82 protein-coding genes and 21 pseudogenes (1 of these 103 cut by a window edge) are annotated in these 115,343 nt (G+C 59.5%); 76 read left to right on the top strand and 27 right to left on the bottom strand.

Annotated features, from left to right (window positions below):
- The 3 genes in view from B0G71_RS07580 to nodC are tightly spaced (each overlapping or abutting the next) and all read left to right on the top strand, a layout consistent with a single transcriptional unit that may run on beyond the window.
- Positions 1–359 carry the 3' portion of a NodA family N-acyltransferase gene (locus tag B0G71_RS07580; protein ID WP_105512354.1) on the top strand. The gene continues 235 nt to the left of window position 1, outside the view, so the window shows 359 of its 594 coding nt (coding positions 236–594); its start codon lies beyond the left edge, outside the window; it ends in the stop codon at positions 357–359.
- On the top strand, positions 356–1,048 hold the full coding sequence (gene nodB, locus B0G71_RS07575) for a chitooligosaccharide deacetylase NodB (RefSeq protein WP_116140793.1): 693 nt from the start codon (positions 356–358) through the stop codon (positions 1,046–1,048). The genes B0G71_RS07580 and nodB overlap by 4 nt, the downstream gene beginning before the upstream one ends.
- Complete coding sequence (gene nodC, locus B0G71_RS07570; protein WP_116140791.1) at positions 1,026–2,267, top strand: chitooligosaccharide synthase NodC; 1,242 nt, start codon at positions 1,026–1,028, stop codon at positions 2,265–2,267. The genes nodB and nodC overlap by 23 nt, the downstream gene beginning before the upstream one ends.
- Positions 2,268–2,756: 489 nt before the next feature.
- On the opposite strand, the gene B0G71_RS41270 is transcribed toward nodC, so the two are convergent.
- Positions 2,757–3,194 carry a hypothetical protein gene (locus tag B0G71_RS41270; RefSeq protein ID WP_181916736.1) on the bottom strand — a complete coding sequence of 146 codons (438 nt, stop codon included), beginning with the start codon at positions 3,192–3,194 and terminating at the stop codon, positions 2,757–2,759.
- Positions 3,194–3,910: an IS6 family transposase gene (locus B0G71_RS07560; RefSeq protein ID WP_116140789.1), complete on the bottom strand. Its 717-nt coding sequence runs from the start codon at positions 3,908–3,910 to the stop codon at positions 3,194–3,196. The genes B0G71_RS41270 and B0G71_RS07560 overlap by 1 nt, the downstream gene beginning before the upstream one ends.
- A gap of 99 nt (positions 3,911–4,009) precedes the next feature.
- On the opposite strand from B0G71_RS07560, the gene B0G71_RS07555 reads away from it, so the two are divergent.
- The 3 genes and pseudogenes from B0G71_RS07555 (at position 4,010) to nifV (B0G71_RS07545) (ending at position 9,473) form a co-directional block, all read left to right on the top strand.
- Positions 4,010–7,051: a UvrD-helicase domain-containing protein gene (locus tag B0G71_RS07555; RefSeq protein WP_258875521.1), complete on the top strand. Its 3,042-nt coding sequence runs from the start codon at positions 4,010–4,012 to the stop codon at positions 7,049–7,051.
- A 125-nt stretch (positions 7,052–7,176) separates the two neighbouring features.
- Positions 7,177–7,912, top strand: a pseudogene (locus B0G71_RS07550) (IS6 family transposase).
- Positions 7,913–8,336: 424 nt separating this feature from the next.
- On the top strand, positions 8,337–9,473 hold the full coding sequence (nifV, locus tag B0G71_RS07545) for a homocitrate synthase (RefSeq protein ID WP_116140787.1): 1,137 nt from the start codon (positions 8,337–8,339) through the stop codon (positions 9,471–9,473).
- A 305-nt stretch (positions 9,474–9,778) separates the two neighbouring features.
- On the opposite strand, the pseudogene B0G71_RS07540 reads toward nifV (B0G71_RS07545), so the two are convergent.
- Positions 9,779–10,006 (bottom strand): annotated as a pseudogene (locus B0G71_RS07540) (transposase); the annotation flags it as partial.
- Positions 10,007–10,312: 306 nt separating this feature from the next.
- Positions 10,313–11,245 (bottom strand): LysR family transcriptional regulator, encoded by a 933-nt coding sequence (locus tag B0G71_RS07535; RefSeq protein WP_105512312.1) that lies wholly within the window; start codon positions 11,243–11,245, stop codon positions 10,313–10,315.
- A gap of 646 nt (positions 11,246–11,891) precedes the next feature.
- On the opposite strand from B0G71_RS07535, the gene B0G71_RS07530 reads away from it, so the two are divergent.
- The 6 genes and pseudogenes from B0G71_RS07530 to B0G71_RS07500 form a co-directional block, all read left to right on the top strand.
- The gene (locus tag B0G71_RS07530) at positions 11,892–12,590 is read left to right on the top strand and encodes a hypothetical protein (protein ID WP_105512313.1); all 699 of its coding nucleotides are present in this window, start codon (positions 11,892–11,894) and stop codon (positions 12,588–12,590) included.
- A gap of 95 nt (positions 12,591–12,685) precedes the next feature.
- The gene (locus tag B0G71_RS07525; protein ID WP_241975112.1) at positions 12,686–13,828 is read left to right on the top strand and encodes an ATP-grasp domain-containing protein; all 1,143 of its coding nucleotides are present in this window, start codon (positions 12,686–12,688) and stop codon (positions 13,826–13,828) included.
- A 604-nt stretch (positions 13,829–14,432) separates the two neighbouring features.
- Positions 14,433–16,121 carry an NAD(P)/FAD-dependent oxidoreductase gene (locus tag B0G71_RS07520; protein ID WP_116140785.1) on the top strand — a complete coding sequence of 563 codons (1,689 nt, stop codon included), beginning with the start codon at positions 14,433–14,435 and terminating at the stop codon, positions 16,119–16,121.
- Between the two features lie 36 nt (positions 16,122–16,157).
- Positions 16,158–17,498, top strand: a complete 1,341-nt coding sequence (locus B0G71_RS07515) for an amidase family protein (RefSeq protein WP_105512316.1) — start codon at positions 16,158–16,160, stop codon at positions 17,496–17,498.
- 86 nt (positions 17,499–17,584) lie between these two features.
- Positions 17,585–18,958, top strand: coding sequence for a carboxyl transferase domain-containing protein (locus tag B0G71_RS07510; protein ID WP_116140783.1), 1,374 nt, complete (start codon positions 17,585–17,587; stop codon positions 18,956–18,958).
- A 517-nt stretch (positions 18,959–19,475) separates the two neighbouring features.
- Positions 19,476–19,592 (top strand): annotated as a pseudogene (locus tag B0G71_RS07500) (IS3 family transposase); the annotation flags it as partial.
- A 58-nt stretch (positions 19,593–19,650) separates the two neighbouring features.
- On the opposite strand, the gene B0G71_RS07495 reads toward B0G71_RS07500, so the two are convergent.
- The gene (locus B0G71_RS07495) at positions 19,651–20,598 is read right to left on the bottom strand and encodes a LysR family transcriptional regulator (protein ID WP_116140779.1); all 948 of its coding nucleotides are present in this window, start codon (positions 20,596–20,598) and stop codon (positions 19,651–19,653) included.
- Between the two features lie 483 nt (positions 20,599–21,081).
- On the opposite strand from B0G71_RS07495, the gene B0G71_RS07485 reads away from it, so the two are divergent.
- From B0G71_RS07485 to B0G71_RS07400, 16 genes and pseudogenes are all read left to right on the top strand, one after another.
- On the top strand, positions 21,082–22,233 hold the full coding sequence (locus B0G71_RS07485; RefSeq protein WP_105512309.1) for a 2-aminoethylphosphonate--pyruvate transaminase: 1,152 nt from the start codon (positions 21,082–21,084) through the stop codon (positions 22,231–22,233).
- 28 nt (positions 22,234–22,261) lie between these two features.
- Positions 22,262–23,557, top strand: coding sequence for an O-acetylhomoserine aminocarboxypropyltransferase/cysteine synthase family protein (locus B0G71_RS07480; protein ID WP_241975111.1), 1,296 nt, complete (start codon positions 22,262–22,264; stop codon positions 23,555–23,557).
- 29 nt (positions 23,558–23,586) lie between these two features.
- Complete coding sequence (locus B0G71_RS07475) at positions 23,587–24,651, top strand: fatty acid desaturase family protein (RefSeq protein WP_116140777.1); 1,065 nt, start codon at positions 23,587–23,589, stop codon at positions 24,649–24,651.
- A 17-nt stretch (positions 24,652–24,668) separates the two neighbouring features.
- A complete protein-coding gene (locus B0G71_RS07470; protein ID WP_258875520.1) occupies positions 24,669–25,475 on the top strand; it encodes a gamma-glutamyl-gamma-aminobutyrate hydrolase family protein in 807 nt (268 codons plus the stop codon).
- Positions 25,441–26,157, top strand: coding sequence for a LysE family translocator (locus tag B0G71_RS07465; protein ID WP_243658107.1), 717 nt, complete (start codon positions 25,441–25,443; stop codon positions 26,155–26,157). The genes B0G71_RS07470 and B0G71_RS07465 overlap by 35 nt, the downstream gene beginning before the upstream one ends.
- 182 nt (positions 26,158–26,339) lie before the next feature.
- Positions 26,340–27,554 (top strand): GMC family oxidoreductase, encoded by a 1,215-nt coding sequence (locus B0G71_RS07460; protein ID WP_404935324.1) that lies wholly within the window; start codon positions 26,340–26,342, stop codon positions 27,552–27,554.
- Between the two features lie 388 nt (positions 27,555–27,942).
- Positions 27,943–28,962, top strand: coding sequence for a homoserine O-succinyltransferase (gene metA, locus B0G71_RS07450; protein WP_258875519.1), 1,020 nt, complete (start codon positions 27,943–27,945; stop codon positions 28,960–28,962).
- Between the two features lie 117 nt (positions 28,963–29,079).
- Positions 29,080–30,438, top strand: coding sequence for a glutamine synthetase family protein (locus B0G71_RS07445; protein WP_199730251.1), 1,359 nt, complete (start codon positions 29,080–29,082; stop codon positions 30,436–30,438).
- 608 nt (positions 30,439–31,046) lie between these two features.
- Positions 31,047–32,183: a homocitrate synthase gene (nifV, locus tag B0G71_RS07440; RefSeq protein WP_116140769.1), complete on the top strand. Its 1,137-nt coding sequence runs from the start codon at positions 31,047–31,049 to the stop codon at positions 32,181–32,183.
- 42 nt (positions 32,184–32,225) lie between these two features.
- Positions 32,226–32,563: pseudogene (gene nifW / locus B0G71_RS07435) on the top strand (nitrogenase-stabilizing/protective protein NifW).
- 14 nt (positions 32,564–32,577) lie between these two features.
- Positions 32,578–32,676, top strand: a pseudogene (locus B0G71_RS41880) (nitrogen fixation protein FixA); the annotation flags it as partial.
- A pseudogene (locus B0G71_RS41875) lies at positions 32,677–32,829 on the top strand (FAD-dependent oxidoreductase); the annotation flags it as partial.
- A gap of 16 nt (positions 32,830–32,845) precedes the next feature.
- Positions 32,846–33,144 (top strand): annotated as a pseudogene (locus tag B0G71_RS41870) (ferredoxin family protein).
- A 77-nt stretch (positions 33,145–33,221) separates the two neighbouring features.
- On the top strand, positions 33,222–33,707 hold the full coding sequence (locus tag B0G71_RS07415; RefSeq protein WP_116140767.1) for a hypothetical protein: 486 nt from the start codon (positions 33,222–33,224) through the stop codon (positions 33,705–33,707).
- 32 nt (positions 33,708–33,739) lie between these two features.
- On the top strand, positions 33,740–34,531 hold the full coding sequence (locus tag B0G71_RS07410; RefSeq protein ID WP_116140765.1) for an IS5 family transposase: 792 nt from the start codon (positions 33,740–33,742) through the stop codon (positions 34,529–34,531).
- Positions 34,532–35,529: 998 nt separating this feature from the next.
- Positions 35,530–36,285 (top strand): annotated as a pseudogene (locus B0G71_RS07400) (DDE-type integrase/transposase/recombinase); the annotation flags it as partial.
- 259 nt (positions 36,286–36,544) lie between these two features.
- Here B0G71_RS07400 and B0G71_RS07395 read toward each other — a convergent pair.
- Positions 36,545–36,990: pseudogene (locus B0G71_RS07395) on the bottom strand (LysR family transcriptional regulator); the annotation flags it as partial.
- A gap of 468 nt (positions 36,991–37,458) precedes the next feature.
- Here B0G71_RS07395 and B0G71_RS07380 point away from each other — a divergent pair.
- From B0G71_RS07380 to nodU, 4 genes are all read left to right on the top strand, one after another.
- On the top strand, positions 37,459–38,208 hold the full coding sequence (locus tag B0G71_RS07380; protein WP_105512252.1) for a sulfotransferase: 750 nt from the start codon (positions 37,459–37,461) through the stop codon (positions 38,206–38,208).
- Positions 38,209–38,306: 98 nt separating this feature from the next.
- A complete protein-coding gene (locus B0G71_RS07375) occupies positions 38,307–40,319 on the top strand; it encodes a carbamoyltransferase (RefSeq protein ID WP_116140763.1) in 2,013 nt (670 codons plus the stop codon).
- 184 nt (positions 40,320–40,503) lie between these two features.
- Entirely contained in the window at positions 40,504–41,142 is a 639-nt protein-coding gene (gene nodS, locus B0G71_RS07370) for a nodulation methyltransferase NodS (protein ID WP_105512239.1), read from the top strand.
- Entirely contained in the window at positions 41,120–42,877 is a 1,758-nt protein-coding gene (nodU, locus tag B0G71_RS07365; protein ID WP_277872818.1) for a nodulation protein NodU, read from the top strand. Before nodS ends, nodU begins: the two co-directional genes overlap by 23 nt.
- Positions 42,878–43,079: 202 nt before the next feature.
- Here nodU and B0G71_RS42605 read toward each other — a convergent pair.
- Positions 43,080–44,642: pseudogene (locus B0G71_RS42605) on the bottom strand (IS3 family transposase).
- A 498-nt stretch (positions 44,643–45,140) separates the two neighbouring features.
- Between B0G71_RS42605 and B0G71_RS07345 the strand changes: the two are divergent.
- Positions 45,141–46,439 carry a cytochrome P450 gene (locus B0G71_RS07345; RefSeq protein ID WP_116140757.1) on the top strand — a complete coding sequence of 433 codons (1,299 nt, stop codon included), beginning with the start codon at positions 45,141–45,143 and terminating at the stop codon, positions 46,437–46,439.
- 167 nt (positions 46,440–46,606) lie between these two features.
- Here B0G71_RS07345 and B0G71_RS41865 read toward each other — a convergent pair.
- Positions 46,607–47,089 (bottom strand): annotated as a pseudogene (locus B0G71_RS41865) (transposase); the annotation flags it as partial.
- Between the two features lie 270 nt (positions 47,090–47,359).
- Between B0G71_RS41865 and B0G71_RS07340 the strand changes: the two are divergent.
- Positions 47,360–48,460 (top strand): porin, encoded by a 1,101-nt coding sequence (locus B0G71_RS07340; RefSeq protein WP_116140755.1) that lies wholly within the window; start codon positions 47,360–47,362, stop codon positions 48,458–48,460.
- 64 nt (positions 48,461–48,524) lie between these two features.
- Here B0G71_RS07340 and B0G71_RS07335 read toward each other — a convergent pair.
- From B0G71_RS07335 to B0G71_RS07320, 4 genes and pseudogenes are all read right to left on the bottom strand, one after another.
- Positions 48,525–49,388, bottom strand: a pseudogene (locus B0G71_RS07335) (IS5 family transposase); the annotation flags it as partial.
- A gap of 225 nt (positions 49,389–49,613) precedes the next feature.
- Positions 49,614–49,868, bottom strand: coding sequence for a group II intron maturase-specific domain-containing protein (locus B0G71_RS07330; RefSeq protein WP_258875751.1), 255 nt, complete (start codon positions 49,866–49,868; stop codon positions 49,614–49,616).
- A gap of 66 nt (positions 49,869–49,934) precedes the next feature.
- Positions 49,935–51,221, bottom strand: a complete 1,287-nt coding sequence (gene ltrA / locus B0G71_RS07325) for a group II intron reverse transcriptase/maturase (protein WP_404935323.1) — start codon at positions 51,219–51,221, stop codon at positions 49,935–49,937.
- A 571-nt stretch (positions 51,222–51,792) separates the two neighbouring features.
- Positions 51,793–52,079: pseudogene (locus tag B0G71_RS07320) on the bottom strand (transposase); the annotation flags it as partial.
- A gap of 499 nt (positions 52,080–52,578) precedes the next feature.
- On the opposite strand from B0G71_RS07320, the gene B0G71_RS07315 reads away from it, so the two are divergent.
- Genes B0G71_RS07315 through B0G71_RS07290 form a run of 6 tightly spaced genes read left to right on the top strand, consistent with a single transcriptional unit; the run spans position 52,579 to position 58,699 of the window.
- Positions 52,579–53,901, top strand: a complete 1,323-nt coding sequence (locus B0G71_RS07315; RefSeq protein ID WP_116140751.1) for a lysine N(6)-hydroxylase/L-ornithine N(5)-oxygenase family protein — start codon at positions 52,579–52,581, stop codon at positions 53,899–53,901.
- Between the two features lie 4 nt (positions 53,902–53,905).
- Positions 53,906–55,147, top strand: a complete 1,242-nt coding sequence (locus B0G71_RS07310) for an MFS transporter (protein ID WP_116140749.1) — start codon at positions 53,906–53,908, stop codon at positions 55,145–55,147.
- 40 nt (positions 55,148–55,187) lie between these two features.
- Entirely contained in the window at positions 55,188–55,967 is a 780-nt protein-coding gene (locus tag B0G71_RS07305; protein WP_105512247.1) for a phytanoyl-CoA dioxygenase family protein, read from the top strand.
- Positions 55,968–55,983: 16 nt separating this feature from the next.
- Positions 55,984–56,319, top strand: a complete 336-nt coding sequence (locus B0G71_RS07300) for a cupin domain-containing protein (protein ID WP_105512248.1) — start codon at positions 55,984–55,986, stop codon at positions 56,317–56,319.
- A gap of 1 nt (position 56,320) precedes the next feature.
- Complete coding sequence (locus tag B0G71_RS07295) at positions 56,321–57,904, top strand: class I tRNA ligase family protein (protein WP_116140747.1); 1,584 nt, start codon at positions 56,321–56,323, stop codon at positions 57,902–57,904.
- Between the two features lie 18 nt (positions 57,905–57,922).
- Positions 57,923–58,699: an aminotransferase class I/II-fold pyridoxal phosphate-dependent enzyme gene (locus B0G71_RS07290; RefSeq protein ID WP_258875518.1), complete on the top strand. Its 777-nt coding sequence runs from the start codon at positions 57,923–57,925 to the stop codon at positions 58,697–58,699.
- Positions 58,700–58,751: 52 nt separating this feature from the next.
- On the opposite strand, the gene tnpC is transcribed toward B0G71_RS07290, so the two are convergent.
- The 4 genes from tnpC to B0G71_RS07265 all read right to left on the bottom strand — a co-directional run bounded on the left by tnpC (position 58,752) and on the right by B0G71_RS07265 (position 62,645).
- The gene (gene tnpC / locus B0G71_RS07285; RefSeq protein WP_116140745.1) at positions 58,752–60,341 is read right to left on the bottom strand and encodes an IS66 family transposase; all 1,590 of its coding nucleotides are present in this window, start codon (positions 60,339–60,341) and stop codon (positions 58,752–58,754) included.
- A 51-nt stretch (positions 60,342–60,392) separates the two neighbouring features.
- Positions 60,393–60,740: an IS66 family insertion sequence element accessory protein TnpB gene (tnpB, locus tag B0G71_RS07280; RefSeq protein ID WP_116140743.1), complete on the bottom strand. Its 348-nt coding sequence runs from the start codon at positions 60,738–60,740 to the stop codon at positions 60,393–60,395.
- Positions 60,737–61,144, bottom strand: a complete 408-nt coding sequence (tnpA, locus tag B0G71_RS07275) for an IS66-like element accessory protein TnpA (protein ID WP_258875517.1) — start codon at positions 61,142–61,144, stop codon at positions 60,737–60,739. Before tnpA ends, tnpB begins: the two co-directional genes overlap by 4 nt.
- A 523-nt stretch (positions 61,145–61,667) precedes the next feature.
- Positions 61,668–62,645, bottom strand: coding sequence for an IS5 family transposase (locus B0G71_RS07265; RefSeq protein WP_116148389.1), 978 nt, complete (start codon positions 62,643–62,645; stop codon positions 61,668–61,670).
- Positions 62,646–63,274: 629 nt separating this feature from the next.
- On the opposite strand from B0G71_RS07265, the gene B0G71_RS07260 reads away from it, so the two are divergent.
- The 5 genes and pseudogenes from B0G71_RS07260 to B0G71_RS07240 all read left to right on the top strand — a co-directional run.
- Positions 63,275–64,558, top strand: coding sequence for a cytochrome-c peroxidase (locus B0G71_RS07260; RefSeq protein ID WP_258875516.1), 1,284 nt, complete (start codon positions 63,275–63,277; stop codon positions 64,556–64,558).
- A gap of 250 nt (positions 64,559–64,808) precedes the next feature.
- Positions 64,809–65,183 (top strand): DUF3564 family protein, encoded by a 375-nt coding sequence (locus B0G71_RS07255; protein ID WP_116140739.1) that lies wholly within the window; start codon positions 64,809–64,811, stop codon positions 65,181–65,183.
- 115 nt (positions 65,184–65,298) lie between these two features.
- Positions 65,299–65,580 (top strand): annotated as a pseudogene (locus B0G71_RS07250) (IS6 family transposase); the annotation flags it as partial.
- 664 nt (positions 65,581–66,244) lie between these two features.
- The gene (gene ltrA / locus B0G71_RS07245; RefSeq protein ID WP_258879292.1) at positions 66,245–67,798 is read left to right on the top strand and encodes a group II intron reverse transcriptase/maturase; all 1,554 of its coding nucleotides are present in this window, start codon (positions 66,245–66,247) and stop codon (positions 67,796–67,798) included.
- Between the two features lie 62 nt (positions 67,799–67,860).
- Positions 67,861–68,304 (top strand): annotated as a pseudogene (locus B0G71_RS07240) (IS6 family transposase); the annotation flags it as partial.
- 15 nt (positions 68,305–68,319) lie between these two features.
- On the opposite strand, the gene B0G71_RS07235 reads toward B0G71_RS07240, so the two are convergent.
- Positions 68,320–68,772, bottom strand: coding sequence for a universal stress protein (locus B0G71_RS07235; RefSeq protein WP_116140737.1), 453 nt, complete (start codon positions 68,770–68,772; stop codon positions 68,320–68,322).
- 39 nt (positions 68,773–68,811) lie between these two features.
- Positions 68,812–69,153 carry a hypothetical protein gene (locus B0G71_RS07230; RefSeq protein WP_105512328.1) on the bottom strand — a complete coding sequence of 114 codons (342 nt, stop codon included), beginning with the start codon at positions 69,151–69,153 and terminating at the stop codon, positions 68,812–68,814.
- A gap of 424 nt (positions 69,154–69,577) precedes the next feature.
- Between B0G71_RS07230 and B0G71_RS07225 the strand changes: the two genes are divergently transcribed.
- The 5 genes and pseudogenes from B0G71_RS07225 to B0G71_RS07210 all read left to right on the top strand — a co-directional run.
- On the top strand, positions 69,578–70,552 hold the full coding sequence (locus tag B0G71_RS07225) for an IS5 family transposase (protein ID WP_116140735.1): 975 nt from the start codon (positions 69,578–69,580) through the stop codon (positions 70,550–70,552).
- Positions 70,553–70,761: 209 nt separating this feature from the next.
- A pseudogene (locus B0G71_RS41860) lies at positions 70,762–71,418 on the top strand (chromate transporter); the annotation flags it as partial.
- Between the two features lie 91 nt (positions 71,419–71,509).
- Positions 71,510–71,824, top strand: a complete 315-nt coding sequence (locus B0G71_RS41855; protein ID WP_258168513.1) for a chromate transporter — start codon at positions 71,510–71,512, stop codon at positions 71,822–71,824.
- Positions 71,825–71,981: 157 nt separating this feature from the next.
- Positions 71,982–73,602, top strand: a pseudogene (locus B0G71_RS07215) (oleate hydratase).
- Between the two features lie 75 nt (positions 73,603–73,677).
- Positions 73,678–73,986, top strand: a pseudogene (locus B0G71_RS07210) (divalent metal cation transporter); the annotation flags it as partial.
- 29 nt (positions 73,987–74,015) lie between these two features.
- Here the strand turns inward: B0G71_RS07210 and B0G71_RS07205 are convergent.
- Positions 74,016–74,432, bottom strand: a pseudogene (locus B0G71_RS07205) (transposase); the annotation flags it as partial.
- Positions 74,433–74,738: 306 nt separating this feature from the next.
- A pseudogene (locus B0G71_RS07200) lies at positions 74,739–75,196 on the bottom strand (IS110 family transposase); the annotation flags it as partial.
- Positions 75,197–75,255: 59 nt separating this feature from the next.
- Here B0G71_RS07200 and B0G71_RS41850 point away from each other — a divergent pair.
- The 24 genes and pseudogenes from B0G71_RS41850 to B0G71_RS07075 all read left to right on the top strand — a co-directional run.
- Positions 75,256–76,136 (top strand): annotated as a pseudogene (locus B0G71_RS41850) (IS3 family transposase); the annotation flags it as partial.
- Between the two features lie 325 nt (positions 76,137–76,461).
- Positions 76,462–77,694 (top strand): integrase arm-type DNA-binding domain-containing protein, encoded by a 1,233-nt coding sequence (locus B0G71_RS07185; protein ID WP_116140731.1) that lies wholly within the window; start codon positions 76,462–76,464, stop codon positions 77,692–77,694.
- A gap of 430 nt (positions 77,695–78,124) precedes the next feature.
- Complete coding sequence (locus tag B0G71_RS07180; protein WP_116140729.1) at positions 78,125–78,595, top strand: hypothetical protein; 471 nt, start codon at positions 78,125–78,127, stop codon at positions 78,593–78,595.
- A 134-nt stretch (positions 78,596–78,729) separates the two neighbouring features.
- On the top strand, positions 78,730–81,276 hold the full coding sequence (locus B0G71_RS07175) for an ATP-binding protein (protein WP_181916734.1): 2,547 nt from the start codon (positions 78,730–78,732) through the stop codon (positions 81,274–81,276).
- Positions 81,277–81,285: 9 nt separating this feature from the next.
- On the top strand, positions 81,286–81,840 hold the full coding sequence (locus B0G71_RS07170) for a Pvc16 family protein (RefSeq protein WP_116140725.1): 555 nt from the start codon (positions 81,286–81,288) through the stop codon (positions 81,838–81,840).
- Between the two features lie 10 nt (positions 81,841–81,850).
- The gene (locus B0G71_RS07165) at positions 81,851–82,639 is read left to right on the top strand and encodes a hypothetical protein (RefSeq protein ID WP_116140723.1); all 789 of its coding nucleotides are present in this window, start codon (positions 81,851–81,853) and stop codon (positions 82,637–82,639) included.
- Positions 82,640–82,664: 25 nt separating this feature from the next.
- Positions 82,665–83,687 carry a hypothetical protein gene (locus tag B0G71_RS07160; protein WP_116140721.1) on the top strand — a complete coding sequence of 341 codons (1,023 nt, stop codon included), beginning with the start codon at positions 82,665–82,667 and terminating at the stop codon, positions 83,685–83,687.
- Positions 83,688–83,720: 33 nt separating this feature from the next.
- A complete protein-coding gene (locus B0G71_RS07155; RefSeq protein ID WP_258875515.1) occupies positions 83,721–85,295 on the top strand; it encodes a phage tail sheath family protein in 1,575 nt (524 codons plus the stop codon).
- Positions 85,296–85,305: 10 nt separating this feature from the next.
- Positions 85,306–85,746 carry a phage tail protein gene (locus B0G71_RS07150; RefSeq protein ID WP_116140717.1) on the top strand — a complete coding sequence of 147 codons (441 nt, stop codon included), beginning with the start codon at positions 85,306–85,308 and terminating at the stop codon, positions 85,744–85,746.
- A 36-nt stretch (positions 85,747–85,782) separates the two neighbouring features.
- Positions 85,783–86,193, top strand: coding sequence for a hypothetical protein (locus tag B0G71_RS07145; protein ID WP_258875514.1), 411 nt, complete (start codon positions 85,783–85,785; stop codon positions 86,191–86,193).
- A complete protein-coding gene (locus tag B0G71_RS07140) occupies positions 86,190–86,378 on the top strand; it encodes a DUF6760 family protein (RefSeq protein WP_116140715.1) in 189 nt (62 codons plus the stop codon). The genes B0G71_RS07145 and B0G71_RS07140 overlap by 4 nt, the downstream gene beginning before the upstream one ends.
- Before the next feature lie 3 nt (positions 86,379–86,381).
- Positions 86,382–86,804 (top strand): phage tail protein, encoded by a 423-nt coding sequence (locus B0G71_RS07135; protein ID WP_116140713.1) that lies wholly within the window; start codon positions 86,382–86,384, stop codon positions 86,802–86,804.
- A 5-nt stretch (positions 86,805–86,809) separates the two neighbouring features.
- Positions 86,810–87,997: a hypothetical protein gene (locus tag B0G71_RS07130; protein WP_116140712.1), complete on the top strand. Its 1,188-nt coding sequence runs from the start codon at positions 86,810–86,812 to the stop codon at positions 87,995–87,997.
- An 11-nt stretch (positions 87,998–88,008) separates the two neighbouring features.
- Entirely contained in the window at positions 88,009–88,680 is a 672-nt protein-coding gene (locus B0G71_RS07125) for a LysM peptidoglycan-binding domain-containing protein (RefSeq protein WP_116140710.1), read from the top strand.
- Complete coding sequence (locus B0G71_RS07120) at positions 88,658–89,761, top strand: phage late control D family protein (RefSeq protein ID WP_116140708.1); 1,104 nt, start codon at positions 88,658–88,660, stop codon at positions 89,759–89,761. The genes B0G71_RS07125 and B0G71_RS07120 overlap by 23 nt, the downstream gene beginning before the upstream one ends.
- Complete coding sequence (locus B0G71_RS07115; protein WP_116140706.1) at positions 89,758–90,396, top strand: phage baseplate assembly protein V; 639 nt, start codon at positions 89,758–89,760, stop codon at positions 90,394–90,396. The genes B0G71_RS07120 and B0G71_RS07115 overlap by 4 nt, the downstream gene beginning before the upstream one ends.
- Positions 90,397–90,403: 7 nt before the next feature.
- Positions 90,404–90,697, top strand: coding sequence for a PAAR domain-containing protein (locus B0G71_RS07110; RefSeq protein ID WP_116140704.1), 294 nt, complete (start codon positions 90,404–90,406; stop codon positions 90,695–90,697).
- A gap of 13 nt (positions 90,698–90,710) precedes the next feature.
- The gene (locus B0G71_RS07105) at positions 90,711–91,142 is read left to right on the top strand and encodes a GPW/gp25 family protein (protein ID WP_116140702.1); all 432 of its coding nucleotides are present in this window, start codon (positions 90,711–90,713) and stop codon (positions 91,140–91,142) included.
- A complete protein-coding gene (locus B0G71_RS07100; RefSeq protein WP_116140700.1) occupies positions 91,139–96,286 on the top strand; it encodes a hypothetical protein in 5,148 nt (1,715 codons plus the stop codon). The genes B0G71_RS07105 and B0G71_RS07100 overlap by 4 nt, the downstream gene beginning before the upstream one ends.
- A complete protein-coding gene (locus B0G71_RS07095; RefSeq protein WP_116140698.1) occupies positions 96,283–98,316 on the top strand; it encodes a putative baseplate assembly protein in 2,034 nt (677 codons plus the stop codon). Before B0G71_RS07100 ends, B0G71_RS07095 begins: the two co-directional genes overlap by 4 nt.
- Positions 98,313–100,517 (top strand): phage tail protein, encoded by a 2,205-nt coding sequence (locus tag B0G71_RS07090; protein ID WP_181916733.1) that lies wholly within the window; start codon positions 98,313–98,315, stop codon positions 100,515–100,517. The genes B0G71_RS07095 and B0G71_RS07090 overlap by 4 nt, the downstream gene beginning before the upstream one ends.
- Before the next feature lie 34 nt (positions 100,518–100,551).
- Complete coding sequence (locus B0G71_RS07085; protein WP_116140694.1) at positions 100,552–101,946, top strand: hypothetical protein; 1,395 nt, start codon at positions 100,552–100,554, stop codon at positions 101,944–101,946.
- Positions 101,947–101,975: 29 nt separating this feature from the next.
- The gene (locus B0G71_RS07080; protein WP_116140692.1) at positions 101,976–102,788 is read left to right on the top strand and encodes a hypothetical protein; all 813 of its coding nucleotides are present in this window, start codon (positions 101,976–101,978) and stop codon (positions 102,786–102,788) included.
- 43 nt (positions 102,789–102,831) lie between these two features.
- Positions 102,832–107,124, top strand: coding sequence for a DUF4157 domain-containing protein (locus B0G71_RS07075; protein ID WP_116140690.1), 4,293 nt, complete (start codon positions 102,832–102,834; stop codon positions 107,122–107,124).
- A gap of 70 nt (positions 107,125–107,194) precedes the next feature.
- On the opposite strand, the gene B0G71_RS07070 is transcribed toward B0G71_RS07075, so the two are convergent.
- Positions 107,195–107,791 (bottom strand): response regulator transcription factor, encoded by a 597-nt coding sequence (locus B0G71_RS07070; protein WP_258875513.1) that lies wholly within the window; start codon positions 107,789–107,791, stop codon positions 107,195–107,197.
- A gap of 95 nt (positions 107,792–107,886) precedes the next feature.
- Positions 107,887–108,186, bottom strand: coding sequence for a hypothetical protein (locus B0G71_RS07065; RefSeq protein ID WP_116140686.1), 300 nt, complete (start codon positions 108,184–108,186; stop codon positions 107,887–107,889).
- A gap of 659 nt (positions 108,187–108,845) precedes the next feature.
- On the opposite strand from B0G71_RS07065, the gene B0G71_RS42600 reads away from it, so the two are divergent.
- Both B0G71_RS42600 and B0G71_RS40900 read left to right on the top strand, forming a co-directional pair.
- The gene (locus B0G71_RS42600) at positions 108,846–109,001 is read left to right on the top strand and encodes a DUF5677 domain-containing protein (RefSeq protein ID WP_404935462.1); all 156 of its coding nucleotides are present in this window, start codon (positions 108,846–108,848) and stop codon (positions 108,999–109,001) included.
- An 81-nt stretch (positions 109,002–109,082) separates the two neighbouring features.
- Entirely contained in the window at positions 109,083–109,289 is a 207-nt protein-coding gene (locus B0G71_RS40900) for a hypothetical protein (protein WP_147308661.1), read from the top strand.
- 262 nt (positions 109,290–109,551) lie between these two features.
- On the opposite strand, the gene B0G71_RS07060 is transcribed toward B0G71_RS40900, so the two are convergent.
- From B0G71_RS07060 to B0G71_RS07040, 5 genes are all read right to left on the bottom strand, one after another.
- A complete protein-coding gene (locus B0G71_RS07060) occupies positions 109,552–110,322 on the bottom strand; it encodes a hypothetical protein (RefSeq protein ID WP_181916732.1) in 771 nt (256 codons plus the stop codon).
- Positions 110,323–110,438: 116 nt separating this feature from the next.
- On the bottom strand, positions 110,439–111,884 hold the full coding sequence (locus B0G71_RS07055) for a caspase family protein (protein WP_116140684.1): 1,446 nt from the start codon (positions 111,882–111,884) through the stop codon (positions 110,439–110,441).
- Between the two features lie 232 nt (positions 111,885–112,116).
- Positions 112,117–112,593 (bottom strand): TIR domain-containing protein, encoded by a 477-nt coding sequence (locus tag B0G71_RS07050; RefSeq protein WP_116140682.1) that lies wholly within the window; start codon positions 112,591–112,593, stop codon positions 112,117–112,119.
- Between the two features lie 85 nt (positions 112,594–112,678).
- Entirely contained in the window at positions 112,679–113,266 is a 588-nt protein-coding gene (locus tag B0G71_RS07045) for a hypothetical protein (protein ID WP_116140680.1), read from the bottom strand.
- Between the two features lie 4 nt (positions 113,267–113,270).
- Positions 113,271–114,407, bottom strand: a complete 1,137-nt coding sequence (locus tag B0G71_RS07040) for a toll/interleukin-1 receptor domain-containing protein (RefSeq protein WP_116140678.1) — start codon at positions 114,405–114,407, stop codon at positions 113,271–113,273.
- Positions 114,408–115,343 lie beyond the last annotated feature (936 nt).

The raw sequence follows: 115,343 nt of genomic DNA, 5'->3' as shown, positions 1-115,343 counted from the left end.
GCGCAGTCGATCTACTAGTGGCCGAACTAGGATTGTACGCGGTACGTCCAGATCTTGAGGGACTCGGAATCCCTCATTTAATGCGCGTGATGTATCCCGTGTTGCAGGAACTTGGCGTTCCATTCGGCTTCGGCACAGTTCGACACGCGTTGCGGCAACATATTGCAAGGCTGCTCGGCCGACACGGTCTGGCGACTATTGTGTCTGGAGTTCGCGTCAGGTCGACCCTGCGAGAAGTGCATCTCGACAAGCCGCCCACGCGCATCGAGGACGTACTCATTGTCGTCTTGCCGATTGGACGGTCAATGAGCGACTGGCCGACCGGAACGCTAATTGATCGGAACGGGCCAGAGCTGTGAGGCACTGCTTATTCGAAGCGCGTAGCGAGTGCGCTGACATCTCCGGGCGTCGCAGCGTTTATTTGACGTTTGACGACGGCCCTAATCCGCTTTGCACACCGGACATCCTCGATGTGCTGGCGGAACACCGGGTGCCGGCGACTTTCTGCGTCATCGGCGCGTACGCAGCGAGTCAGCCGAAGCTGATCCAGCGAATGATCGCAGAAGGGCACGAGGTCGCAAACCACACGATGACTCATCCGGACCTGTCCAGATGCGAACCCACCGAAGTACAACAGGAAATACTAACGGCAAGCAGGGTCATCAGGATGGCGAGCCCCCAGGCTCCGCTGCGGTATATGCGTGCCCCGTATGGCATGTGGACCGAAGCAGTGCTCACTACGTCAGCGAGCGCTGGTCTGGCGCCCCTCCACTGGTCGGTAGACCCGCGAGACTGGTCCCGTCCCGGCGTGGACGCGATTGTCAGCGCAGTGCTGGCCTCTGTCCAGCCTGGCGCAATTGTACTCTTGCACGACGGATGCCCTCCCGATGAGTTGGGACGATGCACTCACGCTGGTCTGCGCGAGCAGACCCTCATGGCGCTTTCCCTCATGATTCCAGCATTGCATGACCGGGGGTTTGCAATCCGATCGCTTCCTCAACCTCAGCGAACGAACCAGACACCCTATGAACATGCTTGCCGCAACTAGCGCTGTCTCGTTTTATGCGCTGCTCTCGACTGTCTATAAAAGCACGCAGGCGCTTTATGCTCAGCCGACAAACGTGTCATCGCTGTCGGACGGCTTGGTCGACTCCGACGCTCTGCCGGGCGTGGATGTCATCGTGCCGTGCTTTAACGAGCAACCGCGCACGCTCTCGGCGTGCCTGGAGTCCATTGCAAACCAGGACTACGCCGGAAAACTGCGGGTCTATGTGGTTGATGATGGTTCTGCGAATCTCGACGCCGTGAGGCCGGTATACGATGCGTACACACGCGACCCGAGATTCAACCTCATTACGCTCCCCCAAAATATGGGAAAGCGCAAGGCACAAATCGCCGCAATACGCGCTTCATCCGGGGAACTGGTACTCAACGTCGACTCGGACACGACGCTGGCGCCCGATGTCGTCAAGAAGCTCGTATTGAGAATGCGAGACACGACGATAGGCGCCGCCATGGGTCAGTTGACCGCCAGCAACCGCAATGATACCTGGTTGACTCGTCTGATCGATATGGAGTACTGGTTGGCTTGCAACGAAGAGCGCGCGGCACAGGCTCGCTTCGGCGCTGTTATGTGTTGCTGTGGTCCGTGTGCCATGTACCGCCGGTCCGCGCTCCTTCTGCTGCTAGATCAGTACGAGACGCAACTTTTTTGCGGGAAACCGAGCGACTTCGGCGAGGACCGCCATCTCACGATTCTCATGCTGACGGCAGGTTATCGGACCGAGTACGTTCCGGACAGTCTGGGGGCGTATCTGCGCCAACGACTGCGTTGGGCGCGCAGTACGTATCGGGACACGTTGCTTTCGCTGCGCCTGCTGCCCTGTCTCGATCGCTACCTTACGCTGGAGGTGATCGGACTGAATCTGGGCTCGCTATTTCTCGCCTTATCGCTTCTAGCGGGGCTCGCGCAGCTTGCATTGACAGCGACAGTGCCGTGGTGGACTGCCCTGATAATCGCATCATGGACCATGATCCGCTGTAGCGTGGCATCGGTTCGCGCTCGCCAGATTCGATTTCTTGGCTTTTCTCTTCACACACCCATTAACCTCTTTCTCTTGCTCCCCCTGAAAACCTATGCGCTGGGTACATTGAGCAATAGCGATTGGCTGTCACGGAGCGTTGCTGCCAACCTACCACATGGGGGTGGAAACAGGCCGTCACCGGAAACCCGAAGGCGGGACCGAACGCTACAGAATTTTCGGTAATTGCGGCGGCGCTTCGCAGAGCAGATCTTACGCGCGGCCCTTCGACGTTGGTGGTGGCATATGACGGCGTTTGTAGCGACGAGTGATCGTGCACACTACTTATCTTAGATGCTATGGGAGGGCCGTGTCAGTCGTATCCATTTTGCGTGCTCCTTTGCCGAAATGGGTCTGGAAAAGCCGTTTTACTCCAGCGGGCTTACTTCCACCGCCCTCCCATAGCATCTAGAAATGATCGTGCTTTCCGTTGAAAATCTAGCGGTTGGTTTCCAAAATCCCTTATCGACTAACGATTCGTGCATCCGTCGATTCCGCGAAGATTGTGGAGCTACTGAGCCTTACTGCAAGCAGCTCGGCACTCGCCCACCGCCAGATTTTGCACAGACAGGAAGATTCTCCTGTGAAAACTTTGCCGCGCGGCAAAGCGTTCGTACCGCATCTGCATATAAACGTCTCAATTAGGAGTGCTGTATGGATGAACGACATCATTTCTTAATGACACCAGGCCCGTTCGCCTTGAGCGACGAAGTGACGGCACAGATGCAATTCGATATGGGCTCGCGCGACCGGAGCTTCAAAAACATCACGGCTTCGGTGCGTAAACTGATGATCGAGCTGATCGACGGGAATGACACACATTCGGTCGTCCCAATCCAGGGCAGCGGTTCCTACGGTATGGAGGCTGCGCTGGCTACCTTCATCTGTCCGTCTGATTGGCCGCTCGTCTGCATCAACGGAATTTATGGCGAGCAGATACTGAAAATACTGGAGCTGCGAGGCGTGCAGGCCGTCAGCATGAAGGCGCCGAGCGATCAACCGCTCTCGGCCGCCGACATCGCCGCGTATCTGGAGCAGGACCGCACGATCACGCAGGCTCTGATGCAAATAGACGGTCTGGTGGAGGTTTTTGCTATAGAAAGGATACCTCATCAAGAAGACAGGACGGCCTCCCAAACTGCGGGCGCAGCGGTACCTTTGAGGCCAAGATTCGCGAGGCTGAATTGGCCCTTGGGAATACGATGGACCAATTCAATACCTGAGAGAGTAATCGCTGCGTTCCTGAAACGTTTGAAGCCGAGCATGACTTTTGTCCGGGACTCGATGTTGCCATGGTCCTGCTCGACCAAATTATTGAGATATTTCGAGGATCGGACGTTTGTGTCATCAGGCAGCAAGCCATCGGCCTTCATCTCGCGCACGGCGCGGTGCGAGGCTGCACAACCATCAAGCGTGATGGTATTCGGTCGCTGGCCTTGATGTTCGATTGCCTTGCTGAAAAAGGCTTTTGCCGCCTTCACGTCGCGCTTGGCGCTGAGCATGAAGTCTACTGTCTGGCCCACCCGATCCACCACTCGATAAAGATAGACCAACTTGCCGCGCAGCTTGAGGTAAGTCTCGTCGACACGCCGCGACTGCCCTGTGGGCCTGCCAAAGCGGTTCGACCGTTTTACGAACTCCGGCGCAAAGCGCCGCACCCGGCGCAGGATCGTCGTGTGCGCCAGCGACAGACCCCGTTCCGCCATCATCTCGACCAGTTCGCGCAGGCTAGGCTTGTAGCGTAGGTACCAGCGAACACACAGAATGATCACGTCGCGGTCAAAGTGACAGCCTGCGACCAGTTCGTCAAGGCTCTTCAGCTTGCTCATCGTCGGTTCTCAATTTGTTCAGCCTGACACCTTAATCGATTCGCCCCCGCGCTATTTGCACCAGAGCCGTTTCTGTCACCAAGGACTCCATCACTCGCCATGCAGATCGTTGAATATGTCGGCCTTGATACGTCACGAGTGAGCGCACAGTACGAAAAAGTACGTGCCGCGCTCGAGCGCGATGACTTTCGGCAAGCCCAAGTCAAAAAGCTGAGCAATCTTACGCACGGACATTTCTATCGCGCAAAATTGGATTATGCGAATCGCCTGCTGTTCACGTTGATCCGGCACGGCGATCACGTTTGCGCGCTGATGCTCGAAGTCATTGAACATCACGCCTATGAGAAATCCCGCTTCCTGCGGGGCGTCGCGATCGACGAGGACCGGATTCCCGATGTCGATGCGCTTACGTCTGATGGCGCGACGCCGGTGCGCTACCTACACCCAGAGTGCCGGGAAATCCATCTGCTGGGCAATATCCTGTCGTTCGATGATACGCAGGATGCCATCTATCGCGAACCTGTGCCGCTGATCATATCCGGCAGCGCCGGCAGCGGCAAGACTGCACTGGCGCTGGAAAAACTCAAGCAGGTCGATGGGAATGTGCTGTACGTTACCCAATCGGCCTATCTGGCCCAGAACGCTCGCGACCTGTACTACAGCCACGGCTTTGGGCATCCCCGCCAGGACGCGACGTTCCTGTCGTATCGCGAATTTGTCGAGAGTGTGCGCGTTCCGCCTGGACGGGAAGTTGGCTGGCGTGAGTTCGCCTCGTGGTTCACGCGGCAATTGCCATTCAGAGGACTTGACGCTCACCAGAGCTTCGAGGAAATCCGTGGAGTCATCGGCGCCGACGCTAACGGGGCACTCCGGCGGGAGCAGTATCTTGAGCTGGGGGTAAGTCAGTCGATCTTCCCGGCCGATGAGCGCAATCGTCTCTACGACCTGTTCGAGCGTTACCAGGCATGGCTCGTCGAGGCGAACCTGTATGATCTGAATCTGGTTGCCCACGTATGGCGGGCGTTGGCGAGCGCATGCTACGACTTCGTCGTCGTCGACGAGGTTCAGGATCTGACCGACGCGCAACTCGCGCTGATTCTGGCGACCCTGAAAAATCCGGATCAGTTCATGCTATGCGGGGATGCGAACCAGATCGTGCATCCGAATTTCTTTTCGTGGAGCAAGGTCAAAACCCCGTTCTGGCGCGATGAAACGCTCGCCTTGCGGCAGCAGTTAAAGATCCTGCAGACCAGTTTTCGCAACGCCCACGAGGTCACACGGATTGCGAACACGCTGCTGAAAATCAAGCAGCGCCGCTTTGGCTCCGTCGATCGCGAAAGCAACTTCCTGGTCATGTCGGTTGGCGACGAGGCCGGATCCGTAAGCCTGATTGCGGGCAGCGATTCCGGCACGAAAGTGCTCAACGACAGGACGCGTCAATCGACGCGCTTCGCGGTGCTGGTCATGCGCGATGAGGACAAGGCGCAAGCGCGCACGCATTTCCAGACTCCGCTGATTTTCTCGATCCACGAAGCCAAAGGCCTCGGATATGAAAACATCATTCTCTACCGTTTCATCTCCGGGCATCCCGCGCAGTTCGACGCGATCGCGCAGGGCGTCACCGCGAACGATCTGATGGATGACAACCTGGAGAACCGTCGCGCCCGGGATAAGACCGACCGGTCGCTGGAGGTCTACAAGTTCTATGTCAACGCGCTCTACGTGGCGCTCACCCGCGCGACAACCCATGTATATCTGATCGAGTCGGACCTCGGGCATCCGCTGCTGCAGTTGCTGGGACTGCAGCAACGTGTTGAGGGCATTGATGCGAAGACGCAGACCTCGACCCGCGAAGACTGGCTAAAGGAAGCGCGCAGGCTGGAGCTGCAGGGCAAGCATGAACAGGCTGAAGCAATTCGCGAACTGGTTTGCCAGCAACCAGCGGTCCCTTGGCGCGTATTTGATGAGGCGTGGTTGCGTGACACGATGGATCGGGTGTTTCGCCAGCCCGCGTCGGGCAGCAGATCCAGGCAGCAGCTGCTCGAATATGCGTGCAGCTACGATGAGCCGATTCTGGTTAGATGGCTGGCGACGCGGGTGCGTTTCGACGCCGCACGACATCTTGAACAGCAGCGCGCTACGCTTGGGCGCAAACATCTGTCGGCGTATTTTTCCGCGTGCTCCAGGGAGGTCCTGCAGCACTGCGACCGCTATGGCGTGGACCATCGCACCCCGATGAACCAGACCCCGCTGATGGCGGCGGCCGCCGCCGGTAACGTGGCGCTCGTTGAGAGCCTGCTTGAGCGTGGCGCGAACCCCGAAGCGACCGATCACCTCGGACGTAACGCGCTGCACTGGGCATTGCTCGAGGCGTTTCGCGATGCCCGGTTCGCGCGCGGGCCGTTTGCAGCGCTGTATGAGCGGATTGCACCGCCATCCATTGACCTGATGAGCGGTGAACGCCTGGTTCGCATCGATCGGCACCTGTCCGAATACCTGCTGGTGCAGACACTCTGGGCGCTCTTCAAGTCCCGTTTTGCAGTGCCAGGTGGGCGTGCACGTGGGGGATTTGAGGCCGCATCGATCCTGGACGCGTGGCGCGATCTGCCGGACCACATCCTGGCTCCAGAACGCAAACACCGCGAGTACCTGTCCGGGCTGTTGTCGCGTAATGAAATAACGCGCGACTATTCCTACAACCGCCATCTTTTCACCCGTCTCGCGCAAGGGTGGTATCAGTTCAACCCGGCGTTGGCAGTACGGTGCCGGGATGCATCCGGTGAGTCGTGGGTCCCCCTCTATGAAGCGCTGAATGTGCGACTGATCGCGGAAAGCGCCGATCCACGGTACCTGAGCCACATTAACGCGCTCATGGAAAAGGCACATCTCGCTCCACTGTCGCCGCCAATCGTCGCATCTGGGGGTCGCGAGGTGCCAAAGGCGCTTCCCTCGCCGGTACGCCCCCTGGCGTCGCACGCCGGATTTTCGGTGGGCGATATAGTCAGCTTCACTGACAAGGCGCTGCACACCCGCACCGGCACAATCGTACGGCTTAACCAGAAGACAGCGGCCATCACTTGCGCTGACTCTGAAGGGCATTGGCGAGTCTCCTACCTTTTGCTACGACGGAGCACGGCATAGGGATGTGGTACAAGCCAGATTTCGCGCGCTACAGCAAGAAGCCCTTCGGCGCGCGTCAAGCAATTGTCGCCTCACTCGTGCAGCGGCGTTGTCACGTTCGCGCGCTGGTCAGCTAAGATGACGTGATGAAAAAGACGAAATCGCTCTACCCTGGCCATCGATTTCCGGCATCAGTCATCAGCCACGCGGTTCGGAGGTATTTCCGCTTTCAACTCAGCCTTCGCGACATCGAGGAGCTACTGTTCGAGCGCGGCGTGGTTGTCAGCCATGAATCGATCCGGTGGTGGACGGACAAGTTCGGCGCCAGTTTTGCGCATCAGGTCAGGACTGCCAGTCGCAAACCGGGCAGCACATGGCATCTCGACGAAATGTTCGTGACGCTGCGCGGCGAGCCCTGGCTGCTGTGGCGTGCAGTCGATGAGCACGGCATTGAACTCGACATCCTGCTTCAGAAGCGCCGCGACAACGCCGCTGCCAAACGCTTCTTCAAACGGGTGTTGGCGGCCTGTCCTGCGGCGCCGAAGAAAATCGTCACCGACCAGTTGCGCAGCTACCCGGCCGCGAAAACGGAGATCCCTGAGCTAGCGAATGTGAAGCACGTTTTCGTCAAGGCCTGCGCGCGCGTGAACAACCGCGCTGAAAACAGTCATCAACCCACGCGTGAATGCGAGCGCCGGATGCGAGGTTTTCGCTTGCCCGAACGCACGCAGTCATTCCTGTCGTGCTTCGGTCCGATCCGCCAACACTTCGCTCAAGCGTCATCTGCTGAGCGCCTCGCTCTATCGCAAACAGCTCGCCGCGCGATTTGAAGCATGGCGTCTCTTCACCGGCATTGCCCAAGCTCCGACCACCGTGTTCTGAGACACGACTGTCCTGACCGATATCTCGTCATGGAGTCAGCAACGTGACAGCGCCGTCGCAACCCCACCTCGGCACATTGATGTCGTTCGGTCCTGGGGACCCCCAAGCGCTCCCACTTCTCCGGAGGGAGGGCGGCGTCCATTCCATCTCGACCGGTCCATGGCCAAATTGCTCTTTTAATTATTTCGAGTATGCATCAAGCGAACAGGTTCGACATTCCATCCGCTAGCGGATGGAACCGATCGAGCCACCTCCAGCGCGGCCGAATTGTCCGGAACGTAACATTCGCGACACGAACAATCGGACGATGCACCGCCATAACCCGACATTGTGCCGGTCGACATCCCGCAAATTGTGCCCCGACTGTAGATGCTCGCTTGGCACAACGCTTGCAATCCATCGGCGACAACTCAAGAGACCTGACATGCTCAATCCGATCATCAATGACACAACGCTTCGCGACGGCGAGCAGACCGCTGGCGTCGCATTTCGCACTGAGGAAAAATGCGCAATCGCCGCCGCACTGTCGCAGGCCGGCGTGGCCGAACTCGAAATCGGAATTCCTGCCATGGGTGAGGACGAAATGGCGTGCATCGCTGCAATCGTCGACCTGAACCTCGACGCTCGCCTGATGGTTTGGGGGCGCCTCACCGACGAGGATCTCACCGCGGCATTGCGTTGTGATGCCGATATCGTTCATCTCTCGGTTCCCGTTTCGGATATTCATTTGCAACACAAGCTGCGGCAGTCGCGCAGTTGGGTACTGGCGCAGATCGCACGCGTCGTCGGCGAGGCAGCGAAAAACCATCCCAGAATTTCCTTGGGCATGGAAGACGCCTCGCGCGCGGATCCCTCATTTCTCGTAGAAGTGGCTCAATGCGCGCAGCAGCACGGCGCCCAGCGCGTGCGCTTTGCCGACACTGTCGGTATCCTGGACCCCTTTAAGACCTTCTACGCCATTGCAGCGCTACGCGTTGCCGTCGATCTGGAGATCGAAATACACGCGCACGACGACCTCGGGCTCGCCACAGCCAACACACTAGCCGCCCTTGGGGCCGGCGCGACCCATGCGAGCACCACCGTCAACGGGTTGGGTGAGCGCGCCGGCAATGCAGCGCTGGAAGAAGTCGTGATGGGCGCACGGCACCTGCTGCGACGAGAAACTGGCGTCGACACCAGAGCGCTGCCCGACATTTCGTCGTTAGTCGAACAAGCCTCAGGCCGCGCAGTTTCCTTAAACAAGAGCATCATCGGTAGGAACATCTTTACTCACGAGTCGGGCATTCACACCGACGGCCTCGCGAAGCACCCCACGACCTACGAGGGATTCGATCCGGCAGAGCTCGGCCGGCAACGGTCGACGATACTCGGGAAACATTCTGGATCTCAAAGTGTGCGTGAGGCCTACGACGCACTAGGCGTGAGGGTGTCGGAGCGGCTCATCCCGCTCCTGCTTGCGCGCATCCGCTCTTTCGCCACGCAGTACAAGCGGGCGTCGAATGCAACCGATTTGCGCCGCTTTCTGACCCAAGCCTGCGGCATACGGGTCAAAGTGCCGTAGTGTGGTTATGCCCACGCTTGTCGAGCTGGTGGGGCGGACTGCGGAACTGGCTATGCCGAGCCGGGCTATGTGGAGGATGACTACTGGGAGCAGACGCTGGCGATCCGCCTGACGCAGCGCTCGACGACCCGGGACTGTTAAGAAGCCTTAACAAAATGATATTAGGGGCTGTTAAGGAATCGCTGATTAATAGGCCATCCCGCGAGGTTGTCGGCGGCGATGGGTCGGAATTTCCGGATGCCGAAATGAAGCGTTGGCAATTCTGGTGAGTTTGACCCGAGGATGCGCCTCATTTCTCGCACTTTTCACACGCGTGACGGACTGCTCCCATGAACCGACCGCAACCGGTTTCGCGCGATCGCCAGGTTCGCCAGGGCGAACAGACTGAACAGTTGCGCCATGTTCTTGGCCAGTCCCTTGTAGCGCACCTTGCGATGACGGAACAGGTTCTTGACGATATGAGACGGATGCTCGACCCGTGCGCGAATCTGCGCCTTCGTTCGCTCGACCTGGATCACCAGATCCTTCAGCGGACACCTCAGCGATGACGGCCGGGCCTGATAAATCAGTGTTTCCCTAATCCGGCCAATTGCCCAGCCAATTCTGTTTTTTTGTGCAAGATTAGTGTGCGATATCAGTAATCGTGAAAATAATGTTAATAAATTTGATCCGGATTTTTCATTGACATTCGTCAAAGTTCGCCCGCCGGCTTCTTGATCTCGCACCAAATCTCCGACTGGACGCTTGCGTTAGGATCAAGACTGTTCGGCGCAACTATTCTGCGGATGTCGACGCATCGAAAGATCGCCCCTTCGACGCAACCCACGGCACGACGTAGATTAGTTGGGAAAACGTAGCGGCATGGTGGCGCGTTCTCTGCCGAGTGCGCCGTCTTCTGGCAAACAGAGTTGCAGCGAGCGAAAGAGGAAGCGCTGCAGTGCGGTTGCTGCGGACGTGCGGTCGTTCGACTTCGCGTGGCTGAATAGACCGAATTCAGCCACAGGCGGCATCGGCAGCCCGACAGCACGCGGATCGATCACGTGCATAGTATCGCGGCGCACGTGCCAGTCGAGCAGTAAAGCAATGCCGAGTCCGGCCTCAACGGCCGACTGGATCGCCGACAGGCTCGTGCTCGTGCAGGCAACGCGCCACACGATGCCGGCGTCAAGCAACGTCGCAAAGAAGTTCTCCTGCCATCTACATGCTCCGCCGAATGCGATGATTGGTAGGGGGCCATCACGCAGGTCGGCATTGCGGGAACGTGCGGCGGCCCAGCGAAGCGGTTGCCGCCAGGTAACGAGCGGCTCCGCGTGGATCAGCGCAGGATCGCCGATCGCGAAATCAAGTGTGTTGCTTGCGAGCCGCTGCGATAACGCCGGGCTCGCATCAACGACTATCTCCAACGAGACATCGGGAAACGATGCTGAGAATTGCCGCAATGCATGGCGAAGGTGACTCATTGCGATGTCTTCCAGAATGCCCACCCTCACCGTACCCGAGACGTCACCGACAGTCAGTGCGGAACGGGCCGCGAGGCCAATTTCAAGCACCTTGTGTGCATACGGCAGTAGCAGGCTGCCCGCCGAGGTCGGCTTCACGCCGCGCGGTGAACGTTCGAGCAGGCGTTGGCCGACTTCGTCTTCGAGACGCCGAAGGGCCATGCTCACGGCAGCCTGGGTGCGATGAAGAGCCACCGCAGCATTGCTCACGCTGCCGGCCTCTATCACCGTAACGAACGTACGCAGCAGCGTGCTGTCGAGATCGCGAATCATCAATTCCCCTCATGCAAACATAAAGATTATCAGGTTATACCACGCATACAGCCGCGGTTAATATCCTTCCGTCACTCACGCAGAGAGCATAGATGAAGAGGAATTGAACGGACAGCAAACCGGATACGCGTTGCTGAAAGCGTCCGTGACATTCGTGCGTGCTACCGCGCCGATGTCCACCGTCGCATTCATATGCGCGATCCAATGAAGTACAGTACCGTTACCCGCGACGATGGCATACGGCACGATTAGCACAACTTGGCTACCACACCGCTTTGCGGTGTTAGCGCTCGTGGCCATGGTCCAGCCCCCTCTCGAGAAGGAGTTTCCATGTGGTGGCACACGAGAAGATCGAACCAGCTAGCTTCAGTCGACAAAAAACATTCGAGGCGAGAGCGTTCCGCAACGTTTGGCACGAATCCACTGGCAAAAGCCTAGCTGATCAAAAATCGTCTAGGAGCGCCCGACAGTACGCCCTGTCACCGCACAGCGACTGCAACGCGGCTTAGCCCCCACTGCAGGGGAATTCTCAGACTCTCCAAGGGACATCATTGCTTATTGTAAAGGCAGCTGTACCCCTGGTTCGTCCGGCTCAGGCATAAACAGTAACCGGTGCGCCCTGTTTTTTTTCGATCTGGATGGTTATATGAATACAAGCAACGATCGAGCACGTCTTGAGCGAGTCGCTCAAGACGCAGTCGCCCAGATGTTCGCTACTTCGCCGGAGACCGCCGCCTTCCATCGTGGCGATTGGATCGACAGTGAATACTATCGCCGCCACCTCATCGAAACAGTGTTGCGAATCCGCCTTAACAACGAGGTCGACGCGTTCGCGCTGTACAAAATCGGCTTCAAGGACAACACGCTCGCGCAAATTCTCGCGCAATACCTTGCAGAAGAATATGGGCATGAGGGGCTATTTCTGCGTGACATCGAGAAATTCAGCCTGTCTGCAGCCGAGATCGACTGCACCGCACCTTTCCACAGCACCGACAAGCTGATTGGCTATCTTTATTTGAGCATTAGCCGCGACGGTCCGCTGTCGACAATGGTTTGGAACTGGTTTGTCGAATGGTATTCGAATCGCTATAACAAAATCATCACCGAAGCAGGAGCGCGCGCGTTCGGGCACGATCTCGTGAAGCGTTCGCTCGACCACATTCAGCACGACGGATCTCACGGTCACGATGATGTGATGTGGGTCGGTCTGCAGCGGGCAATCGACGGCTGGGGCGGAATCAAACAGGCTGAGACCTATTTGCGCCACTTCGTCGAACTGCTCCACGAGTACTTCGACGAGCTACTTGTGGCGACCACGCCCCGACGCGAAACTGTTGCTATATAAGGAACGTCCCCATGACCGCCATCATAGTGATTGAACCGGCGTCGTCCGGCACGGCGCTTGTCGCCGCCGCTGCGCGCCTTGGTGTCGCTGCGCACGTGTTTTCCGCCGAGCGCGTCGTGCCGCGTGACCTACGGGCGGCCGTCACGTCGTTCACGGTGGTGGACACTGCTTCGTCGAGCGCCGTCGCAGCCGCCGCATGCGCCATTGGCGCCGATGGAATCGTACCTGGGTTCGAATACTCAGTCGATGTAGCGGCGGAAGCGGCCGCTCGGCTCGGTCTCCCGCATCTGCCGCTCGAAGCGGCAGCGCTCACTCGCGACAAGTACCGCAGCCGATCACACCTCGCAATTGCGGGACTGGCGGGGCCCCGATTCGCCCGAATCGCAGATCGCCGTGACATCGTGACGGCCGCCTCGCAGGTCGGCTTTCCAGCCGTTGTTAAGCCTGTGGACGGCTGCGGTAGCCAGCACGCGACGCGCGTCAACTCTCTTGTCGAGCTGCAGCTCGCGGTCGAGCGCGCCATGCGCCACGGCGTTGTAGATATGGGCCGCGAAATTGGCCACGTGTTGCTACTTGAGCAATATGTCGAGGGTCCGGAGTACAGCATCGAAGGTTACGTCGGCCGACATGGGCCGCGCGTGCTTGCGGTGGCAGAAAAGCTGCTGAGTGCCGAGCCGTATTTCGTCGAGATGGGGCACATTGTCGAAGCAGCGTTGGCGCCAGAGCATCGTACAGCGCTGGTCGCTTACGTCGAGAAGGTCGCCGCGAAAATCGGCCTCAACCTCGGCGTTTTCCATGCAGAGGCGCGCATGACGCGCGACGGCCCCGTGCTCATCGAGATCGCCGCACGGCTCGGAGGTGATCGGATCTACCGGCTGGTTGAACTCAGCAAGTCCATCTCCTTGCCAGAAGTGATGATACGCAGTCATCTCGGCGACACCGATCCAGCGCCCCTCTGTGATGCAAGGCATGCGACGTGCGTGAGCGGTGTGCAGTTCTTCACGCCCGTAACTGGGCGCTTCGCCGGCGCCGCTGCGGTCGAACGCGTGCGCGCGACGCCCGGCTTCGAAGAGGTCGAGGTTCTTTCGCACATCGGCGGTACAGTCCTAAAACTGACGGACTTTCGCGCCCGCGTCGGACATGTGCTGTTTACGGCCGCAGATCGCCCGACGCTCGATTTGCGCCTCGCCGAAGCGCTGAAAGCGCTAAAATTCGATCACGCCGATAACGGTAGCTGAAAAATTTTCGCGACATGAGAATCAACTGATCCTCCGAGGGTAATCGCATAGTCGTGCTCAACCGTTGGTCCGACGAGTTCGCTGCTTAATATCACAACATCGATGATGCCGTCACGCTGCGCGCGGGACTGGACGCCAATCGGCGCCGTCGCCCCCAATCCGGAGCGCGAGTCAGTCGTCACGATGGCCTCGCACACCGCACTTAAACAGCCTTTGGCTACATGACTGAGGCGAGTACCTTGACACGCGCCGGCTGACACCACGCCAAACGGATTGTTCAGGGCGGACGAAATAGCTTGCGCACGCCCGAAATATCTTCTCACAAATCAACCAACTCCCTTTATCAGTAGTGAGTCATGGCTGACGAAGCTACTCTCACGTTAGCTTGCTACAAACATCAATTTTATTTGTTTGATATGACCGCAGTCGATTTGATATCGTGGCATCCATGGATATTCACCATGAATAGCATTTTTCTGCCGAGGAGCAGCACAGCTATCGGCAACGGAATAAATAACCTCGATCTCTTCTGTCGAAGGTCCCTGCGCTATTTCCAGCCATCATCATTCCTCAAGTGGATGCATTGCCACAAAGGAGAAAATCCATGAAAAATCACGTCGCATCTTCACAAAGTCCATCACCGACTGTTGACCTATTGTATGACTACGCGCCGTTCCTCCAGCTCTGCGAGTCTGAAGGGGCAATCGGCTCCTTTTCATCACGCACTCCAACTCCGCGCGTTGCCATCGTGGGGGCCGGTATTAGCGGTCTTGTGGCGGCGACTGAGCTGATGCGGGCAGGCGTAAACGACGTTACGGTCTTTGAGGCCCGCGATCGCATTGGAGGAAGAATATGGTCACAAGTATTTGATCCGCGGTACCCGCACCTTATTGCTGAAATGGGCGCAATGCGGGTCCCTCCGAGTGCAACCGGTCTTTTCCATTATTTGAACAAACACGGCATTTCCACGACCACGTCTTTCCCCGATCCAGGAGTGGTTGATACCGAATTGCATTATCGCGGCACTCGCCATACCTGGCCGGCGGGAGATTCACCGCCACCTTTGTTCAGGCTTGTTCATGAAAGCTGGAGGGCATTTTTACAGGAAGGGTGCGTGATCAATGGCACATCTCTTGTAGCGCCGGCAGAAATCACGGTCATGTTGAAATCACATCGCTTTCAGGAAGCGCGTGCGGCATGGCAAACGTGGCTCGATGTGTTCCGTGACAGTTCTTTCTATGCGGCCATTGTCGCGATTTTCACTGGCCCTCGCCCCCCCGGAGGTATCCCTTGGGAAAGGCCTTATGACTTTGAGCTGTTTGGCTCTTTAGGAATAGGATCCGGAGGTTTCCTACCTGTTTATCAGGCCGGATTCACCGAAATACTGCGCTTGGTCGTTAACGGCTATCTGGATGATCAACGCCTGATTTCCTGCGGAATCTCTACACTGGCTGAGCGCCTGGCGGGAGCGGAGATCGCAGGGTGCTCCGTTTCTGAACGGGTTCGCTTCAATAGCGTGGGTCGCATCTACAAAGAGAATGGAAAGATAAAACTGGTAACTGATGAAGACGAGGCATTGGTTTTCGACCGAGTGATCGTCACTAGCAACAACAGGGCAATGCAGATGGTTCATTGCCTGACCGACGACGAAACGTTTCTCAGCCGCGACGTCTCACGAGCCGTCAGGGAAACGCATCTTACGGGTTCCTCAAAGCTGTTCATGCTCACCCGCGACAAGTTCTGGATCACTAAAGACCTGCCAGTCACCATCCAGTCTGACAGTTTTGCGAGAGGAGTATATTGCCTTGATTACGAACCCGATAAGCCAGATGGTCAGGGTGTAGTTTTGCTTAGTTACACTTGGGAAGATGACGCTCACAAGCTACTGAGTGTTCCCGACAAAAAACAGCGGTGTGAGTGCTTTGTTGACGACCTTGCTACATTCCATCCAGAACTTGCGCGCCACCTGGTTCCCGCCGATGACGACTATGAACGTAGCATCCTGCACCATGACTGGCTGACCGATCCGCATTCTTCGGGTGCCTTTAAGCTCAACTATCCGGGCGAAGATGTTTACTCGCAGCGTCTCTTCTTTCAGTTCAAGACCGCGAATGATCCCGCATGGGATTCCGGCCTTTATCTGGCAGGATGTGGCTGCTCTTTTACCGGTGGGTGGATTGAGGGAGCTGTGCAGACGGCTGTGAACAGCGCCTGCGCCGTCATACGTAGCGCAGGAGGAAATCTTTTACCGGGCAATCCTCTTGACGAGATCCGCAGTGCTTATCGTTACTGACATCGGACAGGATGACATCCTATTCGCGGAAATTTTATGTATCCAAAAAACACTGTGGAATCGCTTTGCGATGGCATACGTACCGGTGCACTTTCAGCGGCTGAAATCCGGGAGCGTGCACTCAGCGCTGATTCGCATCTGAAAAAGCTCAACTGCTTCATCCGCACTTGCGGCCCGGACGCGCATTTCGCTAAAGCGAATGATGCCCTGAAAGGCGCACCGCTCTACGGCATTCCCTTTTCCTTAAAGGACAATATTTGTGTTAAGGGGCTCCCTGTCACTGCCGGGACACCGGGGATGGAAGGTTGTATAGCCACGCGCGATGCGCTTGTTGTCAGAAAGCTGAGAGCGCTCGGTGCTGTCGTTGCCGGCAAGAACAACATGCATGAACTCAGCTTTGGTATCACATCGGTCAATCCTCGATGGGGAACGGTGGGAAATCCAGCGGCTCCAGGGCATTTGGCTGGTGGCAGCAGTGGCGGCTGTGCCGCTGCTGTGGCAGCCGGTATCGTTCCGATGGCGATCGGAACGGACACCGGCGGCTCCGTAAGGATACCGGCCGCCTTCTGTGGTATCACCGGCTTCAGGCCCACAAGTGGTCGCTGGTCTTCGGCCGGAATCATTCCAGTTTCTCGCACGAAGGATTCGCCGGGCCTTCTGACGCGGACGGCGAAAGATGCATTACTTCTATATGATCTGCTGTCCCCCGATAGCCACCTTCCGACAAAACAGAAAAATACTCGCGGCCGAATAGGCCTTCCGGCCTCCATGTGGACTGACCTGGAGGATGATGTCCGAAAGTATTGCTGGCATGCCGTCAGGCGATTGACTTGCGCTGGTTTCCAGTGCGTTGAACTGGATGACGCGGTTGTTGCTGACCTGAATAGAACCGGAACCTTCACCATTCCGGTTTACGAATTCTTCACTGACTTTCCCCGCACATTGCTTTCCTTAGGATGGGGAAACAGGATAAATGCTGTATTTGATAACATTCGCGACAAAATTGTTCGCAACATCATTCACGCCAATCTTGGTGGACAGCTTATATCTGCCGCAGATTATTCATCAGCAATCCAGAATATAGGCGTCTTACGTCTACAAATAGACTCGCTGTTCAGCACTCGAGGCATCGATTTTCTCGTGTACCCGACAGTTCCGCGTAGCGTCCCTCATCTGAGCGATGCCAGCAGGCCGGGACTGTTTGCCGAGGTGATACGTAACACCGACTTGGCCAGCAACGCCGCGATACCTTCTATCACCCTTCCAGTTGCTCCCGATGATGCATTACCGGTGGGGTTGAGTATTGACGCCGCGCGGGGCCAGGACCGCCGCCTTCTGGCCGCAGCAATGTCTATGGAAGACATTTTGGCTTCCTGAAAATGGGGCTGCCATTCAACACCGCACAGACGCACGGCACCGATAACAGCCAACATTCATACGCATTGCCAGGAGGCAGATAGCTAATGCAAATTTCGTTGAAAAGAATAAACGTGCTCTTTGACGCAGATAGTTTTGTTGACCGTCAACCTGCCGCAAAAAGTCATTTCATCTGCGGCGAAGGAACCATAAATTTGGTAAAAACCTTTCTGGTCATGAATCGCGGAGGAGACTGTGAATTTCAGGGAGGCGGACAGTGGCGCACTGCCGAGCAGATCATCAGCACGGTAACTCGGGCCCGGGATAAACGTGCCCCCTTAATCTACATTCAGGACAAGGCAGGAGGGACAGGCAGTTTCGACACCACGAAAGTGCTCTCGCCGGACATGGCCAGATTACTTTTATCTCCATTCGGAATGGGCAGGGTCAGTGCATCCCTCGCAGAATTTTCAGAAGGAAATTTGCTAATTTCCGTCATACTCGGTCCGACCTCAGGTCCACTTGCTTTACCGTTGATGCTCGCAGACCTAGTGTTGATGACTGAGAAAGGTGCTCTATGTATGGGTCGTCCGGATATGGTGAAGGCAATGCTGGCCCAGGAGTCCGATCTCTATTCGCTAGGTGGAACAGACGTTCACAGCAAGGGCTCGGGCTCGGTTCAACTGGTATTCAAAGATGAAGAAAGTTTATTCAAGTGCATAAGAAAATTACTGCATGGAAGTTTCAAAGGCAAGGGACCCCATGGCCTTGAATATGAAGAACCCGATGCGGTTGATTTTGAAAAATTAATTCCAACAGATCATCGCACACCCTATGACATGCATCATTTGCTGAATTCCTTTATCGACAAAGGCAGCTTTACGGAAATAAGCGCCGAATACGCGGAGGAAGTGTTGACCGCCTACGCGAGCATCAAAGGAAATTTCGCTGCAATTATCGCCAACAACCCCCGACATAATGGAGGTGCAATTTATCGGAAATCCGCCTCAAAAATGGTAAAAATGATAAATATTGCCGCAAAAACCAACATGCCAATCATATTCATTGCCGATATCCCAGGATTTATGATCGGCAGAGAAGCTGAAAAAAGTGGCATATTTTCGGCCGCAGCGGAATTATTCAGAGCACATGTTCGATGCAAGGTACCAAAATTACTGCTCGTTGCCAGAAAAGCGTATACGGGAGGAGTGTACGCCATGGGTGGTCCTGGATTTGACCCTGTGGCAGTACTGGCGTATCCGCGGGCCCACATCGGCGTTTTCAGCCCGGACACGATGAAGAAAGTAATGTCTGAGTCTGATGAAACCACCAGATCCATAATGCGAAAACTGACCGATGAAATTGAAAACCCAGAATTGTTGAAAATTAATGGGCTGATTACTGATGTCATCGAGATAGAACATACTCGAGAACAAATTACCAAGTATTTGTTCCCTGTAGGGAGTGAAGCTAGCGCCTGAGTTGAATCGCAAGCGTCTCACTTCCACAGTCCAGCGCAGTCTGCTTGTCGGTAACGCGGATACATGGCGGGCGGATATCACCGCATTAAAGGGCGAAGTTTCGCGGTTTGGCCTCGGTCTGCCGTTGTTGAGAGCTAGCGAGGAGTTGCATGCGGCGTCGACTGAAGCCGACGCCGACCGAATGTCGACGAACCAAGTTGCAGTCTCCAGCGAAGCCACGCTCAACCGCGAGCAGATCCAGAAGGACCGAGAAAATGTTGAAACAAGCGCTTGCTGGCCGTGGAAGTCCGACGTTAAGTCGTGAGTTCGGTGCACGGAGTGGTGGCAGGCTGCCGAACCATCGCGATCACTCACAACCGTCCGAGAAACCTGTATTACATAACGGCCGCTAGCGTCGACCGACGACAGTCCCCGTGGCGCACAGCACGCGTACTGTGAGCGATAGACTTCATTAATGATCATCTTCAGCACCCAGCGACCGCGCAGTCGCAGCGTCGTCCATCACCGCAGCGCCATTCAGGCAACAACCAGATTGACACATGGCTTGCCGTTCGCGCCGAACCTGCTCGATCAGGCGTTTGCCGTCACCGCGCCGAATCAGGCCTGGTGTGGTGATATCCGTTATGTCGCCACAAAACCCTCGAAACCCCACAGATCCATGCCGCAAAAGCCTTGCTGAAAGATCCCATTTTCTAACCTGGGTGGATTGGTCTTCGCGTGGTCTCACGCGGAGCAACCATGCGTGACGCCTCCTGCAATATTATCTCCCGCATCCAGTTGCTTGCCGGATCACTGCTGTGAAGGGCAGACCATTGGACGGCCTCGGTGAATGCGGGCAGTGGCAGCGGAAGTTCGACGATCCGCAGAGGCATCGTTTTTTCGAAATGCTTGGCCAGCCTGAAGGGCATCGTCCCTATACGGTCAGTGTTTATTAGCATAGGCGGGATCATGCTAAAGCTCTGCACGATGACCTCGTTCCGTCTCTTGAGACCGTGCTCAAGCAAAAACCACTCGTCGATGGAGGGCCGCCGCGTACGTCCGAACCTGACCGAAACGTGCCCCATCGACATGTATCTCTCGAATGTAAGCTGCCCTGATAGCTGCTTGTTCGTGCGGCAGCCTACGCACACGAGTGTCTCCTCGAACAGCTTCGCTTTAGGATGCGCGCTCGACATGAACAATTCCGGCAAGATAAGAAAATCGGCTTCGCCGCGCCGGAGAACCTCATCGGGGTCATCGGCAAGTGGTAGCAATTCGAAGCCGACGGCGGGAGCTTCCCGTGCAATACGCTCCACGATCTTTCGAAAAAATACGACTGCCATGAAATCGGAAAGGATGATCCTGAAGCGGCGATCCGATTTGGCCGGGTTGAAGACGTCCCGGGAAATAACGGAGAGCTGGATGTGCACCAGAGCCTCGCGGATTGGAGCAGCGAGCCCTTCAGCACGCGGTGTGGGGACAAGTTCCCGGCCCCTCATCGTAAACAGTTCATCGCAGAAATAGGCGCGTAGCCGGGCGACGGCCGCGCTCATGGCCGGCTGGCTCAGGTTGATGCTGCGTGCCGCCGCGGTGAGGTTACGCTCGGTCATCAGAGCATCGAGCGCGACGAGGAGATTTAGATCGAGGCCCTTGAAACGCATGATCCCAACTTATAAATAATGTGGAGGTGTTCCATCAAAACAATCGACTTTACGAGTTGTGCGGCATGGAGGATAGTGTTCCTGGTACATCCGATTGAGTTTCGTCAACCTGCTGGCGCCTTCGTGGTGCCGGGGTAGCGGAAGAAGTGTGCGGTAGAACTGAGCGAAGCCGAGGAAATGACATTGCAGCAGTTGTCGGTCAATCACATGCATCGGGGCACGCGAGCGCGGCCCTGTCGCTGCTCGGACACAGGATCAAGCGCAAGCTACTCCAGCGGGCTTACTTCCACCGCCCTCCCATAGGATTCGTGCATCCGTCGATTCCATGAAGATTGTGGAGCTACTGAGCCTTACTGCAAGCAGCTCGACACTCGCCCACCGCCAGATTTTGCACAGACAGGAAGATTCCCCTGTGAAAACTTTGCCGCGCGGCAAAGCGTTCGTACCGCATTTGCATATAAACGTCTAAATTAGGAGTGCTATATGTACGGCCAACATCATTTCTTAATGACACCAGGCCCGTTGGCCTTGAGCGACGAAGTGAAGGCGCAGATGCAATTCGATATGGGCTCGCGCGACCGGAGCTTCAAAAACATCACGGCTTTGGTGCGTGAACTAATGATCGAGCTGATCGACGGGAATGACACACATTCGGTCGTCCCAATCCAGGGCAGCGGTTCCTACGGTATGGAAGCTGCGCTGGCTACCTTCATCTGTCCGTCTGATCGGCCGCTCGTCTGCATCAACGGAATTTATGGCGAGCGGATACTGAAGATATTGGAGCTGCGAGGCGTGCAGACCGTCAGCATGAAGGCGCCGAGCGATCAACCGCTCTCGGCCGCCGACATCGCCGCGTATCTGGAGCAGGACCGCACGATCACGCACCTTTGTTTCGTGCATTGCGAGACGACTACCGGTGTCATTAATCCACTCGATGCGATCGTGGATCTGGCTAAACGGCGCGGCGTCAGGACGATCATCGACGCGATGAGTTCTTTTGGCGCCACCGACATCAGTGCCAGGAGAATCGCTTTCGACGTGCTCGTAACGTCCAGCAATAAATGCATCGAGGGGCCGCCGGGCGCGGCTTTCGTCATCGCATCACTTGATCTGCTCAGGAGCAAGGGCAATCCGGTCAATTCCTTTGTCCTCGACGTCCGTAATCAGTGGCAAAGTTTCGAGCAAACCGGCGAATGGCGATCCACGCCACCCACGCATGTGATCCAGGCATGCGCAAAAGCGCTTGAAGTACTTGCCAGTGAAGGCGTGATTCACCGCGGCGAACGTTACGGCGCGGTGCGTGACGAAATCGTCCGCTCGACCGAACGATACGCATCGCCACTTCTAAACGCCCAAGTGCGCTCACCCGTGTGTCTGGCGCTCACGGCAAACGGCATCATTAATACCCAGAGGGATTTCGATGCGCTTTACGCGCATCTCACCAACTACAACCTCTATATCTATTCGAAGCTGCATCTTCAGACCCGCAGCTTCAGGATCGGATGCATCGGCTCCATCAAGCCGGCATGGATCCGCCTGCTGGCGACCGCATTTCGAGACTTTTTCGACGCGTCCCGGATTACCGGAAAGGCGTCAATCCACCCCGAAGCTGAATTCGTCAAAGAGGTCTTGTAACATGTCACGGAATATTCCCGGCACGGAAATGTCCCGAGAAACCGCGCTCCTGTATGCCGGTTATCGGCACGACCCCATCACCAAGGCCGTCGCGGTGCCGATCTACCAATCCACCGCCTATGAGCTCGACGGCGATCTGTCGAAGATTGCCGACATCTACAACGTCAAGGAAGACGGATTCACCTACACGCGGATCATCAATCCAACCACGCGCATCCTGGAACAGAGATATGCCACGGTGGACGGCGCCGCCGATGCACTCGCCGTGGCGTCGGGACAGGCCGCAACGTTCCTTGCCCTCGTGAATCTAAGCAGCGGGCAGCCTGGCGACAACGTGGTGGCATCGAAGTACCTGTACGGGAATTCTTGGAACCTGTTGTTCAACACGTTCAAACGGCTGGGCATCGAGGCGCGATCGGCCGACCCACGAGAGGTGTCATCGTTCGAATCGCAGATCGACGATAGAACCGTCGCGATCTTCGGCGAGGTGTTTTCCAACCCCTGTCTTATACCGTTTCCCGTCGCGGCGCTTGCCGAAATCGGCAAGCGCCGCGGCATTCCGCTTGTGGTCGACAACACGACCACGCCGCTCGTGTCCCGCCCCGCTTCGCTTGGCGCCGCCATAACAACATATTCGGCGACGAAATACATCTGCGGCCACGGCACGACGCTGGGCGGGTTGGTAGTCGACAACGGCAACTTCGCCTTCGACGATCCTTCCCGCTTGCCTTTACTCAATGAGCCCGACGAAGCGCATGGCGGAATACTCTGGCGCGATGCCGTGCGGAAACTGGGCGACCTTGGCGCGAGCGCCTATCTCCTGAAGGCACGGATGACCTGGCTTCGCGATACCGGTGCCGCGATCAGTCCGTTCGCGAGCTTCCAATTGATTCAAGGCCTAGAGACGCTGCATCTGCGCATGCAACGCCATTGCGAAAACGCGGCGGCGGTGGCCAGTTTCCTGAAGCAGCACCCGAAGGTCAGGCGCATCTCGTATCCGGGGCTCGCCACTGGACGCGATCGCGAACTCGTTGACGAACTGGTCGACGCCCGCGTCGGTCATGGCGCCATGATCATGTTCGAACTGGACGACGAGGCGGCTGGCCGGGCGTTCATCCAGAACATCCGGCTCATGTATCACGTTTCGAACGTGGGTGATGCGCGGACACTCGTGACGCATCCCGTCTCGACCACTCACACCACCGTCCCGAAAGAGAAACGCGAGGCCGCGGGAATATTCGACGGATCGATCCGCCTGTGCGTCGGCATCGAAAACGTGGACGACGTGATTTTCGATATTCAACGCGGGCTCGACGCCATCTGATGCCCAATCCGGCGAGGAAGATAACCATCATGGAAACGTCTCAAGTCTGGAAACTGCGGAACAAGCGGTTCGATACATTCCATTTCTCCCGCGACATCACGCGGGATCTGTCCGAATTGCGACCGGACAATATCACCGGCGCGCTGTACGTGCTGAAGGACTACCTGGTCATACTGGCTTGTGCGTTTGTCACGGTTCGGTTCAGTTGGTGGCTTTACCCAATTGCGGTGCTCATGATTGGCGCGCATCAGCGGGGGCTGACGACGATCTCGCACGATGCCGCCCACCGGATACTCGCGAAAAATACAAAATGGAACCATTTTCTCGGCATTACGTTCGCCGCCTATCCGATCTTTCAACGGCACTGGGCCTATCGCGTTTCCCATGTGCATCTTCATCATCCGTACCTTGGCGATCCCGAGCAAGATCCCGACCTGCAGTTTTTCATCTCTTCCGGGGTTTATCAGGTGCGCGAGCCGCGCGAGTATGCGTTTTCGATCGTCTGGAAGGCCATTCTGGGCGGGGCCACGCTGCGCTATCTGAAGTACCTGTGGCACAACCGCTTTCTGATTTCGAACAAGGACGACAAGAGCGTCGACAAACGGGGCGCCGCCATCGATTCCTACGGGTTCGCGGCCTTCTGGGTGATCATCATTGCCGGCTTTGCCAAGGCCGGTGCGCTGCATTTACTGGTGCTGTTCTGGCTGATTCCCTATCTGACCACCTTCCAGATACTGGGCTGGTTCATTGAGATCGCCGAGCACTCGCCAATGTGCGAGACCGAGGTCGAAAACGTCTATCTCACGCGCAACCGAAAGGGCAACCTGATCGAACGGCTGCTGTTCGGCGTAAATTTCGATGAATACCATCTGGAGCACCATCTTTCGCCCGGTGTTCCGTTCTGGCTGTTAGCGCGCGCGCAGAACATCCGCATGCGCGATCCGAACTATGCCGAGATTACCGATTCCTGGGGCGGCCTGTTTGTGCGTGGCCCCAAGGGGCAGCCGAGCGTCATCGGCCAGTTGCTCGACCGGAACAGGCGTCTCTACGACGCGCGGCGTGCATCCCTCTCAACGGCGGTGCAAGAGCAATGATGGACAAACCTCGTGATGTGGGTCGCGCCGTCGTCGGAGTCACGGCCAATCGTCACCTTTACGACGGCGTTCACCGTGACTGGTTGCGGCGGCGCTACATCGATGCGCTCGACCGGCACGCATCCGTCGAATGCGTGATCCTGCCAACGATCGACGGCGATCTGCCCTGGGACGCAACCGTGCGCAATTTCCGCGAAGTGATGCGGCGCCTGGACGGCCTGGTATTGACCGGCGACGAATCGAATCTCGATCCCAGGATCTTCAACGAGCAGCAACGCGTCTGGAATCGCGGGGAAGACGATGTCATTCCCGGCGAGCGAGATCGGCCAAGGGATCGTCTGTCATGCGTCGCATTGTCGGTCGCTATTGAACTCGAAATGCCGGTCCTCGGTATCTGCCGCGGTTTGCAGGAGATGAGCGTTCATCGGAACGGCACGCTGCATGCCGACTTGTCAGTGGTGGGCCAAGGCATCGTGCATAGCGAGAACCCGAACGTGCCTCGCGATCAGCAGTATCTCCCCGTTCATACGATCCAGGTCGTTCCCGGCGGACTACTGTCGTCGATCGTCGAGAACCGCGAGCTCTACGTCAATTCCCTGCACAACCAGGGCATCACCACGGTGGCGTCCGGTGTTCAGTTGGAAGCGGTCGCCGAGGATGGCGTGATCGAGGCTCTGTCCTACACGACGTCAGCGGCCTTTCAACTCGCGGTGCAGTGGCACCCCGAATGGCATGCCGCCGCCGATACCACGAGCCGGAAGATATTCAGGGCATTCGGAAGTGCATGCCATGCTTATCAATCAACGGGGCAATTGTCGAAATAGCGGCCGGGCCGGTTTTTTGGCAATCCAATCTCCCTTGCAATTCAATCGCATCTTCAGGCTAACTGGACGATTTATGGATTTACATTTGTTGGCTTTGTTTTCCGTTGCCTTCACGTCCGCAATCGCCGTGCCCGGCCCCAACGTTGCGTTTGCAGTTGCCCAGGCGATCAGGCATGGAATCAAAACGACAATTCCCGGTGCATTATTCGGTTTTGGGCTGGGAACCGCCATTCACGCGACGGTCGTGCTGTCGGGCGTCGGTTTGATCATCTATGACCATCGCTGGATCCTGACTTACCTACGATGGATCGGGGCGATCTATCTCGCCTACCTCGCGGTCGGCGCCTTCTTCGCGAAATCCGGGCCGAGCGACGGGAAGGTCGGCGATTCGAGCCCGAAGCAGATGTTTGTCGATTCGCTGCTCGTTTCCCTGACCAACCCCAAGGGATGGCTGGCCAGCCTGCTCACCTACCCGAGTTTCATCAGCCCGCGCGTTTCGTACACCATCCAGGCAATCTCCTTGGGTCTGGCGGCGATGGTCATTTCGCTCTCGATCTATAGCGGGTATATGTTCCTCGCCCACAAGGCGCGCGCGGCCTTCGACAACAAATCTGCATTCAACAGGGTAACAGGCGTGATTTACGCGTTGGTCGCGCTTGGTCTGATCCTGTCTCCTTATTGACGGACTGGAATCACCGATGGTTTATCGATCAACGGCATGACAAAAAGGAGCACCATGATCTTCGACTATATTTTAATTGGCGGTGGCAGCGCGGATCGATCATCGCGCGACGGCTCGCCGATGCGAATATCGGCTCGGTCCTGCTCATCGAAGCAGGACCACCTGACGAGGGAATCCCCGCGATGATGGATATCTCCCGTCTGTTTGAACTCGATTCCGGTACGGACTGGGCGTTCCTGACCAAACCCAAGAAGCATTCCGGCCGCCAGATCACGTACTCGCGCGCCAGGATGCGGGGCGGCTGCGGCAATCACAACGACTGTGCCTACCTGGTACCGCCGGAAGCGAATTTTGATTCATGGCGCGAGCTTGGTGCCGATGGATGGTCAGGAAAGGATGTCAGACCGTATTTCGAGCATCTGAAAGAACGCGTCACGATCGAGCAGCGTCCGGAGCGACACCTCGTTTCGCGCGCGTTTATCGAGGCAGGTGTCGCGCTCGGATTGCCGAAGGTCGATTTCGGCATTGGCATGCTGACCTTGAACGTGCACGGGCGCCTGAGGAATTCGTCGTCCGTCGCCTACCTCCATCCGTTGACGTCCTTGCCCCCTAATCTGGAGATCCAGACCGACACGCTCGTCGGCAGGATCAAGTTCATCGGCAGCGTGGCCAGCGCCTGCCTCACCGGGAGGGGGCGCATTGCCGCCGGGCGGGAAATCATTGTTTGCGCAGGGAGCATCCAACCTCCTCAGCTTCTTTTGAGCTCGGGAATCGGCGATGCGGTCGATCTGCGTGAACTCGGTATCGACGTGGTCCACCACAGTCCCGGTGTCGGCAAACACCCGATCGATCACTACTCAGTGCCGGTGATTTTCGAAACGGCGGCGCCGGTACCCGACCGGCACATCACGCCTTACGAGGCGATTGCCATGCTGAACACCACACCGGGCGCGCAATCGGTGGAGAGCCAGCTACAACTCGGCCCGACGGCCGGCTGGGTCAACGGGCGGTTCGGTGACGAATACCAAGCGTCGACCCCGAAGCGAGATCTATTATTGCGCTCGAGCCGAATGTCGCCAGAAGCCGGAGCCACGGGTTCCGAAAATTACCTCCCCCGATATTTGCGTCGCGCCGACAATCGACCTCAACTATCTTTCGGACGCCGATCATTACGACGAGAATATTCTGCTCGAGAGCGTTTCGTTTGCCGGCGGCTGGGCCAGACGGAAAGCTTCAAGAGAATTATCAGCAAGGAATTGCTGCCCGGCCCCGACATTATTCAAGAGAGCGATCTGCGCGAATACATCCGGAAAAATTGCCAGACGTACTATCACGCTGCCGGCACCTGTCGAGCAGGCTCCGCCAACGATCCGAACGCCGTCGCGTCCCCGATCTGAAGGTCAAGGGGGTTTCCGGGCTGCGCGTCTGCGACGCGTCCGTGTCCGTGTCCGTGTCCGTGTCCGTGTCCGTGTCCGTGTCCGTGTCCGTGTCCGTGTCCGTGTCCGTGTCCGTGTCCGTGTCCGTGTCCGTGTCCGTGTCCGGCGATGGTGTCGGTCAATATCAATACAACCGTCACGATGGTCGGCGAAAAGGCAGCAGATCTGATTGTTTCCGGTGCCAGGCAGTTTGCTTCCGCCGAAACTGGCAGCCAGTCAAGCGTGGATCGGCAAGTACCTGGCCGATCGATGCCGATATCGGCCAGATGCTCGGATTGGCATCGTCTCAGTCGCGCACTGAAGCAGAAAAGACGAATGAATACGCTGCAGAATAAATCGCAATTCCCGTATGGTTTCCGTGATCGATGCCGGCTGCGGCGAAAGCCGCGACCGAATCGTTTTGATACCTGGCGTACGTTTAACTCATAACGGAGGCTGCAAGCCCATGCCAATCAGAATTCCCAAAGGTTTGCCCGCAGTGTCCGCACTTGAGACGGAAGGCGTCACGGTGATGGACGAAGAGAGCACGGTATATCAGTATCACCGGCCGCTGCGCGTTGGCTTGCTGAATCTCATGCCAAACAAGATCAGTACGGAAATCCAGATTGCCCGCCTGCTCGGCGCCACACCGTTGCAGGTCGAATTGACGCTCGTCAAGATCACCAACCACGCGCCCAAGAACACGCCGACTGAACATCTCGTGTCGTTCTACCACGACTGGTTGGACGTCAAGGCGCAGAAATTCGACGGATTCGTCATTACCGGGGCGCCGGTCGAAACGATCCCTTTTGAGGAAGTCAGTTATTGGGACGAGCTCGCCAGCATCTTCAACTGGACGCAAACCAACGTCCACAGCTGCTTCAACATCTGCTGGGGGGCCCAGGCGGCAATGCATTATTTTCATGGCATGCCCAAATACGCGCTGAATGAAAAAGCCTTTGGTGTATTCAGGCATCACGGCCTAAAAATCGACTCGCCGTACCTGAAGGGTTTTTCCGACGATTTTGATATCCCGGTGTCACGCTGGACGGAAATGCGGCACACCGACATTCCGGCCGACAGCGGCGTCTCTGTGCTCATTGACTCGGCGGAAACCGGCCTCTGTCTGCTCAACGACTGCAAACATCACGCGCTCCAAATCTTCAACCACATCGAGTACGACTCACACACGCTGGCCGACGAGTACTTCCGCGATCGAAACGCGGGCAGAGACATCCATCTTCCGAGAAACTATTTCCCCGACGACTGCGAAACCTTGCCGCCAAAAAACCAGTGGCGTAGTCACGCACATCTGTTGTTCGGAAACTGGATAACCCAGATTTTTCAAACCACCCCATCCGATCCGGGCAGGATCGGCATCGATCGATGATGGCCGCCCGACGGCGTACGCCCATGCGGATTGGAACCACCTCGGCCCCGGCCGCCCCAAGGGCCTCCCGTGCAGATAATTGAAATGACACCTTCTTCTTGATAGATGGCTGAAAACATGAGCATGAAATTCGATGAATTGAAGCACGCAGTGACCTCTGGCGCCATAGACACCGTGCTCGTCTGCATGGTGGACATGCAGGGCCGCCTGATGGGAAAGCGGTGTCATGCCGATTTTTTTGTCCATCACGGCTACCAAGAAACGCACGCCTGCAATTATTTATTGGCCGATGACATGGACATGCTGCCGGTGCCCGGTTATACCAGCGCCAGTTGGGTGGACGGTTATGGCGATTTCCTGCTCAAGCCCGACCTCTCCACCTTGCGGCGGCTGCCGTGGCTCGACGCAACCGCATTGGTGATCTGCGACGTGTTTGATCATAATGGGCAGCCGGTTGTCCATTCGCCGAGACAGATTCTGCAGAAACAGTTGCGCCGGCTGGCCGATCGCGGTATGTGCGCCTGTTTCGCATCGGAGCTGGAGTTCTATTTGTTCGATGAATCCTACGAGGCGATATCGAGAAAAAAATACAATAAGCTGGAGACATTCGGCGCCTACAATCAGGATTACCACATCCTGTCGACAACGCGCCAGGAATCCGTCATGCGCCCGATCAGAAACGGACTGCACGGCGCAGGAATCGCCATTGAATGCTCTAAGGGCGAAGGCGGTTCGGGTCAGGGAGAAATCAATGTCCGCTATTCCGACCCGCTGGTGATGGCCGATCACCATACGATCATTAAGCACGGTAGCAAGGAGATTGCGGCACAGCATGACAAGGCGATCACCTACATGGCAAAGTGGAGTTATGATCTGGCAGGTTCCTCCAGTCATGTCCACGCCTCGCTGCGGTCGCTGGACGGGCGACCGCTGTTTTATGACGACAAGTCGCCTCACGGCATGTCCGATCTGATGCACCATTACCTTGGGGGCCTGCTGAAATATTCGAAGGACATCACCCTCTTTCTGGCGCCCCACATCAACTCCTATAAGCGATTCCAGATCGGCACGTTCGCGCCGACCAAGGTCGCATGGAGCCAGGACAATCGGACGGTCGGTTTCCGCCTTTGCGGCGAAAGCTCGGACGCCGTCCGCGTGGAGTGCCGCATCGGCGGTGCGGATCTGAATCCGTATCTCGCTTTTGCGGCCCTGATCGCGGCGGGTCTTGCGGGCATCGACGAGAAACTGGCATTGCCAGACCCGTTTGTCGGCGACGCTTATCGGGATGCCGAGCTACCGGAAATTCCGAAAACGCTGCGGGACGCCACCGACATCAGTTCGAATTCGACGTGGCTGCGCGAGGTGTTGGGGAACGAGGTCGTCGATCATTACGTGCACGCCGCGCGATGGGAGCAGTTCGAATACGATCGGCGGGTCACGGATTGGGAGTTGGCCAGGGGATTCGAGAGAAGTTGAATCGCCACGGCACTGCCACGTTAAATTGTTCGCGACGCGATAGGGGTTGCCCTTCTACGAGCAGAAAGTTGTCAAGGTCATTTTCGAACTGACTCGTGAATCGCCGACATGTCCCTCCTACACCTCGTCAGGACGAGGTGATGTTGCTGTAGTCGAATCTGCCGGGAGCACCCGTTTTGCAGTATCGAGTCCATATGTCGTAGCGTCCATCTGGGGCCTCTGTTCCTCAAGTGGTTGTGTCGCAACTCCACTTCGGCACATTGATGTCGTTCGGTCCTGGGGACCCTGAAGCGCGCCCACTTCTCCGGAGGGAGGGCGGCGTCCATTCCATCTCGACCGGTCCATGGCCAAATTGCTCTTTTAATTATTTCGAGTATGCATCAAGCGAACAGGTTCGACATTCCATCCGCTAGCGGATGGAACCGATCGAGCCACCTCCAGCGCGGCCGAATTGTCCGGAACGTAACATTCGCGACACGAACAATCGGACGATGCACCGCCATAACCCGACATTGTGCCGGTCGACATCCCGCAAATTGTGCCCCGACTGTAGATGCTCGCTTGGCACAACGCTTGCAATCCATCGGCGACAACTCAAGAGACCTGACATGCTCAATCCGATCATCAATGACACAACGCTTCGCGACGGCGAGCAGACCGCTGGCGTCGCATTTCGCACTGAGGAAAAATGCGCAATCGCCGCCGCACTGTCGCAGGCCGGCGTGGCCGAACTCGAAATCGGAATTCCTGCCATGGGTGAGGACGAAATGGCGTGCATCGCTGCAATCGTCGACCTGAACCTCGACGCTCGCCTGATGGTTTGGGGGCGCCTCACCGACGAGGATCTCACCGCGGCATTGCGTTGTGATGCCGATATCGTTCATCTCTCGGTTCCCGTTTCGGATATTCATTTGCAACACAAGCTGCGGCAGTCGCGCAGTTGGGTACTGGCGCAGATCGCACGCGTCGTCGGCGAGGCAGCGAAAAACCATCCCAGAATTTCCTTGGGCATGGAAGACGCCTCGCGCGCGGATCCCTCATTTCTCGTAGAAGTGGCTCAATGCGCGCAGCAGCACGGCGCCCAGCGCGTGCGCTTTGCCGACACTGTCGGTATCCTGGACCCCTTTAAGACCTTCTACGCCATTGCAGCGCTACGCGTTGCCGTCGATCTGGAGATCGAAATACACGCGCACGACGACCTCGGGCTCGCCACAGCCAACACACTAGCCGCCCTTGGGGCCGGCGCGACCCATGCGAGCACCACCGTCAACGGGTTGGGTGAGCGCGCCGGCAATGCAGCGCTGGAAGAAGTCGTGATGGGCGCACGGCACCTGCTGCGACGAGAAACTGGCGTCGACACCAGAGCGCTGCCCGACATTTCGTCGTTAGTCGAACAAGCCTCAGGCCGCGCAGTTTCCTTAAACAAGAGCATCATCGGTAGGAACATCTTTACTCACGAGTCGGGCATTCACACCGACGGCCTCGCGAAGCACCCCACGACCTACGAGGGATTCGATCCGGCAGAGCTCGGCCGGCAACGGTCGACGATACTCGGGAAACATTCTGGATCTCAAAGTGTGCGTGAGGCCTACGACGCACTAGGCGTGAGGGTGTCGGAGCGGCTCATCCCGCTCCTGCTTGCGCGCATCCGCTCTTTCGCCACGCAGTACAAGCAGGCGCCGAATGCAAGCGATTTGCGCCGCTTCCTGACCCAAACCCGCAGCACGCGGGTGAAAGTCTCGTGAGTGTGGTTATGGCGGCCGAACTTGTCCAATAGAAGTAACGACATGCAAGAAGTTATCGAACAACTGCGTCACCTGTCGTCGGCCGAGGATTTCCTGCGATTCTTCGACATCGCATTCGACGAGAAAGTGGTGAACGTGAGCCGCCTGCACATCCTCAAGCGCTTCTTTCAGTGTATCGAGCAACAGAAAGAACTGCCGTGTAACAGCGCGACGGCCGTGCTCGCCGTTTACCGATGCTTACTGCAGAAGGCCGACAACGACTTCGTTGTATCCACGCCCGCGAAGCAAAAGGTATTCAAAGTTTTTTGGAAGCGGACGGTCGGCGGCTCGTCTCAGTTGACGACCTGCGCGCGTCGCTGCCGGCACGCGGCGGCGCCTGACCTGGAGTACCTCAATGCATATTGTCGTCTGCATCAAGCAGTTCCCGGATTCCGTGCAGGTCCGGGTTCACCCTGTCACCAACACTATCGTGCGCCAGGGTGCTTCGGCGATACAGTTCTTTACAACATACCCTGATCTCGTCGCTCAAGCGGCCCGCACCATGATTACGGTAAATGGCGTCGACAAAAAGACCAGAAAGCACGAGATCATGGCCAGTCTCCGCAAAAATCGCTCGCTGACCGGGCTGGTCAGCGACGCATACAAATTCGGAGAGCCTTCTGATGAAAACGGTCACTGTCAATATCGAGGAAAAGCTGTTTCAGAACCGCTACCGCGTGGACGTCGGGGCGCCGCACGTCCACATCAAAAGCATTGAAGTCTGCACCAACGACTGTGCCGAAAAAACTGCACGTTCGTGTGCCCGGTCTCCTGTTATCGGAAGGAGAGCAACGGCTCGGTCACGCAGATTACCGACGGCTGCCTGGAATGCGGTAGTTGCCGCATTCTGTGCACGGACCATCACAACCTCGAATGGGTGTATCCGCACGGCGGGCATGGCATCCAGTTCAAGTTCGGGTAGACAAACATATCCATCGTCACATCGGCTTCCGCGCGCCGCAAAAGCGGCCGGACGCCTCACCATATCGGAGTAAATTGTTGAATCTCATTACTGGTATCGAATCGACCGATCTGTTTGGCGGCAACGTCCCCTCCCCCGTGCTACAGTTGATCGAGACAACCCGCGGCGGCAGCAATGACGATGTGGCCGCCGCGTTGTGGACTGCGGTCCTGTCGTATCCGCGCTGCCTGCCATCCTACTATCTGCTGTATAAGTTCCATGCGAACCGGGGTGAACTTGGCGAGGCGCAGGAGGTCGCGACCAAGGCTTTGGCGGCCGCCGCCCGGCAAGCGTCGCTCGACAGCGACTGGTGTGCGGTGCAGCCGGGCGACACCGACTTCACCATTCTTGGTCCGGGCCGCTTCTGGCTCTTCACACTGAAGGCGCTCGCGTTCATCAGCGTGCGGCGCGGTGAGCGCGCCGTTGCACTGAAGCTGATCGCCAAGCTGCGCAGGCTGGACCCGCTCGATTGCATAGGCTTGGACGTCGTTGAAGCCTTGCTCGCACAGTCCGGGTCCCGATAATCGCCGTCGGAAGATCAACTGACAGATCGACAATATGCCCGCGGCATGGCTATGGTAGAACTCCATTGCAGTCCGCTCCGTACCTGACCTTGATGAACAAGGACGCACCGCAGCGCCGCTATGAACTGCGAGAGATGTTCAACGCGCTTCGCTGGATCGTACGCGCGGGTGCACCGTGGCGTTTGTTGCCCAATGACTTTCCACCTTGGGAACTGGTCTACCAGCAGACGCAACGCTGGATTCAGGCCGGCTGTTTCGAGGCCATGGTGAATGACCTGCGTTCGATCATCCGGATCGCCCAGGAGCGTCGTGGTCAACCCAGCGCGGTCATTCTCGATGGGCGGACCCTGCAGTCGACCTGCGAGAGTGGACCTCGCGCCGGTTACGACGGCTACAAACGCAAACGTGGCAGCAAGGTCCACATGGCGGTTGATACCTTGGGGCAATTGCTTGCTGTGCATGTTACGCCGGCCAACGAACAGGAACGTGCGCAGGTCGGAGAACTGGCGCGTCAGGTTCAGCAGGCCACGGGCCAGACGGTCAAGGTGGCGTTCGCCGATCAGGGATATACCGGCGAAGAGCCTGCGCAGGCAGCACTCGACGAAGGAATCGAGCTTCAGGTAATCAAGCTGTCGGAGGCGAAAAAGGGCTTCGTGCTGTTGCCGCGCCGCTGGGTGGTCGAGCGCAGCTTCGGCTGGCTCAACCGCTTCCGCAGGCTGGCCAGAGACTACGAGCGATTGCCCGAAACCTTGGCTGGTTTGCACTTCGTCGTATTCTCCGTGCTTATGCTTGTCCACTTTGCAGCCCTTAACAAAAGTGCCTAACACCCTCTAGACAGCCAGATCTTCATTCTAGCCCGAAGCAATCCGCGAAATCGGCACAATCGCCGCTGAGCTCGGCTGAAAAAAGTGAACGCCAACATTCCGTAAAATTGAGGAATGGAGGTATTGATGAACCGAATCCCCAAGGCTGTGTACACTGTTACGTCGCACTAAATTTGGGTTTCAGCGGAGCTGTTCGTCTCGGTATCAAATAGGATAAGTTGTAGCACGCCGCCTTGAACATCATGAGATATGTCGGACGTGAAGAAGGCCAGTACTGCTCTGTTATCGTGGGAAGTGACGAAGCCCCACACGAACAACAAACCAGACCGGCCTATGCCTCGAATTGTATTCGCGTTTCCTGTTCTTGAACGACATCTCAACGCGGCCGATCGCACGCCACAGGTCTATCGGCCCGTCGCTTGCGGGCACTGCGGCTGCTCGGGCGTGTGGTGTTACGGCCGCTATCACCGCAAGGCTGACCGCAGCGCCGCCGGTGATCTCAATCCGGTTCCCGTTTTGCGCTTTCGCTGTCGAGCCTGCAGCCGTACGTGTTCGCGCCTGCCGCTGTGCATTGCGCCCCACCGCTGGTACAACTGGGCGCTCCAGCAGCAGGTCCTGCTTCTGCTGTTTGCCGGCTGCTCGCAGCGCCCCGTGCCAGCGCGATCTTCGCGCTTGGTCGGCATACGGTACGGCGCTGGTGGCAACGCCTCGGCGAATGCAGTCTCACCTTCGAATTCTATTTGCGTAGCCGTTTCGGCCAACTCGGGCGCTCAGTCGAGATTGCTGAATTCTGGTTGCGCTGTCTGCAGCGCATGCCGCTGTGTGAGGCGATGGCCTGGCTCGATGGCGACGGTGTTTGCGTCCCGTGATCAACGGCTTCTGAACGGGTGCGCGACGGCGTAATTCCTGTCATTCCGGCTATCCACACACTTTGCCCACTCGCGCCGAATTCGGATCGCGGTTCTCATGGTTGCTCCCTTTTAACAATTGGAGTGCGCATGAAGGACATCGACCCGAAGGCCCTGTTTCGCCTATCTGTACTCGGACCACTGGTCAGTCGGGAACGGCTTGATCGTGGCGATTTGCAGAAGATCATCCGGCAACTGGCTCAGCAGGAGTACGCCATTCCGGGTTCCCGCCGACACCACATCGGCGAGAAGACGCTTCAGTCGTGGTATTACGCCTGGAAACAACACGGGCTGGAAGGCTTATGCGGCAAGCCTCGTGTTGATCGCTGGCAATCGAAGCTGCCGCCCGCAGTGCAAGCGGCGATCCTTGCGGCCAAACGCGAGAATCCGCGACGTTCGATCCGCCAGATCCGTCTATTGCTCGAGTCCGCCGGTATCGTGGCGCACGACACGCTCTCGCGCTGCGCCGTTCATCGGCTGTTGCAAGCCAATGGGCTCTCGCGGATCATTGGCTCGGCGAGTTTGCCCGAGGAGAAGCGCAGCTTCGTGGCCGAACACGCCGGCTCCATCTGGTACGGCGATGTTCTGCACGGTCCGCACCTGTCGCTCGGCCGTGGCCGCCGCAAGACTTACCTGGCCTCGTTGATGGACGACGCCTCGCGGCTCATCGCCCATAGCGCGTTCTGTTTCTCTGAGACCGCGATCGACATCGAGGGCGTGCTCAAACAGGCCTTGCTCAAACGCGGCGTACCGAAGATGTTGATCGTCGACAGTGGTGCCGCCTACCGCGCTTCCACGCTGCAAGGCATTTGCGCACGGCTGTCGATCAGGCTGGTTCATTGCAGGCCGTATGCGCCTGAGGGTTATGTGCCGGCCAAATATATGGCGCGGCGAACGGCCAGAAGTATGCAACATATTTTAAATCGTTCGATACTGGTTCGCCCATGTTTTCAAAGGAGGGCAAGCCATGTTGGAAACCCTATTCACTCGCCCTTGTCATCTGGCTCGACACTGCTCAAACCCGTTCGCCGCATCGATAGATCAGTATCTCGAACATTGCCTGGAACAAGGCTATCCACGGTCGTCATTGAAGAAGATCGCCTGGGTCGGCTTCGCCGCGCCGGAGAACCTCATCGGGGTCATCGGCAAGTGGTAGCAATTCGAAGCCGACGGCGGGAGCTTCCCGTGCAATACGCTCCACGATCTTTCGAAAAAATACGACTGCCATGAAATCGGAAAGGATGATCCTGAAGCGGCGATCCGATTTGGCCGGGTTGAAGACGTCCCGGGAAATAACGGAGAGCTGGATGTGCACCAGAGCCTCGCGGATTGGATTGGAGCAGCGAGCCCTTCAGCACGCGGTGTGGGGACAAGTTCCCGGCCCCTCATCGTAAACAGTTCATCGCAGAAATAGGCGCGTAGCCGGGCGACGGCCGCGCTCATGGCCGGCTGGCTCAGGTTGATGCTGCGTGCCGCCGCGGTGAGGTTACGCTCGGTCATCAGAGCATCGAGCGCGACGAGGAGATTTAGATCGAGGCCCTTGAAACGCATGATCCCAACTTATCCATAGTGTGGATGTGTTCCATCAAAACAATCGATTTCACGAATTGTACAGTATGGAGGATAGTGTTCCTGGTACATCCGATTGAGTTTCGTCAACCTGCTGGCGCCTTCGTGGTGCCGGGGTAGCGGATGAAGTGTGCGGTAGAACTGAGCGAAGCCGAGCAAATGACGTTGCAGCAGTCGTCGATCAATCACATGCGTCGGTAGTCTTCTTCGCGGGCCCGCCGCATGCTTGGCAACGATTTGGGATTTCCGCGAGGTTCCAGCACTTCAGCTTTCTGGTCGCGCCATCACTGAAGCGCAACCATCGTCAGTGTGGAAGTCAGCCTGTCACGGAAGATCCTCAATGGCATCCAGTCAATCTATCGACGCTGGAACGCTGGCATCGTGAGTCGGCTGACTTCACATCATTGATTCAATCCCGAACTGTCGCGAAGAATGTTATCTGGAGCCAGAATGACCCACCCTACACCGCCTCCTGAGCCATTTGCAATCCTTGCGATGCCAAGGACGGGCACGCACTATCTGGAGCAGTTGCTAAACAGGCATCCGAACGTATTGAGCAACGGTGAGCTGCTCAATACGTATGATACGAATTGGCCCGATAAGGATCGCCTGCTACGTGGCGACCGTGAGCTCCTCGAGCTTGCCTACCTTCGCTACCCGACGCGGAGCGACAAGACCAATGTGACGCATGTCGGCTGCAAGATCAATGAACCTCAGTTTCGCGCCCGTCCGGGCTTATTTGCTGAGCTGGCTCGTTGGCCACGCCTCAAGGTCATCCTCCTGCCTCGCAGAAACACATTGGAATCGCTTCGATCGCTGGTGCAGGCAAGGCAAACCGGCCAATGGCTGAGGTTCAGTTCTGGCAACGATGCGGCTCTGCCTCCGCGCGTCGGATTGTCAATCGCCGACTGCGAGGCCTACTTCAAGACCGCCGAGGATTTCCACGCTAGGGTCGCGCACTCCTTCGCATCGACCAACCTGCTTGTGATGGAGTACGAGAGCCTTCTTTGCGAATCCGCCGCATGCCTGGCAACGATTTGGGATTTTCTCCAGGTTCCAGCGCCTCAGCTTTCTGGTCGCGTCATCCTTCAGCGCCAGGAAACGCGACCACTGGACCAAACGGTACGGAATTTTCATGAATTGCGGCGCCATTTTGCAGACGGACCCTACGCGAGATTCTTCGGGGCTGGTGAGGTCTGACTGGTATTCGCAGCGGCGAGCGATAGCCTACCTTACTTAGGTGGTACGGGTTCGAGTCTTGCCAATAGGGCCTTCCTCCCACAATCAAGGAGAGAGACATGCTGTGCTTAGGAGTGAGCGGCGGGCTGGACAAAGTTCATGAAAATCCACTCGAACTGCCGAACACATTTCTGCACGATGGCGCTGCGGTGCTTGTCCGGGACGGACGCGTAATAGCGGCCGTCGAAGAGGAGCGCCTCAACCGGATCAAGCACTCTAACAAGTTCCCGAGCAGTTCGATTCAATACTGCCTTGCATCCGCAGGGATTCAGCTCAGCGATATCGACCGCATCGCGTTTTACGCTACCGAGGCCTATTGCAACGTCATGCTCGAACGCCTGTTCCTGTCCCAGCCGAACATCTCCATTCCGGTGGATGCCAAGCTGTTTCTGCGTAAGTTACTAATGCAGGAGTTCGGTACCGAAGTCGATCCTTCGCGAGTCTCATTCGTGAGTCACCATCTGGCGCATGCCGTGAGCGCGTTTGCGATGTCTGGATTCGAGCAAAGTCTGATCCTCGCGGTCGATGGCGGTGGTGATTTCCTCTCGGGGCTTTTGGCGCTCGGGTCCGGAACAGAAATTACGCAACTCGCGACTTTCGCAGAGCATAATTCTCTAGGGCTGTTCTATCTCGAAACAATCCGGTATCTCGGTTACGGCTTGTTCGACGAATACAAGGTCATGGGGCTTGCACCTTATGGGGACCCCGCTCCCTATCGCGGGCTCTTCGAGCAATTCTATCAACTCTCCGCCGACGGTGAGTACCGCGTCTACCTGGACCGCATCGGTCCGACGTTGCTCCGCAGCATCCAGGTCCGGCGAAAGGGAATGCCATTCACACAGCAGCATCGAGATGTGGCTGCTTCATTGCAGGAAGCGCTGGAGCGGATCGTGTTTCACATTCTCCGCCATCATCGCGAGGTCACCGGTATGAAGCGGCTGTGTATAGCCGGAGGAGTAGCTCATAACTGCACCATGAACGGTAAGCTGCTGTATTCGGGACTTTTCGAAGACATCTTTGTGCAGCCCGCAGCGCACGACGCCGGTTGCGCATTAGGCGCCGCCCTTATGATGTCAAACGACTTCGGTCAGCCCGCGCCGCGTGAGCGATTGCAGGAGGTCTATTGGGGGCCCGATCTTGGGAGCGATCTAGTCGTGGAGCAAGAATTGAATGCGTGGGCCGGACACCTCGACGTTGAACGCAGTGATGACGTGGCAGGCAGAGCAGCCGACTGGATGGCAAATGGCGCCGTGATCGGCTGGGTGCAGGGTCGTTCGGAGTTCGGGCCACGCGCGCTTGGCAACCGCAGCATTCTTGCCGATCCCAGGCCGACCGCAAACAAGGACCGGATCAACGCCATGGTCAAGAAGCGCGAGGGTTACCGACCGTTCGCGCCATCAGTGCTGGAGGATGATGCGCACGAATTTTTTGACCTCCCAGAGGGTACCCGCGAATTCCCTTTTATGAATTTTGTAGTTCGCGTGCGCGACTCCAAGCGTGCCTTGCTCGGCGCCATCACGCACATTGACGGTACAGCGCGGCTGCAAACAGTATCGCGGAAAACCAATCCCGCCTACTGGGAGGTTATTAATGCGTTCAAGAAGCGGACAGGAATCCCAATTCTGCTCAACACTTCCTTTAATAACAACGCTGAGCCAATCGTAGATTCGGTTGCAGACGCGATTGCCACATATCTGACGACAGAGCTGGATGGACTTGTGGTCGGGCCGTTCCTCGTCAAAAAACGGCCCGCAACGCAGGAACATTGGACTGCGCTCGCGGTTTCACTGCCGCCCTATGCATCGCTCTATCGAATCCGCGCTCACACAGCGCGGGATCGTCAGGAGACGGTATGCGAAATTCGCACCGGCGGCTCCATCTGTGACAGTGTGCGCATTTCACATGAGTTGTTCGATATGCTAATGCAGATCGAAGGCGAAGCCGTGCTCGGACATCTTCTCGATACAATTACGCTTGAGCAGACGCGACGTGAAACCCTCGTCAAGGAACTGCGCGGATTGTGGGAACAGCGTCGGGTTCGACTGCATCCCTCACGGGCGTTGTCACGGTAACGACGCCCTTCCAATGAGTGGCTGAAGGTCTGAAGCTGCGTAACAGCCCTCGCGAGCTATTTTTTCTGGAAGTTAAACAATAGCGTTTGGTCGCCGTGCAGTTCTCGTAGCAACACGCCTGTTTTCAACGGAGCACCAGTCCCGGCCCAAGGTCCGGATACTTGCAGCGGCGAACCATAAAGGTATGGCGGAATTGACACATCAAACGAACTTCGAATTGCTGCGCCGGGAATTGGACACAGACGATCCATGGCGGCTCGACAACAATCCGTTTGAGCACGAGCGCCACAGGCAAATGCTTCGGATGGCACTTTCGCAGGGATCTGTCACAAATGCGCTCGAAGTCGGATGCGCCGGCGGAGCCTTTACGGAAAAATTGGCACCGCACTGCCAACGGCTCACCGTGATCGATATTGTGCCACGCGCAATTGCTAGGACACGCGAACGGATGATGGACCCACCACACATCAATTGGATCGTCTCCGATGTCCAGCATTTTTCGACTGAGCAACAGTTCGATCTGATCGTGGTGGCGGAGGTTCTCTATTACCTCGACGGCAGCGTCGAGGTGCGCGCCGCTGTCCGCAATTTAGCACGGATGCTTGCGCCCGGTGGACAGCTGGTTTTCGGATCGGCACGTGACGCCAATTGCCGGCGATGGGGCCACGTTGCCGGAGCCGAGACGGTCATAGCCATCCTGGAAGAAGAGCTGGTTGAGATCGATCGTTTGAGCTGCGTCGGTCAGTCGTTGAATGAAGACTGTCTGCTCGCCTGCTTTCGCAACGGGACTTCTCCTTCGTGTGGACCAACTTACCAGCGTTAGGCAGGGAGATATTATGCGCATCTGTGGGATCAAACTGACACACGACGGAGCGATCGCCCTTGTCGAGGATGGAAAACTCGTTTTTTGCGTGGAGCAGGAAAAGCGAGACAACAATCCGCGGTATCAGGCGATCGACGACCTCGACGCGATCACGATCGCATTGTCCGAGCATGGTTTCCGTGCGCACGATATCGACCAGTTTGTCATCGACGGCTGGGACGGGGTAGTCGAGTCGCAGTTTCGGGTCCTCAGTGGGTCGCTTCCCGTCAGCCTAAAAGGGGCCCCTTATGCCGAACGCCGAGCCGATGATCTGCTCGCTTCGCTCGACGGCTCCGGACTGCTTGTCGGCGGCCACTCCTTTCCTTATAAAAGCTATCCTCACGTGTCAGGCCATGTGGCCTCCGCGTACTGCACCAGTCCCTTTGCCCAAAGCGGGCAACCTGCATTCTGTTTGGTGTGGGATGGTGGCATCGTCCCACGGCTCTATCATGTAGAACGCCACCACGCCCGCCATGTTGACTGCCTGTTCCCCATGATAGGTCACATCTACGCCGCGGCGGGTCATCACTTTGGTCCTTATAAGAAGCCGGGCGGCGCCCGGTGGGATCTGGGTGTGGCCGGCAAGCTGATGGCTTACATCGCGCTGGGCTCCGTTGACGAAGATATCGTTGAGGTATTTCGCGGGCTTTATCAGGCACGCTTTGCTGGCGACGCGGAGTGTGCGCAAGCTTATCGCGAGAACATCCACAGCGCGGACGCGTCACTAGCGGCTGTAGGAGAGTTCTTCGAAGCTAGCGCGCTGCGACTGGAAGCCAGGCCATCCGAAGACGTACTCGCCTCGTTCCATGTATTCCTCGAACGTCTTCTCGTTCATGAAATGGGTATCGCGCTGCAGCGCCATTCGATTCCGGGGCCGAGAAATTTGTGCATCGCTGGCGGATGCGGGCTCAATATCAAATGGAACAGCGCCCTGCGCGCGAGCGGTTTGTTCGACGCAATCTGGGTACCGCCGTTTCCCAACGATAGCGGGTCGGCGATCGGCGCCGCTTGTTGCGCGCTGGCAGCTGAGAAGGGCTTCGTGCCGCTGGAGTGGTCGGTATATAGCGGACCGGTCTTAAAAGGTTGCCAAGTACCGCCCGGATGGACGGCGTCTACTTGCTCCATTGCAGAACTCGCCAGCATACTCGCCAGTAGCAAGCCCGTCGTTTTCCTTGCCGGCCGGGCCGAGCTCGGACCACGAGCATTGGGGGGCAGAAGCATTCTGGCCGCCGCGACTTTGCCCACAATGAAGGATCATCTCAACGACATCAAGTTTCGAGAGCACTTCCGTCCCGTGGCGCCAATTTGCCTTGAGGATCGTGCGCCGACCATTTTTAGTCCGGGGAGCCCTGATTCCTATATGTTGTTCGATCATCAGACGCGCGCGGAATGGCGAGAAAAAATCCCTGCCGTCGTGCATCTTGACGGATCTGCCCGATTGCAGACCATTTCAAGAACTTCCGAGCATCCGGTGGCGCAACTTCTGGTCGAATACGAAAAGCTGACGGGTATTCCGTTGCTCTGCAACACGAGCGCCAACTATCACGGACGAGGTTTCTTCCCGGACGCTGCTTCAGCCTGTGCGTGGGGACGCGTCGAACGTGTGTGGTGCGATGGTTTGTTACTGACCAGGACTGGTCTGTCGCCGTCAGTCGACGAAACACTTTTCGCTACGTCGCCGTTCGAAGATTGCTGACGTTGCAGCTCAGTGGTCAGTACGATGCGGTCAATTGTCCCGGCAGCTCGCTTTATCGCTAAGGTCCGAAGACGATCAGCAGGCCGCCCCTGGCTCGATTTTCGCAAGCACTTATCCCGGGCGGAGGTTGCTCATCGACCCACGGAAGCTCGATGCCATCCTCGGAAATTTTCAAGGTAGTTGTTGCCTCAACGTTTAGAGTTCAGACGGTCTTTCGCTCCTGCTTATCGCGCTGCGGAGTGCCTGGCAGGTTGTGAGTTCGATCCGGGTTCAGATGCACAGTACTTATGCGCTGCCACTTGCGCGTGCGGCCTGTCCATCGCAGCGGATTGCGTTGCCGGGCAGTCTCATAGAGCGCCATGCGCCGATCCAGAATGTCCTGATCAAGGTTGGCATGACGCTGCGCCGGCGTCACGAACAGGATCGCGCTGTGACGATGTTCGTCGTTGTACCCGCGCACCAGTGCGCCCACCCAGGTGCGCGCGACGAACAGGTATCGAACGCCTTGAGCGGGTAAGCGGGCCGGTACTTCAGGGGCTTGAACAGCGACTCGGAATAAGGGGTTGTCGTTGCTCACGCCCGGGCGACTCAACGACGGCATGACACCCAGCGCCTGGAGTGTGGCGAGCATCGCCGTGCCTTTCATCGGGCCGCCGTTATCCGAATGCAGAATCACCCAGTCAGGCTGTATCGCTTCACGCGCGCAGAGGTCCCTGAGAACCTCGCTGGCCAGCGCGCTGCTTTCCTCCGCATAGATCTGTCAACCGACGATCTTGCGTGACTGAATACATCCAGAAACAGGTATAGATAAAAGTACTGCCGACGGATCGTCGTCGGCAAATACGCGATATCCCAGGAATACAACTGGTTCGGCGCGTCGGCGCGAACGGAATGCGGTTTGCTGCGAGCGTGGCCGGCCGTTCGCTGCGCCGGTGGGCGAGTTGTTTCTCGGCCTTCAGTATCCGGTAGAACGTCGATTCGGAGGCGAGATAGCGTTGCTGGTCTGCCAGTCGCGACGCGATCTGGCCTGGCGGCAGATGACCGAATTCGGCCGAGTTCGCGACCACCTGCAACTCGGCGCGTTCGTCGGCAGAAAGCTTGTGACATGCCTCGTGGTGCCGTAACGAGCGCCCGTCCGCCGCGTCAGGTTTGCCGCGTTGCCAGCGCTGAACTGTCCGGGCACTACTAAGCCCCAGCATGTTGCACGCGTGTGCCTGGCGAGCCCCGGCCAGGGTCGCCTCGCTGATCAGGCTGGTCAATGTCTTGCGCTCTTCAGGGCCCGTCATTCGGCCTCGCCCTCGAACAGCGCGCGGTACTTTTTTTGCAGCACCAGTAGCGCTGCAGCTTCAGCCAGCGCCTTCTCCTTGCGGTTCAATTGCGCTGCAGTTGGAGATTGGCCTGCTTCAGATCCCGCACCTCCTGGTGCGCTCTCGCGCCGGCTACCACCGATTCCACCAACGGCGCAGAAGTCCGTTCGCCACTGCGCGAGATGATGCGCAAACAGGCCGCGCTCACGACACCAGCCGTTCAACGATTCGTCGACCAACCCGTGGCTCTCCTGCAAGGCCATCAGCCGTTCCTCCAGCGAACAGTCATCCGGACGCTTTGCATGTCCCGAGCTCGAGCTCCGGTTCGCGGCGGCTGCACCTCCCATCCATTTCGTCAATGTCAAAACATTCACGTTCAATTCGTCCGCTACAGTTCCAACCGTTCGGTTGCCCCCGCAGGACCTTCGAGAGCGCCTGCTCCCTGAACCCGACAGAATACGTCTGTTTCGCCTTCAACTTGCACCTCTGACTCTTCTTGATAAAGAAATTCAGAAGCGACAACTATGACGCCGGGGGATTGTTGCGCACCGGCCCGACAAACAGTAGCCCTCAAGGACCACCTGAGTGAACACTTAACCAAGAAGAGTTGACCTAGATTAAGGGTACACAGGGAGGCAGCGAATAGTATGAAGCAATACGACGGGCGGATATCGACGTCCGTCACGCCAGTTCACCCACAACATTACCGATGCGAACGCTGCAGTGCCTGCGTCAACGGGGGACCAATATGTAGATCTCGGATGACAGCAAGCTCTATACATGAATGCTACTTCAAAGTCCGTGGGAAGGATCTCAGTACACGCGAGCGAGCGACCGTCAAAAGTTGAGACCAGTCATTGAGTCCGCGGAGAGCCCAATAGCGGAATGGGGCAGGAAGAGGCGCCCTTCTCTTGCCTGGATCGTGCCGCCCACCAACAAACCGCACTATCAATATCATGAGCATGCCAAATTACGACCTACCGAAAGACATAGCAAACCATCTGGTTGATCCGCAGTTCTATACCAACCTCAATCGCCTCCATGAAACCTATACTTGGGCGCGTGCAAACAACCCCGTCGGGCGCGCCATGGCGGATGGACATGACCCGTTCTGGGTGGTCACGAAACACGCCGACGTCTCCATGATTTCAAGAGAAAATGCCTTGTTTCACAACGGCGACTATTCTGTCGTCTGCAGGCCAAGAGCGTCGATCGAGCATGTCATTTCCACCACCGGTAGTCCAAACATCGCCCGATCACTCGTGCACGTCGACGGCGACGAGCACAAGAGTCTACGCGCGCTGACGCAGTCGTGGTTCATGCCTACCAGCATTCTCGAGCTTGACGACCGCATTCGATCGCTGGCAAATATAACGATCGCGAAGCTGTTGCATCACAACGGGCAAGTGATCGATTTTGCGAATGACTTTGCATTGCATTTCCCACTGAGCGTGATCATGGATATTCTCGGCGTTCCGCAGGAAGATTCCCTGCGCATGTTGACGTTGACTCAGGAGATGTTCGGAAGCGAGGATGCCGAATACAAGCGCGAAGTGCAGCGCCAAGGCGATGCGAGCAGCGCGATGGGCAAGGCCCTGCTGTCCATTGTGGCCGACTTCAAGGATTATTTTGACCGCCTGACCGAAGACCGCCGGAAGAACCCACGTAACGATATCGCAAGCTTGCTGGCCAACGCGGTGATCAACGGACAGCCTATCGATGAAGCGACCCGTCTTGGCTATTACGTGATCATCGCCGCAGCAGGACATGATACGGTTTCGTCGTCCATATCGGTCGCAATGTGGGCGTTGAGCCGCTTCCCTGAGCTACTGCCGCGACTACAGGCGGATCGTTCGCTGATTCCGCAGTTTATCGACGAAACCCTTCGCTACGCATCGCCGGTGCGTCATTTCATGCGTACGGCGACTGCCGACACCAACGTCCGGGGCCGGACAATCCGCAAGGGCGATTGGCTGATGCTCTGCTATGGCTCGGCAAATCGTGACGAGCAGGTCTTCCCTGAGCCATTCGCATTCAATATCGACCGCAAACCGAACAGGCATCTCGCTTTCGGCGCCGGCGCCCACGTGTGCCTGGGTCAGCATCTCGCGAACATGGAAATGCGCATCTTGTTTGAGGAACTGGTCCCGAGGTTGCGGCTTATCGAGCCGGCGGGCGAAATCGAATTCGTTGCGTCCAGCTTCGTGAGCGGCCCAAAGCATCTTACAGTTCGTTGCGTGGTGCATCCGCGTTGACCCACCGGAGTCTGTAGTTGGAGTGAACCCTTGAGGCTCCGCCTTCACTGCGGAAGTTACCAGGCGGCTACGTACGGGTCCCGGCGTGAAGCCGAATATGAGCTCGGGCTTGACGATGAACCGAGCGTCCTCTTTGCGCACCTCTGCATGCAGCGTGGGTTGTGGCGGCCGCACAGCATGGCGATTTCGGCGAGCAGTACGTTAGCCAGTCGGAGGCAGTGCAGTGTAAGCGGCATTGAGCGCGCGGCTATAGCAATGACAGCGGCATCGCGCGCGTCAATCTAGGCATTGCCATCGAGCAGGTCGGCAATGCGGCGCATAGTGAGGCTGGTAAGGATGCGACTAGGACACCAAGGTCAACAGCAACTGCCACGGACAATGCTTCGATGGTGAGCGTGATCTACGACGAAAAAAAGTTCACCGAACGTCTTCAGTTCGGAGATGAGTGCACAGCTTGGTCTCATCGTCGGGCCGGCGCTTTGTTGTACCAACGCTTTCGGTTTCGGCCGAGGGCTACGGGGTGATGGTGGCCTTTGCCTACGTCAACGCTCATGAATGGATCGACTAAGCGACGTTGTTGGCTTTTCATGCATCGAGGGCTTCGGACGTTGCACGGTTCGGTCTGCAACATCGGCGGCAGGTCTCCGCATTCACGTACCGGATGGCCTACCGATGTTCCGGCTGAACTCCTATTAGCGATCACCTGCCCCACCAAGCCCGGTGCCCCCGGCTCACAACTGCAACTTGGAAAATCATGCCGGGCCTAGATTCCCAATTCTCAATTATCGAGGCGTGAAGAAAATAACGGAGTGCGCATGGCATAGATTTGGCTGTTACTTCATGCAACTCCACTTTCTGTCGGATTTGTTCAATGACCACGATATTGGCTCATCAGAAGCAAAAAGAGATTTGGCTTCCAAATGATAAAATCAGTATGCGCAGTGGTGATGGGAGTGTTTTTTGGATTAGCGTGCTGCGATTCAAACCGTGCGCAGAGTAGCGTCACGCTATATGGAGCATTAGACGTTCTCACTGATATCTCAAATCAGGGCAGAGGAACCTTAACTAAAATGTCGAATGGCGGCACGTTCGGATCGCGGCTTGGCCTTATGGGTAGCCAAGCCTTCGGCGACGGATACAAAGCTATTTTCAGACTTGAGAGTGGTTTCGCGCCTAATACCGGCACCATACAGCAGGGCGGCGCACTTTTCGGCCGGCAAGCGTATGTTGGCTTCGAAGGTTCTGAAGGGACTTTGACTTTTGGTCGCCAATACTCGCCAGAGTTTCTTGCTATGAGTGACAACGACGTTTTTTTAGGAGGCTTAGGAGGGAGCGTCTGGGACGTTGATCGCACTTTGCCTAATGGTACCGTCCAAGCTACGCTCCTTACCGAGGTCATTACGTGCCGCGTTAATAATTCCGTTCTTTACTCATCTCCGAAAATTTATGGATTCTCGGTCGGGTTGATGTACGGTCTCGGCGGTGTTGCGAAATCTACAAGTGGTGGAACAACTTTTAGCGGGGCAATCAACTACACCAATGGCCCCGCAACGTTTCATGCCGGATATGTCTATCAGAGGGACGCATTGGATCGGGGATATTACAAAGCACGGGGTGTCGGCGGTAACTATGGGATTGGGCCGGTAAGAGTGTATCTCGGGTACACTAAAGATGACTATTCAATCATAACTGACGCAGCATCGTTTAATAATTCGTGGCGGTATGCAATTGTCAATCTGGGAGTGAGCTACCAAATTACACGTTCGACCGTTTTAATGGCACAAGTTATAAAATTGATTGACACCTCGAATGGAATTACTCAGTCAAAAAACTCGTACATTGTTGGATTAGGTGTTTTTTATTCTATTTTTAAACAAACCAGTATATATATCGGGTACGCACAAACAAAAAATAAAAATGGGTCCACTTACACGTTGGGGCAAGCCCTATATTACGGGGAACCGGCATACCCCAACACCACGGCACGCGTGCTTAGATTCGGAATGCGAACGACCTTCTAGATTAAAGTTGAAAATCGGTGGCTAATTAGCCCGTCCTGAACAATTCGCTTTGCGACCACCGGCGTTACGGCGATGGGACCGCAGCAGTGCGGCGCTCAAGCAAGGCAGCCAGAATAAAGACACAAAGAAGCCGTAGCTTCCTCAGGATCATCCTCAAGTTGTGGCCGGCGCCGCACAACACCGCGTGCATTGCATCACCCAGCGCGCCTTTGAGCCAGTTTCTGCCGAGCTTCCCGTCAGCCTTCATGTGACCGATGGCTGGCTCGATTGCGCTGCGTCGCCTGATCATCGCGCGTAGTCCGCGTGTGATGCCGCGCCGCAAGCCCGGGTGGTAGATCTTCACGCCGTCGACAGCGACACCCTTGTATCCACGGTCGACGATCGCGACTTCCGGCGTGATGTCGCACAGGATTGTCGCCTGCTCCAGCGCTTCAGCCAGCGTATGACCGTCGTACGGATTGCCCGGCATCGAGCGCATCCCAACTACCAGTCCTTCCTTGTGAGTCGTCGTGATCGACACTTTCACGCCGAATTCGTACGGCTTGCGCGCCTTGCCTTTGGCCAGACACTCCACTTCCGGCGCGTGCAGCGCATAGAGCTTGTTCTTGTCCTTCAGCTTCTGCAACAGGATGCGCTTCGTGCGGCCAATCAGCTCCACCAATGCAGCGCGTTCTGGGTCTGCCACCTGGGCGACCTGTCGCTCCACATCGCGCATCACCCGTCCGACGCGTGAACGCAGCGTGCGCAGTGCTTTCCTCATGCGCTTGTACTGCTTCGCGTGAGCGTAGCGACCAATCTGCAGCCCCAGATACGGCGCCTCGCGGTTGTAGTTCTGCCTCAGCTTCAGGCCGTGCCGTGCCGCCGCCTTCACCAGATGTTCGCGACATCGCTCGAGCAGGCGTGAATCGGTTGGATGGGCAATCGCCTTCTCGTCAGGTAGCAGCAGCGCATTGCTGCGCCGCCGCCCCCTTCTAAGGTAGGGTCGAGAACTGGCGCGCGCACGGTAGGCCCCGGTGGCTTCTCCCTCGCTTTCGCGGTGGGCCTCAATCCGGTTGCCATGGTCACGTTTCCAGCTCCCGCCACGTCAAACGCAGCATGCGGCTTTCCCGCACTCGCTTTCCTGCCTGCTTCACGTCAAGGTTTATGGGACCTATCATGCCGGGGACGCTTTCAGTGCGGCAGCACGACGAACCCGGTAGCCGTTGAACAGCTTCAATTCGTCATATAGCCAGCGCCTACTCCACCTCTTCCAGCCGAAGCCCCGACGATTCCGGGATCGACCCATGTGGCGTCGAATCGTCTTCTCCCCCCAGTCCTTGATGAAGTTGAAGCACTCGCTGGACTGTCCAACAGCGAAGTAATTCACCCAGCCTCGCAGCACCGGGTTGATCAGTCGCACCAACCGCACCAACGGATGTTTCAGGCTGACCTGATCAACTGGGAGCGGCTGGACGCATTGATGAGACGCCGTACTTCACCGCGACTCCTTCGCGAAGTGTCGAGTAGCCCGGAGGAACTTCCCCGCCAGGCCCTCACAGATCCGTACGTGAACCTCTCGATTCATACGGCTCTTGTCATCCAGCCGGAGGCAATACCCCCACCAGTGATACAGCAGATCCGGTGCGCGCGCCGCCAACTGCCTGAGCCACGTCCGAGCCTTGGCACGACTTCGTTTGAATCGACGGTACTTGCGCGCCGCCCATTTCGCCAGAATGTCGTTGAAGTGGCCGATCACACGTTTGAATACGCTCATATAGAACGCCGCGTAATAGTTCCACCATCCGCGCAGGGCTGGATTGACCCGCTCGGCAATGTCTTCAATCCCAGCATCCGTCCAGCGGCCGATGTCCCACATCCGCATTTTCTCGCGAATGCGTTTCGCGGCTTTGCTGCTGAGCGCGGGACTGAAGCTGTTGAAGTAGATGCCGCGCTTGCTCTTGGCCAGCCGGCCACGGAAGGTGTATCCCAGAAAGTCGAAGCTCGTGGAGGGATAGTCCTGCTTGCGATTCCCATCCCGGCAGTACACGATCCTCGTCTTCTCAGGATGCAGTTCCAGGCCACAGGCCTTGAGACGCCCACCGATTGCCTCCTGCAACCGTCTGGCTTCGGCGTCACTTTTACAGTGGACCAATCCATCGTCGGCGTACCGCACGAAGGACGTGTCCGGAAAGTGCCTCGCCATCCAGGTATCAAAGGCATAATGCATGTAGAGATTAAACAGTACCGGGCTGACGACACCACCCTGCGGCGTGCCCTGCGTCCGCGACACCATTTCCTGCCCCCTCATCATTGGTGCCGTCAACCAACGTTCGACGTACAGCTCCACCCATGTGCAACGGGCATGCTGCCGCACCGCTTTCATCATGAGCTCGTGATCGACGTGGTCAAACGCACCTTTGATGTCGAATTCCAGTACCCAGTCGTATTTCCAGCAACGACTCCGGACAGCAGCAATCGCATCCAGCGCCGATCTGGAAGGACGGTAAGCATAGGAATCCGGATGGAAACAGGGCTCTACCTGCGCTTCAAGATAATTGCGTACAACCGCTTGGGCAACTCGGTCTGCCACTGTGGGAATTCCCAACAAGCGCTTGCGGTGCTTGTCATTGCCCTTCGGAATTTCCACGCCACGCACCGGCGGGGGAAAGTAGCTCCCTGAAGACATCCGGCTCCACAGCTTGTACAGATTGCCTCCAAGCCGCTGTTCAAATGCCTCGATGGTTTGCCCGTCCACACCATGCGCGCCATGGTTCGCTTTCACCTGAAGCCATGCTGTCCACACAGACTGCTTCGTTATTGCAAACGGCCTGACTCGACTCATCGGCTCATCCCATTCTCTGGTTGGCCCACAAGTCTTGCCGGATGACGCATTCCCTTCGCTCCACCCCCGTTACGAGGCTTCATCGCTACTACGAAATGCTCCGCCCCTGTATCCCGCATCGGTACTCTCGCCTTCTTCGAGTCTTTCAAATCAAGCTTCTCCCTTCGCACCGGAATGACAGGTTCCTATGTTCCGTTCAATCGCCTGGAGTAACGTCACGCCGTCTATATGCCGGTCGCCACCAAGCCAGTCATCAGGCTCCCGCTTGGTTTATCCCGGGATGCAACGTGGACCTTGGTTTTGACGACGGGTGGGAAAAGCTATCGACACCTCATCGACGGTTCGCTTGCGCTCGTCTCGTTATTCCGTACCTGACGCATTCACTGCGCCTTTTCTTCAACGCTCACCACCATGGCTCTTTACCACAGCAGCTTGAAGTGGTTTGATGCCTTCTCCTGAAAGACGACATCGAGGGGCCTGCCCTCATCGATCAAACAGCTTTCATAGCACACACGTTACGAACTTTTTTCAATAAATCGCGCTCCATTTTTACTTCGGCCAATTCCCGCTTGACCCGCCCCGCCCCGGCTCGGCCTCGACCTCCGTCAGTGGTCTCTGATGCTGCCCAACATTCTCCAGCTTGCCATCCTTTGCAGCACGAACCCAGTTTGCTAATGTCTTCATCGAAATTGACAATCGATACGCGGCTTCGAAGACGCCGAGGCAATCGGCTATTACCAGCTTTACTGCCTCTTCACGAAATTCCTTCGTGTACACAGCCTTGGGGATTCGGTTCATCAATACCTCCATTCCTCAATTTTACGGAATGTTGGCGTCCACTTTTTCAGCCAACCTCACCATCGCACGACGCGATTGATGACGATCGCCGCAAGCGATGACCACGATAGACAGATTCGATGTTCTGAGTCCCGGATGTTATCCGAACCACTGAGCAGCGTGACAACTCTCTCTTTGGACTGCGGGTGATCCGGCGTCTGAATCCGACAACGCCGCGTGGACAATTGACGCACCGCAAGGTTTGCGTATATTCAAAGTGTTCAGCTTCTCAATTCCTCGTATGATTCACTCAGGCGGCCCGAGGTAATGTCAAACCAAGCATAGTGCTGGTCAGAATGCCATTGGGAAGAAAAGCGATCGTCATCTACGGTTTTCGTTTTCCTGCAGCGGGCATCGGCTACGCAGTACGCCGGTACGACCGCCTCAATCTTAGTCCACGGGAATTGCGCTGCACTATATCGGCTGGCCCATTTCCCTCTAACGGCGGAACAACCTTCCTATGGACATGCTAGACGTCATCGGTATTGGTATTGGACCCTTCAATTTAAGCCTCGCGGCGCTCATTCAGCCCACCGGTTTGCGAGCGCTCTTCTTTGAGAAGCGCATAGAATTCTCCTGGCATCCCGGGCTCATGCTGACCCAAAGTCAACTCCAGGTGTCGCCGCTCAAGGATTGTGTGACCTTGGTAAATCCCACAAGCCCATATTCCTTTCTCAACTATCTCTCTGTACATCGACGCCTGTACAGCTTCGTGAATAAAAGTGGAAACAGCACATCGCGAAGTGAGTTCACCCACTATTACCAATGGGTCGCGCAATGCCTGGACACGCTTCGATTTGGCGAGGAGGTGATCGATATCAGGCCTTGCAATAAGGGCTATTGCGTGACCACTACCGCGCGCACATATCATGCGCGCGCGGTAGTGGTCGGGGTCGGCGTCGAACCCAAGGTGCCGGCATGTGCGCGGCAGGTGGTTGGCGAGACGGTCTATCACGTAGACGACTACCTTAACCGGAAACCTTTCAGCGAAGACGAACATGTGCTGGTGGTGGGCGGCGGGCAGAGCGGCGCGGAAGTCGTCGAGCACATGCTGACCGAGTCAGGTCCCGACAAGATCACTTGGGCGACGTCGCGCGCCAATCTGTTTGCGATGGACGACAACGCATTTGTCAATGAAGCATACATGCCCAGTTATAGCCAAAGCTTTCACACGCTGCCGATCCAGCAGCGCAGGGCCATTGTCGAAAGCGAAAAGCTCACCAGCGACGGCATCTCCGCCAGCCTGTGCAACCGGCTCTATGAAGCGTTGTACGAACGCAGCGTCCATGGCACGCTAGCCGACTGCTTTCGTCTGTTGCCTTCGGTGACAATGGACGAGATCACCCGCCGCAGCGGTCGCTGGCACATCGGGTTGACCTCGCGGGTCACGTCGCAGCGCAACGGCATAAGCGCGGACAGAATCATCCTGGCAACCGGTTTTCAGCCGCGCCATTTACCATTCGTTCAGAAGCTGCTCGACGGCGCAAGCCTTGAAGACGGTCTGCCAACGCTCGATCCCGATTACGCCGTGCGCTTCGATGCGCCAATGCCCGGTCCCGTGTATCTGCAAAACCAAAGCCGCGTGCAGCATGGCCTGCAAAGCGTCAATCTTTCGCTGGTCGCGTACAGGAACAGTCGCATCATCAACAGTCTGCTGGGTCTTGCCTTCTATCCGGATGTTCCGGACCGGCAACTGCTCGACAGCCTTGAGGATCAGGAGACTGAAGCAGGATCAATACTGTGCGACGCGGCTCAGGCCTCGCGCCGGCCGGCAGTGGCGTAAGCGGATGACTGACTCCTCCATTTATCTATCGACTGGCAAGCGTGCGATCTCGCACCCCGAGCACTTGCCGGCATCCCTGCAATTACGGGCGTTCATTCCGTTTCTGATCGCGTCACTGGTGATCGCCGCTTCGTACGGGACGAGTTTTCTCCTGCCCGAGTACCTGCAATCCCTAGGCATGAAGAGCGATGTCGCCGGCGCCGTGATTTCGAGCGGCATGGTCTCGACCATGATCTGCTGCTGCGTAGCCGGGCGCATAGCCCAGCGTATCGGTGTCATGCCGACCATCGCCCTGGCCTCGCTCGTCATGGCAGGCAGCATGCTCTGCTTAGCCGCTGCGCCAATAAACATTCGTGCCGTCTATGCAGGCGGTTTGCTGTTGGGCGCTGGGTGGTCCGTGTTCTTCATACTCGCGCCGCTGCAAATCATCCATCATCTGTGCCCCGACGCACGTATCCAGTACCTGACCTTCGTCTCCGGCACGCAAATGGCCGGACTAGGCATGGCGGCGCCTTTGAGCCGCCTGATCGCCCAACATACCGGCTCGATCGCGCTGGCCTACCTTCTGTTCGCTGCGGCATGCGCGGTGGCGGCAGTCTGCGTCAAGATCGCCAGCGAGGCGATGAGGGATGGGTCCTGTTTGCCGATGACGCGCGTGGCCATTACCGCGACCGACACGTTGGCCCTGCTCACGGCACGAACAGCAGTGCCGATCGCAATGATCGCACTGGCAGCCTGTGTCTTCGCCGGGCTGGCGACTTACCAGACACCCTATGCCGTCTCGCGTAACCTCAGGCCAGACCTGTTCTTCCTGACGTTCACGACAACCAGCGTGGCACTGCGCTTGTCGCTCGCGAGAACCATGGGACGTATCAAGCCCGACCGACTGGCGCTCGTATTGTTTTTGCTGACCGGCGCCTCGCTCGTACTGTTCCTGTTGAACCACGGCAGCACGACGCTTTATATCGTCGCTACCGCGCTGTTCGCCACGGGCTACGGACTGAGCTACTCGACCCTGAACGGCATGGCCGCGAACCTCGCCGGAGACCACGGCGTTTCGGTGCCCGTGACTTCGCAAATCTTTACGCTTGCCTATTTCATCGGTCTGTTCGGATGCCCTTTCCTATGTGGCGCCCTGATTCACGTTTTCGGCGCCGATGCAATGCTCGTCGTCCTGCTAGGCGCCGTACTCGCTAATGTGGTGCTACTCGGCGTCATGCGCATGAAGGTGCATTTCGCCGCCTGACTTCTCCTTGAAAACTCCGTTCTTTAACGAGGTGGTTCGTATGCTGAATGAAACGCAAAAATCCAAGTGGCACGAAGATGGATATCTAAAAGTGGAGGGCTTTTTCGATCCGGTCACCCGCGAAAAGATTTCTGCTCTGGTCAACGATGTCTCGCGCTGGGAAATCAGCGAAAACAAATGGATGATGTGGTTCGAGAAGACCGAGGATGACCGCAGGATCGTTTCAAAGATAGAGAACTTTTTGGATTTCAACAACGAACTGCGCGACCTGTTGCTGGCCGACAAGCGCATCCAGACTGCCGTCGAATCGCTTCTCGATGAAGATACCCGCATGCTCAAGGAACTGCTCATCTTCAAGTACCCGGACAGCGGCGGCTATCGTCCGCATCAGGACATCTATCACATCCCGCACAATATTCCTCAACGCATGGTGCATGCCGTGGTCGCCATCGGCATCGACGATTCCGATCCGGACAACGGCGGCCTGTTCTTCAGTCCGGGCAACCATCAGAAAGGTGTGTTTCCGATGGACGCCGGCGGCGTGATTCATCCGGAGGTGGCCGAGACGTTCAAGTGGGAACCCGTGCCCTGGAAGGCCGGCGACATCTTCGTCTTCGACGACTACGCGCCGCACTATTCGCAGCCCAACAAAAGCAATCGTTCGCGCCGTACGCTCTATCTGGTGTTCCAGCGCGCCTCAACTGGTGGCCCCACGCGTACGGAATACAACAAACTGAAGCGTGCCTACAACCCACCCGAAGACAAGGAATCGGATATCCAGGATCTGAAGCCGCCAAATGGCATTTTCTATCGTACCTGATGTAATTCACCGGAGGATGTGCGTGTACACAAAGCAGATTGACCAATCCACGATGCGGCCGGAAAACGGCGTTCTTGTTTGCCGGCTGCTCGAACATCTGCCGGCTGGCCTGACAACAGCGTTCGGCACGTCGATTGTTGAGGTCGTGCCGGCGGGCGCTGTCGATCTGCACTCCCATTCCGAGCATGAACTGTGGATACTCATTTCAGGCAAGGGAGTCTTCGAGGTGAATGGTCAGGCGCGGCCAGTCGCAGATTCAACACTGCTCTATATCGAGCCGAACCAGGAGCACGCGATTCGCAATGCCGATCCGGCGGCGAGCCTGAAATTTCTATCGATATGGTGGGACTAACGTGAACACACGCACTTTTTTCGTTTGCCCCGCACCGCCCTGCCCGAACGGAAAACTGCATCTCGGCCATATTGGCGGGGTCTATCTGCTCACCGATCTTTTCGTTCGCTTTCAACGCATGAGAGGTCACCGCGCCTACCACGTCACAGGTGCGGACGAGCATGGCACCTACACAGTAGTGAAGGCGCGCAAGCTCGGTCGCCCGATTGACCAAGTCGCGCAGTTGCATATTGACGAGATAACGGATTGCTTGCGGGCAATGCACATCGAGCCCGATGTCTTCATCAGAACAACGGACGCTACGCATAAGCAGAACAGTCTGAAGATCTTTCGCGAGCTGGAAGCTGCAGGCTACATTGATGTGCGTAATGGCCATCAACTCTACTGCGAAAACTGTGACGAGTTCGTGGCCGATTCGCTTGCCGTCGGCCTCTGCCCCGCGTGCGATGCGTCCACCGACAGCAACTTGTGCGAAAACTGCGGTTTGGCGCAACAGCACTCGAAGTTGCGAACGCCAGTCCACACGTCGTGCGGCAAACCGCTATCGCTTCGCCCCATCGAACAGGCTGTTTTCGACATTCCTCGCATGGCAGCCATGCTTGACGATGCGATCAAGGGGAGTGAATGGGATCAAACGATCCAGCGTAAAGCGCGTGCATGGTTGCGTGACGAATTGCGGCCACTGCCTATGTCGCGCATTTTCGACCGGGGTGTGACACTTGAAGCACCCGCGAAAATTGCGGGGCAAACATTGATGACGTGGTTCGAAGGGCTTTGGTGTTTCGAGACGGGGATCCGCTTGCAGTGCGCGCGCGACGAGGTCAATTACGACACCGTGATGCGCGACCCCGATACACGCCTCCTGTTTTTCATGGGCCAAGATAACCGCTTCTACTACACCATCGGCGTGGCTGGCAGCCTGCTTGCGCGTGGCTATCCGCTTCCGGCAAATCATTCGATCCAGGACTTCTATAAATTGGAGGGCCAGAAATTCTCGACTAGCCGCGACCATGCACTCTGGGCAGATGAAGTATCCCGGCAGGTCGACCCGAGTGTGTTGCGCTATGCGCTCGCTCGGATTGCCAAGCCGTTCGGCACCAACAATAACGATTTCCAGATCGGCGAACTGATCCGGTCGGCTTCGCACATCCTTGCGTGGGAAAGCGCCCTCCGCCGCGATTCACTGCACTCGGCGAATGTCGATGGAAGCGGTCTTACGCCGGCGCACGACGACATAGTCCAACGTTATATCACCGCGATGGACCAGGTACGCTTCTGGAACGCCCTCGATCTGATTGACGAATACTTCGTCGCGACGGGCTTCGGCACGAGCCCGGAAACGTGGCGGCCGGTGCACGTATCCGTCTTTCTGAGCATGCTCCATCCCGTGATGCCAGTGCTGGCCGAACGCTATGGAAACGTGTTCTTTGGCGAGAATTGGACACCGGCACTCGGCGCAAACGCCACGCTATCGGCTACGCCTCCCAGAGCAACGGCCGAATTTCCGCCGTTCGGAATGCCAATTGCCGACTCGTTCATCCGCCAATATCAATCGCGCTTCCAGCGCGCTGTCGATGCCGCGTAACCAACGATGGAGCCAGTCATGTCGATGCGCAGTCGCACTTCGCTCAGTTATGGGGTATTCGACCACACCTCAGGCAAGGACACAGTCAACTTCGCCTATGGGCTTCCCGATCCTTTGACGTTCGCCCGCCTGCAATGGCCGGACCCGCTTACCGTCGAGACGGGCGTCAGCATCTCCGACCTACCGCAGTACACCGACGCCCATGGCCTTCCCGAACTGCGCGGACAGCTTGGCCAAAGGTACCGGATGGCGCGTGGCAATGTCATTCTGACGAACGGCGCTTCACAAGCCCTGCAACTGCTCGCCGATGCTTTTATCGACCCAGGAGACGTCGTGCTGACCGAAGACCCGTCCTATCTCGGCGCGTTGCGCATTTTCTCTATTGCGGGCGCGACGGTGGTTCAAGTAGGTGCGGATTCCTTGGGTGTCGACCTCGATCTGCTCGAACAAGCATTGCTGCACGCAAAGGGGCGAGCCAAGTTGTACTACACCACTCCGGCGTTCCACAATCCGACTGGACGATACTTTGCACACCGGCATATGGTCGAGGTGGAGGCTCTACTGTCCCGCAACGGCGTGCGGCTGGTGCAGGACCTGGTTTATAGCGAGTTGCCCTACGATGGCGCGTCACCCGAGGTTCTGCAGGCGGGTGGCAACATCATCAATGTGCATAGCTTCTCCAAAATCTCAGGCCCCGGGCTTCGCCTAGGCTGGGTGCTGGCCGAGCCGGAAATTGTCGACCGCCTGGCCCACCTGAAATGCGATGGAGGTGTGAGTCCCATTGTCAGCAAGTAAGCATTGGACCTACACCGTCGCGGATTTTGTTGACGCGCGAGAGGATCGGCTGCTAGCGAACGGGATCGATGTGTGAGGCGGCGGGCAGCAAAGGAGCGACGTTCCAGGGTAACAGTTCGTCGATGCGATTCACTGGGTGATCGGCGATGCGCTCGATGACGTAATGCAGGTAGGCTTCGGGATCAACGCCGTTCATGCGGGCAGATCCGATCAGGCTGTACATCGCGGCTGCACGTTCTCCGCCTGAGTCCGCACCGGCAAATAAAAAGTTCCGTCTTCCGATTGCCACGCCGCGCAATGCGCGCTCGGCAATCAGATTGTCAATCTCGGCCTGACCATCACTGCAGTAATAGACCAGCGCAGGCCAGCGATTCAACGAATACTGGATCGCTTTGGTGGTGTCCGATTTCGCGGAGAGTGTGAGAAGCGTCGTCTGGAACCACCGTTTCATGTCATCGAGTAGTGGCACAGCCTTCTCCTGGCGAACGCGCTGTCGTTCTTCAGGCGGCTTGCCACGAATGTGCTCTTCGATGCGATAGAGTGCGCCGATGCGCTCGAGTGCCTCACTGGTGATCGGTGATGCCCGAACAGCGTGCAGATCATGTAGCTTTCGACGTGCATGCGCCATGCACGCTGCTTCGCGAATCTGACCGCCGAGGTAAAGATCTGCATAACCGGCGAACGCATCTGCCTGCAGTACGCCGGTGAAGTTGGCAAGGTGACGTTGTGGATGTTCGCCGCGACGATCTGGCGTATAGGCAAACCAGACGGCTGGCGCTTCGTCCGAACCACTGGGCCGATCATCGCGCACGTACACCCAGAGCCGGCCGGTCTTCGTCCTGCCATTGCCCGGCGCAAGCACCGGCAGCGGGGTGTCGTCGGCGTGAATCTTGGCGCCACCAAGCGCGTGGCGGCGCACCGCGTCGACCAGAGGGTTGAGCAGCCATCTCAGACTGCCCAGCCAGTGGCCCATGGTGCCCGCTTCGATCTCGACGCCGTCGCGCGCGTACATGACGGACTGGCGATAGAACGGGATGTGGTACGCGAACTTCGATGTCGTGATGTGTGCGAGCAAAGCCGGACCCGGCAGGCCACGATCGATCGGCCGGCTCGGCGCTGCGGCCTGCACGATACAGTCGCAGCACGAACAGGCGAATTTGGGGCGACGATGACGGATGACGCGGAAGTGTGCGCGCACGTATTCGAGCTGTTCGGATACGTCTTCGCCCAGCGGGTTGAGTGTGCCACCGCATTCCGGGCAGTTTTCCTCGATGGGTCGATGCACATACTCTTTGCGTTCGAGGTGATCGGGCAGCGGTTTGCGACAGCCCCTCTCGCGGCGTTGTTGCGCCTTCTTCGAATCAGCCTGGGCGGCCGCACCTTCATCGGCCTGCAGGTCCTCAAGTCGCAGCTCAAGCTGTTCGATCTGACGATCGAGTTTCTCTGACTTGCGACCGAACTGCATGCGGCGCAGTTTGGCGAGCATCAGCTTCAGATGTTCGATCTCGATCACGCGGGAGCTGAGCTGGTCCTGCAATTCAACGACCCGCTTCGCGTTTGCATGAGCCGACGCCGCATGCGCGCGCACTAGCGCCTTCAGCGCATCAACGTCGTCGGGCAGGTCGGCATCGGTCAGATCCATGACGACAGTTTACGACTATCTGCTGCACGCGGATCATCGGGTAACAGACGTTTACAAAGCACTGCGCGGTCGTGCCGCGTCGACCGGTTGTCGCCAGTCAAACCCTTCGAGCAGGAGCGAGAGTTGAGCGGTGGTCAACGCCACGACGCCCGCGTCGGCGCGAGGCCATGCAAAGCGCCCCTTCTCAAGACGCTTCGCAAATAAACATAGGCCGCCATCGCTCCAGTACAACGCCTTTAGAAGATCACCACGACGCCCCCTGAAGATAAAAACATGGCCGCCGTATGGATCCTTCTCAAGCACCATCTGTACCTTTGCCGCAAGCGAATTGAAGCCGGAGCGCATGTCAGTGACGCCGGCAGCGATCCAGATCCGTGTGTTTGCAGGCGGCCCGATCATCGCAGAATCCGCTCGAGGACCAGGCGCAATACCGTGGCATCGGGCACGCCTTCTATCCGGACCGAAGTATTGCCGTGTTGAAGCTGAATGCTGCCCTTTGCAGCCTCCCGAGGTGCCGGCGCGTTCGTCGCCTCCGGAGCACGGGCCGCCGGTCGATCGGACTGTACATCGACAACGACAGGCAACATGGTCTCCGCCCGCGCATCTTCGATCAACAGACCCTGAGCGTACAGTTTGCGCCAGGCCCACACCTGATTGGCGTTGATGTTGTTGTCGCGGGCGACCCTTGCGACCGAGGCGCCGGGTTCAAACGTCTGCTCGACGACCGATTGTTTCCATTCCAATGGATACCGTCGGTTCTGGCGCTTGGCAGGTAACTCGACTGTCTGAGGCACTGTGTCCATTCCCGCTGTTTGTGGACAGAGTCGGTCACTCGTGTCCGTCGCAGACGATGATTGCATCTTCTACGCGAGGCGGGGAACGGTACAAATCAGATGCTTACGTCAGCAATATGGCGCTCGCCTTATTGCAGTCGTCGTCTTTGGACGCTCACGTCGAACACCTAAGGACGCACTACCGGAGCAAGCGTGACGCAATGCATAGGCTGTTACAGGCCTGCCGATTCTGCAAACCGGATTACGAGATTCCGAGTGGTGGATTTTCGTTCTGGGTCTCGCTTGCCGAAGGCATCGATTCCGCCGAATTGGTCCGCGAGGTGCGCCGGAAGCACAATGTGAAACTCGTCGAAGGAAAGCACCATGGACCGTGCGGTGCAGCCCGTGTACGCTTAAGGCTACGCTGAAGAAGCCACCGTTTTCGCCAAAAGCTTGTCGCTGAATTTCGGAATGCGAGATCAGCGACCCGACTGGTTCGATTTCCTGGCCCTGAAGGGCCTTGCAAGGGGGTCTCTCGACCCACTTTGACTACTCATGGACGCACCTGTGCCATCAGCCGCGTGCGGCTCATGTAGATGTTGGCCAGCGCGAGTGCAGTAAAGGCGCGCGTGGCGTTCTTCGCGAGGCCGCGATAGCGCACCTTGACGAAGCCCCACAGCCGCTTGACCACCGCAAAGACGTGTTCGACCCGGGCGCGAATCTTCGACTTGTTGCGGTTTTTCGAGCGCCTGGTTTCATCGACTTCACCACTGCGATTGCGCACACGCTGGTTGGTGAAGTCCTTCGCTTTCGGTGCCTTGCTGGCGATGAGTTCCTTCTGGCTTGCATAGGCACTGTCACCGTACACACGCCGCTCGGCGCCATGCAGCAGGGTCGGCAGCGGATGCTTGTCGTGCACGTTCGCCGCCGTCACTACCGCGCTGTGTGTCAGCCCCGTCTGGCTATCCACACCGATGTGCAGCTTCATGCCGAAGTACCACTGCTGGCCCTTCCTCATCTGATGCATTTCGGGATCTCGCGCCTTGTCCGCATTCTTTGTGGAACTCGGCGCACCGATGATGGTGGCATCCACGATGGTGCCGGTGCCTACCTTCAGTCCGCGCCCTTGCAGTACATCGCCGACCCTCGCGAACAATTGCTCGCCGAGCTTGTTGCGCTCCAGCAGCCGCCGGAACTTCAACAGCGTCGTACCATCAGGAACGCGCTCGCGCCCCAGATCAATCCCGACGAATCGCCGCAATGCGGTGCTATCCAGCAGCGCTTCTTCGCAGGCTTCGTCGGCCAGGTTGAACCAGTGCTGCACAAAGTGCATACGCAGCATGCGCTCCAGACCCACTGGCGGGCGACCGCCTTGACCCTTCGGATAGTACGGCTCGACAACCTCGCACAGCTGCGCCCACGGCACGATCTGCTCCATCGTCTCAAGGAACACATCGCGTTTGGTTGGCCGACGGTACTGTTCAAATCCGGCGCCTTGATCGGCCGCCATCGCAAGGGTCTGTTGTTTCATCCACATCTAACGATTGAACGACCAATGCCGTTGACCTTTTTCAGCGTAGCCTTAAGCTTCAGTTATCTCCAGCCGCGTTTGATCGAGCGCGGCTTGGCTCAGATAGACGATGCGCATGCGAGCCTTCTGACATCGACGCGCTTTAAGCTGCGTGGCTAGAGAATGCCAAGTACTACGGATAGTCGGTGCGAGATGCACAAGCGTAGGCCGAGCGAAGACATCCACTGCGCCGCCCCTACCGCAAACAACTCGACGAACGCTTTTCGGCATGGCACTACGTCACTGATTTCGCCCAGGATCCGTCCGTTATATAGACAGCCCCCCCCTTCGCGCGTGTCTCGGAACCCTCAACGTGAGAACCTCAGTACATTCTGCGTTCGGTTCGGCAATTGATTTACCGCAATAGTCGATTGCTGTGCGTTCTGTACGATCAACGCGTCATCGCTCTGAAGCCGATATCAACATCAAGACCTACCTGATGTAAACGGTATGGAATTCCGACCAAAGTCGAAGCAGGAGAGCAAGTGAAGAAACTTCTGATCGTATCGATCGCCGTCGTGCTGATAGGCTATCTATGCATCAGCGGTATCGCGTACATCCACGACAAGGACTATGCGGAAAGAGCGGCCGTGAGACTGGCCGCGTCCCCACAAGCGTACGGCATCCGTGAAGTGTTAGATCGAAACGCGTGCTATTACTGCCACTCGACGAAAACCATCCTGCCCAACTATGCCGCGCTACCAGGCATTCGTCAGCTAGCCGAGCACGACATACAGACGGGCCTCGCCTACTTCCGCATCGACAGCCTGTACGCGGCGCTCGAGAGTGGCGCACCGGCCCCCGAAGCCGATCTTGCAAAGCTGGAAACCGTTGTGAACGAACGCACAATGCCACCAAATCTGTTTCGCTTCGTACACTGGACCACCGGCTTGAGCGCCTACGATCAACGTGCGCTTCTCGACTGGATCGCGTCCCAGCGACGCAGCGCATATGCGACGCCCGGCGTTGCACCAGAGTTCGCTAACGAGCCGGTACAACCTTTGCCTCATTCCTTGCCGACTGACGCGGGCAAGGTCGCGCTCGGGAAGCAGCTTTTCAACGATGTCAGACTATCGGCGGACAACACGATATCGTGTGCGAGCTGCCACACGCTAGCGATCGGTGGCGTAGATGGAAACAAGGTTTCGTCCGGCGTGGGCGGCCAGTTGGGTGCAATCAACGCACCGACAGTGTTCAACTCGGCACTCAACCGCAAGCAGTTCTGGGACGGTCGCGCCGCCACGCTGCAGGAGCAGGCCGGCGGCCCACCGCTGAATCCGGTCGAAATGGCGTCCACGTCATGGAGTGAGATCATCGATAAGCTGAAACAGGACTCATCGCTGACGCAACAGTTCTTGCGGGTATACCCGGACGGTTGGTCAGGCGAGAACATCACAGACGCGATCGCCGAATATGAGACGACACTGCTAACGCCGAGTCGCTTCGATGCTTACCTGCGCGGCGACATGGATGTGCTGAATGGCGAGGAACTGCGCGGCTACCAGTTATTCAAAGCAAACCATTGCGCGACCTGCCACGTTGGCAAGAATCTGGGCGGACAGTCGTTCGAACGGATGGGCCTTGCGGCTGACTACTTCGCCGCGCGGGGCTACGAACGCACCGACGCAGACAACGGCCGCGCCAACTTTACGAAAGATCCGCTCGATCGTCATGCGTTCAAGACGCCGACGCTGCGCAATGTTGAGTTGACCGCGCCCTATTTCCACGACGGTAGCCGCATCGATCTGCGCGAAGCTGTACGTGACATGGCGACATATCAGGTCGGTAAACAATTGGCCGAATCGGACGTTGACGCAATCGTCGCGTTCCTGAGGACGCTAACGGGTACGCACCAACCCGTCGCGACCCATTGATCCAACCACCGCGGCTGACATTAGGGCGCGACAAAAGCACCTTGCAACGGCCGCGCGCACGCGCTGATCCTCCCCGCAAGGCGCATTGGGGAGAGATGGCGATACCCCTACGGGCCGGTCGGGTGGCCCGACATAGACGTACGACGCGCATGCGCTGATGCAATGAGCACTCGGTCAGTGATTCCGTGGCAAGCGCCGCGATTTTCTCGGTACGTCTCAGCTTGGCGGAATATATGTTCGGAGAATCTTCATGCGTCTTACTGTCCAGCTCGACATGTTCAATCGGGCCCATCCGATGGCATTTGCAATCCTCTGGATCGACAAGGAAAAGCGGCAATGGTCGCGCGAAGGTCATTTTGGACTTGAACTGCCTAAATGGGGCTCGCTGCACGTGGATTGCGGCAATACGCTAGTGTGCGAGCCCAACGACAGGACACCAGTATATGTTCTAGAAGGACTGAATCTAGACTGTTGCTACGGACTCTTCCAAGGTGAAGCCGGACGCGTGCAGTGGTGCACGGAAGGCGACCTCGCTCTGATGTCCGGCCATTGGCGTGTGCAGTGTATCGACAACGAACGGGCGCAGCCGGAACACGGACTGTTCGCTACCGGTGGCGACTCCTAACGCAATCTGGGTTACAGGTTGTGTCGCAGTAAGAGACAGGCGGTAGAATCCGGCTGGTTTTATCGCATCAACGCGGTCAAGTAAAATCCGTCGACCGCAACGCATGACAGGCATGATGGCAAAGACGAAGACGCGGCGCAAGACGCTGCCCACTGGCATTGGCAAGGTACTGAAGCGGCTGCACTACCCGTTGGACGTGATCCTGCTGTGCGTGCGCTGGTACGTGGCGTACTCACTGAGCCTACGTAACCTCGAGGAAATGATGGCCGAGCGGGGTATCGAGGTGGATCATTCGAGCGTGCACCGGTGGGTCATCAAGCTGCTGCCGGTGCTTGAAAAAGCATTCCGCAAACGCAAACGGCCCGTGGGCAAGAGCTGGTGCGTCGATGAGACCTACGGTACGCCCAGCCAACGTAGCCCGCCCACATGGGGGTGAAGTTGCTTGAGCATGTTTGGAATGCAGGACCCGGTGGAGTTGAAGTCGCAGTACCGGGACATGCCCTTTCTCTGCTGCGAGAGAAAGTGAGCCGAAGCGGCGGTGACTTGCTGACACTAGCAAGGTGACGAAGTCCGTGGGAAACGGAGCTTGCGGCGAAGCGGTTACGCCAAGATGAGCTTCTAGGCTGAGCATGGGACGGTTGAGGGACACGAACCTATTGAAACGCATCTGAGGGTTGAATCGTCACCCCTGCCTACACCGCTTAAGAGGCAGGACGCGGATCGGCGCCGGTCACACGTATGGACTGATGCCGCGAACGCTGGCTGGAGATGTATGCCGGCCAACTGGAACCACGGAGAGCGCGCAGCTAGACCGTGGTGTCTGCGACGACTTGCGGCAAGCAAGGATAAAGACTGCGATAGGCAACCTCGCCCATGCGTTGAGTCCAGCATGTGAACTGGGGAAGGCTTGCATAAATGACAAGGGAGTGTGCCCCCGATGATATGCAGGCTGGCGGAGCCTCTGTAGTAGTCCGAGGCCGGGAAAGCCGGTTACATGGCGAAGGGAGGCAGTTGAAGTGGTTTGCTGGGTTGATTAACTGACCATAGTGAGGTGAAGACCTTTGATAATCAGTGAAATGCAAAGCAAACTGGCGACATGGTCGACGGAGGACAAAGAACGCAAGTTCGATCGACTTCTGAGACTGATTGCCGACAGGATTTGGCTGAGCGAAGCGGCTCGCATTACGCTGGCCTCCAGCGGAGCTCGCACGCCGGGTGTGGACGGTGTCAGCAAGCGCATGATGGAGGAGAATCTCCAGCATGAACTGGCGACGATACGCGACGAACTGTTGGCGGGCTCGTATAGTCCGCTACCGGCGCGCCGCGTGTACATCCCGAAAGCGAACGGCAAGCTCAGGCCACTCGGCATCCCGAGTCTGCGGGATCGAATTGTTCAACGGGCCATGCTGATGGCGATGGAGCCGATCTGGGAGAGTGATTTCCACCCGGCTTCACATGGCTTCAGACCGGCCCGCAGCGTACACCACGCTGTGCGCATGGTGAGACTTCAGTTAACGGCTGGAGATGAGCAGAGTGCTGCGGGACGTTGGGTCATCGAGGGCGACCTCGCCAGCTACTTCGACACCGTTCATCACCGCCTGCTACTGAAGGGGATCCGCAAGCGCATCGCCGATCAGCGCTTTCTTGCCCTGCTCTGGAAGTTCATCAAGGCGGGCTGCGTTGATCATGGTCTATTCCGTGCTGCTAGTGAAGGTGTTCCTCAAGGCGGAGTTATCTCGCCTCTGCTGTCCAACATCATGTTGCATGAGTTTGATGCGTGGATGGAAACGAACTTCCTGAACAAGAAGGTACGCAAGGACCGGTGGGCGTGGAACTTCGCTGTTCTCAAACAGCGGCCCATTGCTGTGCGGGAAAATCGACAGTGGAAACCAGCAGTATCCTACTGTCGTTATGCGGATGACTTTGTGGTGGTCGTAAAAGGAACCCGCGCGCACGCCGAAGCAATACGCGAAGCGTGTCGGGAGTTCCTGGAAGGCAAGCTGAAGCTCACGCTGAATATGGAGAAGACCCATATCACGCATGTGAATGACGGTTTCGTCTTCCTCGGCCATCGAATCATTCGCAAGCGCGGACCACGCGGCAGCATGCGACCGGTGACGACAATTCCGTGGGAGAAGTATCGGGGCTTTGCCGAGCGGCTGGTCAAACAGCTGTCAAGCAATTACAGCATGAACCGGATGGATATGGTGGAAAGCCTGAATCGGCAACTGATGGGATGGGCAACCTTCTACCAGTACACCGACTACACGGCGACCCTGTTTAGCAGGTTGGACCGAACCGTCTTCTGGAAGCTAGGATATTGGCTTGCGCACAAGTACCGGCGTGGCTTCCGGTCGCTAATGCGCGATCATATCCGGGCCCCTGAACCGGGGAGGGCCACGACATGGGTGCTGCAAGGCCTGGATAGTCGGGGTCGGTACGGTGAAGTGGCGCTTCGGCGCCTCGTCACCAGCCGCAAGGGGCGATTCACTTGGCGAACCCCCATTGAAAATCCGTACATATTGCGCGATGAGACACGCCGCACCATCGAGTCGCGCTACGCTGATGTTGCCTTTGCTATGAGCGACACCTCAATGGAGAGCCGGATGCGCTGAGAGGTGCAAGTCCGGTTCGGGGAGGAGAAACAGGGAAATAGTTCGACTACGCCCTGTTTCTTACTCCACTCAAGGTCAAAGGCCAATGGAAATACTTGTACCGTGCCGTCGACAAGACACGTAACACGGTGGATTTCCTGCTGCGCGCCCATCGGGACAAAACCGCGGCGCGCCGCTACTTCGAGAAGGCGATTGAACAGAACGGCGAGCCCGAGACAATCACCATGGACAGGAGCGGCGCCAATCTGGCTGCGCTTGAAGCACTCAATGCCGAGCGTTTAACACCAATCAAGGTTCGTCAAAACAAATACCTGAACAACGTCGTCGAGCAGGATCACCGTGCCATCAAACGCATCATCAAACCGATGCTGGGGTTCAAGGATTTCCGCTGTGCGCGCATCATCCTGTCTGGCATAGAGATCGCACACATGATCCGCAAGGGGCAGATGCGTGTCGATGGCGTCACCTCGACTGCAGCCGAACAATTCTACTCGTTGGCAGCTTAAGCAGTACTACTGATATCACGCTTTTCTCAAGCTGTAATCGTTAGCGCGACAGAACCTCGCATAGCGGACGAACCGCTCGGCCACACCGATCACCATGCGTCGCAGACCGCGGCGTCCGTGCGTGCCCATCACGACCAGGTCCGCGTCACGGCGCTGCACGCAGCGCATCAACGCGCTGGCGATGTTCTCGGCGATGCCTTGCGTCTCTACGATCTCCGTGTCGCCCGCGACATTGAGCTCGCGCATCTGGGCGAGCGCGCCATGTAGCAAGCTCACGCCGACTTGACGCGCAGCGTCCGTCAGTAGATGCGGATCGCACGCGCCCGCGTATGTGAAAGCCGCCGATTGATCCAGCACGTAAACCGCGGTCAACTTGCCGCGCGAGAGCTTTGCGAGCTGGATCGCTTCGGAAAGCGCACATTTCGAGGCTTCGCTGCCGTCCACGGCCACCACGATGTTTGCGTACATGACTGCCTCCTGTTGAAACTTTGAAACAACCGTCGGAAATCAGACGCGCGTGGCGCCGCGCTCGAGCAGCCGTTCGGCCGCATCGAAGGGCGCCTTCACCGCGACATCGGGATCAGGACTCTGCCGGTGCTCGAGCGGGACCAGTTCACCCGTGCGCAGGACCAGATCGAGACGTGCATCGAACATGAGGTGGTTCACCGTCGCGTCCGGCACAGCGTGCCGTATGTCGGTTGCGTCATTCGGCGCATGCCCGCGAATGGCCTCGATCGCAAGATGGCAACCAGAAATGGATTTGCCGAACCGCTCGAGGCGCACCAGTTGTGCTGCTGCGTCAGATTCGATTTGCGCGGATCCTGTAAATCCGAGGTAGACGATCTGCATATCGATTCCCCATACTGCCTCCGCGCGTGCTGTTCTACCCATCGGCCGTTCCGGCGGCCAAAGCCGCGTACGTCAGCGAGCCGATGAAGAAATCATCGGCGCTATTCGTGGCTTCCGATTGACTTGCATCAATGGCGTGGCAGTGCTGCGCAGCCTGCGCTGGCAGGTTGATTGAGCGCGGGCGCGGGACATGGCACCCGAGCGAACCGGCGTGTGCTATTTTTCGGAGCCCGTGCCGACACAACCTTCCCCATGCGCAACGCGGATATAGAGACGCCCCTCGCCCTCCCCGCACATAGCTCGCCGTGGACGCTCTTTTGCATCTTTCTGAGGGTCGGCCTGACTTAGGGCAATGCTGATCAAGTCCACCATTCATGACTGTCATGCGTTATAGCGTGGACATGCAACGGTAAAAGCAAAAACAATGAAGCAACTGACACTGGCGATGGCCGTCGATCAATGCTCGGGATTCGGAGCACAGCGCAAACCTACGCGACGCGAGGTGTTTCTCGATGAAATGAACCGGCTCGTGCCGTGGGCGGAACTGTGCGGGGTCGTCGAGCCGTATTACCCGAAACGCGGCAACGGTCGCCCGCCTATCGCACTGGAGCGCATGTTGCGGATTCATTTTGTGCAGCACTGGTTCAATCTCGCCGACCTTGCGTGCGAAGAGGCGCTGTACGACAGCCTCAGCCTGCGTCGTTTTGTGGGCATTGACCTGGGCAGCGAAACCGTTCCAGACGCGACGACGCTGCTCAAGTTCCGGCACCTGCTTGAAGAGCACAAGCTGGGCGAGCGAATCTTCGCCGAGGTGGGTCGCGTTTTGCAGGCGCGCGGGGCAAAGCTCAAGAGCGGCACGATCGTGGACGCTACGCTGATCGGCACCCCCTCTTCGACCAAGAACAGGGAGAAAGCGCGGGACCCCGAAATGCACCAGACGCGCAAAGGACAGCAGTGGTATTTCGGCATGAAGTTGCATATCGGCGTGGATAGCCAGAGCGGGCTGGCGCATAGCGCGGTCGTCACGGCGGCCAACGTGCACGACAAGCATCCGCTGCCACAGCTTCTGCATGGGGAGGAACAGCGGGTCTATGGCGACAGCGCGTATGCGAGCCAGAAAGCGCTGATCCATGGCAAGGCCCCGAAGGCTCGCGACTTCACGAATCAGCGCACGCGCCGCAAGGACAGCGTCGATGAAGTGGCGCGTCGCAAGAACCGCAACAAGTCGAAGATTCGCGCCCGTGTCGAACATGTGTTCGCCGTGGTCAAACGGTTGTGGGGCTTCACGAAGGTACGCTATCGCGGTCTGGCGAAGAATGCCAATCGCGCCTTCGTTTCGCTCGCGCTGGCGAACCTCTACCTGTCGCGAGGTCGATTTACGGCACAGGTGCGCCCGTAATGGGCGACACACGGGCGAAAAGCCCGCGCAAAGCGCCTGCGGCGCGACAAAACGAACCGGAATGACCATCTTCATTCGTGATTCGGAAAGTTTACGCATGTGCCATCTCAATCAGCCGCGTTTACACGGCTTGATCAGCATTGCCTTAGTTCGGCGGTCCGGCGGCTCACCTTGGCTACTTTCGCGACGAATTCGTCAGACGCCGCCGCTGGCGCGATGAACACACGTACAGCGATATGGTTGCGCTGTGCCAGATTCTGCCAGTGCCCGGCAGCAGCCAGGTCGGCATCGCAATCGGGCGTCTGCGTGGCGGCGCTGCCGGTGCGGTAACTGCGTGGCTCGACTTTACGCTGCCGTCGGTGTTGTTACTCGTGGCTTTTGCATACGGCTTCACGCATCTGTCGGATACAACTTCGCTTCATCTGCTGCGGGGGCTGAAGATCGCGGCGGTCGCGGTGGTCGTCCAGGCAGTCTGGTCGATGGGACGCATGCTCTGCCCTGACCGCGCACGCGCGACGATCGCGGCGGCCTCGGCCATCACAGTAATCCTGCTCGGTGCGGCCTACGGTCAGACTGCGTCGATCGTCGCCGCGGGGATTGCCGGCGCCGCATTTCTGAAGTCGTCGACCGAAGTGCCGCGCGCGCCGCTCGGCATGCCCGGGTCCAAAGCCGGCGCGCTCGCTTGTCTCGCGGCCTTCGCACTGCTGCTGTTCGGACTGCCCACGGTAGCGGCCTATCTCCACAGTTATCCGCTCGATCTGTTTTCGGCGTTCTACCGGGTCGGATCTCTTGTGTTTGGCGGCGGCCACGCTGTGTTGCCGCTGCTGGAAGCGGTCGTCGTGCCGCGCGGTTGGGTTCCCGCGAACACCTTCATGGCAGGCTACGGCGCGGCGCAGACGGTCCCGGGTCCGCTTTTTTTGTCGCCGTGTTTCTCGGCGCCGCCAGCACGGGTCAGCCGTGCAGGGTACGGCCGGCTCACTGATCGCTACCGTGGCGATCTTTCTGCCTTCATTCCTGCTGGTCGGCGCGGCGCTGCCTCTATGGGGCGAGTTGCGCGCGTTCGCGCCAATGCGCGGCGCCATGGCAGGCATCAACGCCGCTGTGGTCGGCATTCTACTCGCCGCGCTGTACGACCCCGTGTGGACCAGCGCAGTGCATACCGGGCGCGATTTCGCGCTGGTCGTCGCGGCCCTGGTCCTGCTCGGCTGGTGGCGAGTGCCGTCGTGGGCGGTCGTGCTGATAACAGCCGCGCTCGCGTGGTGGGTCGTATAAAGGCAATACCCCTTTTTTGCCAGGCATGCGTGTGGATCACTTGCACTGCATTGGCGAGCCCCGTCGCGCTCTGTTGATCCAACTCAACGAGCCTTCCCGCTGCGCGGGTATGGTCCAAGCAATACATCCAAGGCCATCACCCTACGGGGAGCACGACATGAATAATTCCGAATACTCTGGCATGCATCCTGTCGCGGGTCAGGGCCGCGATAAAGCGATCGCATCCGGCCATTTCTATCTCGTCGGCGGCGGTATCGCTTCGCTGGCGGCCGCGGCGTTTTTGATTCGCGACGCCGACGTACCCGGCTGCCGCATCATGATCCTCGAAGCGCTCGACAAACCGGGCGGCAGCCTCGACGGCGCCGGCACGCCACAGGGAGGCTACGTCGTGCGCGGCGGCCGCATGCTCGAGAGCAAGTATCTGTGCACCTACGATCTGTTCGATTCAATTCCCACGCTTGACGGCCGCATCAGCGTCACGAAGGAAATCTTCGACTGGAACGAGACGAGCCGCACTTGCTCGAAGGCTCGGCTCATACGCAACGGCCAGCGCGAAGACGCGCCCCCTTACTGGCTCGCCGAAACGCACCTGCTCACACTCGGCCGTCTTTCGCTCGAACCGGAAGCCCAGCTCGGCGGCAGCCGGATTTCCGACCACTTCGAGCCGGACTTTTTCGAAACCAATTTCTGGTATATGTGGTGCACGACGTTCGCCTTCCAGCCTTGGCATAGCGCCGCCGAATTCCGGCGTTATCTGCTGCGTTTCGCGCATATGACGTCGGGCTTCAACCAGTTGCACGGCATCATGCGCACGGTCTACAATCAGTATGATTCGATGGTGCGGCCGCTGCGCAAATGGCTCGATGACCACGGGGTGAGATTTCGCACCAACACGCGGGTCATCGATCTGCGCTATGACGAAAGCGGTGAACTGAATCGGGTGGCAGGCATCGTCTGCGAACATGAAAGCCGTCGCGTCGAGATTCCAGTCGGTGCGGCGGACAAGGTCATCGTCACGCTCGGGTCAATGACGGCAGGGTCGAGCCTCGGCGGCACGAACCGCCCTGCCGTGTTCAATCATAACGACAGCAGCGGCGCGTGGGCGCTCTGGAAAACCATCGCAGCAGGACGAGCCGAATTCGGCCATCCATCCGTTTTCGCCGACCATGTCGAAGAATCCAAATGGCTGTCTTTTACAGCGACGTTGCATGATCCGACGCTGTTCCGCCTGATCCGTGATCTGACGGGCAACGTGCCCGGCGAAGGTGGCCTGATTACCTTTCCCCAATCGAACTGGCTCGTCTCGATCGTGCTGCCGCACCAGCCGCATTTCCTGGGGCAGCCGAAAGGTGTCGAGGTGTTCTGGGGTTGCGGGCTTTTCGTCGACCGGCCGGGCAATTTCATCGCCAAGCCGATGGCCGGATGCACGGGCCGCGAAATCATGACGGAACTTCTCGGTCATCTGAACGTTCAGGCGGAAGCCCCGAATATTCTCGACGACGCGATCTGCATTCCGTGCCTGATGCCCTTCATCACCAGCCCGTTCCTGCGGCGCAAGCGCGGCGACCGGCCGCAAGTGATGCCCGAAGGCTGGGCAAACCTCGCGTTCGTCGGACAGTTTTGCGAGTTGCCGAACGACGTCGTGTTCACCGTCGAATATTCGGTTCGCTCGGCGCAGACAGCTGTGTACACGCTGCAGAACCGCTCCGGCAGTGTACAAAGGCCAGCACGATCCGCGCGTGGTGTATAGCGCGGCCTCCGCGTTGCACAGGCACTAACCGGCAATGCTGGTTTTGCGCCGTGTGCGGCCGCCCTCACACGCCGTGCGGCACGCGCATGTTCAGGAGAGCGCCGTGGAACTCGAGGCAACACAGCGAAAACGCCCGGGCGCGCTACTCGCACGACTCAAGGAACACTCGCTCGCGCGCATCGGCCTCGGCCTCATCACGGGCGTCGCCGACGACGATCCAGGCGGCATCGCCACATATTCGCAGGCCGGTGCGCAATTCGGTCTGAGCATGCTGTGGACGATGCCGTTCGCGTTTCCGTTAATGGCGGCCGTCCAGGCGAGGTGCGCCAGTCTGGGCCGCGTGACCGGCAAGGGCCTGGCCGCCAACATCAAGGAGGCGTTTCCGGGTTCTGTCGCGCTAACGATTACGGCTTGAGAAAAGCGTGATATCAGTAGTACTGCTTAAGCTGCCAACGAGTAGAATTGTTCGGCTGCAGTCGAGGTGACGCCATCGACACGCATCTGCCCCTTGCGGATCATGTGTGCGATCTCTATGCCAGACAGGATGATGCGCGCACAGCGGAAATCCTTGAACCCCAGCATCGGTTTGATGATGCGTTTGATGGCACGGTGATCCTGCTCGACGACGTTGTTCAGGTATTTGTTTTGACGAACCTTGATTGGTGTTAAACGCTCGGCATTGAGTGCTTCAAGCGCAGCCAGATTGGCGCCGCTCCTGTCCATGGTGATTGTCTCGGGCTCGCCGTTCTGTTCAATCGCCTTCTCGAAGTAGCGGCGCGCCGCGGTTTTGTCCCGATGGGCGCGCAGCAGGAAATCCACCGTGTTACGTGTCTTGTCGACGGCACGGCACAAGGGCTTCCCCGTTGAGCGCAAGCTCAATCGAGGTTCGCGTTAATACATGCTGCAATGCCACGTCGGCGCGCGTGAGAGGGTGAAGGACTGCTGTACTACAACCGGTCATGTTGGGCCGCTGGCCCGGACCCTGATGAAAGACGCGCGCAAGGACCTCATTCGTTGGGCGGGATAGAAATCCCCGTTTCTCTGACAGGTATGCCTTGCGCGGGGTCCAACCCGCTTCACATCACCGCTGGCAGTGCAAAGTGATCGTTTATCCGCTCATGATGACTATCGTTGGTCGTCGGTGTTTGGTCAGGCGCGACGACTTCACGCTGCGGCCGGTTCGTGCTTGAAATCCTCGCCGTAATTTAGCATTGCCCAAGCCGTTCTCGCATCCTTGGCCGCAATCGCGACTGCCGCACGCCAGTAGCCGCGGCGTTCCACCAGGCTGCGTACCCAGCGGCTGAACCGGTCCTGCTTCTCGCCGAGACTGGCGATCACGGCGCGCGCCCCGAGCACCAGCAGGCTGCGCAGGTAGGCGTCGCCTGCCTTCGTGATGCTGCCCAGCCGCGCCTTGCCGCCGCTGCGTGCTGGCCGGGCGTCAGGCCAAGCCATGCAGCCACCTGGCGACCGTTCCTGAAATCATGTCCGGCACCGATGCTCGCAAGCAATGCGCTTGCGGTGGTCGGACCGATGCCGCGCAGTAGCATGAGTCGCTTGCTGCGTTCGCCCTCACGCGCGATCTCCCTGATCGCGCGGTCGTATTCGGCCAACCGGTCCTCAATGAGGTAGCCTGATTTTTTAAGACACTCCTTTTTGATAAACTTTATCAATGGGAGCACAGATGACGAAACCAAGAACATACACACCAGAGCTTCGTGAAGAAGCTGTAAAGCTTGTGCTTGCACAGGGCCTGACGCTGGATGAAGCGGCGAAGCGAATTGCCATTCCGATGGGGACTTTGGCCACGTGGGTCAAAGCAGCCAAGCTTGGCAATGGCGCCGTGACGGCGCCAGGCAGTCGTACGGTTGCCGAATTAGAAGCCGAGGTAGCCAGACTACGTAGGGAACTGGCGGAGACCAAGATGGAGCGAGATATCGTAAAAAAAGCGGCAGCGTATTTTGCGCAGGAGTCGCTGCCAAATACGCGGTCATGAATACGATGCGACTCGATTATCCGATTGCTGTCCTGTGCCGTGCCTTTAAGGTTTCGCGCAGCGGCTTCTATGCCTGGTCTAAAGGTAAGCTGTCTCCACGTGCGCAGGTTGATGAACGCCTGAAAGTCGCCATCAAGGCTGTGCACAAGCAGAGCCGCGAGACCTATGGCACGCGACGCGTGCAGCCTGAGCTTGAGGCACAAGGCTTTATAGCCGGCCGCGACCGCATCGCTCGCCGGCGCCGAGAGCTCAATCTGCGGTGTAAGCAGAAGCGCAAATTCAAAGCGACGACGAATTCGAATCACAACTTGCCTGTCGCCGACAATCTGCTGAACCAGACGTTCGCGCCAACGCGGCCAAACGAAGCCTGGGTGACAGACATCACCTATTGTGCCACCGACGAGGGATGGCTCTACGTCGCCGGCATTAAGGACGTCTTCACCTGTGAGTTAGTTGGATACGCCATGAGTGAGCGCATGACGCAAGGACTCACGGCGCAAGCTCTGTGGCGTGCTGTGCGCAACAAACGCCCCGAGAAAGGCCTGATTCATCATTCGGACGTGGGAGCCACAACCATCACTGTAACGTCGAACCCCAGCGTTGTATTTACGCAAAAAATGGCACGAATTTAAAGCCCGCCGCAAATGAGTACATCAATGAGTACGCTACGAAGGAAGAACAACAAAAAATCCTTTAAACTCAATATGCTATAAGACGAACATGAGTCCTCTCCTGGGCACCATCAGTTGTTCCGGCGTAAGCCGCGGTAGTCCGAGAAACCCCGTAAGATCAATATCTTACGGGGTTTTTTGTTCTCCACAGATCCCTTGCGTTCCACTGACATCGACGATTTTTGCGTATACTGTTGCGTATACCAGATTCGGGGGCAAACTCATGCCCAGACGTGTCAAACCGAAGTCAGAGTTAGTGTTCCGTGCCGCCAAAACGCGCGCCCGTTCCTACCTTCTCGCGGATGGAAACGGACTCGCCCTGAGGGTCCAGCCGAACGGCACCAAAACCTGGCTGTTCCGCTATCGACGACCGAGCACGGGCAAGGAAAACTTCCACAGCCTCGGCCCTTACCCCGATATCACGCTCACTGATGCACGACGGTCGGCCACTACCGCACGCAATCTCGTACGCGAAGGCATCGATCCGGTTGCATATCGCCAGGCCGAGTCCATCGCTCGCAAACGCATGGCCGAAGGCGCCTTCCATCTCGTAGCCCAGCGCTGGCTCGACTTCAAACGCAAGGAATGGGCGGACGAAACCTACCGCAAGGCAGAGTTTGTCGTGCGCGAATACCTGACTCCCGCACTTCGCAACAAGCCCATTTCCACGCTTGCCACGCCAGAGGTCAAGCCCGTACTCGAAGCAATTGCCTCTCATGCGCCTAACCTCGCGACCAAGGCACGGCAGTATGTCGGTGGCATCGTGACGTACGCGGTCCAGAACGGACTGCGCGAAGATGGTGCCGCCTTAACACTGCGCGGCGTTGTTCCTCGCCACAGGAAAGGCCATATACCAGCGATCACCAAGCCTGCGGACATTGCGCCGCTTGTTCTTGCTATCGATGCCTACAAGTCGCCCATTACCCGCGCCGCCCTCAAGCTCACCATGCTGACCGGCCTTCGCCCCGGCGTGGTTGCAGCGGTGCCGTGGACCGAGGTGAACCTCGAGACAGCTGAATGGCATGTTGCAGCCGAGCGGATGAAAATGCGGCACGATCACATCGTGCCATTGCCGAAGCAGGCCGTCGCCGTCCTGAACGAGTTGCAGTCACTCACCGGTAAGGGACACTACGTCTTTCCGTCCCCTGCTCGTCAAAAGACCCCTCATTTACATCGAGATGCGTTGAGCAAAGCACTGCGGGAGATGGGATTTCAAGGAAAACACGCGACGCACGGCTTCCGGGGCATGCTCCGCACGGTCGGACGAGAGCGACTCGGGATGGACATCGATGTACTCGAAGCGCAACTGGCACACGCCAAGCGTGGCGATGTGCAAAAGGCCTACGATAGAACAACTTTTGACGATGATCGTCGCCGGGTCATGCAGGAGTGGGCCGACTATATCGATCGGTTAAGCATGTTAACGACCGAAGCAGGATCAAGCACGCAGCGCTGAGGGCCACACCACTCGATTGTCGATCTCATGGCGCGAGCCCTGTGGGGACGGGGTTTCCGCCTGGTCATGTGGTGTCGATACCGTCGACGATACCGAAAATTATGCTCGGCAGTTGTCGGCTGTCGTGGGAACTCCATGGAAGGTCATTGCCCGCTTGGTTTGAAAAAACGCGAACACACACAGCCTCTTCGTCATTTTGCGAGTGCGATACCGTCACTGATACCGTCAGCCTCTTTCGAACGCGCTCCTCGATACAGTGACAACCGCAGGGCGGATTAAGAGACCCCCGGTAAACGGGGTAGCGGTTTGAGGCAGTCCATGACTCAAGCTTCCGCTGTGGACAGCATTGAATCGGGCCCTGATGGCCGCCGATGTTGGGGCATTTCAAGTGTCCCTTGTTTGACTTGACGACAATTTGGAGATTGGAGACATGGTGCCCAAGCGGATGGGCGACGAAGGAAGCGTCCTGATCTTGCTGAGGGGATTGAATACGCCCCTGCAGGCCTTGTCTGGCAAGGCATCAAGCGAATTCGATTCTTTGGATACATCGAAAAATACAACAGAGCGTGATATCACCGCAACTGTTGGGGAGTGGCAACGAAAATCCGACCACGCAACCCATGCGAAATGCATCGCCGCCTTCCTTGCTCGGAACCCACCGGAGACCCGCAGCGTGTTTCCTTCTGCGCAGGAGCACAAGAATCAAAGCACCTTCAATAATATCCGCGGGTTCTGGCTAACGGTCGACCGGCGGACGAGCAAAACCACTCTTGCTTACTGCAGATCTCCTGACGCTTACCTGCGAGGACGGACCTTTCGCGCTACGCGTCTCGACCCCGACGTTGCAATCGACCGAGTTCCTTCGTACCCACTAACTCGCGGTGCTGCGCGCGACCAATAGATCCATTCGCGCATCGATCCATGTGGTCCGTTTGGCCGATCGCGATACTGGACCGTAATCGGCGCCATGTAGCCGATATGCACCGTTATCACAGCGCGGGACACTGCGTAACACACCTTCGTGCGAGACGCAGAATGTCTCCTCTCCGCGTTCTTGTAGTCCAGGCCGAGACCGACGTGCTCGCCGACGCCATTGCGCAAGCCTTGAGCCGGGCGCCGGAAGTCGCCTTGGTTTCGCCGTTTGCTGTCCCAATCGAGCGGTTGGACGACATGCTCGCCGATGGCGTTGCCGACATTGAAGTCATGATTGCGATCGGCAACGTTCTGACGGGCCTCACGGATAAGTGGCTGAGCAAATATCCCCATTTAGTGCTGTCCCACGTCGCCATTTCGCCGGATGTAGTGCATATCAAGGTCCGCAATATCGGTCTCCACCAGATGCTGCTAGCGCTGCGCGCGCTCGCGAGGAGCCCGGCGCGGCATCCATCCAGGCGGCGGCTCGAATATCGCCTCGTGGCGAGCACCACCTCTGCGTCGCACTTCGGCGGGGAAGTCATCGAGATGCAGCGGGACGGACGACCTCTACATCGTGCGGTTATCGAATGGCTCGACAAGCAGTTACTGCGCCACTGCGGAACCAGCACCACGGACTCAGACGAAGTCCGAGGCCTCTCACGAAGCGCGTTTTCGATCCAGGCCCAGCTCATGTCGCAAGCTGACGCCAACGAACGCGTACCCCGAGACGCCCGACTGGACGAATCGACTGCGTTGCTCCTCACGGCGATCGACAACGCCGCCACTTCCGGTGAGCCGCTCGGCATGCTCTTCTCCGCCTTGGGTCTCACGCAGCTCGAGATGTGCGCGTTGCTGATAGCGCTTGCTCCTGAACTGGATCAGAAATATCAAACGGTGTTCGGATTTCTGCACGACGACCTCACCCGACGCGCCGCGTCGCTGGGCCTGATCTGCGCGGTGCTGGGCGAGCCTTCTGAAATACGCCACGAACTGGGCGGCTCGTGTGGCCTGCTCTACTGGCGCCTCATTACCAGTAGCAACACGCTGCCCTGCTCCGAAGATATGATCCGAGTCGACGCCCCGGTCGTAGACTGGCTACTTGGCAACGACAGCGCGTTGCTGGAAGAAGCCGAGCGCAGCGGCCTCACGCGCACTACTCCGTGGCCCGGTGCCGGCTGGATGCACCATCCGGACGACACCTTGTCGCGAGAGAAGCTCGCGGCACGCCTGACCGGCGCCAGAGGACAAGACACCTGGGTTGCCCTGTGCGGACCCGACGCGGATGGCTGGAGCGCGCTGCTCGAGTCAGTCGCGGCCGATGCGGGACTGAGGTTGCTACGCATTTCGCTGGGCGAATTGACGAAACTCGAGCCTGGGCAGCGTCGCGACTCAGTCACGAGCCTCGTGCGCGCCGCGCTCCTGCTCGGGTGTCTTCCGGTGGTCGATGCGACGGACCCAAATCCAACTGACGTCGATCTGCGGGCGCTCGCGGAACTGCGCGACGCGCTCGAACGAGCCCGCAGGTTCGGCGTCATTGTGTCGATGGACGTTGGACGCTTCGCCGGCACGCTGCCGCTCGCCAGCAATGGCGTCCTTTATCGGCCCGCATCCAGCCCCGCGCGGTTGGGCGCCGCACTCAGCACAGCCGCGCACGAAATCGGCATCGATCTGCCGGCGGCGGACGCCGAGCGTCTCGCGCGCTCGACGCCGCCGCGTTTCGCCGTCATTCACGATGCGATGCGGCTGGCGCAGGCCAACACGACGGACGGCGGATCCGGCGATGCGGATACCACGTCCATCTCCGCTTGCCTCCGCAACGTCAGCGCGCCGCGGCTGCCTCGCTTCGCGCGACGCGTCGTACCAGTCGTCGGTCTTGATCAGGTCATCCTGCCAGAAGACCGGCGCGCGCAACTCGATGAACTGGTGGCGCACGTCGAGCATGCATCGCTGGTCCTCGGTGAATGGGGATTCGAGTCCGGACGCACGCCCTCGCGCGGGATCGCGGCGCTTTTCTGCGGCGCGAGCGGCACAGGCAAGAGCATGGCCGCGGAAGCGGTCGCGCACGCCTTGCATACGGACGCCTGGCTGGTCGATCTAGCCCAGGTCGTCAGCAAGTACATCGGTGAATCCGAGAAGAACCTCGACATCGTCTTCTCGGAGGCGGAGCAAGCCGGGGCCGTACTCGTCTTCAACGAGGCCGACGTGCTGTTCAGCAAGCGCGGCGAAGTCAGGGACGCGCACGATCGCTACGCCAATATGGAGGTCGCGTACCTGCTTCAGCGCATGGAGCAGTTCTCCGGCCTCGCGGTGCTCACCACGAATTTCCGTCAGAACGTCGATCAGGCGTTCCTGCGGCGGCTGCGTTTTGTCGTCGAGTTTCCCAAGCCGGACGCGCGAGCCCGCGAGGCCATCTGGCAGCAGTGCCTGCCGGCAAGCGCGCCGCGTGCGGCGGATGTGGACTGCCGCTTCCTCGCACGGCGCCTGGAGTTGACGGGAGGAAGCATCGCGCAGATCACGCTGCGCGCCGCGTTTGCGGCCGCGCAGGAACAATGCAAGGAGATTGGCCTGCGGCACATTCTCGCCGCTACGCGCGCCGAGTTGCTCAAGTTCGGCATGGTCAGCGTCGAGCGCGATCTCGCCGCATTCGAAGCCAGTTGCGCTGCCTAGGAGCACGCCATGGACGCCCAAGCTATCAAGGCCGTGACGAGCGCGTTCCAGCAGCGGCTTCAGACTGTCATCAACAACGTTTTCGTCGGACCGCTCGACGACCCCGGCGCGGCGGATGCAACCGCCGTCCTGTTCCTGTACCGGGTCGCGGTGAACGCCGACCTTCGCAATGCGCTGCATCAGCCTTCGCCGTCGCCGCAGGATCCGATGCCGGAGGAGCGCGACGGTGGCCTGCCGCTCGATCTGTATTACCTCTTGACGGCCGGCAGCGCACGCACGGGAGGGGAGCTGGAAACGCTCGCCACCCTCGGCGAGGCGATTCAGAACCTGAACGACGTACCCTACCTGGTCGGTTCGGCGGTCGGCAACGAGATCGTGCGGCTGTCGCTCGATACCGTATCGAGCGACGAGATGGGACGCATCTGGACACTCTTTCCTACGGCGAACTATCGCACCTCGGTGGTTTATCTCGCCACGCCGGTCTGGATCGACCGCGCCGCGGTGGTGACGCCGGCCGGACCCGTGTTCAGCGAGCCGCATCGTTTCGGCCCGATCACAGCTTAGGACGTCAGCCATGAGCATGCCGACCGCCAATCTGAGCGACACGCCGAACCGCAAGGTGCTCTACGCCGTCGAGCTGTGGGACGCCCTCACGCTCACGCGCGTCACACGCGGCGTGAAAGTCGCGGCCGCCGGGCTGCGGAACGCGCCAATCGTCAGTTTGTCGGGACGCTTCGTCTGGTTTGAGGAAAACGAAGCGTGGCCGGATCACATCACGGTCACGCTGCTCCCCGGCGCGCCTTACGCGCCGGTGCCGCCGGTCGCGACGCTGCCGCGTCCGGCCAATCTCGAAGTGCCGCACGTCGCAGAACGCCTGCAGTCGCTCGTGTTGCAACCCGACGCGACGTATCCGCTGGGTGACGGCGTCACCTGCCTGCGTGGACGGCTGACGACTGACACGAAACTGGACAAGCCGCCTCCGGTTGCCGGCGCGCGCGTCCAGCTCGCCTGGAGCGACGCGGACGAAGAGAAGTGGAAGCCCGACGCGCCGCCCGCGGATGCCGGGTCAGCCGCGCTCGCGGCGCTGCCGGTCACCACCGCGAGCGGCGATTTCGTCGCGTTCATACCGCGCGCTTCAGCACCGACCTCAAACACCGCGGCGGATGGCACATTCCCCGCCCGGCTGGTGTTTCTGATCGGCCAGGCACCGGCGTCGCGGCTTGTGACACCGAAAGATTTTCAATTCGTCGACGATGCCGGCGGAGCACCCAGGCAGCCTGTCGTCCCGAAAGGCCATCTGCCTGAAGGGCGCGCATTGCCGCAGACGTTGATCATCGGGCTGACTCAGCTCGCGAAGCTCTGATTGTCGAACCCGCAAGGAGGGTCTCATGGTTCAGTTACCCGACGATTTGGCGCCACGCACTCAGGCGCCCGCATGTCAATCCATCAAGGATCTGCAGCAAAAGGTCACTGCGGAGCTCAATCGCATCGCAGCGAAGGACCTTGCTGGGCTCAAGGCGGAGATCGACAAGTTCGTGGCCGGCGAGGATGCACTCGTCTCCGACTACGCGGCGAAGTATCCCGCGCTGCGCGAGCGCTGGTGCAGCCAGCATCAGCAGATCGTGCAGCTCCACTCCGCTTTGCTCTGCGCGTTCCCCGGGCAGGACTGGAAAGCGCTGGTGTCGACTTGCATCTGCGCACTCAAGCACGAGCTTCACTGCCAGCAGCAGATCATCACCGCGCGGCAGCGTTGCGGCACGGGCAAGCTGGAGCGCGCGAGCAACGCCGCGCTGGCGCGCTACAACGCGGCCAAGGCGAATCTGGACGCGATGAGCGCCAATGCCGCCGGCATCGATAAGGCATTGACCAGCACAGACGGGATGATCACCGATATCAAGTCACTCGTCTCGACGCCCGGGCAGGCCGTTGTCTTGTACCTCTTCTATTTCCTGTTGTTGCCGCTGCATCGCAGCTTGATGCCCGACGACGTTTCCGACACGGTTCGGCACTTCGCCGCCACTGAGACGCCACAGGCGTTATGCCAGACCGTCTACGCCCAGGCCTGTCCGCCCGAGGACGGCGCCTGCACGCCGCCGCAGGACCAGCAGGGTCAAGCTTGCCAGTCGGGGCAACAGACACAACCCGCTGTGCGCCGTGCGGCGCCCTGGCTCGTTGCACCCGCGGCCTATCAGGCAGAACTGGAGTGCACCTGGGAGGCGTACCACACGGCCAAGGATGACTACGCAACAGCCCAGTCCCAATTTCAAAGCAATCCTGACGATATTGCTTCACTCACCGCCGCGCTCACTGTCGCGCAGGCCGCGCTCGACGCGAATATCCGTGCCTGCCTCGGCAAGGCGCAGCCCAACGCGAAGGGATGCTGCCAGCACGACGCGAATACCGCTTCCTAGGAGCCGATCATGACAACGTACCTGACGCCGGGTGTGTACATCGAAGAGATCGAGCGCGGACCGCGTCCGATCGAAGGCGTGCCAACCAGTATCGCCGCGTTTCTTGGCGAAACCGAGCGTGGACCGCTCATGCCCCGGCTCGTGACGAGCTATCGCGATTTCCAGCGCTGGTTCGGGGGCGTGTTCGGCACAGGCAATCAATTCCTGCCTTATGCGGTCAACGGGTTCTTCGAGAACGGCGGCCAGGATCTTTACGTTTGCCGGATAGTCGGACCGGACGCGGTATACGCTTCGCTGACCTTCGGCGCCTACATAGCGCAGGCCGTGGGTCCGGGATCGCGTGGCAACAACGTATGGCTCTCCGTCAGCGCGAGCACGACTCAGATACCCGATCCCAATGACAAGGCGAAGCGCGTACCGGTTGGGTTCAAGATCACCGCGGCGTACTGGTCGAATCCCCCCGATAAGTTCACAGGATTCGACCCGTTTGACAACAAGAACTGGAAACTGACGCCGCGGCCCGATTTCGCGGAAGTGTTCGACGACCTGGTGATCGATCCAACTTCAACTGACTACTTCGACAAGCGTCTGCGCGGCAACGCGGCACTGATCAGGTTCACGTGCCCACCAGGCGTCAGTGCGCTGCCAGACATGTCGAAGCCTGGCATGCTCCAGCTCACGGGCGGCCAGGACGCCACCAAGCCACTCACCTCAGCGGACTTCGCCGGCACGGCGACGCCACCCATCGCGCCGCCGGCTGGCGAGGTGCAGTCTGTGCAAGGCCTCGCCGCGCTGCTGCTCGACTCCTATCGGGATGTTTCGCTGGTGTACGCGCCGTATCCGGTGAGCGCCCAGGTCGACGTAGCGCAAGCAGTCATCCTCCATTGCGAGCAGAGCCGATTCCGTTTCGCGGCTGTCGACTGCGCCCCGCACGTGAGCGATACCACCATTCTGCAGCCAAGGAACCTCATCGATGACTCCGAGTACGCCGCGCTCTACTACCCCTGGTTGTGGATCGCCGACCCAGAGAACGGTGCCCGCACCCTGGTGCCGCCTGGTGGCTACGCGCTGGGCGTCTACGCCCGGGTGGATTCCGATCGAGGGGTCTTCAAGGCGCCCGCCAACGAACCGCCGCGCGGCGCGACCTCGCTGGAGTACGACATCAATGACGCGACCCAGGCAACCCTTAACCCACAAGGCGTCAACGTCATCCGCAATTTCCCAGGGCGCGGCATCCTGATCTGGGGCGCGCGCACGATCTCGTCGGACAGCTTGTGGAAGTACGTCAGCGTGCGGCGGCTCTTCATTTTTCTCGAACGCTCGATTTATGAAGGTACGCAGTGGGTCGTGTTCGAGCCAAACGATCCGCGCCTTTGGGTACGCGTAAAGGACAGCGTGCGTCTGTTCCTGCTCACACAGTGGCGCGCCGGCGCACTCTTTGGCGATACCGAGGAGCAGGCGTTTTTCATCACCTGCAACCGTAGCACGATGACACAGGACGACATCCTGAACGGCAGGCTCATCTGCGAGATCGGCATCGCGCCGGTCCGGCCCGCGGAGTTCGTCATCTTCCGCATCTTCCAGAACACCGCAGATCCGCAACATTAAGGGGGGCGCCATGGACTCGACTCGCAAGGACCCGCTACGCAATTTCCGCTTCCGGCTTGAAATTCTCGGCATCAGCAAGGGCAGTTTCAGCGAGGTGACGATCGGCGAGACGACGACCGAGGCCGTCGACTATCGGGAAGGAACGGACCCTCCCCACGCCCGCAAGCTCGACGGCTTGACCAAGTACGGAAACATCGTGCTCAAGCGCGGCATCACGGACTCGACCGATCTGAGCGACTGGGCCGCCGCGATCATTGCCGGCAAGATCCAGAGCAACCGCCAGACCGTCACCATCTACGTGATGGACGAGACCGGCGCCGACAAGGCCCGCTTCGTGGTGGCCGACGCGTGGCCCGTCAAGTATCAGCCAGGCGCGCTCAACGGCAAGGGTAACGAAGTGATCATCGAAACGCTGGAATTGGCCCACGAGGGCTATACGCGGCAGTCCTGACGTTGGACCATCCGCGCAACACAACGAGGTGCGAGCATGCAAACGCGACCGAATGGAAGCTTCCAGACCGAAGCGGAATTCACACTCCCGAAAGGCTATCTCGACGCGACCGGCATTCTGCACCGCAAAGGTGTGATGCGGCTCGCAACGGCGGCCGACGAGATCCTGCCGCTGCGCGACGTGCGCGTGCAGCAGAATCCCGCCTACCTCGCGATCATCGTGCTGGCCCGCGTCGTGACCCGGCTGGGCGAGCTGTCCGACATCGACACGAAGACGATCGAAGGGCTCTACGCGTCCGACCTCGATTATCTCCAGCGGCTTTACGAACGGCTCAACAGTGGCGAGGCCGATGCGCCCCTCGACACGGCGAACCCCGTGCCCATCTCCGCCGAGTCCATCCGTCCCGCCATGCAATCCAGAGGATTCCGAACTGTGGGGGAGTCGTGAGCGTCTACCCTGCCCGGCAACTGCGCGAGGAAATGGCGTTCATCGCCCTCCATTTTCACTGGGGGCGGCACGAAGTCCTCTCGCTGGAGCACGCGGAGCGGCGCGCGTGGTGCCGGGAGATCTCGGCGATCAATCGCACGCTCGACGGGGCGACGCCCAATCCCTTCGAAGACTTCGAGGAGTGACGGATGGACCGCAACGATCCGTACCGGGGATTCCGCTTTCGGGTGGAGTTCGACCAGGTCCAGCACGGCGGCTTCAGCCGCGTGAAGGGACTCACGCGCGAGACGCGGGTCGAGGTTCGGCGCGAAGGCGGCGTCAATGATTTCGAGTACCGCTTCGCGACGCTCACCTCTTACGGCAACCTCATTCTCGAGCGCGGTCTCGCCGACGACTTCCTGTGGACGTGGCAGGAGGATGTCGCGCAGGGACGCGTCCAGCGGCGCACCCTGACCGTCGGCCTGCACGACTCGCTCGATCAGGAGGTTTGGCGCTGGTTAATCCGCGCGGCCTTCCCGGTCAAATGGTCGGTGAGCGATCTCGACGCGGCGAACAACCAGGTGCTGGTTGAAAGCGTGGAGTTCGCGCATCACGGTTTCGGCACGGGCTGATCATCATGCACACGATGTCGCTCCCCACCTTTGTCCCGCGCATCCGACCCCGGCGCTTCAACACCGTGTCGAACCGGACCGCAGGCGCGCGCGTACCCCGCTCGCCCGGCGGTGCGCCGAACTCTCTCGCGTGGGTCTTGCAACCGCTTGCGCTCGTCTGGGCGCGGCGGCGGCGCGCGAGCGTGATGCGCATCGTCGAGCGCGTCAGCGCCGCGCCCGCGCTGCCGCGTGCGCATATCGTCGAGTCAAGACTTGCGATGCTCGCGAGCGAGCCGCGCGCAAGCGCCTCCAACCCGCCAGCGCAGATGCGCCGGATGCGCGACGTGCCCGACATGCGTGACAGCCGCCCGGCAGTGCTTCCCGCCAGCGCGCCGCGCGCGGCGCGGGTTCACTTCCAGCAAACGGCACATGAACGTGCCATGCGCGCGCGGGACGAGAAAATTCGTCCACAGCCGCATGGTGTGGCGCCTTTGCCACCGGCAGCGGGCGCTCACCGGCCGTTACTCAGCGAGGCAGCGAGCGTTACGCCGCCGTCCGGCGCGAAGCTCGCGCTGAGGCAAGGCACACGGTCATGGACGATTTCGCGCGCAACAGTCAAGGAGATAGCGACATCGGCCACGTCGACACGGTCCACCATGTGGTCTTCGCGATTCGTTCCGATCTATCGCTCGCTATCGCACTCGGCCACATCGCAAAGCGAACGGGATATCGAGCCGCGCGCGAGCGTGCAGCCGGTTGGCGCATCCTTGCCGCAACGTGCGGGAGAAATCGTTGATCTCCCTGGCTTCGCGGCCAACGGCATCCACTATCCGGCGCGCCGGTTCGTGCCCTTGCCGGATGTACGCATGCCAACGCGCGCCAGCGATACGCAGCCATCACGCGCGCCGCTCGAACTCGCGAGACGCACGAGCGCGCCCGAACTGGTCTGGCGCACCACCGCGGCGGCGACACGCCGCGACGACACACCGGCAATGCGCGAGAGCGCAAGCCGAGCCGCGCAGCACAAACGTGCATCCGCCATGCCAGCGGCGCCGTCAGCCGCGCTCGATACACCGCTCGCCAGCGTCGCAGCCGACGCGCGCAGAGCGCAGCCGCTGCCCATCGACACCGCCGCGATCGAGCGGCTCGCCAACGACGTCATGAACCGCATCGAACGCAAAATGCGCATCGAGCGGCAACGGCGCGGCCTTTAGGAGAACGCTTCATGCCGCTCGAAAAAGCCACGATCGACATACTCGAAGGCTCGAGCGCGGGCGATGCGATCCGCGTGATGTTCAACCCGTATGAATACAGCATCGATCGCGCCAACACCTACAAGGCGACCGCCATTCCCGGCCTCGGCGGCCCGCTGATCCAGTTCATCAACGGCGAAGCGAAAACCCTGTCGATGGAGCTCTTCGTCGACGACTACACCGATCCCACTACGCCCAACGGGAAGAGCGTGCAGGAAACGCTGGACAGCATTTCGAACCTGCTGGAAATCGACCGCGATCTGCACGCGCCGCCGCCAGTCCGCTTCGTCTGGGGCAAGCTGGCGTTCAAGGCGATCATCGAAAAGCTCTCCACGAAGGTCACGCTGTTTCAGCCCGACGGCACGCCGGCACGCGCGACGATGGCCGTCTCGTTCAAGGAATACCGGACGCTGCCCGAACTGATCGTCGATCCGCGTCTGCAGTCGGCGGACAAGAGCAAGCGGCGCGTGATGGTCGGATCGGACAGCCTGTGGGCCATGGCGGCGCGCGAATACGGTGACCCCGCGCAGTGGCGCGTCATCGCCAGCGCCAATGATCTCGACGACCCGTGCGACATCCGTCCGGGTGACTGGGTGCTGGTGCCTCCTCTGGAGACAGGCAATGGATCTCGCGGCAGTCTCTGAGCGCAACGGTGCGTTCTACGCCCCGGCGTTCCGCATCGCCGTCGACGGCAAGCCGCTCATCCAGACGCTTGCGATCGGCGTGAGCCAGGTGGAGGTCGATCTGTCGCTGAGCGCGGCGGGCCGCTTCAGCTTCACGGTGATCGACACCTTCGACATGAAGCAGCGCGCTTTCCTCTCGGGCTATGGCGAGCCCGTGCTCGACATTCTCCGGTTCGGCGCGCGCGTCGAGATCGCGATGGGCTACGGCCAGCTGTCGTCGCTCACGACCTTGATCTCCGGGATCGTCACCGAAGTGACCACCTCGTTTCCCGACAGCGGCACGCCCGAGTTGAGCGTGGCCGGTTTCGACGACCTGTTCGCGCTGACGCTCGGTAAGCGGGCGCGCAGTTGGAAGAACGCGCGCGACAGCGACGTGGTGAGTGCGATTGCCAGCGAATACACGTTGCGCGCGAGCGTGTCCGACACCACCGAGAAACACGCGCAAACCGAGCAGAACCAGGAGAGCGATCTCGAATTCATCAAGAAGCTGGCCGAGCGCAACCACTACGAGTTTTACGTCGATACGCAACGCATGCTGCATTTCGCACTGCCTAGCGATCGTAAGGACGGCATCCTGAATCTGAATTGGGGCGCCGGGCTGCTGAACTTCAAGCCCGAAGCGAACCTGGCCGCGCAGGTGTCGAAGGTCCAGGTCTATGGCTGGGATCCGGACAACAAGCGGGCGTTCGTCGGGCAGGCGCAGGCGGGCGAGGAGTCGGGCCACGATCCACGCCGACTGAGCGGCGGCGAGCGCCTGCGCGGCGCGCTCAACCGCGACGTCGTGCTGCAGTTGCGCCAACCCGTCTTCACGGAAGCGGAGGCGAGGCAGCGCGCGCTCGCCGTGCTCGACGACCATGCCAAGCAGTTCGTCACCGGCGAGGCGGAATGCTTCGGCGTGCCCGATCTGTTGCCCGACACCAATGTCACGCTCGGCAATCTCGGCAACCCTTTCTCGAAGACCTATTACGTGCAGCAAGCCACGCACAAGGTCGATTCCGGCGGCTACCGCACCCGGCTCAAGGTCAAGGAGACATCGCTATGAACATGTTGGCCTCTGTTCCCACGGAAACCGCGCTCGAAGCCGGCGGCCACGCCAAGGGCGTCGCCATCGCGGTCGTCAGCCAGAACCAGGACGACGCCGGCATGGGACGCGTGAGGGTCCGGTACCCGTGGCATGCCGCGTCGGAGGAGAGCTACTGGGCGCGCATGGCCGCGCCCATGAGTGGGCCCAATCGTGGCTTTTACTTCCTGCCGGAGATCGGCGACGAGGTGCTGGTGGCGTTCGAGCGCGGCGACCTGCGGTTTCCGTACATCGTCGGGGCGCTCTGGAATGGTCAGGACAAGGCGCCGCAATCCAATAGCGACGGCAAGAACGACATCCGCCAGATCCGCACGCGCGCCGGCCACAAGCTCACCTTCGACGACGGCGCGCAAGAGCGCGTGCAACTCGAACTGAGCGACGGCAAGCGGCTTACGTTCGACGATCAAGGCATCACGCTCGACGACGCGAACGGCAGCAGCGTCGTCATCGACAGCAAGAGCGGCACGGTGACCATCAGCGCGGCCATGAGCCTGTCGCTCAAGGCGCCGCGTATTTCGATTGAAGCCACCACGACGATGGATATCAGCGCCAACGGCAGACTCGCCGCACGCGGCGCGACCATCGAACTGAACTGAGGATGCGATGCCACTTCCAGCCGCCCGCGTGGGAGACATGACGAGCCACGGCACGCCGCTCGAAGGTCCAGGCATGGTGACCGTGCTGATCCAGTCGCAGCCTGCCTGGCGCGCGGACGTCGATTACCACGCGTGCCCGCTCGCCAACGGCCTGCAACCGCACGTTGGCGGCATGGTAGCGATCGGCAGCGCGACCGTGCTGATCGGCGGCATGCCCGCCGCGCGCATGACCGATGTGATTCAGGAACTGGGCGGGCCGAATCCGATTCTGACCGGCTGCCCGACGGTGCTCATCGGCTAACAGGGAGCGTGCAATGAACGAACGGAAAGCATGGCTCGGACGCGGCTGGCGCTACCCGGTCCAGATCGATTCCGCTACGGGCGGCGTCGCCATGTCGGAATACGAGGAGGACGTGCGCGAAGCGCTGTGGATTCTCGTCGGCACCGCGCCCGGAGAGCGCGTGATGCGCCCTGATTTTGGTTGCGGCATCTACGACCTGGCGTTCGAGGTCATCGACATCGCGACGATCACGCGCATCGAGAGCACGGTCACCGAGGCGGTCCTCAAATACGAAGCGCGCGTCGAGCTGATGTCCGTGACTGTCGACCCATTGAACGCCGCCGATGGCCTCCTGTGGATCAACCTCGACTATCGGATTCGCCGCACCAACCAGACCGGCAATCTGGTCTACCCGTTCTTCTTCACGGAGAGCGGTGTGGGCATCGTGCAGGGTAGCCGGGGATGAAACCGCTCTTTCCCTCGAACTTCGAGCCGCGCCAGCGATCTGCGCTGGCGCAGGAACTGCTCGCACGGGCGCAAGACTGGATTCCCGAGCTGCAGCCCGCGGACCCGTCCACCGATGCCGTGCACGCGCTGTTCAACATCGCGGCGCGCATCGAAGCGGAGGTGACCCAGCGGCTCGCCCAGATGCCGGCGAAGACCTATCGCGGCATGCTCGCGTGGTTGGGCGTGACCGGCCTGCCGGGCCGCGCCGCGCAGATCCCGGTCGCGTTCCGCCTGAGCGCCGGGGCGCAGGCGGTGCGCGCGCCCTCGCTCGTCCAGATGCAGGCGAATCTCGCTTCCGGCTCGGTCGTATTCGAAACGCGTGCGAGCCTCATGCTGACCCCGGCGAGCCTCGTCTCGATGATCGGCGCGGACCCCGCCAGCGACAGGTGGTTTCAAGCGCCTCCCGGGCTCGTCACCCCGGTCGCGCCGGCCAGTGTGCCCAATTCGTGGCTACTGGTGAGCGATGCGCCCGCCACAGGCGCGCAACTGCAACTGGCGCCCCCACTCGGGCTGGCAAAAGGCGACGTGATCGTCGATCCGAACAACCGGCAATACCAACTCGATGCGGTCAACGGCGGACTCGTCACGGTCGATGTCAACGTCAAGGCCGCCAAGCTGGATGCGGCCGCCCCAGCCACGCTGGTGAGCGGCACGCAATTCAAGCGCTCGGTCGTCTTCGATCCGTTCGGTCTGGCGGCGCTGAATCAGCAGCTTCATGCGCTCTATCTGGGAGCGAAGGAGTTGCTGGATGTGCAGATCCCGGCGGTGTTCGAAATCGTCGCCGGCGACGGGCTGCTACCCGATGCGCAGTGGTCGTGGTGGGGTACGGTGAGCAATTCGACGCCGCCGGCGTGGCTCGACCTGACGGCGGTTCGCTTCAACGGCCACCTCTATCTTGTCAAGCTCGCCGGCAACGCCACCGCGCGCGCGATTGGCGGCCAGACCGGCTACTGGCTGCGCGCGATGCCGCCGCCCGGGCCACCCGGCAACGCAAGCTATGTGGGCGCGCTGAAAATCAGCATTGAAAACCCGCCGCCTGGCGGCTGGCCCAGCGCCGTCCAGCATCTGCTCGGCAAGACGGAGCGGCCGTCCGTCAAGCTGGCGGGCGTGGCGGGCACCACGCCGCTCGTGATGAACTTTCCGTTCTATCCGCTCGGCACCACCCCGCGCCTGTTCGATGCGTTCTACCTCGGCAGCCAGGAAGCGTTCGCCAAGGTCGGCGCGTCCGTCACGTGCGAATTCACGCTCGGCGACGGGCTCGGCGCACCACCGGTCGCGCTCACCTCCGGCGGGGTGCCCTTCGGTCTGGGCGTAGGCCGCGACGGCAGGCTGCATCGCTTCGACTTCACGCCGGCCGCGGCCGCGGGCGCGCCCGTGGGTACGGTCAGCTTCGAGCCCCAAGCCTTTGCGCCCACCGCGAGCGACGGCCGCCCGGTCATGCTCGATCTGGATCTTCGCCCGGGGGCGCTCACGTTCCAGAACACCGGCTACCTGACGGCCAGCGGCGGCGGCGAAATCTGGCGCTGGCAAGCGGACGTCCCCAACGACAAGCCGAGCTGGTTTTCGCTCGGTGCGCTGCCGGACGCACCTGACGGCAAGCCGGATCCCGCGCAGACGCTGCTCGTGACAACCCGCCCTGCTAACGGCGTGCGCGCGTACGCACTGCGCAGTGGCGCGCTGTTCCAGCGCGACGCCTTGCAACCCGATGAATGGCATGCGCTGAAACTCGTCGACAATCACCGCGAGGTCAGCCTCGCGCGGATCGTGCGAGTCGTGCCGCAGGCGCAGCCCGACGGCGGTAACGAGGGCGACGGCTTGCTGTGCGTCGCGGACAACGGCCGCCTGTTTATCGGCGACGCGATCGCCGGCTGGGTGAGCGTCGCGCCCGACATCCGGCTGGACCCGAACGTGTATCCGCTCGCCGTGCGCGACGCAGCGAGCGGCCTCATACGTTGCATCTCCGCCGACAGGACCCCAACCGGCGACCGCAAACAGCAACTGGTTGCGTTCGAGTTCACGCGGCCACCGGCAACGAATCCGGCAGCGGCGCCGAACGCCCCCCAACGCGTAACGGCGACGCTCGCCCATGGCGCACTCGCGTTCGCGACCGGTGGCAATGGCACGCCGCTGGCTATCTTCGTGATCGATGACGACGGCCAGACGAAGCCCGCCATGTGGGACCCTTTCGGCAGCAACGAACTGGCGTTTGCCGACCGTCCGCTCGGTGCGGGCGCGATGACGACTGCGCCGCTCCCCTTTGACAACGCGGACATCGCCTTCCCCACCGAGGACGGCTCGCTCGCGCTCACGCATATCGATGCGACGGCGATCGGGCGCCTGGACGCAGCCGCGCTTTCCGATGCCGTGTCGTTCACAACTCAACTCGATCTCGGCGACAAGCCCGCCGACCTCTACGTGCACCTCGCGCATCCCGATGGAGCGGATGCGATCCGCAGCGTGCAGGCGATCGTCGCGTCCGACACGCGCCGCTCGCTCGTGCTGCCCTCGGCTGAAGCGCCAACCCTGGAGCCCGTAGCCACGGTCGTCTATCGCGCGACGGGCGACGCGATGGACGGCAAGTTGGGTGCGAACGCGCTGCTCGACCTGTATGCCGGCGACACGACAACTGCCGTGGGCAGCCTGCTTTACATCGAGCGCAAAAACGTGGCGCTAAGAAACGCGCCGCAAATCGTGATCGCGAATGTGGTCGAGATCGTCGTGAGTGGCGCGAGCAAAAAGGCAAGGCTCGAAGGCACGGTGTCGATGCGTACCGGCACGGTGTCATACCGGCCGATTGCCCAGCTCTTGCAGACATCGGCCATCGTGCGGCCAGCGGTAAACGTCAAGCCGCTTGCGCCGGCTTTGCACGCCGTGCTGAATCACGCCAGCCTGCGGCTCGTCGACAAGCAAGGGCGTCCCTTCGCGCCGCCGGTGCAGCGTGTCCTCCAGTTCGATGCCGATTGGGCCATCCTCGAAGAGGCATGGAACGTCCTCGAAGCCGATGTCGCCACGCTTCACGTGTTCGGCGGTTTTACGGCGTGGTCGCTAGCCACGATCCCGCTCTCGATCAACCCCAAGCTCTCGTGGGAATTCTGGGACGGGCGCGGCTGGAGTCCGCTCGAAACCACGCAGGAGACGACGGGCGATCTGCTGCACAGCGGACACGTCACATTTACAGTACCCGCGGGACTCGTGCCCACCGATGTCGCCGGCCAGACCAATAGCTGGATTCGCGCCCGGCTCGTGAGCGGCGACTACGGTCAGGAAAGCGTGACGGTGACCACGACCACTCTCCCGAACGGGAAGACACAACAGAGCGTCGAGCGCAGCGCGGGCACGCTGCATCCCCCGTACGTGACGAGCCTTGTCGCGCGCTACTCGGTTATCGATGCGGTGGCGCCGGACTTCGTGGTGAGCATGGACGGCGGCATCGTCCGTGACCAGTCCGCAGCCAACCGGACACCGAACGCGCTCGTCGAATACTTCGCCCCGCTCTCAAATCAACTCGCGGGAGCCGGCACTGCCAATACGGCAGACGCGGCGAACACGGCGGCGTGTTGCCGCGCGTGCGCAGACGACAGCGCCCCGGCGAGCGCGCCGGCTGCCGTGTCTGCGTCGTCCGCCGTCGCTTCGACATCCACCGCTGCTGCCGCCGCTGCCGCTGGCGGGCGCGCGGTGTATCTCGGCTTCGACGGCGAGATCGCGGGCGATGGCATTACGCTGCTCTTCGCCGTGCTCGACGGCAACTTCGACGACGCCAATCCCCTGCGGGTCGAGGCGTGGATCGACGGACAGTTCCAGCACGTAGCGGCTTCGGATGAGACGCGCGGCTTGAACGAGACCGGCCTCGTGACGCTGAGCCTGCCAGGCTCACCGCAAGCGGCGATGCTGTTCGGCGCCACGCCGCTCTACTGGCTGCGCCTGCGGCCCAACGCGTTGGCCGACGCCGCGAACTGGCAGCCACGCATCAAAGGCGCCTACATCAACGCCGCGACCGCGACTGCGGCCGAAACGCAGACCAACGAACGTCTTGGCAGCTCGGACGGCTCGCCCGGCCAGCGCGTGACACTCGCCCGCACGCCGGTGCTGGCGAACAGCCTGGAACTGCGCATCTGCGAGCCACTCGCGGACGAGGACGTCGCCGCGCTGCGCAAGGCCGATGCGTCGAGCGTGATGGACAGCATCGGTCAGTGGCCGGGTCCGTGGGTACGCTGGACCCAGGTCAACGACCTGATGGGTAGCGGCCCCAAGGATCGCGTCTACACACTCGACGACGACGCCGACAAGGGCACGATCACCTTCGGCGACAGCAAGCACGGGATGATTCCGCCGCCCGGCACCGGCTCGATCGTTGCGCACACCTATCAGTGCGTCGGCAATAGCGCGGCGAACGCGCTGCCGGCATGGAGCGAGCTCACGCTCACCACGCCGGTGACGGGCGTGCAAAGCATCGTCGCGCTCGACAATGCAGCGGGCGGCACCGACCCCGAGGATGCGCAAGCCACGCTGCAATACGCGTCGGTGAATCTGGCAATGCGGGATCGCGCGGTAACGCCTGGCGACTTCGAGCAACTGGCGCTGCAATTCGTCCCGGACATCGCGCAAGCGCGCGCGCTGCCCACGCCGGGTGGCCTCAAGCTTGTCGTTGCGGTGCGCGGCGACGATCCGCGACCGTCCAATGCGACCCAGCGCGAGCTCAGGCTCGCGCTGCTGGACCAGGCCGCGCCCATGTTCGCGCGTCCGGGCGGGCTGCAGGTCGTCCCACCTGTGCTCGTCGCGGCGCAGATCAAACTGAGCATGACGACGGCCGCCATTGAATTCAGCGCGGCGATCGAAGCGGACGCACGGCAGCGCATCGTCGCGCTGCTCGATCCCGCCACCGGCGCGATCGATCAGGGCGGCTGGCGTTTCGGCGACGTGCCTTCGGAGACGGATATCGCCGCCAGTCTCGACGGCATCGCGCATGTCGCGGCGATCGAGTCGATCACGGTCTCGCTCGCCGGATCGCCCCGCCTGCCGCTTGCAGCGAACCAGCTCGTGTACGTCACGCCCGACGCCATCCGTGTCGACCTTCAGAGCGACAGCGCGGGGGGATCGTCATGAGAGATCTCCGCCTCGATCTGGATACGATCGATTTCGCGCAACTGTTCGAAATCGGGCAGTCGATGATCCCGGCCGAGTGCCCGGGGTGGACCGACTGGAACACCCACGACATGGGCATCATGCTGATCGAGCTGCTCGCCTGGGTCGCCGATGCGCAGGTCTATTCCCTCGCCCGCCTGCGCCATGACGAGCGCCGCGCCTATGCGCGCTTGCTGGGTATCGCGGCGAGCGGCCCGTGCGGTGCGCAGGGACTCGTCTGGCCCGCGATGGACGCGATGGACGCGCCGCCCGCCGGATGGCCGCCGGGCACGATCGTGGACAAGCAGCAAGCGGTCGTCGCCGCATCGCCCGCCGCGCCGCCGTTCTTCGTGCAGCAGCCCATCGCCCTGACCCGCGCGACGCTCACGCGCCTGCTCACGCGCTACGGCGACGGCTCCGTGCACGACTGGACGCGGGTGAATCAGGAGCCCGGCGCCACGTTTCGTCCGTTCGACCCGCTCGGCGACGCCCCGGCAACGCTCGTGCTCAAATGCGCTGGACGGCTCATCGAGCCGGCTGCCCCTTCAAGTTCGACGACAAACACTTCCGCACCAAGCGCTTGCGCCGCCGCGCTCTCGATCGGCGTGCAGATCGTGCGCGACCCGGCAGCCTCGGCCACGTTAGGCGCCATGACCGGTTCGCTGCCACCCGGCGCGCAGCCACGCGTGTCGCTGGTCGACAGCACGGGCACACGCACGCTCTCCGTAATCGAGGACACGACAGCGGGCTTGTTGCGCTCCGGCGTGTTGATGGTGAGCCTCGACTCGCTCGCGGCAAGCAACGCATCGCCCGACGCGAGTTGCGAAATCACGATCGAAAGCGCCGGCAGCGGGTTCCTCATTGCGCCGCGCGTACGTCGCGTCGCGCTGAACGTCCTGCCGGTGCAGCAGTACCAGATCATCAGGGAGTCCGAGCCATTCGACGATGGGACGCCCGATCAGGTGTACACGCTGCGATCCGCCGCGTCGGGCGGGCTCGTGACGACGCCGCCGCCCGATATCGCGCCGCTGTCCGTCAACACGACCGACGGCGGGAACACCACGCAGTGGACCGCCATCGACGATCTGAGCGCGTGCATCCCGTCCGATACGAAGTTCACCCTCGCCCCCGCGAGCGATACGCTGCAATTCGGCAACGGCATCAATGGCCTCGTGCCAAAGCCCGGGGCCACCCTGTTTGCGGAGTATCCGGTCACGCAGGGTCCGGCTGGCAATCTCAACCCAGGCCTGAGCTGGGGCATCAGTGGCGTGCCGGGCTTCAGTGGCGTGAACCCGGAGGCGATGCAGGGCGGCGCATTGGCCGCTTCGGACGACGACCTGCAACTCGCAGCGCGTCGTTCGATCACCGATGCGCGTCCGTGTGTGACGAGCGAGGATTTGATCGACCGCGCCGTCGCCATTCCTGCGCTGGGGGTCTCGCGCGCCATCGAGCTCGACACCGACGTGGGTCAGGGAATCGGCGTTGGCGGCCACCGGTTGCTGATTGCGATGCACTCGGAGTTCGACTACAGCGGCACGAGCACCGTCTCCGACGCCGCCGCGCTTGCCGACGCGACGCCCACGCGCGACTGGCTCGAAGCGATCCGGCAGCGGCTTGCGCCGCAACTGCCGCTCGGTCAACGGCTCTCGGTCGAAGGCCCGCGGTTCATCCCCGTGCGGATCGTCGCCGTGCTGAATGCCAGCGCCGGAACGAACCTCGACGTGGTCCGCGCCGCCGCCGCGGCGCGTCTGCTCGCCGCCCTCCAGCCGGTGCAGGGCGCTATCACCGGCGACCCGCCCTGGCCGTTCGGTCAGTCGCTCGCCCCCCTCACGGTGAAGGCATGGCTGCGTACCGTCGACGGTGTCGCCTCGGTCGTGAGCGCCGTTCTGCTCAGGGATGGCCGCGATACTCAAGGCAAGCCGATATCGCTCGGCCCGCGCGAGCTTCCGTGGCTGACTTGCGCGCCGGGCGATATCACCGTGCAGCGCGCGACGCAGGGAGTCCGGCCATGAGTAACTCGCAGCCGCATGTGTATCGCTTTGTGCAACCCGAGCACTGGTCGTGCTGTCTGCTGGACGGCTTCGAGCACACAGCGGGCGACAACGCGCTGACGCAAATTAGCGCCGTCGGTCAGCGCGCGCGACGCGTCAGTACGCTCGGCCCGGTCGGGCGCGTGGCGGCGGGACGCAACGGCGTGGTGCTGTGGCGCATCGATGTCGCCGACACGGAGCCGCTGGCAGGCCGGTTCGACGACGACGGCAGGCAAACGCGCACGTTGGCGCTGGCGGGCATGCTCACGGAGAGCCCGCGCTGGGTCCTGGAGCGGCGCGCGCTGTGGGCGTTCCGCGCGCATCCGGCGGAGCTGGGCCGGTTCGACCGGCACACCTTCGAGGCGGACTTCTTCGTGGGTCCGCACACGCTCGCGCAATATGTCGACCCTGGCGCCGACGCGGCCACGTTCGTCGCGCGCGATATCGCCACGGATGGTCACGGTGGCGTCTGGCTGCTCGCTCGCACGGCGTCGCGGCACGATTGGCTCGTTCATGTGGACTGCGAAGGAAGACCGCGCCAGCGTCTGCGCGTGCCCTGCGAAGCGGGCGCGATTGCGCAGATCGGTGCGATCCAGCGCGCGCAAACACTGGTGCTGCTCGACCAGGAAGGCATCAGCCTGTGGCTGATGGATCTCGCGAGCGGCAAACTGCTGCGCGAGGTGAGGCTCGATGAAGTCGTGGGCGGCTGGGAAGCGCGCCGGCTCTCGACGGATGGCGCCAATGCCATCGCGGTCGGCGGCGTGCCGATCGAGCACCCCTTAGCGAGCTGGTCCATGCTCGTGTTCGACGGCACGGGCGCGCTGCGCGCGGGGCCGCTGGACCGCCTGTTCGACGCCGCGGGATCGCCAGCGCCGCGTCCCGCCGATCTCGCGGTGCAGGGCGACACCGTGTGGTTCGCGATGGCCGACGGCCTCTGGCGCCTCGACTCCAGCCCCGCCTGCGAAGTGCCCGCGACGGTCAGCCATCTGCTCTCGCCCGCGTTGCATTCACCGATTATCGGCACGGACCGGGGCTGGCTGCGCGCCGACCTGTTCGTCGATCTGCCGCTGGGCGCCACGATCGTCGCCGACTACGTGAGTACTAGCGACGACCTCCTCGCCGCCGAGATGGTGACGCTCGCCGCCGATACCTCGCAGACCGATCAGCGACGCGCACGCGAGATCTGGGACAGGCTCGCCGCTTCGGCCAGCGATCCCGTCGTGATCGAAAACAAAGCGGATGCGTCAACGCCCGTCTCCGTGCCGTTGTCCCGGAGTTCTGATAGCTGGCTGTGGCTGCGGCTAAGCGTGACGACGCCGCCCGGCGCGCCCCGGCCGAGGATCGTCGAACTACGCGTGCTGTATCCGGATCGCGGACTCGATCAGTATCTGCCGCGCATGTTTCGCAGCGCCGATCCGGTTGGTGGCGACTTTCTGCGCCGGTTGGTTGGCGTGCTCGGAGCCACGACGAACTCGCTGGACGACCGCATCGCCAGCATCGGCAGCCACGTCGATCCCGCGAGCGCACCGGACGACTGGCTCGACGCGCTCGGAAGCTGGCTCGATCTCCCGTGGGACAGCGCGCTGCCGGTCGAGCGCCGTCGCGCGCTGCTGCGAAGCGCCGGACCGCTGCTCGCGCAACGCGGCACACGTGCGGGCATGCTGCTGCTGCTCGGCTGCGTGCTCGGCGAGGATGCCACCGTCGAATTGCGGGACGTGACGGTCGAGCATCCGCTCGTCGCGTTGGGCAGCCGCGATTCTCCGGGACCGCGCTTTCCCCTGTTGCTGACCGGCGCCTCGCCCCGCATCGCGGTGTTGGGGGGCGCGTCACGGCTCAACGGGACCGCGCTCGCCTGCTCGCCCAACGACGCGGACCCGCTGCGCTGCATCCGGCCCACTTTGTCGATCGTGCTCGATGCACCGAAAACCGTGCGCGCGTCGACCGAACCGGTTTTGCCGGCCCTGCTCGCCCAGTACGTGCCCGCAGGCCTGTGCGTGCGCATTCGCTGGAAGCCCGCGCGCGTGCCGGCCCTGATGCCGCCAGACGGCGACGGCATGGTGCTTGACGCCGAGGGCCCCGGCGTGCTCGACGACGACTGCGTGATTGGCCGCACCGTCATCGTTGGCACGCTGCCAGGAAAACTCGGGCGCGACGGGCTCACCGTCGGCTTTCGCATTCAGTAGATGTTCATCAGGTGTCCTTGCCAGGAGATCGACCATGGAAGACACAGACCGCAAGATCTCAGGAAGTGCGCGGCGTAATCGCTACTTCCGCTTCAAGCAGATGCGCACCGAGGAGTTCGAGATCGAGCAGGACTATCTGATCGGGCGGCGGCGGCTCATCAATCGCTCGGTGCTCGGCTGGGGCGTGGTGTGGGGCTATGAGCTGGATCAGGCAAAGCCGGACGGGCATGCGAGCGGCGAGGCTCGCCCCGTGAGAGTGAGCCACGGCCTCGCGCTCGACGCTGCTGGGCGCGAGGTTGAATCGCGCGCGAGCGTCGAACTGGGCCCGCACAATACCTTCCTGCGAGAATGGCACGCCAACGGCTACAAGTCGAAGCCGTGGGACGAATGCGAGCCGGGAACGTATCTGCTTTGCGTGCACTACGCTGAGGAGCCGGTGAGCGACGCGCCGATCGGCGATCGCTGCGGCTGCGAGCCGCCGCAAAAGCGCTTTGTCTGCGAAACCGCGGTCTTCTCGCTCAATCGGCTGACCAATGAGAAAGAGCGCTGCGCCGAACGCGGTTGCGAGCGCCAATGCCAGTGCGCCGGCAAAGATCTCTGTAGCGAGCCGGGCCGCCGGAGCCATCATTGCCTGTGCGAATGGGCCACGCATGAGAGCCCCGAACGGGCGTGTCCGCTGATTAGCTGGAGCGACTACGACGTCGCGCTCGCAGACTGCGTTTGCCTCGCGGTAGTTGTCGTCGCGCAGACCAGCGACCCGTGCGCACCAGTCACGATCGAATGCATCGAAGATGCGTGCGGACCGCGCCGCATCGTCAAAAGTAACGACGTGCTCTACGACTTGATACGCGGCTGCGATCTCACCCATATCATCGACGTCAGTTGGAAAGACTGGCACCGGCGCATGCATCCTGCTGTTCCGTGGAATGCGTTCGCCAAGCGGTTCCGGCCGCGGCCAGGCACCAATGACCCGGAAGGCTCGACGCAATTCACCGTGAAGTTTTCGCGGCCAGTGCGGGTCGATACGTTGCGCATCGACGCCATCATCATGACCGCGGCGATCGTCGAACAGCCGACCGGTTGGCTCGCTGTCCGCAGGATTCCGATAGAACGGCTCGACCCGGTCCCGGCCGTCACGGACAAAGGCACGCCGCCGCTCGAAACGCGCGAATTGCGCATCGTCGTCACCCCGCGTTGGCTGCACAACGAAATCCGGAGCGACGAGGACTCGTGGTTCACGGAGCGAGACTTCATGATCGAGATCCAGATACGCGGCGATCTCATTCTCGATTGCAACTTTCAGCCGGTCGATGGCGACGCTATTGGCCTCGTTGGCTTACCGAGCGGCAACGGCACACCTGGCGGGACGTTCCGTTCCAGCTTCATGGTCGGCGCGAAAAGTCTGGCGCCAGACTCCGGAACGGCCTGAGTGCAACGCGCGAATTCGAGGAAACGATCATGAGCACAGACAAAGAGTTGACATCCGTTAAAGGCGTTGCGACCCTGGAACGTCCGCGCTACAGCCCCGGCCTGCTGCTCGAAGCCGATGATCTGACCGCCGGCATCGACTACACGCGCGACCTGATGCGCCTCATGTTCCGCTCGCTGTTCGGATGCGGCGTGGTGTGCGGGCTTGGCGTGACCGCCAAGCTGACGTGCCACGGCAAAGAGGTCACGGTTGGCGTCGACAAGGGACTCGCGCTCGACTGCATGGGCAATCCGATCCAGATCTGCAAGGCGCAGACCCTTGTGTACGACCTCGGGTGCTCGGGCAAACCGCCGAAAGCGATTTTCGTGGTGGCGTGCTACGTCGAGCGATGCTGCAGCCCGCGAGACGTCGCCTGCTCCGAGGACGACAGCAGCGGCCAGACGGTGAATACGCGCAGCGTCGACGGCTTCCAGATCAAGCTGTACGACCATCGTCCTGAATGCGCGTGCGGTTGCGAAACAAAAGAGGAGAAGACAGATGAAAAGAAAGACGCGCCGGACCCCTGCGCGTGCTACGACGACCACAACCGCGGCGTCTGCGATTGCGGATGCGACTGCAATTGCGTGCTGCTCGCGGTCATCACCGAACCGGATAGCAACACCGGAGATAACGAGAACAAGTCGGACGGCAAATCGAGTACGAACACGGAAGTTCGCCTTGTTGTCAGCAAGGAGGGGCGGCGTCAGATTCGCCCGGTGTTGACCGGTTTCCTGGATTGCCTCTCGCGCAAGTCCGCGGAACCGAAGAAGGACACGGGTGGAGACAAGGCGGCGACACAATAGACCTCCTGGACCGAAGAGCCAGCGATTCCCATCCGCTGCCATCATGCCACACGCTCGACACGCGCAACGGCAACAGGGGCTCGGCGAGCGCACGGCCGCGCCCGCGGCTACGGCTGCCCTTGCGCGGGCGCCGGCTGCCGCATCTGCGTCGCGCGGCGCGCAGACGCTGCAGCGCCAACTCGGCAATCAGGGAGCTGCCGCGTTTCTCGCGCGTGCAAGTCGCTCGCACAGTTCACCCGACGCGTCGCCCGCCCCGCCGGCGGCGCTTTCCGTGCAGCGCGCGGCTGCGCTCACCCTCTCGTCGCCCACCGATGCGAGCGAACGCGAGGCGGTTTCGGTCGCCTCACAGGTCATGCGCATGCCGGCGAGCGCCGGCGCCGTTCAACAACACGCGGCGGCCGGCGGCATCACACTGCAACGCGACGCCAGCCGCGCCCCGGAGGGCGGCCAGCCGCATCTCGACGCTTCGACGGCACAGGCCGTGGAAAGCGAAATGGCACACGGCGAGCCGCTGCCCGGCAGCGTGCGCGCCTTAATGGAGCCGCGGTTCGGCGTGAGCTTCGCGCACGTGCGCATCCACACGGACGCGCGCGCGGCCAATCTGAGCGCCGGACTGCACGCGCATGCCTTCACCGTGGGCCAGCATGTGTTCTTCGCAGGGGGCGCTTACCGTCCGCAGGAGCCGGCCGGTCTAGAGCTGATCGCGCACGAACTCACCCACACGGTGCAAAACGGCGCGGCGGGCGGCCCCGCGAGCGTGCAGCGTGACACGAACAACAAGAGCGATGACTCCTCGCTGCTCGGCGACGTCACCGCCTTCGGCGAATCCGTAGGTTGGGAGATTGCCGGGAAGTATGCGCCCGAGCTCGTGCCGATCCTGCGCCAAGGGCCGTCGGGCGCGCTGCAGTGGCTGGAGGATCGCGCGAGCGCTGCCGCCAGCGTCATGTTCGACTCGCTGAGCGCGCCGGTGCGCGGGGTCACCGGACTCGGACAGCAGCTCGCGGCGCAATTCGGGCCGGTCGTCGCCTCGATCCAGACGGCGGCGGCGCAAATCGCGCGCAACGACTGCACGCCACTGCGCGACGCGGCCGCGAAGCTCGAGCTGCTTGCCGAGCAGTTGATCACGCCGATCGTCGAGCGCGTGCAGCCCGTGGTCACGAAGGTCAAAGAGGTGTTCGACACGATATGGAACACCATCGGCGCGCCGATCTGGTCCTGGATCCAGGACTACGCCAGGCAGCGCTGGGAAGAAGTGAAGTGGCTCGGCGACAAGCTGCAAGCGTTCGCGAACTGGATCTGGCAAGGCACGGCGTGGGTCCGCTCGATTGCCAGCGACCTCTGGACCTGGTTCAAGAACAAGCTCGGATTCGGCGACGGCCCCGAAGGGCAGGACGGACTATTCCAGTGGGCGCAGCGTAAGCTAGAAAGCGCATGGAGCGTAATCAAGGCAAAGCTGGAGCCTTTCCGCAAGGAGTTGACTGCAATCGCCGCAACGGTGGGCGGCATCGTCCTGATGCTCTCGCCGGCCGGCCCCATCGTTGCAGTTGGCGCGGCGGCGGCGGGCGCGGTGCAGGGCTTTCGCTGGATCAGCGCGAACTGGGGTAAGGGCAACCTGCTGGTGCAGTCGCGCGTGTACCTGGAGAAGACACTGCTTCCGCCGCTGCTCGGCGCCATTGGCCGCGTTCAGGGCGCCGTCTCGCGCATGGCGGATTCGCTCACCCACGCGCTGACCAACGTGGCCAACGCGCTCACCCGCGCGCTCGGTTCGCTCAGCGACGGCGCGCTCGCCGTCGCGGTATCCGCGTTGCAATGGATCGTCAACGGTGTCCGCGGGTTGGCCGACTGGGCCAACGCCGAATTGCAGCAGCTTTCGGCCTGGGTCGCGAGCGCGTTCGGCAAGCTGCAGACTTTCCTGCACTCCATGCTCGACTTCTTTGGCAAGGTCGGCGCGGTCCTACTCGACATCTGGGGCCTGCCATTGCTGCTCGGCGAGCGTATCTGGAACTGGGTGCCGCAATGCATTCGTGATCCGATCGTGGATTTCCTGGGGCCGATCATCCTCAAGCAGATTGCACTGTTCCAAGAGCTGGTTCGCGACAACGAAGCCTGGCAGCGCACCAAGGCAGACGTCATGAACATCATCCACCTGGTGTTCAAGAATCATGACCTCATGGGCGCAGTGAAGGCCGTGTTCTTCCTGGTTCTGCGAATCTTCAACCTGCCGCCCGAGCTGCTAGCGTCCATCGCCAACAAGGCGATGGACGCGTGGGCCGTCGTCAGCAAGAAGCCTCTCGAGTTCCTGCGCAATACGCTGCGCGTGATTGGCCACGGCTTCAAGCTGCTGGCGAGCCACTTTCTCGATCACCTCAAGTACGGTTTGCAGGGGTGGCTGCTGGGCCCGTTGAAGGAAAAGAAAATCACGCCGCCGTCCAGCTGGACCGATCCCAAGGCGGTGTTCTACTTCGTGCTCGACGTGCTTGGACTCTCTGTCGATCATGCCTTCGACCTGCTCAAGAAGAAGGGTTTCGATCCCGTCAAGGTCGAGAAAGCGCGGGTCTGGTACGGGCGCATCACGCGGCTGATCGACTGGGTGAACAAATCCATCGACACGTCGAAGTCGCCTGCTGAAAACGCGCGCGGCATGGTCGATCAGGCGAAGCAGCTCGGCTTCAGCATCCTCACCGATATCGCGCAGTGGGTCGCCGTGAAGGTCGGCGAGGAACTGGCCTTGATGGCGGCGGCAGCGGCGGCTTCAGCCGGCCTGTCCGAGGTGCTCGACGTTGCCCGGCGCATCTACAAAGCGCTCGTCACCGCGGTGCGCTGGGCCCGGCAGATCGTCGACATGATCGACCACACGCTCGACAACGTGCTCGACATCGCTGCGGGCTCGATCGAAAAGGCCGGCACGAAACTCGAGCAGATCATGCATCAGGGCATGCCCGTGGTCATCGGGTTCCTCGCCGATCAAGTCGGACTGGGCGATGTCGGGCAAGCCGTGCGGGACAGCATTGACAAACTGCGCGAGCAGGTCGACAACGCGCTCCTGTGGCTGATCGACAAGATCAGGGCAGGACTGGAAGCGTTGATCGATCTGGTGAAATCCGGCGTCGCGGCCGTCCTCGACTGGTGGCGCGAAAAGCGCAAGTTCAAGGGCGCGGACGGCGAGCCCCACTCGGTCTACTTTGAAGGAGAAGAAGCAAATGCCACGCTTATGATTGCGTCACGACCCACGGGCCTTGAGCTTTACCTGAAGAGTCTCATCGACTCCCCGGTTCCGGACAAAAAACTTCGCGAGAAGGACGAAATTTACCAGGCGGCAATGGAGACGCTCGAGTTCTATCAGGGCACGATCGCACCGGTCATCGACAAGCTAAAGACGCAGCCGCCACAGAGCGACCGTGACGCCGCGAGGGAGCGCCGCGCGCAGCAGGAACAGCTTGCCGCGGATCTGGATCAACTGACGCGCAAGCTCGAGAAGTTCGTCGGAAAACTGACCGGCAAAGAACCGGAACTGCCGATCAATGCGGGATGGGATCCTGAAGGACCGGACTACTCAGGCGTCAAGATGCTTTCCAAGCGAACCAGCGACGTGAAGTCCGAGACGCCCCAAGACGATCCGGAGGGCTGGTCATTGCTGCAAGCGAACCAGCTTACGTCGGGCGGCGGTGAGAGCGACTGGAAGAGAATGCACATGATCACCGCAAAGGTGGGCGGTTACGGGACGAAAGAAAATCTCATTCCAGCGCGAACCTCGGTCAACTCAAGCACCGAAGTGCGCGGCTTCGAGGTCTCAGTAGAAACGCTCGTGCGCAAAACCGACAGCGAAACGAATCAGAAGGTCGTCAAAACCAGTGTCGTGTGGATCGACGTGCGTTCGCTAAGCTTCTATCCCGCGTGGCCCTCAGGGAGTGAAAAACAACTTTATGGCGACCACGTCTTCGTCAGCAAGCTGCAGATGCAGGCTGGGCTGAACGTTTACGACAACGGCAATTGGAGGAAATCAGCAACGCCCCTGATTCAGACGACGGTCAGTCTGGAAAAGCCTGACTTCTCGGGACGTCTGCCCAACATCAACACTATGGGTCCAACCGCGCTCGAGAAACTGTTCAAGGTCAGCAAGACATTCGCCAGCGACTACATTATTCCCGCGCGCCCGCCAGGCGGTTTCAAGTCCTTCAGGAATCTCAAGACACAGGTCGAGAACGTTCGCGAGGACGTGGAGTGGAGAAACCAGCAACCCTATGAGGGCTACCTCGCGAAAATCGAATTGTTCGCGAAAAGCGACCTGAAAGCCGTGCGCTTCGGCGCGCTCGACAACGACAGTCCAGAGAAGTGACGACATGCGAGGATTCGCTGCGGTTCTTGCTTCGTGCCACGTGGGACGCGAACGTGCAGGCCGGCGATCGCTAGTCGGAATGCGACATACCGCTGCGCGCATTCGTGCTGGCCACGCGTTCAACCAGAGCGAGCCACGGCATCTTGTGGACTTGCTGCATCGCCTGCGCACGACGCGGCACGCTCAGTTTGTCGAGAATGTTGTGGACATGATGCTTGACCGTTGCCACGCTCAGGTTCAACGTGCGGGCAATTTCCTTGTTGGTGAGCCCCTCGCCAATCAAGCGAAGGACATCGCATTCGCGCCGCGTCAGCGACTCCTGATCAGGCGAAGGACACGGCGTCCAATCGTATCGAAACAACGCACGAAGCAGGCCCGACGCAATCTCGGATGAACAGGTCTGCCGCCCCGCGACGATGTCGGCCATCGCCGTGCGCACGGCGTCGACCGTCGCTTCACGGCTAATGTATCCGGAAAAACCCGCGCGTCCGCAGCGCACGACCTCCTGGCGCTGCTCGGTCAGACCCAGCGCGACGAGGGCCACGTGGGGTTGAGCCTTCGCGACATGGCCGATCTCATACAAGTCGATGCCTTGCGTCACGTCGACGAGCACGATATCCGCGGAACATTTGACGAGCGCGTTGCGCAACGCTTCGATGGAGTTCACGACCGCCGCGACGTGAATATCGCCCTCGCCCTCCAAACACCGTGAAAGGCTGTCACCTAGGAGTTGGACGTGCGTAAGAATGATTGCGTTCATGTCTAAACACGCCCTCTGCCCGCGCGCCAATCTGGAATAGCAGGAAACGACCATGCGGTCGCTTGTTGGTTTCGCACCGCTAATTGCGACATCACGCCCTGTTCGGCACCGTGCTCGCTGACTACACGCCACGACACGTATGGCTCGTCGCGCGGCGTCACGAACATCTCGTTAAGGAGCCAATTGCTGCGCGGCTTGCGCTGCACCATCTTGGCACACGGAGCCAATCCAGCGCCGAGGTTGTCGCACCAGCAACAGATCGCTTCGTACGTGACCACGACACCTCGTTCGAGTAACAACATGTTCAATGTCGCGCTCGCTCAGACTGAACTGGAAATACCAGCGAACCGTGCAACAGATGACCACAGCAGGAAGCGTTGGCAGTGGTGAAGCAACTTCCTCTTCTTCATCGCTTCGTTCTACCGCCGCCTGCCCACCAACCTGACAGCGCGGCGCATGTATATGACAGGTAATCGATGACAAGCGCAGATATAAATCACCTGGCTCGATCAATCGTACGGGCCTGCGGCCACATCGAAATTCGGAAGTCGACTGGATATATTCTGGCGTCGTTCCTGATCGATTAGTTTGAGCCCGTTCTCAACAAGACTAATACTAGTAAAAAACAAGGTTCCTGGTGTAGAAATATTCGCTTCAATAAACCTTAAATATGCATTTACAAATAAATTATTCGCTATTTCATCTTCCGCGCGAATGGAAATGCCATGTTTTTAGATTATCGAGCTTACTTGCCAAAGTGCTGCTTTCAAGGCAGCCGGCGCAATCAAGTTCGCGGAAAGCGGAACTAGCACGGTTGCTAACGTGAGCGGGTTCATTCAGCCGGTAGCGACGTAAAACTCACTTTGCTTACGAGCGGGAATTTGCTGACTGCGATGCATGGTCGGATGCCGCCATGTCCCAGCTCGCGAACCTCGGCTCGATCGGTGGTTGACCAGCAAAGCTGTTCGCCGTTGGATTCTGGATGAAATGCGTCACGGCTTGCCAAGGTGCAATTCTCCTTACCGAGCGCGGCTTGATTCCTGATTCGATGACTCTGACACGAACAGCGGTGGAAGCACTTTTCCATGCTGCTTCTCTGCTGGTGAGCCCACCTTAGTTGAAAAAATGGTAACAGAGGACCGCAAGCAGAAGCGCAAACAGGCCCACTCGATTGTCAACCTGCGGGCTGGACCCTTGTATGGGCGGCCGTTCCGCCGGTTCACATTGCCACGATACCGTCGCCGATACCGAAGAATACTGCCGGCACTTACCACCTCTCTCCGGCCCGCAATTGAGAACCAGTGCCAACTTTGCCCAAAACATCGCGAAGATGGCGCACCTCGACACGATCGGTGGTGACAACACCGTCATCGATACCGTCAGGCATTTTCCAACGCGGTCCTGACAAAGCCAGCCGGTGCCAAGATCACAATCATAGAGACTGATCGCCCGGGTCGACGAAAGCAATTCGCTACGCACTGATTCGCTGGCCTGCGCTCGTGTATTACTGCAGCGTAGGCGCGCAGAAATCGATATTCTGCCGTTCTTATCGGCTTCTTCAACCTTCGTTCGGTGAAAGGAAGACATGGTCAAAAACAGGTATTGCACAGTTCGGAATATGATCCAGCCCCATCGGGCTGGACGAAAATCACACTGCCCAACGCAAATCAGCCAGGCAAGCGTTTCATCCCGTAAAGCAGGTCGAGTGGATGCGCATCGCTAACCGCAGCACCGCGCCTCCACGCATCAAGATCACGCGAGTTTAGCGATTCCAGGTGGCTAACGCTCACGTCATATCGCAGCGTAAGACTATCTGCGACCGCCCTCGCCTCCTCTCGCACGCGTCTGTGTTGGCTCATGCTTTTGCGACGGATCAACCCGCTCATGGCAATCTCCGAATAAATCCATGGCGATGTTGTGGTCCCGGTCCCAACCTCTTCTATCACGTCAGCCGGTGTAATCGATGACGGTGTGTTTAGAAAAAACAGGCATTCGCACCTGTCCATCATGGTCACGAGCGCCGTCGATAGCATCATATGGACGTGACTGGTTGATCGGTTTCGCTTTGAATAGCTGTACGTTTCCCCGCCCGGGTTTCTGCAGAATTGTTTGTCGACCAGTGCAAGCAAATCATCCGCGCAGCCCCAGGCGCAAGAGTCAATGAACGAGACAAGGTCAAAGTGTGTCTTGAGCCAGCCTGCAAGACCCAGTGCGAAGGTCGCGTCAGCGTGGGAATGTGATATGAATACTTGCGCATCGATCTGAGGAAACCAACTGGCCTGCATTTTCGATGCATCCAAGACTCCATCGTGACCGGCAAAAGCATCGATCGTCGCCTTCACCTGTCTGCGCTGCCCAGCGTGTAGCAACTCCCCGTATGCAAGATCCTGCCGATCCCACAGAACGTTCTTTAGCGTGAGATTGAATCCTTGGTACATCGCATTCCTTCTTCATTATCGGGAGTTACTGCATGCTCGCGCCCTTACTGGCCGAGGCTTCCAATAGAGCGTGCCTCGCGCTCCCGCAAACCTCGGCACCGAGCGCCGCTTGAACTCTAGCCCTTGCTTACCGTATGCCCATAGGGAAACAGCACCCGTGTCTTCTGGTCATGCGGAAACGCACAACTGACAGCTAGTAGATCAAGCGGGATGACCATCTCTTCAGAAATACGCTCGATTAATGCCTCCGCCTGCATGGGCTCAAGCCCGAGCTCGGCCTGCTCGTCATCAGTATTGCGAAGCACATCTATACCCGCAAAATAGACACCTCGAATAATGTGCTCACCCTTATCAGTTGTGTCCGACACCACATCGACACTGGTCTTCAGATTCTTGCCCGGGATCTGGTAGAACCGGCTCCCATAGAGCGATAGGCACTCGGATATGAAGTCGAAGCTGGGCGACAATGCAGGATCCGCCTGCAATTCAAAAAGCACATTGAATTCGCCGATCTTGAACTGCTGGCGAATCTCTCCCTTTGGATTGAAGAATATTTCAAAGAGCATGCCATCAAGAATCGGGTTCGCGAATTCTGCTCCGTATCCGGCCGCTTTTGCCGAATAGTTCGCTAAAAAGCCGCTGGCGGCGGTCGAGCCTCCACAAGCAGCTTGGTAAATGTTGCGACCTATCACGAACAATGTGTCTTTATCGATGCCTTGCACGGCTGCAGGCGATAACGCGTTGATGGCAGGATTCTGGACATACCAGTTATGACTGCGCAGGTCACGGATGATGTCGTTCCCGGGAACGCCCGGGCGCACAACAAAGAGTTTGTCCGCGATCGCATGCTTGCCGTAACCGTCGATCCGTTTTCCCAAGCTCACGTTAAAGAAAAAATCGCCCGACAGACTGGTATGCTCCCAAGAAGTCTGACGGCCTTTCGTGACGGCAGACAGTGTTTTGCGCACCCGCTTGAATGTTTCCTCGACGGTAATGTCTGGCGTATGGATGTGACGCAGCAGCGCTTCCGTATACGTACCGTTCCGTCCCTTTCCGTCTAGTGCAACCTGCCCCGGAGACGTGGCAAACGCGATCAGAGTCCCCTTCGGCACATACACGGGCGCGAGGCCCGACTGTTCGACGGAGCGGTGCCAGGCGCGCTCATATGGATTGTTCCGACACGCATCCAGAATGATCAGATTTGTGTTGTTATTGCTGCGCTCCATACTTTCAATGAGCCGGTTCAGTGGAATCGACGAGTACTTGAGCACCGTCTCATCACTAAAATCCGTGTCCACCGCAGTGATGTAGTTTTGACCGCCTACCTGAAGACCGTGACCAGCAAAATAAAATATCCCGACATCGCTCGAGGCCAGACTAGCCTGAAATGCCTTCATTGCCCTGTCAATCTCGCTTCGTGTCGCATCCTTGAGCGTCGTTACCGAGAAACCATACCCGGTCAACACTTTGGAAAAGTCCTCAGCATCATTAGTCGGATTCTTCAGTTCCGCGCCGGGATACGCGCCATTTCCGATCACCAGCGCTGCTACCTTATAAAGCATTTCTTTCCTTTGTTCGTCCGAAGTACTGATCGATCGTCTGCAAGATAGGATCGATGTGCAGGCACGCGGGCCGTTAGTATTGTCGAGATCTTTCTTCCAAAGCCGGCTGATGATGCACGATGCACCTGAGTGTTTCACTTCGGCAGTGCGTCATCATCCCGACAGCGCAGACGCACCGTACTGCGCCAAATAACGACATGCGTTTTCCGCTTCGTGCACAATCAACCGTCAATTATCGGCCTGCAGCTGTCGCTGCCGCTTCAATCCACTTACCGAGGTTCGTATATCCATTGTCGGCAATCCAGTCATAAACGGGATAGACCACTTCCTTGCCCTCCTTTGTGAACCGGAAATCCGTGAACGGATTCGCTCCCTTTGAGCCGAGTTGTCCGTTGCTGTTCTTGATCCCGTGCACGTATATCCCCAGCAGCCCGTTTCCCTTCTTGTGACTGCTGACAATTTCATGCTTGATCCACTTCTTTCCCGCGGTGTCCGCCCCAATCAGCACTACTGTCACAGATGTTCCCTTCAGCTGATCATCAATCCATGCCGCGATTTTTTCGTCGGTCTTTTTCTTGACCTCCTCCCACTCCGCTGAATCAAAGAAACCAGAGGCTTTTCTATCCTGGGTAACCCAACTGTTTCTAACAATGGCTGCCCGCCAGTTATCGTTACGGTAGCGAAAGCTGAAAAATGTCTGCCTTGCCATTTCGGTATCCTTATTTTTTTAAAAATACAGACCAAAGAAATTACATCCGTCGCTGCGGGTAAGGGATCTGCTTGATTCCCAATCACTACAGCCTGGGTTCGTTTGGCGAAACGTTCAGCCGTTCATGAAATAGTCGCACGAAATCTATATCGGGATGCCACGGTTGCCCGATTCTCGGAATCTGCTGCGCCAACTCCCGTGCAGCTCCTCCCGGGGCCGAAACCGCAATCATGTTCGCGTTCGGGTGAAACCGCTCAAACATTGCATGCTCATCCATGACACCTTGCATGCCGCCAATAAACACCGCAGCATCGAGGTCGGCGCGCGACAGCATTGCTTCACGCATGCGCAGAAGGCTCGCTTCGCGGTCGCCCGGGACCCCGTCGACATACTCGACGTTGCCAAACCGTGCATTTTCCTCAGGAAACCATTCGGTGAAAAACCTGCTCTGATAGATGACCACGCCAGCAGCGTAACTCACCCCGAGGTCTTCGCATACCGCCCATATCATTGGTGTAATCGCCGGATGTCCGCCAAAAACAATCTTCCTCCGGCCCAATACCGCTGTTACAAGCTCACGCACGGCAAACTGGATCAAAAACGGATCAGCATCGTCGAAGAACCGGCCACCCTCCGGTTGCGGAACGCTGGCTGACAGAAATAGCTCCTTCATCGCTTCAACCCTCCCAGTCGGCGAGCCGCCACGCCGCCTCTTCCACCTTCATCCACCTAACGGTGCGAATCTGACCTCCAAGCCAGTCCAGATGCGCTTGCCACTCCGGGTGGAGGCCGACTGGGTCGTACATTACCGCGCTCGTCGAATCCGGCGTATGGGTTGTTGCTTCATGTAACGTCAGCGCGGTGGGGACGCCAACCGCGGGATGTACGATAACCGGCCTGCTATCGGGCAAACTAACGTGCACCGCCTTGTGCGGGCCAACGCCGACAAACGCCCCCCCAATCGTCTCGATTGCGAGGCGCAGCTTGCTCACGAGATTCAGATTGCGCACGGCATACCCTTGGCTTCGCACCATCTCAAGCTGCAAACAGATTTTCTCGATCGCATCAGCCGATATGCGCCCACTGCCCTGGAAGTCCGATGCCAGCAACTCCACGCGGCTCGCGGTGCCAGTACGAGGTGATGGCGTCTGGTCAGGCCATCCGATCCGCAGCACTGAGATACCTTTTGCGAGCGCGCGGCCGAATTCTGCATTGGTCCACCGACTTTCGAAATACCCCGGCGTATCGAGCATGACAAGAACGTCGGAATCGCACAGGCGATGCCATAACATGGCCTGAAAATCCTCGGCGGGCCGGATGTCGTGCGTATCAAGAAAGACGTCAAACTGGCGGGCGGACAGCTCATCGAAAAGCTGGAGCGCCACTTCGCGTGACTCGTTGCGGCGATAGCTGACAAATACGCGACGCTGCTTCGGTAGCAACCCGGCACATTCCAGGAGGGCAACGGCGACCCGCTGTGCCCCGGCCGCACCATACGCAATGCAGTTAAGCTGCCTTAGCGCCTCCGGTATTTCTTCACGCACGCGCGTCAGTTCCGACGCGACCGGCAGTATAGGAACGCCGCGACGTAGAAGTGGAGCAACATCCTGCTTCAGCGCCTCCGCACCGCCGTAGAATACTGCAGCCGCAGCGAGATTGGATGGTGGCGCAAACGCGTCTGGACAGACAGACCAGCCGACTTCGTTCCCGAGAGTCATGCCGAACGAATCGACGACCTTCGACACCACCCCCTGCAACTCTTCCGCCTGCCTTGTTGTGGGTGCACCCAACACGGCCAGCTCATATAGCGCCATTTATTGCCCCGTTGGCACGTCATGATGCGCGCCCTTCTACCGATGATGGACCAGATTGATAAAATTCCCAATGGCATAACCTGATCGATTGAAGTCTGCAGGCGCTCCTATCAATCGCTCCGCCCTCGAACCAGCCATCGCCTTCATAAGCCTACACGCGACATGCAATACATTGCGTCACCGGTTGAAGCTGTTGATTGCGAATATATTAACCAGCGCATCAAGTGGCCACTTCGCAAATCGGCAACGTTTCTATGGCCCAGCCTTTAATGGATTGGACAATCGTCCAATTCTTCGGTATACACCACACAACCTCACCCGATGCTCGCCCAACTGCTATAACGACCATGACGGCAATTACTTGAGCTGTCACCCATTTAATTTATTAGTTTTCGACCGAACCTCCTGAAAATAATGCATTTCGCATACGACGCGCTCCGCAAAATGATGCAGCGGTCCGCTTTGATTTTTGTTGACAAGAGCGATGCTGGTTCCCACCATAGCGCTCATCCTGCCGACTCGCTAGCCCGTTCGCTTGGGCGAACTGGCGCCAGAACTGCGATTTCTGGAAAATCAGTGTCGTCGTCACGAGCTGATAGAAGGACGCAAGGCACCGTGCAATCTGGATTCGCCGCTTATTAACCTGCATGAATACAGCTACCGACGCGTCGGCGCCAGAACAGAACTGATAGAGGCCCCCTGACGGTCATCCCACGACTTCGCACACGGCCCACGGTGTATGGATGACCGCGCCGGCTAGCTAGGCCGCCGGCTCAGGCCAAACGTGCCCGGAAGCAGACCTGTGCTTCATTTGCCGCGGACACGAACGGGCCAATCTCGACCACTTCGAGCTCACCCTCCTAACACCCGATTCTCGAACCAACCAGGGGCACTCGCGCGTATTCCACTCGCACCGGTAGTTGTCGACTGGTTCCG

This window comes from Paraburkholderia sp. BL27I4N3 (assembly GCF_003386115.1).
Classification (GTDB): domain Bacteria; phylum Pseudomonadota; class Gammaproteobacteria; order Burkholderiales; family Burkholderiaceae; genus Paraburkholderia.
Note: the sequence above shows the minus strand (reverse complement) of the source record. Positions and strands in the feature narration are given on the sequence as shown.

Bases quoted from the DNA above. Each gene is read 5' to 3' on its own strand.
- B0G71_RS07150 (WP_116140717.1), top strand. From the start codon at position 85,306: ATGGACTCGACTCGCAAGGACCCGCTACGCAATTTCCGCTTCCGGCTT.
- B0G71_RS07375 (WP_116140763.1), top strand. From the start codon at position 38,307: ATGCTGTGCTTAGGAGTGAGCGGCGGGCTGGACAAAGTTCATGAAAAT.
- B0G71_RS07090 (WP_181916733.1), top strand. From the start codon at position 98,313: ATGAGTAACTCGCAGCCGCATGTGTATCGCTTTGTGCAACCCGAGCAC.
- nifV (WP_116140769.1), top strand. From the start codon at position 31,047: ATGCTCAATCCGATCATCAATGACACAACGCTTCGCGACGGCGAGCAG.
- nodC (WP_116140791.1), top strand. From the start codon at position 1,026: ATGAACATGCTTGCCGCAACTAGCGCTGTCTCGTTTTATGCGCTGCTC.
- B0G71_RS07130 (WP_116140712.1), top strand. From the start codon at position 86,810: ATGCACACGATGTCGCTCCCCACCTTTGTCCCGCGCATCCGACCCCGG.
- B0G71_RS07555 (WP_258875521.1), top strand. From the start codon at position 4,010: ATGCAGATCGTTGAATATGTCGGCCTTGATACGTCACGAGTGAGCGCA.
- B0G71_RS07460 (WP_404935324.1), top strand. From the start codon at position 26,340: ATGATGGATATCTCCCGTCTGTTTGAACTCGATTCCGGTACGGACTGG.
- B0G71_RS07300 (WP_105512248.1), top strand. From the start codon at position 55,984: ATGTGCGTGTACACAAAGCAGATTGACCAATCCACGATGCGGCCGGAA.
- B0G71_RS07095 (WP_116140698.1), top strand. From the start codon at position 96,283: ATGAGAGATCTCCGCCTCGATCTGGATACGATCGATTTCGCGCAACTG.
- B0G71_RS07065 (WP_116140686.1), bottom strand. From the start codon at position 108,186: ATGTTGTTACTCGAACGAGGTGTCGTGGTCACGTACGAAGCGATCTGT.
- B0G71_RS07125 (WP_116140710.1), top strand. From the start codon at position 88,009: ATGCCGCTCGAAAAAGCCACGATCGACATACTCGAAGGCTCGAGCGCG.
- B0G71_RS41270 (WP_181916736.1), bottom strand. From the start codon at position 3,194: ATGAGGTATCCTTTCTATAGCAAAAACCTCCACCAGACCGTCTATTTG.
- B0G71_RS07345 (WP_116140757.1), top strand. From the start codon at position 45,141: ATGAGCATGCCAAATTACGACCTACCGAAAGACATAGCAAACCATCTG.
- B0G71_RS07120 (WP_116140708.1), top strand. From the start codon at position 88,658: ATGGATCTCGCGGCAGTCTCTGAGCGCAACGGTGCGTTCTACGCCCCG.
- B0G71_RS07175 (WP_181916734.1), top strand. From the start codon at position 78,730: ATGTCTCCTCTCCGCGTTCTTGTAGTCCAGGCCGAGACCGACGTGCTC.
- B0G71_RS07180 (WP_116140729.1), top strand. From the start codon at position 78,125: ATGGTGCCCAAGCGGATGGGCGACGAAGGAAGCGTCCTGATCTTGCTG.
- B0G71_RS07515 (WP_105512316.1), top strand. From the start codon at position 16,158: ATGTATCCAAAAAACACTGTGGAATCGCTTTGCGATGGCATACGTACC.
- B0G71_RS07135 (WP_116140713.1), top strand. From the start codon at position 86,382: ATGGACCGCAACGATCCGTACCGGGGATTCCGCTTTCGGGTGGAGTTC.
- B0G71_RS07535 (WP_105512312.1), bottom strand. From the start codon at position 11,245: ATGATTCGCGATCTCGACAGCACGCTGCTGCGTACGTTCGTTACGGTG.
- B0G71_RS07160 (WP_116140721.1), top strand. From the start codon at position 82,665: ATGGTTCAGTTACCCGACGATTTGGCGCCACGCACTCAGGCGCCCGCA.
- B0G71_RS07115 (WP_116140706.1), top strand. From the start codon at position 89,758: ATGAACATGTTGGCCTCTGTTCCCACGGAAACCGCGCTCGAAGCCGGC.
- B0G71_RS07225 (WP_116140735.1), top strand. From the start codon at position 69,578: ATGAAGCAACTGACACTGGCGATGGCCGTCGATCAATGCTCGGGATTC.
- B0G71_RS07380 (WP_105512252.1), top strand. From the start codon at position 37,459: ATGACCCACCCTACACCGCCTCCTGAGCCATTTGCAATCCTTGCGATG.
- B0G71_RS07530 (WP_105512313.1), top strand. From the start codon at position 11,892: ATGAATACAAGCAACGATCGAGCACGTCTTGAGCGAGTCGCTCAAGAC.
- tnpB (WP_116140743.1), bottom strand. From the start codon at position 60,740: ATGATCGGGCCGCCTGCAAACACACGGATCTGGATCGCTGCCGGCGTC.
- B0G71_RS07100 (WP_116140700.1), top strand. From the start codon at position 91,139: ATGAAACCGCTCTTTCCCTCGAACTTCGAGCCGCGCCAGCGATCTGCG.
- tnpA (WP_258875517.1), bottom strand. From the start codon at position 61,144: ATGGACACAGTGCCTCAGACAGTCGAGTTACCTGCCAAGCGCCAGAAC.
- B0G71_RS07310 (WP_116140749.1), top strand. From the start codon at position 53,906: ATGACTGACTCCTCCATTTATCTATCGACTGGCAAGCGTGCGATCTCG.
- B0G71_RS07170 (WP_116140725.1), top strand. From the start codon at position 81,286: ATGGACGCCCAAGCTATCAAGGCCGTGACGAGCGCGTTCCAGCAGCGG.
- B0G71_RS07315 (WP_116140751.1), top strand. From the start codon at position 52,579: ATGGACATGCTAGACGTCATCGGTATTGGTATTGGACCCTTCAATTTA.
- metA (WP_258875519.1), top strand. From the start codon at position 27,943: ATGGTTTCCGTGATCGATGCCGGCTGCGGCGAAAGCCGCGACCGAATC.
- B0G71_RS07265 (WP_116148389.1), bottom strand. From the start codon at position 62,645: ATGAAACAACAGACCCTTGCGATGGCGGCCGATCAAGGCGCCGGATTT.
- B0G71_RS40900 (WP_147308661.1), top strand. From the start codon at position 109,083: ATGGGCGGCCGTTCCGCCGGTTCACATTGCCACGATACCGTCGCCGAT.
- B0G71_RS07230 (WP_105512328.1), bottom strand. From the start codon at position 69,153: ATGCAGATCGTCTACCTCGGATTTACAGGATCCGCGCAAATCGAATCT.
- B0G71_RS07520 (WP_116140785.1), top strand. From the start codon at position 14,433: ATGAAAAATCACGTCGCATCTTCACAAAGTCCATCACCGACTGTTGAC.
- B0G71_RS07045 (WP_116140680.1), bottom strand. From the start codon at position 113,266: ATGAAGGAGCTATTTCTGTCAGCCAGCGTTCCGCAACCGGAGGGTGGC.
- tnpC (WP_116140745.1), bottom strand. From the start codon at position 60,341: ATGGATCTGACCGATGCCGACCTGCCCGACGACGTTGATGCGCTGAAG.
- B0G71_RS07290 (WP_258875518.1), top strand. From the start codon at position 57,923: ATGTCGATGCGCAGTCGCACTTCGCTCAGTTATGGGGTATTCGACCAC.
- B0G71_RS07075 (WP_116140690.1), top strand. From the start codon at position 102,832: ATGCCACACGCTCGACACGCGCAACGGCAACAGGGGCTCGGCGAGCGC.
- B0G71_RS07235 (WP_116140737.1), bottom strand. From the start codon at position 68,772: ATGTACGCAAACATCGTGGTGGCCGTGGACGGCAGCGAAGCCTCGAAA.
- B0G71_RS07255 (WP_116140739.1), top strand. From the start codon at position 64,809: ATGCGTCTTACTGTCCAGCTCGACATGTTCAATCGGGCCCATCCGATG.
- B0G71_RS07340 (WP_116140755.1), top strand. From the start codon at position 47,360: ATGATAAAATCAGTATGCGCAGTGGTGATGGGAGTGTTTTTTGGATTA.
- B0G71_RS07465 (WP_243658107.1), top strand. From the start codon at position 25,441: ATGCTTATCAATCAACGGGGCAATTGTCGAAATAGCGGCCGGGCCGGT.
- B0G71_RS07475 (WP_116140777.1), top strand. From the start codon at position 23,587: ATGGAAACGTCTCAAGTCTGGAAACTGCGGAACAAGCGGTTCGATACA.
- B0G71_RS07510 (WP_116140783.1), top strand. From the start codon at position 17,585: ATGCAAATTTCGTTGAAAAGAATAAACGTGCTCTTTGACGCAGATAGT.
- B0G71_RS07485 (WP_105512309.1), top strand. From the start codon at position 21,082: ATGTACGGCCAACATCATTTCTTAATGACACCAGGCCCGTTGGCCTTG.
- B0G71_RS07060 (WP_181916732.1), bottom strand. From the start codon at position 110,322: ATGTACCAAGGATTCAATCTCACGCTAAAGAACGTTCTGTGGGATCGG.
- B0G71_RS07165 (WP_116140723.1), top strand. From the start codon at position 81,851: ATGAGCATGCCGACCGCCAATCTGAGCGACACGCCGAACCGCAAGGTG.
- nifV (WP_116140787.1), top strand. From the start codon at position 8,337: ATGCTCAATCCGATCATCAATGACACAACGCTTCGCGACGGCGAGCAG.
- B0G71_RS07185 (WP_116140731.1), top strand. From the start codon at position 76,462: ATGCCCAGACGTGTCAAACCGAAGTCAGAGTTAGTGTTCCGTGCCGCC.
- B0G71_RS07055 (WP_116140684.1), bottom strand. From the start codon at position 111,884: ATGCTTTATAAGGTAGCAGCGCTGGTGATCGGAAATGGCGCGTATCCC.
- B0G71_RS07050 (WP_116140682.1), bottom strand. From the start codon at position 112,593: ATGGCAAGGCAGACATTTTTCAGCTTTCGCTACCGTAACGATAACTGG.
- B0G71_RS07105 (WP_116140702.1), top strand. From the start codon at position 90,711: ATGAACGAACGGAAAGCATGGCTCGGACGCGGCTGGCGCTACCCGGTC.
- nodS (WP_105512239.1), top strand. From the start codon at position 40,504: ATGGCGGAATTGACACATCAAACGAACTTCGAATTGCTGCGCCGGGAA.
- B0G71_RS07560 (WP_116140789.1), bottom strand. From the start codon at position 3,910: ATGAGCAAGCTGAAGAGCCTTGACGAACTGGTCGCAGGCTGTCACTTT.
- B0G71_RS07445 (WP_199730251.1), top strand. From the start codon at position 29,080: ATGAGCATGAAATTCGATGAATTGAAGCACGCAGTGACCTCTGGCGCC.
- B0G71_RS07305 (WP_105512247.1), top strand. From the start codon at position 55,188: ATGCTGAATGAAACGCAAAAATCCAAGTGGCACGAAGATGGATATCTA.
- B0G71_RS07040 (WP_116140678.1), bottom strand. From the start codon at position 114,407: ATGGCGCTATATGAGCTGGCCGTGTTGGGTGCACCCACAACAAGGCAG.
- B0G71_RS07080 (WP_116140692.1), top strand. From the start codon at position 101,976: ATGAGCACAGACAAAGAGTTGACATCCGTTAAAGGCGTTGCGACCCTG.
- B0G71_RS07145 (WP_258875514.1), top strand. From the start codon at position 85,783: ATGCAAACGCGACCGAATGGAAGCTTCCAGACCGAAGCGGAATTCACA.
- B0G71_RS07085 (WP_116140694.1), top strand. From the start codon at position 100,552: ATGGAAGACACAGACCGCAAGATCTCAGGAAGTGCGCGGCGTAATCGC.
- B0G71_RS07495 (WP_116140779.1), bottom strand. From the start codon at position 20,598: ATGCGTTTCAAGGGCCTCGATCTAAATCTCCTCGTCGCGCTCGATGCT.
- B0G71_RS07480 (WP_241975111.1), top strand. From the start codon at position 22,262: ATGTCCCGAGAAACCGCGCTCCTGTATGCCGGTTATCGGCACGACCCC.
- B0G71_RS07110 (WP_116140704.1), top strand. From the start codon at position 90,404: ATGCCACTTCCAGCCGCCCGCGTGGGAGACATGACGAGCCACGGCACG.